At 67.6% G+C, this 109,543-nt stretch carries 107 protein-coding genes, 2 tRNA genes and 1 riboswitch (2 of these 110 cut by a window edge); of the genes, 42 read left to right on the top strand and 67 right to left on the bottom strand.

Translation table 11 applies throughout. The features are described from left to right. The 3 genes from EJP69_RS04675 to EJP69_RS04665 all read left to right on the top strand — a co-directional run. Positions 1-311 carry the 3' portion of a hypothetical protein gene (locus EJP69_RS04675; protein WP_126468857.1) on the top strand. Its footprint begins 61 nt before the window's first position, so 311 of the gene's 372 nt are visible here — the last part of the coding sequence; its start codon lies off the left edge, out of view; it ends in the stop codon at positions 309-311. Beyond that, positions 298-528, top strand: a complete 231-nt coding sequence (locus EJP69_RS04670; RefSeq protein WP_019653008.1) for a hypothetical protein — start codon at positions 298-300, stop codon at positions 526-528. Before EJP69_RS04675 ends, EJP69_RS04670 begins: the two co-directional genes overlap by 14 nt. 249 nt (positions 529-777) lie before the next feature. Beyond that, positions 778-1,365, top strand: a complete 588-nt coding sequence (locus tag EJP69_RS04665; protein WP_093195516.1) for a hypothetical protein — start codon at positions 778-780, stop codon at positions 1,363-1,365. A 24-nt stretch (positions 1,366-1,389) separates the two neighbouring features. Here the strand turns inward: EJP69_RS04665 and EJP69_RS04660 are convergent, their stop codons facing one another. Continuing rightward, the gene (locus EJP69_RS04660; protein ID WP_126468856.1) at positions 1,390-2,232 is read right to left on the bottom strand and encodes a metal-dependent hydrolase; all 843 of its coding nucleotides are present in this window, start codon (positions 2,230-2,232) and stop codon (positions 1,390-1,392) included. Positions 2,233-2,361: 129 nt separating this feature from the next. Here EJP69_RS04660 and EJP69_RS04655 point away from each other — a divergent pair, with 129 nt between their 5' ends. Further along, positions 2,362-2,997, top strand: coding sequence for a TetR/AcrR family transcriptional regulator (locus EJP69_RS04655; RefSeq protein ID WP_093195514.1), 636 nt, complete (start codon positions 2,362-2,364; stop codon positions 2,995-2,997). Here the strand turns inward: EJP69_RS04655 and EJP69_RS04650 are convergent. The 8 genes from EJP69_RS04650 to EJP69_RS04610 all read right to left on the bottom strand — a co-directional run bounded on the left by EJP69_RS04650 (position 2,994) and on the right by EJP69_RS04610 (position 13,562). Beyond that, positions 2,994-4,133, bottom strand: coding sequence for an ABC transporter permease (locus EJP69_RS04650; protein ID WP_126468855.1), 1,140 nt, complete (start codon positions 4,131-4,133; stop codon positions 2,994-2,996). The genes EJP69_RS04655 and EJP69_RS04650 overlap by 4 nt on opposite strands. Further along, entirely contained in the window at positions 4,130-5,314 is a 1,185-nt protein-coding gene (locus tag EJP69_RS04645) for an ABC transporter permease (RefSeq protein WP_126468854.1), read from the bottom strand. The genes EJP69_RS04650 and EJP69_RS04645 overlap by 4 nt, the downstream gene beginning before the upstream one ends. 24 nt (positions 5,315-5,338) lie before the next feature. Continuing rightward, positions 5,339-6,325: an HlyD family secretion protein gene (locus EJP69_RS04640; protein WP_093195511.1), complete on the bottom strand. Its 987-nt coding sequence runs from the start codon at positions 6,323-6,325 to the stop codon at positions 5,339-5,341. Beyond that, positions 6,325-7,773, bottom strand: a complete 1,449-nt coding sequence (locus EJP69_RS04635; RefSeq protein WP_126468853.1) for a TolC family protein — start codon at positions 7,771-7,773, stop codon at positions 6,325-6,327. Before EJP69_RS04635 ends, EJP69_RS04640 begins: the two co-directional genes overlap by 1 nt. Before the next feature lie 4 nt (positions 7,774-7,777). Then, entirely contained in the window at positions 7,778-8,503 is a 726-nt protein-coding gene (locus tag EJP69_RS04630) for a MerR family transcriptional regulator (protein ID WP_126468852.1), read from the bottom strand. Between the two features lie 42 nt (positions 8,504-8,545). Beyond that, the gene (locus EJP69_RS04625; protein ID WP_126468851.1) at positions 8,546-10,447 is read right to left on the bottom strand and encodes a YhgE/Pip domain-containing protein; all 1,902 of its coding nucleotides are present in this window, start codon (positions 10,445-10,447) and stop codon (positions 8,546-8,548) included. Between the two features lie 66 nt (positions 10,448-10,513). After that, positions 10,514-10,882, bottom strand: coding sequence for a nuclear transport factor 2 family protein (locus EJP69_RS04620; RefSeq protein WP_093195508.1), 369 nt, complete (start codon positions 10,880-10,882; stop codon positions 10,514-10,516). A 163-nt stretch (positions 10,883-11,045) separates the two neighbouring features. After that, entirely contained in the window at positions 11,046-13,562 is a 2,517-nt protein-coding gene (locus EJP69_RS04610) for a sodium-translocating pyrophosphatase (protein WP_093303266.1), read from the bottom strand. A gap of 255 nt (positions 13,563-13,817) precedes the next feature. Between EJP69_RS04610 and ppa the strand changes: the two genes are divergently transcribed. Next, the gene (gene ppa / locus EJP69_RS04605; protein WP_093195507.1) at positions 13,818-14,345 is read left to right on the top strand and encodes an inorganic diphosphatase; all 528 of its coding nucleotides are present in this window, start codon (positions 13,818-13,820) and stop codon (positions 14,343-14,345) included. A 1-nt stretch (position 14,346) separates the two neighbouring features. On the opposite strand, the gene EJP69_RS29410 is transcribed toward ppa, so the two are convergent. The 3 genes from EJP69_RS29410 to EJP69_RS04590 form a co-directional block, all read right to left on the bottom strand. Further along, positions 14,347-14,988 carry a lysozyme inhibitor LprI family protein gene (locus EJP69_RS29410; RefSeq protein ID WP_170217041.1) on the bottom strand — a complete coding sequence of 214 codons (642 nt, stop codon included), beginning with the start codon at positions 14,986-14,988 and terminating at the stop codon, positions 14,347-14,349. Positions 14,989-15,097: 109 nt separating this feature from the next. After that, the gene (locus tag EJP69_RS04595; protein WP_126468850.1) at positions 15,098-15,850 is read right to left on the bottom strand and encodes a hypothetical protein; all 753 of its coding nucleotides are present in this window, start codon (positions 15,848-15,850) and stop codon (positions 15,098-15,100) included. Between the two features lie 59 nt (positions 15,851-15,909). Further along, positions 15,910-17,064 (bottom strand): GNAT family N-acetyltransferase, encoded by a 1,155-nt coding sequence (locus tag EJP69_RS04590; RefSeq protein ID WP_126468849.1) that lies wholly within the window; start codon positions 17,062-17,064, stop codon positions 15,910-15,912. Between the two features lie 19 nt (positions 17,065-17,083). On the opposite strand from EJP69_RS04590, the gene EJP69_RS04585 reads away from it, so the two are divergent. Next, on the top strand, positions 17,084-18,781 hold the full coding sequence (locus EJP69_RS04585; protein ID WP_126468848.1) for an NAD+ synthase: 1,698 nt from the start codon (positions 17,084-17,086) through the stop codon (positions 18,779-18,781). Further along, positions 18,778-19,116 carry a P-II family nitrogen regulator gene (locus tag EJP69_RS04580; protein ID WP_056518066.1) on the top strand — a complete coding sequence of 113 codons (339 nt, stop codon included), beginning with the start codon at positions 18,778-18,780 and terminating at the stop codon, positions 19,114-19,116. Before EJP69_RS04585 ends, EJP69_RS04580 begins: the two co-directional genes overlap by 4 nt. Before the next feature lie 45 nt (positions 19,117-19,161). Here EJP69_RS04580 and EJP69_RS04575 read toward each other — a convergent pair whose 3' ends face one another. The 6 genes from EJP69_RS04575 to EJP69_RS04550 are packed head-to-tail and all read right to left on the bottom strand — an operon-like array spanning position 19,162 to position 22,620. After that, entirely contained in the window at positions 19,162-19,752 is a 591-nt protein-coding gene (locus EJP69_RS04575) for an LOG family protein (RefSeq protein WP_126468847.1), read from the bottom strand. Between the two features lie 31 nt (positions 19,753-19,783). Beyond that, positions 19,784-20,191 (bottom strand): diacylglycerol kinase, encoded by a 408-nt coding sequence (locus EJP69_RS04570; protein WP_093195501.1) that lies wholly within the window; start codon positions 20,189-20,191, stop codon positions 19,784-19,786. Further along, positions 20,188-20,754, bottom strand: a complete 567-nt coding sequence (locus EJP69_RS04565; protein ID WP_093195500.1) for an RDD family protein — start codon at positions 20,752-20,754, stop codon at positions 20,188-20,190. Before EJP69_RS04565 ends, EJP69_RS04570 begins: the two co-directional genes overlap by 4 nt. Before the next feature lie 13 nt (positions 20,755-20,767). Continuing rightward, the gene (locus EJP69_RS04560) at positions 20,768-21,568 is read right to left on the bottom strand and encodes a DUF3106 domain-containing protein (RefSeq protein WP_240652034.1); all 801 of its coding nucleotides are present in this window, start codon (positions 21,566-21,568) and stop codon (positions 20,768-20,770) included. A gap of 57 nt (positions 21,569-21,625) precedes the next feature. After that, entirely contained in the window at positions 21,626-22,057 is a 432-nt protein-coding gene (locus EJP69_RS04555; RefSeq protein WP_093302603.1) for a DUF3619 family protein, read from the bottom strand. Then, a complete protein-coding gene (locus tag EJP69_RS04550; RefSeq protein ID WP_093195498.1) occupies positions 22,054-22,620 on the bottom strand; it encodes an RNA polymerase sigma factor in 567 nt (188 codons plus the stop codon). The genes EJP69_RS04555 and EJP69_RS04550 overlap by 4 nt, the downstream gene beginning before the upstream one ends. A 281-nt stretch (positions 22,621-22,901) precedes the next feature. On the opposite strand from EJP69_RS04550, the gene EJP69_RS04545 reads away from it, so the two are divergent. From EJP69_RS04545 to EJP69_RS04510, 8 genes are all read left to right on the top strand, one after another. Next, complete coding sequence (locus EJP69_RS04545; protein WP_093195497.1) at positions 22,902-24,686, top strand: acetolactate synthase 3 catalytic subunit; 1,785 nt, start codon at positions 22,902-22,904, stop codon at positions 24,684-24,686. A 107-nt stretch (positions 24,687-24,793) separates the two neighbouring features. Continuing rightward, positions 24,794-25,285 carry an acetolactate synthase small subunit gene (gene ilvN / locus EJP69_RS04540; RefSeq protein ID WP_007834236.1) on the top strand — a complete coding sequence of 164 codons (492 nt, stop codon included), beginning with the start codon at positions 24,794-24,796 and terminating at the stop codon, positions 25,283-25,285. 53 nt (positions 25,286-25,338) lie between these two features. Next, on the top strand, positions 25,339-25,599 hold the full coding sequence (locus tag EJP69_RS04535; RefSeq protein ID WP_126468846.1) for a DUF4282 domain-containing protein: 261 nt from the start codon (positions 25,339-25,341) through the stop codon (positions 25,597-25,599). A gap of 49 nt (positions 25,600-25,648) precedes the next feature. Further along, positions 25,649-26,665: a ketol-acid reductoisomerase gene (gene ilvC, locus EJP69_RS04530; RefSeq protein WP_081266312.1), complete on the top strand. Its 1,017-nt coding sequence runs from the start codon at positions 25,649-25,651 to the stop codon at positions 26,663-26,665. A gap of 185 nt (positions 26,666-26,850) precedes the next feature. Beyond that, positions 26,851-27,675, top strand: a complete 825-nt coding sequence (gene pssA, locus EJP69_RS04525) for a CDP-diacylglycerol--serine O-phosphatidyltransferase (protein WP_019652981.1) — start codon at positions 26,851-26,853, stop codon at positions 27,673-27,675. A 186-nt stretch (positions 27,676-27,861) separates the two neighbouring features. Beyond that, on the top strand, positions 27,862-29,565 hold the full coding sequence (gene leuA, locus EJP69_RS04520) for a 2-isopropylmalate synthase (RefSeq protein ID WP_093195495.1): 1,704 nt from the start codon (positions 27,862-27,864) through the stop codon (positions 29,563-29,565). Positions 29,566-29,623: 58 nt separating this feature from the next. Beyond that, complete coding sequence (locus tag EJP69_RS04515; RefSeq protein ID WP_093195494.1) at positions 29,624-31,162, top strand: 2-isopropylmalate synthase; 1,539 nt, start codon at positions 29,624-29,626, stop codon at positions 31,160-31,162. A gap of 116 nt (positions 31,163-31,278) precedes the next feature. Further along, positions 31,279-32,493 carry a serine hydrolase gene (locus EJP69_RS04510; protein WP_093302608.1) on the top strand — a complete coding sequence of 405 codons (1,215 nt, stop codon included), beginning with the start codon at positions 31,279-31,281 and terminating at the stop codon, positions 32,491-32,493. Between the two features lie 95 nt (positions 32,494-32,588). Here the strand turns inward: EJP69_RS04510 and EJP69_RS04505 are convergent, their stop codons facing one another. Genes EJP69_RS04505 through aat form a run of 3 tightly spaced genes read right to left on the bottom strand, consistent with a single transcriptional unit; the run spans position 32,589 to position 35,038 of the window. Then, complete coding sequence (locus EJP69_RS04505; protein ID WP_093302610.1) at positions 32,589-33,422, bottom strand: IclR family transcriptional regulator; 834 nt, start codon at positions 33,420-33,422, stop codon at positions 32,589-32,591. Positions 33,423-33,452: 30 nt separating this feature from the next. Next, on the bottom strand, positions 33,453-34,286 hold the full coding sequence (locus EJP69_RS04500; RefSeq protein ID WP_093195491.1) for an arginyltransferase: 834 nt from the start codon (positions 34,284-34,286) through the stop codon (positions 33,453-33,455). Continuing rightward, positions 34,283-35,038 carry a leucyl/phenylalanyl-tRNA--protein transferase gene (aat, locus tag EJP69_RS04495; RefSeq protein ID WP_126468845.1) on the bottom strand — a complete coding sequence of 252 codons (756 nt, stop codon included), beginning with the start codon at positions 35,036-35,038 and terminating at the stop codon, positions 34,283-34,285. Before aat ends, EJP69_RS04500 begins: the two co-directional genes overlap by 4 nt. A 203-nt stretch (positions 35,039-35,241) precedes the next feature. Between aat and EJP69_RS04490 the strand changes: the two genes are divergently transcribed. The 5 genes from EJP69_RS04490 to EJP69_RS04470 are packed head-to-tail and all read left to right on the top strand — an operon-like array spanning position 35,242 to position 39,672. Beyond that, positions 35,242-37,572: a xanthine dehydrogenase family protein molybdopterin-binding subunit gene (locus tag EJP69_RS04490; protein WP_126468844.1), complete on the top strand. Its 2,331-nt coding sequence runs from the start codon at positions 35,242-35,244 to the stop codon at positions 37,570-37,572. A 34-nt stretch (positions 37,573-37,606) separates the two neighbouring features. Beyond that, positions 37,607-38,521, top strand: coding sequence for a helix-turn-helix domain-containing protein (locus EJP69_RS04485; protein ID WP_126468843.1), 915 nt, complete (start codon positions 37,607-37,609; stop codon positions 38,519-38,521). Continuing rightward, positions 38,500-38,859, top strand: coding sequence for a VOC family protein (locus EJP69_RS04480; protein WP_093054451.1), 360 nt, complete (start codon positions 38,500-38,502; stop codon positions 38,857-38,859). The genes EJP69_RS04485 and EJP69_RS04480 overlap by 22 nt, the downstream gene beginning before the upstream one ends. A gap of 13 nt (positions 38,860-38,872) precedes the next feature. Continuing rightward, the gene (locus tag EJP69_RS04475) at positions 38,873-39,274 is read left to right on the top strand and encodes an SRPBCC family protein (RefSeq protein ID WP_093195487.1); all 402 of its coding nucleotides are present in this window, start codon (positions 38,873-38,875) and stop codon (positions 39,272-39,274) included. Next, complete coding sequence (locus EJP69_RS04470) at positions 39,271-39,672, top strand: nuclear transport factor 2 family protein (protein WP_126468842.1); 402 nt, start codon at positions 39,271-39,273, stop codon at positions 39,670-39,672. The genes EJP69_RS04475 and EJP69_RS04470 overlap by 4 nt, the downstream gene beginning before the upstream one ends. 12 nt (positions 39,673-39,684) lie before the next feature. Here EJP69_RS04470 and pobA read toward each other — a convergent pair whose 3' ends face one another. Beyond that, a complete protein-coding gene (gene pobA, locus EJP69_RS04465; RefSeq protein ID WP_126468841.1) occupies positions 39,685-40,866 on the bottom strand; it encodes a 4-hydroxybenzoate 3-monooxygenase in 1,182 nt (393 codons plus the stop codon). Between the two features lie 142 nt (positions 40,867-41,008). Between pobA and EJP69_RS04460 the strand changes: the two genes are divergently transcribed. The 5 genes from EJP69_RS04460 (at position 41,009) to EJP69_RS04440 (ending at position 45,843) form a co-directional block, all read left to right on the top strand. Beyond that, positions 41,009-41,779, top strand: coding sequence for an IclR family transcriptional regulator domain-containing protein (locus tag EJP69_RS04460; protein ID WP_093195484.1), 771 nt, complete (start codon positions 41,009-41,011; stop codon positions 41,777-41,779). 62 nt (positions 41,780-41,841) lie between these two features. Beyond that, positions 41,842-42,501: a response regulator gene (locus tag EJP69_RS04455; RefSeq protein ID WP_093302621.1), complete on the top strand. Its 660-nt coding sequence runs from the start codon at positions 41,842-41,844 to the stop codon at positions 42,499-42,501. Next, positions 42,498-43,823, top strand: a complete 1,326-nt coding sequence (locus EJP69_RS04450) for an ATP-binding protein (RefSeq protein ID WP_126468840.1) — start codon at positions 42,498-42,500, stop codon at positions 43,821-43,823. Before EJP69_RS04455 ends, EJP69_RS04450 begins: the two co-directional genes overlap by 4 nt. Before the next feature lie 101 nt (positions 43,824-43,924). Then, positions 43,925-45,409, top strand: coding sequence for a DegQ family serine endoprotease (locus EJP69_RS04445; protein WP_093195481.1), 1,485 nt, complete (start codon positions 43,925-43,927; stop codon positions 45,407-45,409). A gap of 131 nt (positions 45,410-45,540) precedes the next feature. After that, entirely contained in the window at positions 45,541-45,843 is a 303-nt protein-coding gene (locus EJP69_RS04440; protein ID WP_126468839.1) for a hypothetical protein, read from the top strand. A 12-nt stretch (positions 45,844-45,855) separates the two neighbouring features. Here EJP69_RS04440 and EJP69_RS04435 read toward each other — a convergent pair whose 3' ends face one another. The 3 genes from EJP69_RS04435 to EJP69_RS04425 form a co-directional block, all read right to left on the bottom strand. Continuing rightward, positions 45,856-47,727, bottom strand: a complete 1,872-nt coding sequence (locus EJP69_RS04435; protein ID WP_126468838.1) for a sensor histidine kinase — start codon at positions 47,725-47,727, stop codon at positions 45,856-45,858. Between the two features lies 1 nt (position 47,728). Continuing rightward, positions 47,729-48,415 carry a response regulator transcription factor gene (locus EJP69_RS04430; RefSeq protein WP_093302632.1) on the bottom strand — a complete coding sequence of 229 codons (687 nt, stop codon included), beginning with the start codon at positions 48,413-48,415 and terminating at the stop codon, positions 47,729-47,731. Between the two features lie 150 nt (positions 48,416-48,565). After that, complete coding sequence (locus tag EJP69_RS04425; RefSeq protein ID WP_126468837.1) at positions 48,566-49,543, bottom strand: helix-turn-helix transcriptional regulator; 978 nt, start codon at positions 49,541-49,543, stop codon at positions 48,566-48,568. 101 nt (positions 49,544-49,644) lie between these two features. Here EJP69_RS04425 and EJP69_RS04420 point away from each other — a divergent pair, with 101 nt between their 5' ends. Next, positions 49,645-50,049, top strand: a complete 405-nt coding sequence (locus EJP69_RS04420) for a GFA family protein (protein WP_126468836.1) — start codon at positions 49,645-49,647, stop codon at positions 50,047-50,049. A gap of 54 nt (positions 50,050-50,103) precedes the next feature. On the opposite strand, the gene EJP69_RS04415 is transcribed toward EJP69_RS04420, so the two are convergent. Further along, the gene (locus EJP69_RS04415; RefSeq protein WP_093195475.1) at positions 50,104-50,997 is read right to left on the bottom strand and encodes a CsgG/HfaB family protein; all 894 of its coding nucleotides are present in this window, start codon (positions 50,995-50,997) and stop codon (positions 50,104-50,106) included. A gap of 468 nt (positions 50,998-51,465) precedes the next feature. On the opposite strand from EJP69_RS04415, the gene EJP69_RS04410 reads away from it, so the two are divergent. After that, a complete protein-coding gene (locus EJP69_RS04410) occupies positions 51,466-51,684 on the top strand; it encodes a hypothetical protein (protein WP_126468835.1) in 219 nt (72 codons plus the stop codon). 57 nt (positions 51,685-51,741) lie between these two features. Here EJP69_RS04410 and EJP69_RS04405 read toward each other — a convergent pair whose 3' ends face one another. Further along, the gene (locus tag EJP69_RS04405) at positions 51,742-52,143 is read right to left on the bottom strand and encodes a GreA/GreB family elongation factor (protein WP_093195473.1); all 402 of its coding nucleotides are present in this window, start codon (positions 52,141-52,143) and stop codon (positions 51,742-51,744) included. Between the two features lie 344 nt (positions 52,144-52,487). On the opposite strand from EJP69_RS04405, the gene EJP69_RS04400 reads away from it, so the two are divergent. After that, positions 52,488-52,805: a YnfA family protein gene (locus EJP69_RS04400; protein ID WP_126468834.1), complete on the top strand. Its 318-nt coding sequence runs from the start codon at positions 52,488-52,490 to the stop codon at positions 52,803-52,805. Here EJP69_RS04400 and EJP69_RS04395 read toward each other — a convergent pair. The 9 genes from EJP69_RS04395 to EJP69_RS04355 all read right to left on the bottom strand — a co-directional run bounded on the left by EJP69_RS04395 (position 52,783) and on the right by EJP69_RS04355 (position 60,368). Continuing rightward, on the bottom strand, positions 52,783-53,790 hold the full coding sequence (locus EJP69_RS04395) for an alpha/beta hydrolase family protein (RefSeq protein WP_240652033.1): 1,008 nt from the start codon (positions 53,788-53,790) through the stop codon (positions 52,783-52,785). The genes EJP69_RS04400 and EJP69_RS04395 overlap by 23 nt on opposite strands. Further along, on the bottom strand, positions 53,787-54,647 hold the full coding sequence (locus tag EJP69_RS04390) for an AraC family transcriptional regulator (protein ID WP_126468833.1): 861 nt from the start codon (positions 54,645-54,647) through the stop codon (positions 53,787-53,789). The genes EJP69_RS04395 and EJP69_RS04390 overlap by 4 nt, the downstream gene beginning before the upstream one ends. A gap of 134 nt (positions 54,648-54,781) precedes the next feature. Further along, positions 54,782-54,857, bottom strand: a tRNA-Asn gene (locus tag EJP69_RS04385). A gap of 175 nt (positions 54,858-55,032) precedes the next feature. Further along, positions 55,033-55,108 (bottom strand) — tRNA-Asn (locus EJP69_RS04380). A 49-nt stretch (positions 55,109-55,157) separates the two neighbouring features. Then, positions 55,158-57,311: a TonB-dependent siderophore receptor gene (locus EJP69_RS04375; RefSeq protein ID WP_126468832.1), complete on the bottom strand. Its 2,154-nt coding sequence runs from the start codon at positions 57,309-57,311 to the stop codon at positions 55,158-55,160. A gap of 5 nt (positions 57,312-57,316) precedes the next feature. Beyond that, positions 57,317-58,249 carry a thiamine phosphate synthase gene (gene thiE / locus EJP69_RS04370; RefSeq protein WP_126468831.1) on the bottom strand — a complete coding sequence of 311 codons (933 nt, stop codon included), beginning with the start codon at positions 58,247-58,249 and terminating at the stop codon, positions 57,317-57,319. Continuing rightward, positions 58,246-59,058 (bottom strand): thiazole synthase, encoded by an 813-nt coding sequence (locus tag EJP69_RS04365; RefSeq protein WP_093302647.1) that lies wholly within the window; start codon positions 59,056-59,058, stop codon positions 58,246-58,248. Before EJP69_RS04365 ends, thiE begins: the two co-directional genes overlap by 4 nt. Positions 59,059-59,076: 18 nt before the next feature. Beyond that, complete coding sequence (gene thiS, locus EJP69_RS04360) at positions 59,077-59,280, bottom strand: sulfur carrier protein ThiS (protein WP_093195467.1); 204 nt, start codon at positions 59,278-59,280, stop codon at positions 59,077-59,079. After that, positions 59,277-60,368, bottom strand: coding sequence for an FAD-dependent oxidoreductase (locus tag EJP69_RS04355; protein ID WP_126468830.1), 1,092 nt, complete (start codon positions 60,366-60,368; stop codon positions 59,277-59,279). Before EJP69_RS04355 ends, thiS begins: the two co-directional genes overlap by 4 nt. A 35-nt stretch (positions 60,369-60,403) precedes the next feature. On the opposite strand from EJP69_RS04355, the gene thiD reads away from it, so the two are divergent. Then, positions 60,404-61,264: a bifunctional hydroxymethylpyrimidine kinase/phosphomethylpyrimidine kinase gene (thiD, locus tag EJP69_RS04350; RefSeq protein WP_126468829.1), complete on the top strand. Its 861-nt coding sequence runs from the start codon at positions 60,404-60,406 to the stop codon at positions 61,262-61,264. On the opposite strand, the gene EJP69_RS04345 is transcribed toward thiD, so the two are convergent. Next, positions 61,209-62,555: a purine-cytosine permease family protein gene (locus tag EJP69_RS04345; RefSeq protein WP_126468828.1), complete on the bottom strand. Its 1,347-nt coding sequence runs from the start codon at positions 62,553-62,555 to the stop codon at positions 61,209-61,211. The two genes, thiD and EJP69_RS04345, sit on opposite strands and share 56 nt — an antisense overlap. A gap of 76 nt (positions 62,556-62,631) precedes the next feature. Beyond that, positions 62,632-62,732: riboswitch (TPP riboswitch) on the bottom strand. 198 nt (positions 62,733-62,930) lie between these two features. On the opposite strand from EJP69_RS04345, the gene EJP69_RS04340 reads away from it, so the two are divergent. Next, positions 62,931-64,829 (top strand): adenylate/guanylate cyclase domain-containing protein, encoded by a 1,899-nt coding sequence (locus EJP69_RS04340; RefSeq protein ID WP_126468827.1) that lies wholly within the window; start codon positions 62,931-62,933, stop codon positions 64,827-64,829. Here EJP69_RS04340 and EJP69_RS04335 read toward each other — a convergent pair. Genes EJP69_RS04335 through EJP69_RS04325 form a run of 3 tightly spaced genes read right to left on the bottom strand, consistent with a single transcriptional unit; the run spans position 64,803 to position 68,004 of the window. Then, positions 64,803-65,783, bottom strand: coding sequence for a PDR/VanB family oxidoreductase (locus tag EJP69_RS04335; protein ID WP_126468826.1), 981 nt, complete (start codon positions 65,781-65,783; stop codon positions 64,803-64,805). The two genes, EJP69_RS04340 and EJP69_RS04335, sit on opposite strands and share 27 nt — an antisense overlap. Then, on the bottom strand, positions 65,780-67,000 hold the full coding sequence (locus EJP69_RS04330) for an aromatic ring-hydroxylating dioxygenase subunit alpha (protein ID WP_126468825.1): 1,221 nt from the start codon (positions 66,998-67,000) through the stop codon (positions 65,780-65,782). The genes EJP69_RS04335 and EJP69_RS04330 overlap by 4 nt, the downstream gene beginning before the upstream one ends. After that, entirely contained in the window at positions 66,997-68,004 is a 1,008-nt protein-coding gene (locus EJP69_RS04325) for a Bug family tripartite tricarboxylate transporter substrate binding protein (protein ID WP_126468824.1), read from the bottom strand. Before EJP69_RS04325 ends, EJP69_RS04330 begins: the two co-directional genes overlap by 4 nt. A gap of 84 nt (positions 68,005-68,088) precedes the next feature. On the opposite strand from EJP69_RS04325, the gene EJP69_RS04320 reads away from it, so the two are divergent. Further along, complete coding sequence (locus EJP69_RS04320; RefSeq protein ID WP_093195459.1) at positions 68,089-69,027, top strand: LysR family transcriptional regulator; 939 nt, start codon at positions 68,089-68,091, stop codon at positions 69,025-69,027. Here EJP69_RS04320 and EJP69_RS04315 read toward each other — a convergent pair. Then, positions 69,014-69,757 carry a TetR/AcrR family transcriptional regulator gene (locus EJP69_RS04315; RefSeq protein WP_170217038.1) on the bottom strand — a complete coding sequence of 248 codons (744 nt, stop codon included), beginning with the start codon at positions 69,755-69,757 and terminating at the stop codon, positions 69,014-69,016. The two genes, EJP69_RS04320 and EJP69_RS04315, sit on opposite strands and share 14 nt — an antisense overlap. 112 nt (positions 69,758-69,869) lie before the next feature. On the opposite strand from EJP69_RS04315, the gene EJP69_RS04310 reads away from it, so the two are divergent. Continuing rightward, on the top strand, positions 69,870-71,174 hold the full coding sequence (locus EJP69_RS04310) for an aspartate aminotransferase family protein (protein WP_126468822.1): 1,305 nt from the start codon (positions 69,870-69,872) through the stop codon (positions 71,172-71,174). Here the strand turns inward: EJP69_RS04310 and EJP69_RS04305 are convergent, their stop codons facing one another. From EJP69_RS04305 to EJP69_RS04260, 9 genes are all read right to left on the bottom strand, one after another. Next, entirely contained in the window at positions 71,175-72,257 is a 1,083-nt protein-coding gene (locus EJP69_RS04305) for an NAD(P)/FAD-dependent oxidoreductase (protein ID WP_240652032.1), read from the bottom strand. Continuing rightward, a complete protein-coding gene (gene fdxA, locus EJP69_RS04300; protein ID WP_093195456.1) occupies positions 72,215-72,544 on the bottom strand; it encodes a ferredoxin FdxA in 330 nt (109 codons plus the stop codon). The genes EJP69_RS04305 and fdxA overlap by 43 nt, the downstream gene beginning before the upstream one ends. Before the next feature lie 44 nt (positions 72,545-72,588). Further along, positions 72,589-73,929 carry a sulfate adenylyltransferase subunit 1 gene (locus EJP69_RS04295; protein WP_093195455.1) on the bottom strand — a complete coding sequence of 447 codons (1,341 nt, stop codon included), beginning with the start codon at positions 73,927-73,929 and terminating at the stop codon, positions 72,589-72,591. Positions 73,930-74,044: 115 nt separating this feature from the next. After that, a complete protein-coding gene (gene cysD, locus EJP69_RS04285) occupies positions 74,045-74,986 on the bottom strand; it encodes a sulfate adenylyltransferase subunit CysD (RefSeq protein WP_126468821.1) in 942 nt (313 codons plus the stop codon). Between the two features lie 44 nt (positions 74,987-75,030). Next, complete coding sequence (locus tag EJP69_RS04280) at positions 75,031-75,651, bottom strand: phosphoadenosine phosphosulfate reductase domain-containing protein (RefSeq protein ID WP_093302672.1); 621 nt, start codon at positions 75,649-75,651, stop codon at positions 75,031-75,033. Positions 75,652-75,671: 20 nt separating this feature from the next. Beyond that, positions 75,672-76,067: a DUF934 domain-containing protein gene (locus tag EJP69_RS04275; protein WP_093195452.1), complete on the bottom strand. Its 396-nt coding sequence runs from the start codon at positions 76,065-76,067 to the stop codon at positions 75,672-75,674. Further along, positions 76,064-77,842, bottom strand: a complete 1,779-nt coding sequence (locus EJP69_RS04270) for a nitrite/sulfite reductase (protein WP_093195451.1) — start codon at positions 77,840-77,842, stop codon at positions 76,064-76,066. The genes EJP69_RS04275 and EJP69_RS04270 overlap by 4 nt, the downstream gene beginning before the upstream one ends. A gap of 384 nt (positions 77,843-78,226) precedes the next feature. After that, entirely contained in the window at positions 78,227-79,207 is a 981-nt protein-coding gene (locus tag EJP69_RS04265) for a tripartite tricarboxylate transporter substrate-binding protein (RefSeq protein ID WP_240652031.1), read from the bottom strand. A gap of 7 nt (positions 79,208-79,214) precedes the next feature. Continuing rightward, the gene (locus EJP69_RS04260; RefSeq protein WP_126468819.1) at positions 79,215-80,555 is read right to left on the bottom strand and encodes an arylsulfatase; all 1,341 of its coding nucleotides are present in this window, start codon (positions 80,553-80,555) and stop codon (positions 79,215-79,217) included. 105 nt (positions 80,556-80,660) lie between these two features. On the opposite strand from EJP69_RS04260, the gene EJP69_RS04255 reads away from it, so the two are divergent. Then, positions 80,661-81,554, top strand: a complete 894-nt coding sequence (locus EJP69_RS04255; RefSeq protein ID WP_240652030.1) for a LysR family transcriptional regulator — start codon at positions 80,661-80,663, stop codon at positions 81,552-81,554. A gap of 19 nt (positions 81,555-81,573) precedes the next feature. Here EJP69_RS04255 and EJP69_RS04250 read toward each other — a convergent pair whose 3' ends face one another. The 8 genes from EJP69_RS04250 to EJP69_RS04215 form a co-directional block, all read right to left on the bottom strand. Then, the gene (locus EJP69_RS04250; protein WP_093302681.1) at positions 81,574-82,392 is read right to left on the bottom strand and encodes a M55 family metallopeptidase; all 819 of its coding nucleotides are present in this window, start codon (positions 82,390-82,392) and stop codon (positions 81,574-81,576) included. A gap of 14 nt (positions 82,393-82,406) precedes the next feature. Further along, positions 82,407-83,534, bottom strand: coding sequence for a P1 family peptidase (locus tag EJP69_RS04245; protein ID WP_093302683.1), 1,128 nt, complete (start codon positions 83,532-83,534; stop codon positions 82,407-82,409). Positions 83,535-83,552: 18 nt separating this feature from the next. Then, the gene (gene gsiD, locus EJP69_RS04240; RefSeq protein WP_093195447.1) at positions 83,553-84,461 is read right to left on the bottom strand and encodes a glutathione ABC transporter permease GsiD; all 909 of its coding nucleotides are present in this window, start codon (positions 84,459-84,461) and stop codon (positions 83,553-83,555) included. Between the two features lie 31 nt (positions 84,462-84,492). Beyond that, positions 84,493-85,413 (bottom strand): glutathione ABC transporter permease GsiC, encoded by a 921-nt coding sequence (gene gsiC, locus EJP69_RS04235; protein WP_093195446.1) that lies wholly within the window; start codon positions 85,411-85,413, stop codon positions 84,493-84,495. Positions 85,414-85,493: 80 nt separating this feature from the next. Then, on the bottom strand, positions 85,494-87,050 hold the full coding sequence (gene gsiB, locus EJP69_RS04230; RefSeq protein WP_093195445.1) for a glutathione ABC transporter substrate-binding protein GsiB: 1,557 nt from the start codon (positions 87,048-87,050) through the stop codon (positions 85,494-85,496). A gap of 79 nt (positions 87,051-87,129) precedes the next feature. Next, positions 87,130-89,007: a dipeptide ABC transporter ATP-binding protein gene (locus EJP69_RS04225; RefSeq protein WP_093195444.1), complete on the bottom strand. Its 1,878-nt coding sequence runs from the start codon at positions 89,005-89,007 to the stop codon at positions 87,130-87,132. Between the two features lie 44 nt (positions 89,008-89,051). Continuing rightward, entirely contained in the window at positions 89,052-90,023 is a 972-nt protein-coding gene (locus EJP69_RS04220; RefSeq protein ID WP_093195443.1) for an isoaspartyl peptidase/L-asparaginase family protein, read from the bottom strand. After that, complete coding sequence (locus EJP69_RS04215) at positions 90,020-91,006, bottom strand: MurR/RpiR family transcriptional regulator (protein ID WP_093195442.1); 987 nt, start codon at positions 91,004-91,006, stop codon at positions 90,020-90,022. The genes EJP69_RS04220 and EJP69_RS04215 overlap by 4 nt, the downstream gene beginning before the upstream one ends. A 208-nt stretch (positions 91,007-91,214) precedes the next feature. On the opposite strand from EJP69_RS04215, the gene EJP69_RS04210 reads away from it, so the two are divergent. From EJP69_RS04210 to EJP69_RS04200, 3 genes are all read left to right on the top strand, one after another. Continuing rightward, positions 91,215-91,823 carry a demethoxyubiquinone hydroxylase family protein gene (locus EJP69_RS04210; protein ID WP_240652029.1) on the top strand — a complete coding sequence of 203 codons (609 nt, stop codon included), beginning with the start codon at positions 91,215-91,217 and terminating at the stop codon, positions 91,821-91,823. Between the two features lie 115 nt (positions 91,824-91,938). Next, on the top strand, positions 91,939-92,241 hold the full coding sequence (locus EJP69_RS04205; protein WP_240652028.1) for a hypothetical protein: 303 nt from the start codon (positions 91,939-91,941) through the stop codon (positions 92,239-92,241). A gap of 67 nt (positions 92,242-92,308) precedes the next feature. Continuing rightward, a complete protein-coding gene (locus tag EJP69_RS04200) occupies positions 92,309-92,737 on the top strand; it encodes a VOC family protein (RefSeq protein ID WP_126468817.1) in 429 nt (142 codons plus the stop codon). A gap of 32 nt (positions 92,738-92,769) precedes the next feature. On the opposite strand, the gene EJP69_RS04195 is transcribed toward EJP69_RS04200, so the two are convergent. From EJP69_RS04195 to EJP69_RS04185, 3 genes are all read right to left on the bottom strand, one after another. Beyond that, positions 92,770-93,225, bottom strand: a complete 456-nt coding sequence (locus EJP69_RS04195) for a GNAT family N-acetyltransferase (RefSeq protein ID WP_126468816.1) — start codon at positions 93,223-93,225, stop codon at positions 92,770-92,772. A gap of 82 nt (positions 93,226-93,307) precedes the next feature. Further along, the gene (locus EJP69_RS04190; protein ID WP_126468815.1) at positions 93,308-93,859 is read right to left on the bottom strand and encodes a hypothetical protein; all 552 of its coding nucleotides are present in this window, start codon (positions 93,857-93,859) and stop codon (positions 93,308-93,310) included. Beyond that, complete coding sequence (locus EJP69_RS04185; RefSeq protein ID WP_126468814.1) at positions 93,856-94,521, bottom strand: peptidoglycan recognition protein family protein; 666 nt, start codon at positions 94,519-94,521, stop codon at positions 93,856-93,858. Before EJP69_RS04185 ends, EJP69_RS04190 begins: the two co-directional genes overlap by 4 nt. Positions 94,522-94,785: 264 nt before the next feature. Between EJP69_RS04185 and EJP69_RS04180 the strand changes: the two genes are divergently transcribed. After that, positions 94,786-95,814: an aldo/keto reductase gene (locus EJP69_RS04180; protein WP_093195435.1), complete on the top strand. Its 1,029-nt coding sequence runs from the start codon at positions 94,786-94,788 to the stop codon at positions 95,812-95,814. A gap of 62 nt (positions 95,815-95,876) precedes the next feature. Here EJP69_RS04180 and EJP69_RS04175 read toward each other — a convergent pair whose 3' ends face one another. From EJP69_RS04175 to EJP69_RS04165, 3 genes are all read right to left on the bottom strand, one after another. After that, entirely contained in the window at positions 95,877-96,740 is an 864-nt protein-coding gene (locus EJP69_RS04175) for a glycine-rich domain-containing protein (RefSeq protein WP_240652027.1), read from the bottom strand. Between the two features lie 72 nt (positions 96,741-96,812). Next, complete coding sequence (locus EJP69_RS04170; protein ID WP_240652026.1) at positions 96,813-100,109, bottom strand: bifunctional diguanylate cyclase/phosphodiesterase; 3,297 nt, start codon at positions 100,107-100,109, stop codon at positions 96,813-96,815. Positions 100,110-100,439: 330 nt separating this feature from the next. Then, entirely contained in the window at positions 100,440-101,333 is an 894-nt protein-coding gene (locus EJP69_RS04165) for a LysR substrate-binding domain-containing protein (RefSeq protein ID WP_093195433.1), read from the bottom strand. A 169-nt stretch (positions 101,334-101,502) separates the two neighbouring features. On the opposite strand from EJP69_RS04165, the gene EJP69_RS04160 reads away from it, so the two are divergent. From EJP69_RS04160 to EJP69_RS04150, 3 genes are read left to right on the top strand one after another with little or no spacing between them, the layout of a single operon-like run. Beyond that, positions 101,503-102,651 carry a branched-chain amino acid ABC transporter substrate-binding protein gene (locus EJP69_RS04160; RefSeq protein WP_126468812.1) on the top strand — a complete coding sequence of 383 codons (1,149 nt, stop codon included), beginning with the start codon at positions 101,503-101,505 and terminating at the stop codon, positions 102,649-102,651. 14 nt (positions 102,652-102,665) lie between these two features. Beyond that, positions 102,666-103,577 carry a delta(1)-pyrroline-2-carboxylate reductase family protein gene (locus EJP69_RS04155; RefSeq protein WP_126468811.1) on the top strand — a complete coding sequence of 304 codons (912 nt, stop codon included), beginning with the start codon at positions 102,666-102,668 and terminating at the stop codon, positions 103,575-103,577. A gap of 25 nt (positions 103,578-103,602) precedes the next feature. Next, the gene (locus EJP69_RS04150) at positions 103,603-104,775 is read left to right on the top strand and encodes an NAD(P)/FAD-dependent oxidoreductase (RefSeq protein ID WP_126468810.1); all 1,173 of its coding nucleotides are present in this window, start codon (positions 103,603-103,605) and stop codon (positions 104,773-104,775) included. Between the two features lie 21 nt (positions 104,776-104,796). Here the strand turns inward: EJP69_RS04150 and EJP69_RS04145 are convergent, their stop codons facing one another. Together EJP69_RS04145 and EJP69_RS04140 are read right to left on the bottom strand one after the other, a co-directional pair. After that, entirely contained in the window at positions 104,797-106,101 is a 1,305-nt protein-coding gene (locus tag EJP69_RS04145) for a DUF3443 family protein (protein WP_170217036.1), read from the bottom strand. Between the two features lie 82 nt (positions 106,102-106,183). Further along, complete coding sequence (locus EJP69_RS04140) at positions 106,184-106,732, bottom strand: DUF2844 domain-containing protein (protein WP_126468808.1); 549 nt, start codon at positions 106,730-106,732, stop codon at positions 106,184-106,186. A gap of 171 nt (positions 106,733-106,903) precedes the next feature. Here EJP69_RS04140 and EJP69_RS04135 point away from each other — a divergent pair, with 171 nt between their 5' ends. Together EJP69_RS04135 and EJP69_RS04130 are read left to right on the top strand one after the other, a co-directional pair. Beyond that, on the top strand, positions 106,904-107,917 hold the full coding sequence (locus EJP69_RS04135; protein WP_126468807.1) for a class I fructose-bisphosphate aldolase: 1,014 nt from the start codon (positions 106,904-106,906) through the stop codon (positions 107,915-107,917). Between the two features lie 8 nt (positions 107,918-107,925). Further along, positions 107,926-109,224 (top strand): acetyl-CoA hydrolase/transferase family protein, encoded by a 1,299-nt coding sequence (locus tag EJP69_RS04130; protein WP_126468806.1) that lies wholly within the window; start codon positions 107,926-107,928, stop codon positions 109,222-109,224. A 16-nt stretch (positions 109,225-109,240) separates the two neighbouring features. Here the strand turns inward: EJP69_RS04130 and msrA are convergent, their stop codons facing one another. Further along, positions 109,241-109,543, bottom strand: partial view of a peptide-methionine (S)-S-oxide reductase MsrA gene (gene msrA / locus EJP69_RS04125; RefSeq protein ID WP_093195426.1) — the final stretch only. Its footprint extends 399 nt past the window's final position; 303 of the gene's 702 nt are visible here — the last part of the coding sequence; its start codon lies beyond the right edge, outside the window — the gene reads right to left on this strand; it ends in the stop codon at positions 109,241-109,243.

The following is a 109,543-nucleotide window of genomic DNA, read 5'->3' as shown; positions in this document are numbered from 1 at the left end:
TGTTGGCGCAGCTGCTGGAGAAGCTTGAGCACAGCGCCGTACCCGTTGGGGCGGAGCAGTACCGTTCCGTGGTCGAACACCTCGTGCATGAGTTCGAGGACGTCGAGCAGGGCGCCGAACTAGGTCGCCTGCTCGATGCCTATCCGGCCGCGGCCGAGGTCTACGAGAACCTCAATTACAAGCACGCCGGGCTTTGCCGCTCGGCGTTGGACGCTTCCCTAGCGGCCGAAATCGGTGCCCGGGAAGCCATTGCACGCGCAATGCGCCGTGCAGAACCGAACAGCAAGGACATGATGCATGGCGAAGGGTGAAGTGAAGACTGCGGTGGTGGCGGACGGCCTGCGCTACAAGTCGAAGGCGCCGGGCTCGCCGTTCCGCGCCTCGGCGTCGTTCAGCGGGGCGACCATGTCGTGCTTCATGTGCGGCAAGCACCGCGTGCGCTCCCAGCTGCGCACCCGCCAGGTGCTGGGCAAGTCGCAGACCGTGTGCGCGCCTTCGTGCAAGGCGCTGGACGAAGCCCTCGAATAGGGCCTTGGCGGCGCCTGATGGGGTACCCGGCTACCACATCGAGGAGGCATTTTGGCGACATTTCCTCGTGCATAAATCACGGAATGGGCTTCCACGTCGCGGGTAATCGCTATACAGTTGGACACAAATGATGCATGTAATTGCATGTAATCAAAAGTCCTATTAGTAGCTGATTTCCAATGAATTGCTGCCACGCCGTCCGTACCCCCTGCGGGCTACGGAATTCAACCTTTGCCAGGGGGTTCTGCCATGGGTAAGTCGCGCCACGTCGTCATGCAGGTGGTCCGGCGTTCCTCCGGCAGCGCGACGCACCACGTCGAATTCCTGATGGACGACAACTTCGCCGAGCGCCTGCGCCAGCTGCGCTCGCTCGTGCCGCCGCTGGGCAGCCTCAACAAGCAGCGCGACCTGGTCATCGACAAGGTGCGCGTGCGCCTGCCCAACGCCATCTGGCGATCGGGCAACGAGATAGAGATGGACGGCGGCGTGGACGGCTCCTGCATCGTCATCGCGGCTGAAGGCTCGTTCAACTGCGGCGGCAAGGACCGCAAGACGCGCGAGAAGCTCGTGACCTACAACTTCTCGATCGCGCGCCTGATCGAACTGCACGCCGAGCGCCCCGAAGGCGAAACCATCTACATCCGCGACGGCGTGTTCGCCAACGACGAGCCGGCCGAGTCGCCGGCCGGTCGCTGGGTCGCGTCGATGCACGAGCTGGAAGTGGTGATGCGGGTGCCGGATGCTCCATCCGACTTCGACACCCTGCACGATCTGCAGATGCGCCCCGAGCACCAGCAGGCCGGTGGCAACACGACGACCCGCGCCACCTTCTTCTGAGCGATTGAGCGCGGTCCGACGCCGTCAGCGCGCGGCCGCTGCCTCGGGTGCCACGCCCACCGGCGTGTACTGCGCCCGGTTATCCGCGAGCCAACGCTCCGACAAGCTGCTGTCCTGCTGCATCGGATGGAAATCCGCGCGCAGGTAGCTGCGCCAGCCGGCAACGTTGCCGCGCAGCAGGCCGTTGCGACCCAGCAGGATGCGCGCGGCGCTTTTCCAGGTCGCCCATTTCCACAGCTGCTTTTCGTGGCGCAGGTTGTCGACGGTCTGGCGCATCAGGTCGCCCAGGAACATCATCGTGACGCGGCGGAACCAGCGCGTGCGCCACTCGTCGGAGCCGCCCGCGGCCCGGTAGATGTCGAAGGCCACGCTCTTGTGTTCCAACTCCTCGGCGCTGTGCCACAGCCACATGGTGCGCAGCCGGGGCTCGGCCCCGTCGAGGATCTCGGGGTGGGCCAGCAGCCACTCGGCGAACATGGCCGTGAAGTGCTCGGTGGCCGCCGTCACCGCCAGCGCATGGCGCGGATCGGCGCCTTCCATCAATTCCATGCGCTTGCTGGCGCGAGCCGTCCAGCGGTCGACCAGGCCCTGGTTCTCGAGATGGTTGTTGAAGAGCGAATGGATGCGCCGGTGCGTCGCTTCCTGCCCGATGAAGCCGCGCACATCGGCCTTGTGCTGCTCCTGCACCTCCGCCGGCAGCGTGGCGACGGCGTCGCGTACCGCGTCGATGAAGAACTGCTCGCCGAAGGGAAAGCTCATCGACAGCGCATTGAAGAAAGCAGTCGAGAATGCGTCGCCGCCGCACCAGTCGCGGGCAAAGGGCGGTTGCAGGTCGATCAGCAGGCGGCGGACAACGAGATCGGTCATGAAAACAAGCCTCGGAAAAGCACGGTCGGCGTGGGTGGATCTGTTGGTACAACTCAGTACCGCGAGTCGCCATGTTGCAATTGTGAATTGGTACTGTCAAGTACCTGATCGTAGGAAAATGTGCCGTCCATGAGCGAAACCATCGAAAAAGCGGCTCCCTCCAAGTCTGCCGAGGGCCCCGGGAGCGAGCACTATGCGCGCCTGCTGCAGGGCATGGCGCATGCCGTCGCGGCCAAGGGCTACGCCGAAACCACCATTGCCGACATCGTGCGCGAGGCCGCCGTGTCGCGCCGCACTTTCTACGAACACTTCAGCACCAAGACCGAGTGCCTGATCGCGCTCTACGAAACCGCCAGCCGCCTCGCGCTGCAGACCGTGAGCGAGGCCTTCGACCCGGCACAGCCGTGGCACGCGCAGGTCGAGCAGGCGATGACGGCGTACTTCGATTACCTCGCCCAAGACCCGGTGCTGCTGCGCACGCTGTTCGTCGAGATCCTGGGCCTCGGAATGCCGGGGCTAGTGGTGCGGCGAAGGGTGAACGACGAGATCGCCAACTTCATCCAGGTCGCCATCAACACCAGCAGCAACGGCAGCGCGGAGGGGCCCGCCGTGCACCTCACGAGCGAGATGGCGATGACGGTGGTGGGGGGCATCAACGAACTGGTGCTGCAGGCCATCGAGCAGAACCGCGCGGGCGATCTGCGCGAGCTGGTGGCGCCCGCCACGCGGCTGGTGCGGGCCGTGGCGGCCGAGAGCCGGCGCTAGGCCTGCTTCGGCGTCGTCGCGGCCAGCCGCAGCGTCAGCAGGCCCGCCAGGGTCAGCGACAGCAGCACGCCGAGATAGGGCAGCACGTCATGCAGCGGCGCTCCCATCTGGTTGAGCCGCAGCGAGGCCTGGATGCCCGCCGTGCTCGGAAAGAGCCAGCGCAACGCCTGCAGCGGCTCCGGCAGGGCTTCCACGGGCCACGAGAAGCCCGAGAGGAAGGCCATCGGCAGCGCGGTGAACAGCAGCACCTGCAAGGCCCGCTCGCGGTCGCGGAACCAGCAGCCCAGCAGCAGGCCCAGCGTGCAGATCGCCGGCACGTAGAAGGCGAGCAGCACCAGCGCTCCCCACGGATTGCCGCCGCGCGGATAGTCCTGCAGGAAGAACACCCAGCCGAAGTAGAAGACGCCGCTCAGGAAGCCGAAGCCCGACAGCGCCCCGAGCCGCCCCAGCCACGCCCCCATCGAGGCCCGCAGCCGTCCGGCCTCGGCCCAGGTGCCCGCCAGCATCGCCACGCCCATCAGCAGCGTCTGCTGCAGGATCAGCAGGGCCACCGCTGGCACCACGTAGCTGCCGTAGCCCTCGGTCGGGTTGAACAGCGCGACGAGCTGCGTGCTGAGCGGACTGCGGCTGCGCGCCGCCTGGATCGCGCTCTGGCCACCGGACTGCAGCTTGCGGATCTCCACGCCCGCCGACACCGTGCCCACGGCCTCCGAGAAGCCGTACAGCACCGCCTTGTTGAGCAGCGCATAGGCCCCGTTGCCCTCGATGGTGACCACCGCCGAGGTGCCGCGCAGCACGTTGCGCTTCAGGTCGGCTGGCAGCAGCGCATAGCCTTCGATCTCGCCGCGCCACAGCGCCTGCTGCGCCTCGCCCACGTCGCCCGTGACCATGCGCACGTCCAGCCGCGGATTGGCCAGCGCGAAGCGCGCGATCTGCCGCGACAGCGCGGTGTGATCCTGGTCGACAACCGCCACCGGCACGCGCGTCACGGCCTGCGTGCCGTAGGGCCACGGATAGAAGAAGCCGTAGATGATCGGGGCGAGCAGCATGATCAGCAGCACGCCCTTGTCGCGGAGCACGGCGAGCGCCGTCTCGCGCCATGCGCTGCCGAAGCGAAGCGGTTCGGTATCGCTCATCGTCCACCCCAGCTCTCGGGCGCCCCGGCGGCACGCACCAGCGCCGCAGCGGTGACGGCGAGCAGCACGCCAGTGCCCAGCACCATCCACAGCGGCGTCGCCACCGAATAGGCCACCGGCGCGCCCATCTGCAGCTGCTCCATCTGCACGCGGATGTAGTGCGTGTAGGGCAGCAGGTTGGCCCAGACCTGCGCCAGCAGCGGCATCGCGACCAGCGGAAAGCCCACGCCGCCGAACGCGAAGGCCGGCGCCGTGATGAAGCCCGTGGCCGAGAGGGCGGTACGCAGCGAGCGCGTAAGCCCCGCCACGAAGGCCCCCAGCGCGATCGACAGCGCCAAGAAGACCACCAGCGCGAACAGCGTCCACCCCAGCGACCCGACCGGGTGCCACCCACGTCCCGCCGTGATCCACAACATCGCCGCTAGAGCGACGGCCGAAAGGCTCGCGAACGGCAGCACCAGCTTGCCCGCCAGCGCGGCCAGCGCTTCATGCCACCGCGGCGAGGCGCCCAGCCATCCGCCAATGCTGCGGTCACGAAGCTCGCGGCCCACGGCCCAGGCCCCGGCCGTCATCGCGAGGATGTGCAGCAGCGCCGGAATCAGCGCGGCGCCCAGGAACTGCTCGTAGTCGGTCGATGTGTTGAAAAGCGCCACCATGCTGGCCTTGATCGGCTCCATGCTCACGCGCGCGGCCTTCATCGACTCGCCGCGCTTGTTGCGCACCGTGAGCTCGACACCGCCGGAGACGGTGGCCACGGCGGTGCGCACGTCGCGCTGGATCAGGCTCGAGTGCGTGCCGAGCTGCGCGTTGTGCAGCAGCACGACCTGGCCGACGCGGCCCTGCTTCACGTCGCGGCTCAGTTCGCGCGGCAGCTGCACCGCCGCGTCGACCGCACCGCTGGTCAGGGCGCGCGCCATCTCGCCTTCGTCGCTGTAGCGCTGCGTCACGCGCAGGCCCGGGGTGGCGTCCAGGAAGCGCACCACCTGCCGCGAGAGCGAGGAGTGGTCCTGGTCGAGCACGCCGATCGGCAGCCGCTCGGGCAGGCCGGCCGAGAAGATCCACCAGATCAGGAACACCGCGAGCAGCGGCACCCACGAGATCATCGCGAGGTCCCACGGTCGCGTGCGCAGCAGCGCGAACTCGCGCCCTGCGCTGGCGGTGGAGAAGCCGCGGAGGCTCATCGAAGGAATCCGTGTGTCGCCGGGTCAGTCCACCAGCACGCTCATGCCGGGCCGCGCGCCTTCGATGGGCTTGAGCGGCCGCGCGCGGACCTCGAAGGTGCGCACGTCGAAGCCGGTGCCGCCGCGCGTGGCGCGCCATGTCGCGAAGTCGGGCAGCACGGCGCTGTAGTAGACCTTGAAGCGGGCAGTGCGCTTGCCCTCGGGCAGCGCGGGCAGGTGCGCGTCGAATTCGTCGCCCAGCGCGAAGCGCGAGAGCCGGTCCTCGCGGACGTTCAGCACCACCCACTGGTCGCTCAGGTCGACCACCGTGACCACCGCCACGCCCTGCGGCGACAACTCGCCGACCTTCGCCAGCACCTTGGCCACTTCACCGCCCACCGGGCTGCGCAGCTCGGTCTCGGCCTTGGCGGCTTCGGCCTCGGCCACCACGCCGGCAACCTGGCGCGCCTGCGCGCTGGCGGCAGCCTTGTCCTCGGGGCGGGCGCCGGTGCGCGCCATGTCGTACTGCGCCTTCGCCGCGATGGCGGCATCGCGCGAAGCCTTCCAGTTGGCTTCGGCCTCGTCGCGCTTCTGGTCGGCCACCAGGCCCTCGCGCGCCAATCCGTCGACGCGGCGGAAAGAGGTCTGCGCGAGTTGCGCGGCTGTCTCGGCGCGCTGCCATTGCATGCGCGCCATTTCCACTTCCTGCGGGCGGGCGCCGTTCTGCGCCTTCTCGGCGACGGCCTGCGCGGCCTGCTCGGCGGCGGTGGCTTGCGCGAGCTTGGCGCGCACCTCGGGGCTGTCCATGCGTACCAGAACCGCGCCGGCCTGGATGCGGTCGCCTTCCTTCACGGGCACTTCGGCGACACGCGCCGTCACCTTGCCGGCGACGTCGGTCTCGCGCGCTTCCATCTGGCCCTGGAACACTTCCGGCGCGGGCCGCGACGCGCGCCAGAAACCCCAGACGAGCACCGCCAGCACGAGCAGGGCGGCGAGTATCGCGATCAGTTTTCGGGTCTTGGCACTCATCATCAATTCACCTTCACGTCGGCACGCGCGATGTAGTCGGAAAACCTGTCTGAAAGCCCCGCGCTCTCGAGCAGCTGCGCGAGCGCCTGCACGTAGTCGTTGGCGGCTTGCGCGCGTTCGGTCAGCACCTTGGCCTGGTTGGTTTCGGCGTCGATCAGGTCGAGCGTGGTGCTTGTGCCTTCGCGCAGGCCGGCGGTGCGCAGCTTCACCACCTCCTGCGCGAGTTCAACGGATGCCTTCATCTCCAGGTACTGGCGTCTCGCGTTCTCCAGCGCGCGCCAGTTGCGCTCGACCAGCAGCGAGATGTCACTGCGAGCCTGCGCATCGGTGCGCTCGGCCTGCTCGACCTGCTTGAGCGACGCGGCAGAGAGCATGTCTCGGTCGACCGAGTCGTACAGCGTCCAGCGCACGCCGACGCCGGCCACCCAGTCGGCGTTGCCGCTCTTGAGCTCGCGCGTGCCGAAGGCGATCACCTGCGGGCGGCGCAGCGCTTCTTCGCCTTCGTGCAGTTGCTCGGCCTGCGACTTCTTGGCCGCGACCTTGCCCAGGCCCGGGTGCCGCGTGAGCGCCGAATCGATGAAGTAGCCCAGCGGCTCGATCGGCGTGCTGATGAGAAAGAGCGGCGTCTGCGGCGCCACGCTGCCGTCCGCGCGCACGGTGCGGGCCAGCGCCACGGAGGCGAGCGCCGCGTCGTTCTCGGCCTTGCGCGCGTTGCGGCGCGCCTCTTCATACGCGGCGCTGGCCTGCAGCCGCTCGACGCGCGAGATCACGCCGGCCGCGAGCATCTTCTGCGCCGCCGAATCGTGCTGCGCGATGGTGCGCTCGGCCTGCAGGCGCAGCGCGGCCGCACGGCGTGCGAGCTGCGCGCCGAAGTAGCGCTGCACGAGCAGGGTGTCGACCTCGTGGCCGGCCTGTTCGGCATCGGCCTGCGCCTCGCGCGTCTGGGCCGACACGAAGCCGCGCACCGCGTCGGTCGCGCCGCCGATGTAGATCGGCCACACGGCCGAGATCGAGGCGTTGGCGCCGCTGTCGTGGCGGTTGAGCGTGTAGCTGTTGGGCAGTTGCGGGATCGGCACGCGCGTGATCACGCTCTGGATGGAGGAGGGCAGCGACGAGCCGATCTGCCCGAGCTTCTGGTTGAGCGGATCGAGGTCGAGGTTCAGGTTGGCGTTGTAGGCATAGGCCAGCCCCGAGACGCTGATCGACGGGCCGCCCAGGCCCTTGAGGCCCTGGCTCTGCAGCTCCTTCGCCTCGACGGCCGCGCGGGCCGCGGCCAGCTTGTCGGAGCGGTCGATCATGCGGGCGCGGGCCGCGTCGAAGCTCAGCGAGAGGGCGTTGTCGCTGCCGGCCTGGGTCTGCGCGAAGGCTGGGCCGCACAGCACGAACAGCGCCGGCAGCAGGTGCGGCAGGCGCTGAAGGAAGGGGCTTCTGGCGTGGTGGATCGGTGTCATCTTTTCAGGTGGCCTTGCGGCGCAACAAGGCATCCAGTTCCTGCTGCAGGATCACGGGGAACGCGGCCTGCACCGCGCCGGTGGCGAGCCCGCGCGCCTGCTCGAGCAGCTGGGCCGTGCGCTGGGCGTCGATGGCGTCGCCGCTCAGCAGGCTGTCGGCCAGCGTGCGCAGCCAGTGGCGTGCCACGGTGCGCAGCGTGCGGGCCATGGTTTCCTGCATGCTGATCGCCTCCTCCAGCGGCAGGCCGAGCGCCGCGAGCTGCTCGGCGACCTGGCCGAGCGCGGGGCTGAGCATCTGCACCTGGCCGTCAGGCAGCTCGCGCATGAGGCCGGCCCTGGTGGCACGGGCGAGCAGGGCGGGCGTCATCTGGCCCTTCCACTTCGCGGCGAGCGCGTCGGCCGAGACCACCACCGGCTCTTCTTCGGCGAAGAGGCTGCCCGAGACGGAGCGCGCCACCGCCACGAGGTCGCGCCAGGCCGAGGCCGGCGCGCGCCCGAAGATGCGGCGGATGGCTTCGATGCCGAAGCCCTGGTCGCGCAGTTCGCGGATCAGCGCCAGGCGCTGAACGTGCTCGTCGCCGTACAGGCCGAGGCGGCCGCGCAGCCTGGGCGGCGGCAGCAGGCCGGCGGTGGTGTAGGCGCGGATGTTGCGCACCGTCACGCCGGTGCGCGCGGCCAGTTCCTCGACGGAGAGTTCCTGGAGCGCATCGGTGACGGCTGGCGTGTTCATGTGACGGATTGAATGTTACATCATCAATGTCGCATAAGAAATTCAGACCTGGATCGTCGGCTTGTAGTCCGCCGGCAGCACTTCGTTCCACTTGCCGAAGAGCGCCATCAGCCCGACCGCCACAGTGCCCGACAGCAGCACCGCGCCGCAGGCATGTGCCCAGCCGTTGTCGAAGGCGCCGAACATCACGGCGCGGAAGGCCTGCACCACCCAGCTGAAGGGCAGCCAGCCGTGCACGTCGCGGAAGAAGCCGGCCGAGAGCTCCACCGGCAGCACGCCGCCGCCGGCGGAAAGCTGCAGCGTCAGCAGCAGCACGGTGAGGATGCGGCCGAAGTCGCCGAACACGTGCAGGATCGCGAACAGCACCACCAGGAACACCAGCGAGGCCAGCGCCATCGTGAGCGCCAGCGCCGGCACGTCCGGAGCCTGCACCCGCAGCACGCCCACCAACGTGGCCAGCACCAGCACCACCTGCAGCAGCACGATCAGCGCCGGCATGGTGATCTTGCCCAGCGTCTTCGCGAGCTTCGGATAGTGGCTGTGGTCCGACAGCACGATGCGGATGTTGAACAGGTAGCCGGCCATCACCGCGCCGATCCACAGCGCCACCGACACCATGTTGGGCACGAAGGCGCTGCCGTTGTTGGCTACCGGCGCCACCACTTCCACCTTGGGCTCGACCGAGTCGGCCAGCCCCGAGGCACTGCCCTGGATGCGGGTGATGGAGGCGGGCAGGGCTGCTTCGATGGTGCGCACGCCGGTCGACAGGCGCTCCGCACCCTGGGCGAGCTGCGCGCCGCCCTGCACGAATTCGTCCAGCTTCCGGTCTGAGGGCAGCTTGCCGGACATCGTGTGGATGCCGGTGGCGAGCGCCGTCATGCCGTCGGTGAGCTTGCCCACGCCGCCGTCGAGGGCCGTCGCGCCGGTCGCCAGCTTGTGGTTGCCGTCCTGCGCCTTCGCCATGGCGGCCTGCGCCTGGTCGATGCCGCCGCGCAGCTTGTCCGCGCCGGCGGCGAGTTCGGCCGCGCCCTTGGAGATGCGGTCGCCCACGAAGGGGATGTCGGCCGTGTCCTTCTGCATCCTGCGGGCGCCATCGCCGAGTTGGCTGGCGCCGCCTTCCAGCTGCCCGAGCCCGTCGCCGATCTGCGCGAGCCCGCTGCCGAGTTCGCGCTGGCCCGATGCGAGCTGCTGCGAGCCGGCCTTCAGCGCGCGCAGGTCCGCGTCGGCGGGCAGCTTCGACTCGATGGTGCGGATGCCGCCGTTGACCTGCTTGAACCCGCTGCCGACCTGCTGCGCCGCCGCGCTGTACTGGGCGGCGCCGTTCGCCAGTGTCTGGCTGCCGTCGCGCAGCTCCAGCAGGGCCTGCTTGAGCTTTTCGAGCCGCGCCTGCGAGCCGGAGGCCGCGTTCAGCACCAGCCCCCAGCGCTGCTCGTTGAGCATCTCGTTGACCTGGTGCCCCAGTTCGCCCGCGAAGCGCCGCGCCAGGCCGGCGGAGCTGTAGTTGTTGCCTTCGGAGGTGTAGACCACCAGCTGCCCCGCGCCACGCTGCGTGCCGGGCACCGCGTTGGCGCTGAAGTCGGGCGGGATCAGCAGCGCGAAGGCCAGCGCGCCGCGTCGCACTTCGGCGCGCGCGGCTTCTGCGTCGTCCATCGCGCGGAAGCCGAAGGCGCGCTTCTCGAGCAGGGTGCGCGTGAGGTCGTCGCCGACGTTGACCGTGCGCGACATGTAGGTCACGCCCCGGTCCTCGTTCACGATGGCCGCGGGCAGGTCGGCCGTGTGGCCGGCCGGGTCCCACACGCTCGAGAGGTAGATCAGCGCATAGATGGCAGGCACCACGCCGACCGCCACCACGGCCAGCAGGATGCGGGGAAAGCGCCGCACGATCGCCAGCTCGGCCCGGGCGATGGCCCAGGTGCCGGCGCACAGTGCGTGGAGGTATCGCATGGGGCTAGGAGGTCTGCAGAAGCGCCATGACGGTGGAAACGCGCGGAGAAGCGGAGAAAGCCTCGATCAGCCCGGCTTTCGCTGCGCGGGGTCGTAGAAGAACTGCTCTTGTGCGATGCGGTCGCCTTCCCAGCGCTGCCAGGCGATCTCCTCCATGCGCATCTTGCCGCCGCCCTTGAACGTGAATTCGAAGATCCAGTGGATCGCCACGTGGTCGCCGTTCACCAGCACCGGCCGAACGCAGGTGGAGATTACCGATTCGGTGCGGTCGAGCACGGCGGTTTCCTGTGCCACCAGCGTGCTGCGACCGCGCCGCGGCTCGGCCTGGTTTTCGCGCATGGTGGCATCTTCGGTGTAGTAGTCCTCGATGGCCTTGGCATGCGCGCCGCCTTCGACGGCGGCGATGAATGATTCGAGTCGTTCGGGTGTGGGCATCTTTCAGTGATCCATGGCGCAACGCACCTTCTGCGGCATATGAGGCTCAAGCGGATCGTGCGCGAGACACCGCGGAACCGGCTTTGCCGGGCCGCAGGTGTCGCCCCCGGCGAGGGGGTTGGCGAAGCGACACGAAGTGCGCGAAGCCTGGGGGAGTGTCATGTCATGACTTTACTTTGACTTCGACGCGGCGTGCCTCGGTCGGAGGGCCGTCCGCCTGCGATTGCTCCGGCTTGGCCAGCTCGATCTTGTCGGCGGGAGCGCCGGCAGCCTTGAGCGCATCGCTCACGGCCATCGCGCGCTGCTTGGCGAGCTCGGCGTTCTTCGCCGGGTCGCCGCTGGCGTCGTGGTAGCCACTCACGAGCACGGTGCTGCCGCTCTGCACGGCCTTGATGACGTCGCCCAGCGCCTCCTTTGCGTTGGGTGCCACCTCGGAGCTGGCGCTCGCGAAGTAGAACTTCACGACGCCGTTCTCGACTTTCACCGCGGCGGCCTCGGCGGCCGATACGGCACCCGATGCGACCACGGCCGCAGGCGTCGACGGCGCCGTGGCTGCCGGAGCCGTGACGGCAGGCGGCGTCGGCACCTTCGTGGGCACGGCAGCCCCCGCATCGCCCGCATGGAACTTCACCACCAGCGGCACGATGAGCAGCGCCACGATGTTGATGATCTTGATCAGCGGGTTCACGGCGGGGCCGGCCGTGTCCTTGTACGGGTCGCCCACGGTGTCGCCGGTGACGGCGGCCTTGTGCGTCTCGCTGCCCTTGCCGCCGAAGTGGCCGTCCTCGATGTACTTCTTGGCGTTGTCCCAGGCGCCGCCGCCCGTGCACATGCTGATGGCGACGAAGAGACCCGTGACGATGGTGCCCATCAGCAGCCCGCCCAGTGCCTTCGGCCCGAGCACCAGGCCGACGATGATCGGCACCAGCACCGGCAGCAGCGAGGGAATCATCATTTCCTTGATGGCCGCGCCGGTCAGCATGCCCACGGCCTTGCCGTACTCGGGCTTGCCGGTGCCTTCCATGATGCCGGGGATGTCGCGGAACTGGCGGCGCACTTCCTCCACCACCGCCCCGGCCGCGCGGCCCACGGCCTCCATGGCCATCGCGCCGAACAGGTAGGGAATCAGGCCGCCGATGAAGAGGCCGACGATCACCATCGGGTCGCTCAGGTTGAAGCTGATCGCCTGTCCGAAGCTCTCCAGCTTGTGCGTGTAGTCGGCGAAGAGCACCAGCGAGGCCAGGCCGGCCGAGCCGATGGCGTAGCCCTTGGTCACGGCCTTGGTGGTGTTGCCGACCGCGTCGAGCGGGTCGGTGACGGCGCGCACGCTGTCGGGAAGCTCGCTCATCTCGGCGATGCCGCCGGCGTTGTCGGTGATGGGGCCGTAGGCGTCGAGCGCAACCACGATGCCGGCCATGCTCAGCATCGACGTGGCAGCCACCGCAATGCCGTACAGGCCCGCCAGCGAGTACGAGGCCAGGATGCCGATGCACACGAAGATCACCGGCCAGGCCGTGGAGCGCATCGACACGCCCAGGCCCGCGATAATGTTGGTGCCGTGGCCCGTGGTCGATGCCTGAGCGATGTGCTGCACGGGCTTGTACTGCGTGCCGGTGTAGTACTCGGTGATCCACACCAGCGCGGCCGTGAGGGCGAGGCCGACGAAGCAGGCGCCGAACAGCTTGAGCTGGCTGCCGCTCGCGGCGATCGCGTTGTCGGGGATCAGCCAGCTGGTGACGAACCAGAACGCGATCAGCGACAGGATGCCCGACACCGCCAGCCCCTTGTAGAGCGCCGGCATCACGTTGACCATGCCCGGCGAGGCCTTCACGAAGAAGCAGCCGATGATCGAAGCGATGATCGAGACGCCGCCCAGCGCCAGCGGATACAGCACCGCATTGGTGGGGGCCGCGGTGACCATCAGCGCGCCCAGCACCATCGTGGCGATGAGCGTCACGGCGTAGGTCTCGAACAGGTCGGCCGCCATGCCGGCGCAGTCGCCGACGTTGTCGCCCACGTTGTCGGCGATCACGGCCGGGTTGCGCGGGTCGTCCTCGGGGATGCCGGCTTCCACCTTGCCCACCAGGTCGGCGCCGACGTCGGCGCCCTTGGTGAAGATGCCGCCGCCCAGCCGCGCGAAGATCGAGATCAGCGAGGAGCCGAAGGCGAAGCCGATCAGCGGATTGAGGACGGCCGAGAGGCTGTGCCCCGCGGCCGGCGTGCCGCTGCCGATCAGCACCCAGTAGAAGGCCGACACGCCCAGCAGGCCCAGCCCCACCACCAGCATGCCGGTGATGGCACCGCCGCGGAAGGCGACGTCGAGCGCCGGGCCGATGCCTTGCGTGGCCGCCTGCGCGGTGCGCACGTTGGCGCGCACCGAGACGTTCATGCCGATGAAGCCGCAGGCCCCTGAGAGCACCGCGCCAACGACGAAGCCGACGGCGGTGGTGAGGTCGAGGAACACGGCGATCAGGATCGCGAGCACCACGCCGACGATGGCGATGGTGCTGTACTGCTTGGCGAGGTAGGCGGAGGCGCCGGCCTGGATGGCCGCCGCGATCTCCTGCATGCGGGCGTTGCCGGCGTCCTTCGCGAGAATCCAACTTCGGGCCCAGAAACCGTAGGCCACGGCCACGAGACCGCAGACGATGGCCAGTATCAGGGGGGTGTTGCCGATCATGCTTTGCTTCTCCATTCGTTCGTTGTGACTAGTGGAGACGGACAGCATGGGCCCTTGCGTGCAACGCGTACGGGACCATGTTTTCCGCCGCGTTGCTTCCTCGAAGCTCACTGCACCGTGGGTGCGGAGCCGATTGGCCAACGGTTGCAATTTACAGGCAAAAACAGATGCGTGTGCGACCGGCCGGTGACACGGAAAGTAAACTCCGGGTTTGTCCCCATTCGTCTCATACTTTTCAACTACTCGAAAAACGTCATGTCCTTCGACAAAGTTTCCCCCGGCAAGAACCTGCCCGATGCCTTCAACGTCGTGATCGAAATCCCGATGAACGCCGACCCGATCAAGTACGAAGTGGACAAGGAATCGGGCGCGATCTTCGTGGACCGCTTCATGACGACGGCCATGTACTACCCCGCCAACTACGGCTACGTGCCGCAGACCCTGTCGGGCGACGGCGACCCGGTCGACGTGCTGGTGATCGCGCCGTATCCGCTGCTGCCGGGCGTGGTGGTGCCGTGCCGTCCCCTGGGCATCCTGATGATGGAAGACGAAGCCGGCGTCGACGGCAAGGTGCTCGCCGTGCCCACCGACAAGGTACTGCCCATCTACAGCCACTGGAAGTCGGTGGACGACGTGAACCCGATGCGCCTGAAGGCCATCAGCCACTTCTTCGAGCACTACAAGGATCTCGAAGCGGGCAAGTGGGTCAAGGTGCTGGGTTGGGAAGGCATCGACTCGGCCAAGAAGGAAATCCTGGACGGCGTCGCCAACTACAAGAAGTAACTTATTCGTTCTCGAAGGGCGAGCGGCGCGGGTCGCGCGCGAAGCTGCCGGTCAGCGACGGCGCGCAGCCCGGCCCGTCCGAAACGGTGACCCTGTCGGTGTCGAACTGCAGGGTGCGGGTGCAACCCCCGGCCTCCCGCACCACGAGGCGCCGTTGCCCGTCGAGCACGTTCTTGCCCTGCAGCAGCATGTTGCCGCGCGGATCGGGGCAGACGTAGAGCTGGATGTCCAGCGTGCCGCCCACCTCGGGCGTCACATCGAGGAAGCGGCCGTCCTTCGGGCACCGGCCCTCCACATAGCGGCCCATCCATTGCAGCAGCGGGTGGCTCAGGTAGGTGATGCGCCGCTCGTAATCCCGTTTCAGGCATTCGGTGTCGCCGCGGCATTCGCGGTTGCGAACGACGATCCAGTCGCGCTGGTCGCGTTTCAGGAAGGTGGGCCACTGGCCCGTGCCGGGCATCTCGACCTGCCGCTTGTAGAGCGCGGCCATGGCTTCGTCCTGCCGTGAGAGGCCGGGGTCGGCGCAGATCGCCTTCTCGGTGGCGTTTCCGGCCTTGGTGCAGTCGAAGCTGGCGGCCATGGCCAGCGGGGCGACAGCGAAGAAGCAGAGTGCCGTGACGGCCCGGCGTGTGAATGTCTGCATGCGGGGTTCTCCTCGAAGCCGATGCTAGGAGAGGCCCGCCGCGCCGTCGATGTGCCAAACGGACAAGGGCGCTATGCCCTTGGACAGAGAGAGAAGCAGGGCAGGGGTGTCAGCTGCGGACGGCGTCGCTGGCCAGCCGCATCCATTCGCGATTGACCGAGCGTGCGTGCGAGTTCCAGTGGCGCGCGGCCTGCTGGAGCTCGTCCCACTGGCGCTGCGCGCCGGCGGCATCGCCTTGCTGGGCGAGCCACGCGATGTAGCGGGCGCGTGCCTCGACGGTGTTGTAGCGGCTCAGTGCGTCCTCGAAGGCCTGTTGTGCTTCCGCCTGGCGGCCATCGGCGGCGAGGGCACGTGCGGTGAGCACCGCGACTTCGTCCTTGCGGTAGTCGTCGCGCGTGGCGCGCAGGGCCTGCAGCGCCTGCAATGCCTCGTTGCCGGCAGTCGCTCCGCCTGCGGCCAGAAGGGCGCTGGCGAGGCCGAATTGCAGTTCCGGATCGGAGGCCAGGGGGCCTTTCAATGCATCGCGGTAATGGCCGACGGCATCGGCTGCCTGTCCCTTGTCGAGAGCGGCCTTGGCGAGGCGCAGCTTGTTCTGCGCGGTTGGCGCGAGGTCGTAGGCCTCGGTGGCCGCTCGGTACTCGCGCTCGGGGTCGATGAAGCCGATGGCCGCGTTCGCCACCTTGCCGGCGGTGCGCTGCATGCGCGATGCGGGCAGGTACTCGACCACGAAGTACACGATGCTGCCGAGCAGCGGGAAGCTGAAGAGGATGAGCAGCCAGTACATCTGCTTGCCATGGCGCATCGCATGCACGGCGAAGAACAGCGCGATGAGGACGTGCAGGCCCAGTCCCAGGAATGGCATCGATTTCTCTCTGAGTTGTTGTGGATGTCGGGCGCTTTTATAGCAGTCCCGAATGGCACTCAGACTGACTTGAAGGGGCTGCGCTCGCCCAAGTGGTCCATGTAGTTCTCGATGCCCGCGCCCTCGCGTTCGAGAAAGCGCTCGACCGCATCGGCGAACGACGGGTGCGCCAGCCAGTGGGCGCTGGTGGTCTTCACCGGCATCAGCGCGCGTGCCATCTTGTGTTCGCCCTGCGCACCACCCTCGAAGCGCTGCGCGCCGTGCTCGATGCACCAGGCCAGCGGCTGGTAGTAGCAGGCCTCGAAGTGCAGGCAGTCGACACGCTCCAGCGCGCCCCAGTAGCGGCCGTAGGCCACCAGGGGCCTGTCGGGCTGCGTCGACAGTGCGATCAGGCTGCTGGCCATGGGCTTGCCGTCGCGCTCGGCGATGAACAGCAGCCAGGCCTCGGGCATCGTGTCGGCCATGCGCCGGAAGAAGTCGCGCGTGAGGTAGGGCGGGTTGCCGTGCTCGCGGTAGGTGCGCTCGTAGCAGCGGTAGAAGAAGTCCCAGTCGGCCTTGCTGATGTCGGCGCCGCGCGACCAGCGGAAGCGCACGCCGGCATCGGCCACCTTGCGGCGCTCCTGGCGGATCTTCTTGCGCTTGTCGTGGGAGAGGCTGGCGAGGAAGGCATCGAAGTCGGCGTACTGCGCGTTCGTCCAATGGAATTGCACCGTGTTGCGCAGCATCAGGCCCGATTCGGTGCAGGCGGCGATGTCCGCATCGGCGCCGAACAGCAGGTGCAGCGACGACAGCTCCAGCTGCTTGCACAGGGCGACGAGGCCCTGCACCAGCAATGTGCGGCTCTCGGCATCGCGCGCCAGCAGCCGTGCCCCGGGCACGGGCGTGAACGGCACCGCCACCGTGGCCTTCGGGTAGTAGGCCAGCCCGTGCTGCTCGTAGGCGTTGGCCCAGGCCCAGTCGAAGACGTACTCGCCGTAGGAATGGTCCTTGACGTAGAGCGGGCACGCAGCCTGCAACTGCTCGCCTTGCCACAGCGTGACGAACTGCGGCATCCAGCCGTTGTCGGGCGTGGCGCTGCGGCTGTCGTTCAGGGCCGTGAGGTATTCGTGGCGCATGAAGGGCGACGGCTCGGCCTGGGCGGCCAGCAACGCGTTCCATGCTTCCGGGCTCACGTCCGACGGAGACGGCAGAACCCGAATGACATAATCGTTCAAGCCTTTTTCTTCCTTCTGTATGACGCTCAAGCTCGCCATCGCGCAACTCAATTTTGTGGTGGGCGACCTCGCCGGCAACGCGAAAAAGATCGTCGATGCCGCACGCAATGCCCATGCCCAGGGTGCGCGCCTCCTGCTGACGCCCGAACTCTCGATTGCCGGCTATGCGGCGGAGGACCTGTTCCTCCGTCCCGCCTTCACCGAAGCCTGTGATGATGCCGTGAAAGGCATCGCCGCCGCTCTGGCCGACCTCAAAGACATGGTCGTGGTGGTGGGCCATCCGACCGGCGGCAGCCTGCGCAGCCGCTCGGTGGCGGTGCAGATGCGCCACAACGCGGCCAGCGTCATCAAGGAAGGCCGCATCCTCGAGACCTACGCCAAGCGCGAGCTGCCCAACTACCAGGTGTTCGACGAGCGCCGCTACTTCACGCCGGGGCAGGGCACCTGCGTGTTCGAGGTGGAGGGCGTCTCCGTCGGCCTGCTGATCTGCGAGGACGCCTGGTTCGACCAGCCCGCCGAACTGGCGCGCGAAGGTGGTGCCGAGGTGCTGGCTGTGATCAATGCATCGCCGTACCACGTCGGCAAGGAGGGCGAGCGCGTCGCGCGCATGGCCGATCGGGCACGCGCCGTGGGGCTGCCGCTGGTCTACGCGCATCTGGTGGGCGGGCAGGACGAGGTGGTGTTCGACGGTGCCTCGTTCGCGCTGCAAGCCGATGGGGCTACCGCCATGCAGGCCGAGAGCTTCCGGGAGAAGCTGGTTTTTGCTGAGGTGGAGCGCAAGCCGCAGGGTGGCGTGGGCTTCGTAGCCGAGCCCGGTGCCATCGCGGCGCCGCGCGACGCCGAGGCCCAACTCTGGGACGCCCTCGTGCTCGGCGTGCGCGACTACATCGGCAAGAACGGTTTTCCGGGCGCCATCCTGGGGCTTTCGGGCGGCATCGATTCCGCACTGGTGCTCGCCATCGCGGTCGATGCACTGGGCAAGGACAAGGTCCGTGCGGTGATGATGCCTTCGCCTTACACCGCCGACATCAGCTGGATCGACGCGCGCGACATGGCCAGCCGCCTGGGCGTGCGCTACGACGAGATTTCGATCAAGCACACCTTCGAGTCCTTCAAGGGCGCGCTGGCCGAGGAGTTCAAGGGCAGGCCCGAGGACACCGCCGAGGAAAACATCCAGGCCCGCATCCGCGGCACGCTGCTGATGGGGCTGTCGAACAAGTTCGGCTCCATCGTGCTCACCACCGGCAACAAGAGCGAGATGGCGACCGGCTACTGCACGCTGTACGGCGACATGGCGGGCGGCTTCGCGGTCATCAAGGACCTGCTCAAGACCACGGTGTTCGCGCTGGCGCGCTGGCGCAATGCCCACGATCCGTACGGCACGGGCACCGAGCCGATTCCCGAGCGGATCATCACGCGACCGCCCAGCGCCGAGCTGCGGCCCGACCAGACCGACCAGGACAGCCTCCCGCCCTACGACATCCTCGACGGAATCCTGGCACGCTACATGCAGGACGATGAGGGCATCGACGAGATCATTTCGGCCGGCTACGAGCGCGCCGTGGTCGAGCGCGTCGCGCGGCTGATCAAGATCAATGAATACAAGCGGCGCCAGGCGCCGGTAGGAATCCGGGTCACCCACCGAAGCTTCGGCAAGGATTGGCGTTACCCTATCACCAGCAAATTCAACGAAACCGCCGGAGCGCAAAAACCATGAAGCAGATCACCGCCATCGTCAAACCCTTCAAGCTCGAGGACGTGCGCGAGGCCTTGGCCGAAGTGGGCGTCACCGGCCTGACCGTGACCGAAGTCAAGGGTTTCGGTCGCCAGAAGGGGCATACCGAACTCTACCGCGGAGCCGAATACGTGGTCGACTTCCTGCCCAAGATGAAGGTCGAAGTGGTCGTCAACGAGGCCGATGTGGAGCGCTGCATCGAGGCCATCGTCAATTCGGCGCGCACCGGGAAGATCGGTGACGGGAAGATCTTCGTGACCGGGGTGGAGCGCATCGTGCGCATCCGTACAGGCGAGGAAAACGAAAACGCCGTCTGACTGAAAGAAAAAAAGCCCCGCTGGCGGGGCTTTTTTCGGGGCGGATCAGAGGTTTTCCGAGAGCCTGTCTTCGCGCGGATGGAGCGGCACTTCGGCTCGCAGCGCGGTGAGCAGTTCGGGCACTTCGGTGCCGGTGCGGATCAGGCCCATCTGCCAGTCGCCCATGAAGCCCTCGCGCACGCTGTGCGCCAGGAAGGCGAGCAGGCCGTCGTAATAGCCGGCGGTGTTGAGGATGCCCGTGGGCTTGTCGTGATAGCCGAGCTGGCGCCAAGTCCAGATCTCGAACAATTCCTCGAAGGTGCCGATGCCGCCCGGCAGGGCAACGAAGGCATCGGCGCGCTCTCCCATCATGGCCTTGCGTTCGTGCATGGTGTCGACCACGTGCAGTTCATCGCACAGGGGGTTGGCCAGTTCCTTGTCGACCAGGGCCTTGGGGATGATGCCGACGACGCGTCCGCCGGCCTGGCGGGTGGCTTCGGCCACCGTGCCCATCAGGCCGGTGCGTCCGCCGCCGTAGACCAGCTGGCCGCGATGCTGGCCGATCCATCGGCCGACCGCCTGAGCGGCTTCAGTGAATTCGGGACGCTCGCCGGGGCGCGAGCCGCAATACACACAGATCGAAAATTCAGGAGTCATCCCGCCATCATGCCGCAGCCGATGGGCCCTCTCATGACATGAAGCGCTGCCACAGCGCCGCCGCCCAGATGCCGCCGCACAGCGTGAGCGACAGCAGCACCGCGGCGCTGCCCATGTCCTTTGCGCGCTTGGAGAGGTCATGCCACTCGGGGCCGATGCGATCGATGGCGGCTTCCACCGCGGTGTTGAGCAGCTCGACGATCATCACGAGGACTGCGCTGCCCGCGAGCAGCGCCACTTCGACCCAGCTGCGCCCGAGCCAGAAGGAGGCCGGGATCATCACGATCGACAGGATGGCTTCCTGCCGGAACGCGGGTTCGCTCCAGCCGGCACGCAGGCCGTGCAGCGAGATCAGCGTGGCATGCCACACGCGCTCGAAGCCCTTGCGGGCCTTCTGCGGGTTGACGGCGGGATCGGGAAGCTTTGGCACGGCACTCATCGGCGGCTCATCGGTTTGGAAGTGATGAGCCGTGTACCGGCCCAGGAGTCGTGCCAGAACTGGCGGTCGGGGTGAAAGCGCGCCAGCAAGGCCCAGATGGCAACCCAGCCGAAGATCAGCACGGTCGATTCGCCACCCGACAGTTTGAACGGCGCAATGGCGGCCAGCGGCGGCAGGAACCAGACCCAGCTCAGGAGGTAGCGCGCGAGTGCCCGGCGCTGGCTCACGGGCTGGCCGTGCAGGTCGACGATGCGGATGTTCCAGGTTTTCATGGCGAGGGTCTGGCCCTTGGTCCAGAACCAGACGAAGTACACGCCGAATACCACGAAAAGAAAAGCCTGGAGCAGATGGCGCCGCGAATCCATGGCGTCGCGCATCTGGCCCAGCGTGCTGAAGAGCCAGCCGGAGACGAACACCACCGCGAACAGCAGCATGCCCTCGTACAGCCAGCAAGCCATGCGGCGCCAGAGGCCGGGCACTATCGAAACGGGAGCGCTGGTGGCTGGATTGGCCGGCGAGGCAGGCTGATCGGGACCCGAAGCCTCGGGGGAACTGGATGCCATCGAAGCCTAGCGGTCAGGGGGAGGAAGAGGACGATTCGGCTGCCGACGACGGGGCAGGCACCTGGGCTTCGGCGGGAACCGGCGGAGCCGCGATGCCGGACGGGGCGGGCGCTGCCGGAACCACGGAAACAGCCGGTGTAGCAGTGGCGGCGGCAGGAGCGCGTTCAGGTGGCGATGCCACCATGATCGTCGTGGCCGGCGTGACCGTCGGAGCGGGGGGCGGAGCCAGCAGGATCCTGGGAGTGTGCTGTCCGCCGGGGGTGACGGCAGGCACCGGCACCAGCTTCTGCGACGAAACAGGTCGGACGGGAATGGCGGCGCCGCGCGGCTTGGGAGGAGCGCGCTCGGCAAGCTTGCGCTTTTCTTCCTCGCTCAGGGCTTGATACTGCTCCCACTTGACCTTGCGCTCGTCGGGCGGAATGCGCTTGACCTCGGCGAAGTTCAAGCGGGCCTGCGCGCGCTGCTGGTTGCTCAGGGCCGCCCACTCGATCATGCGGCTGTGCAGGGTGGACTGCTCTTCCGCCGACATGCTCCCGAAATTGCGGGACAGCGCCAGCCACTTCCTCTTTTGCCCGACGTTCAGGGTGTTCCAGTGAGCGCTCAGCGGCTTCAGGGCCTGCTCCTGCTCGGCTGTGAGTTCGCTCCAGAGCGGCTTGGTCGTCGATACCGCCTTGGGGCTCGTGGCCGGCGCGGAGCTCGCCGCAGCCTTGGAGGCGGCCTCGCCATGAGGCTGGGCGCAGGCGAGCGTCAGGCTGAAGGCCGCGACAGCAAACGCGCCTGCCCAAACGACTGCGCCCGCCGGAAGCGGGCGCAACGGGCGGGGGCTGTTCGCGCTGGAAGTGGAACGGCGTCGCATTCGATCGGGGAAGGTTCAGTCGGAGGCGTTGTCGGCCTTGAGGAATTGGGCAAAACCAGGGTCGGTATAGGCGGCAGGCGGCAGATCGCCCGTCAGCAACGCGGAATCCACTTCGGCCAGTTCGCTGGCACGGTCGTCATCCTGCATCACGCTGATGGTGATCAGGCCGGCGACGAGCGCGATAAGCGGCACCACGGAGCCGATGCGAGTCCACCAGCTCCAACTCCCGCCCATCGTGAGCGTATGACCCGACTGCACCACCACCGGCGCAGTCCGCAACTGCGGTGGCTGCTTGCGTGCTGCCACGGCCTGCGCGCGTGCCACGCGCAGCCGCTCGCTGATGTCGTGCGGCAACTCCCGGTTGCCGGCCGAAAGGCGGGCGACCAGACGCTGGCCGAACTGGTCTTCGGCGATGGTGTTGATTGAGGTTGGAACCTTAGTGTTCATAGCGATATTCCCTTGGCCTTGAGCGCCTTGCTCAGAGCGTGGACGGCTCGCGAGCAATGGGTTTTGACGCTGCCCTCGGAGCAGCCCATCGCGGCGGCCGTCTCTGCGACGTCCATTTCCTCCCAGTAACGCATAAGGAAAGCCTCGCGTTGACGGCCCGGCAATGCTGCGATCTGCTCTTCGATTTCCTGGAAGATCTGGGTGCGGCGGGTCGTGTCTTCGGCGCTCTCCGCCTCTCTGGAGTCGGTCGGCGAGACGAAGTTCTCCAGAAGATCGAAATCTCCGTCCTCGTCGACCGAGTCGAAATCGCTGAGGTTGGAGAACAGCGCGCGCCGGGTCTTCTGGCGGCGGAACCAGTCGAGCGTGCAGTTCGACAGGATGCGCTGGAACAGCATCGGCAGCTCGGCCGCGGGCTTGTCGCCGTAGTGCTGGGCCAGCTTCATCATGCTGTCCTGCACGATATCGAGGGCCGCTTCTTCATCCCGCACGTGGTAGACCGAGCGCTTGAAAGCGCGTCGTTCGACGCTTTTCAGGAAGTCGGAGAGTTCTTGTTCAGTAGCCAAGCGAGAGGGGGCGCGCAGGGCGCGCCGCGTGGGGAATGGGTCTGGCGATCGCGTATGTTCAACGCCGCGGATTATGCCTTTGTAGCTTTACAAGGCAGCTGAAGCGAATCTGAACGCCCGGAAATGTCATAATCCGGCCTGCAAGTCAAAAGGCAAACGGGTCACGGTCCGGCGGAACATCAGTCCGTCCATGGCTTTGGCCTCAAGTCCTGGCGCGACCTCACAAGGGTTGGCAAGGGGCACCCAAGGTATTTCGTTCCCGAAATAAACAAAGGTTGATCATGGAAATCTCCAAGGCGGAAATCGTCTCCGCAGCCGCTGCGTCCGCTGGCGCAGGCAATTCGACTCAAGAACTCATGGGCGCCGAAGTGCTGGTCAAGGCACTGCAGGCCGAAGGCGTCCAATACGTCTGGGGCTACCCGGGCGGCGCGGTTCTCTACATCTACGACGCGTTCTACAAGCAGGACACCATCCAGCACGTGCTGGTGCGCCACGAGCAGGCCGCCGTCCACGCAGCCGACGGCTATGCGCGCGCAACCGGCGAAGTCGGCGTGGCGCTGGTCACTTCCGGTCCCGGCCTGACCAATGCGGTCACCGGCATCGCGACGGCGTACATGGACTCGATCCCGATGGTGATCATCTCGGGCCAGGTCCCGACGGCAGCCATCGGCCTCGATGCCTTCCAGGAATGCGACACGGTCGGCATCACCCGTCCCATCGTCAAGCACAACTTCCTCGTCAAGGATCCGAAGGATCTGGCCATGACGATGAAGAAGGCCTTCCACATCGCACGCAGCGGCCGTCCCGGCCCCGTGGTGGTGGACGTGCCCAAGGACGTCTCGTTCAAGAAGATCCCGTACGCGGGCTATCCCGACAAGGTCGAGATGCGCTCGTACAACCCGGTGCGCAAGGGCCACGGCGGCCAGATCCGCAAGGCGCTGCAGCTGCTGCTGGCTGCGAAGCGCCCCTACATCTACACCGGCGGCGGCGTGCTGCTGGGCAACGCCTGCAATGAACTGCGCACGCTGGTCGACATGCTCGGCTACCCGGTCACCAACACACTGATGGGCCTGGGCGCCTATCCGGCGAGCGACCGCAAGTTCCTGGGCATGCTGGGCATGCACGGCACCATCGAGGCCAACAACGCGATGCAGAACTGCGACGTGCTGCTGGCCGTGGGCGCGCGCTTCGACGACCGCGTGATCGGCAATCCCAAGCACTTCGCGCAGAACGAACGCAAGATCATCCACGTCGACATTGACCCGTCGAGCATCTCCAAGCGCGTGAAGGTCGACATCCCGATCGTCGGCGACGTGAAGGACGTGCTCACCGAGCTGATCTCGATGATCCGCGAGAGCACCGCCAAGCCCGACGCCGGCGCGCTGGCCGACTGGTGGAAGACGATTGAATCCTGGCGTTCGCGCGACTGCCTGAAGTACGACCGCGGCAACAAGGACGTGATCAAGCCGCAGTACGTGGTCGAGACCCTCTGGAACATGACCAAGGATGCCGACACGTACATCACGTCGGACGTCGGCCAGCACCAGATGTGGGCCGCCCAGTACTACCGCTTCGACGAGCCGCGTCGCTGGATCAACTCCGGCGGCCTGGGCACCATGGGCGTGGGCATTCCCTACGCCATGGGCATCAAGCTCGCGAAGCCCGATTCGGAAGTGTTCACCATCACCGGCGAAGGCTCGGTGCAGATGTGCATCCAGGAACTCTCCACCTGCCTGCAGTACAACACGCCGATCAAGATCTGCTCGCTCAACAACCGCTACCTGGGCATGGTGCGCCAGTGGCAGGAGATCGAATACTCCGGCCGCTACAGCCATAGCTACATGGATGCGCTGCCCAACTTCGTGAAGCTCGCCGAGGCCTACGGGCACGTCGGCATGCTGATCGAGCGTCCACAAGACGTGGAGCCGGCGCTGCGCGAGGCGCGCAAGCTCAAGGACCGCACGGTGTTCATGGACTTCCGTACCGATCCGACCGAAAACGTGTTCCCGATGGTGAAGGCCGGCATGGGCATCACCGAAATGCTGCTGGGTTCCGAAGATCTCTGATCCGCGGAACGACATTCGCTCAACTCTTTACTGACGAATCTATTGCCCGCCGAGCCCGCGCATTACCGTGCGCGGGGGGGGGCGGCGAAAAGAGGAGTCACGCAAACATGAAACACATCATCGCAGTGCTGCTGGAAAACGAGCCGGGTGCTCTTTCCCGCGTGGTGGGCCTGTTCTCGGCCCGCGGCTACAACATCGAATCGCTTACGGTGGCGCCCACGGAGGACGCGAGCCTCTCGCGCATGACCATCGTCACCACCGGTTCGGACGACGTGATCGAGCAGATCACCAAGCACCTGAACCGGCTGATCGAGGTGGTGAAGGTCGTCGACCTGACCGAAGGCGCTTACACCGAGCGCGAGCTCATGATGGTGAAGGTGCGCGCGGTCGGCAAGGAGCGCGAGGAGATGATGCGCATGGCGGAAATCTTCCGCGGTCGCATCATCGACGTGACCGACAAGAGCTACACCATCGAACTGACCGGCGACCACGGCAAGAACGACGCTTTCCTGGAAGCGATCGAGCGTAGCGCTATCCTCGAGACTGTCCGTACCGGTGCCAGCGGCATCGGGCGCGGCGAGCGCATCTTGCGCGTTTAGGAGGGTGACGGCGCCCTCAGTTCATACATTCGTCCACACATGAGGCAAAAGTGATGCGAGGTCTGCTCGGTTTCGACAGGATGGTGACTCCGGCGATCGTCCGGGTGCTCTACCTCCTGGGCCTGCTGGGCGTGATCGCCCTGGCGGGGGCGGCCCTCTACCAGGGGCAGTACCTGCCGGCGTTCGTGGCCCTGATCTTCGGCACTGTCGCCGTTCGCATCTTCAGCGAACTGTTCATCGTGCTGTTCCGCATCTACGACAGCCTCGTGTCCATCAACCAGCAGATGAAGGACCGGAATTCCTCCGGCCTTTGAGTGAAATGCATCCGGTACGGATGCTCGAGATTTTTTAGGAGAGATTCAAATGAAGGTTTACTACGACAAGGACGCTGACCTGAGCCTCATCAAGGGCAAGACGGTTGCAATCATCGGCTACGGCTCGCAGGGCCATGCGCACGCGCAGAACCTGAACGACAGCGGTGTCAAGGTCGTGGTCGGCCTGCGCAAGGGCGGCGCTTCGTGGCCCAAGGTCGAGAAGGCCGGCCTGAAGGTCGCCGAAGTCGCCGACGCCGTGAAGGCCGCCGATGTCGTGATGATCCTGCTGCCCGACGAGCAGATCGCCAACGTCTACAAGAACGACGTCGCCCCGAACATCAAGGAAGGTGCTTCGCTGGTCTTCGCGCACGGCTTCAACGTGCACTACGGTTTCGTGCAGCCGCGCGCCGACCTCGACGTGTGGATGGTCGCTCCCAAGGCCCCGGGCCACACCGTGCGCAGCACGTACACCCAGGGTGGCGGCGTGCCCCACCTCGTGGCCGTGCACCAGGACAAGACCGGCAAGGCGCGTGACCTCGCGCTGAGCTACGCCACCGCCAACGGCGGCGGCAAGGCCGGCATCATCGAAACCAACTTCCGCGAAGAAACCGAGACCGACCTGTTCGGCGAACAAGCGGTTCTGTGCGGCGGCACGGTCGAGCTGATCAAGGCAGGCTTCGAAACGCTGGTGGAAGCCGGCTACGCCCCCGAAATGGCGTACTTCGAGTGCCTGCACGAGCTGAAGCTGATCGTCGACCTGATCTACGAAGGCGGCATCGCCAACATGAACTACTCGATCTCGAACAACGCCGAGTACGGCGAGTACGTCACCGGCCCGCGTGTCGTGACGGAAGAGACCAAGAAGGTCATGAAGCAAGTGCTGAAGGACATCCAGACCGGCGAGTACGCCAAGAGCTTCGTGCTGGAAAACGCAGCCGGCGCTCCCACGCTGATCAGCCGTCGTCGCCTGAATGCCGAGCATCAGATCGAAGTCGTCGGCGAGAAGCTGCGCGCGATGATGCCCTGGATCAAGAAGAACAAGCTGGTCGACCAGACCCGTAACTGATCTGCGAGCCAGGAGGGCGCTTCGGCGCCCGTTTCCCGAGGGCCACCCGTTGCGGTGGCCCTTTTGTTTGAAAGGGGACGACGCGGCCCCCTGAACTACACTGCGAACCATGCGATTCACAGATCAAGATGCTATCGAATGGATAGCTACCCACGCAGCACGCACGAGGGATGGAGGCAAATTCGATGCATGACGACACGCTTCCCGACGATGTGCCGCCGCGCAAGCGCCGCAAGGGCATCTACATCCTGCCGAACCTGTTCACGCTGGCGGCGCTGTTCGGCGGCTTCTATTCGGTCGTGATGGCCATGAACGCGCGCTTCGACCTCGCGGCGCTCGGCGTGTTCGCCGCGATGATCCTCGACAGCCTCGACGGCCGCGTCGCTCGCATGACCAATACGCAGAGCGCGTTCGGCGAGCAGATGGATTCGCTGTCCGACATGGTGTCGTTCGGCGCGGCGCCGGCGCTCATCGCCTACGAATGGTCGCTCAAGGGGCTGGGCCGCTGGGGCTGGATCGCGGCCTTCGTGTATTGCGCCTGCGCGGCGCTGCGGCTCGCGCGCTTCAACGTCAACACTGGCGTGGTCGACAAGCGCTGGTTCCAGGGGCTGCCGTCGCCGGCAGCGGCAGCGCTCGTGGCTGGCTTCATCTGGCTGGTGAACGAGTGGGGCAAGCGCGGCGGCGAGGTGCTGTACCTCTCCTGGACGCAGATCACCTGGGTGACTTTCGCCTTCACGCTGTACGCGGGCCTCACGATGGTCACCAACGCGCCGTTCTACAGCTTCAAGGACATCCAGATGAAGAAGAGCGTGCCTTTCGCGGTGATCGTGCTGATCGCGCTGGGCATCGCCGTCATCAACATCCATCCGCCGACAGTGCTGTTCGGCCTGTTCGTCGTCTATGGCCTGAGCGGCTACGTGGTCTACGCTTGGCGCAAGGCCAAGGGCCAGCAGGCGAGCGTGATCAGCACCTCGACCGAAGAGCCCGACGAGCGCGGCTTGCATAACTGATCCCGGCTTGTGCTACATTCGTCAGCCTCATGACCAAGATTTCGCTGCTGGCCCTACTAACCCTCCCTTACGGGCGGAGACGGTAGCGCACGCGCAAATCCCTCACTACGGCCCGTTCGCACCAGCAACGGGCCGTTTGTCTTTTGGGGTTGCTGGTCGATTACCAACCATCGAAGAGAAATCGACATGCTCAAGCAACCTCAAAGCAAATACCGCGCATTCGCCCCGATCGGCCTCAAGGACCGCACCTGGCCCGATGCCGTGCTGACCAAGGCGCCGATCTGGCTGTCGACCGACCTGCGCGATGGCAACCAGGCGCTGGTCGAGCCCATGGACATCGCGCGCAAGATGCGCATGTTCGAAACCCTCGTGGCCATCGGCTTCAAGGAAATCGAAGTCGGCTTTCCCTCGGCATCGCAGATCGAGTTCGACTTCGTGCGCAAGCTCATCGAGGAAGACCGCATTCCCGATGACGTGACGATCCAGGTGCTGACGCAGGCCCGCGACCACCTCATCGCTCGCACATTCGAATCGCTGCAGGGTGCTCCGCGCGCGATCGTGCACCTCTACAACGCGGTGGCTCCCGTCATGCGCCGCGTGGTGCTCGGCATGGACGAGGACCAGATCGTCGAACTCGCGAGCAGCCATGCCCGCATGTTCAACGAGTTCGCCGCCAAGCAGCCGAACACGCAGTGGACCTTCCAGTACTCGCCCGAAATGTTCTCGGGCACGGACGTGCACTTCTCCAAGCGCGTGGTCGATGCGGTGACCGAAGTGTGGGCACCGACGCCCCAGCGCAAGTGCATCGTCAACCTGCCCACGACGGTCGAGCATTCCACCCCGAACATCTTCGCCGACATGATCGAGTGGATGCACCGCAACCTGGCGCGCCGCGACTCCATCGTGCTTTGCGTGCACCCGCACAATGACCGCGGCACCGGCACGGCGGCAGGCGAGCTGGCCTTGATGGCCGGCGCCGAGCGCATCGAAGGCTGTCTCTTCGGCAACGGCGAGCGCACCGGCAACCTCGACCTCGTGAACGTCGCGCTCAACCTCTACACCCAGGGCGTCTCGCCGGAGCTTGACTTCTCGAACATCGACGAGATCCGCGCGACGGTCGAACATTGCAACCAGATCCCGGTGCACCCGCGCCACCCGTACGTGGGCGATCTCGTCTACACCTCGTTCTCCGGCTCGCACCAGGACGCGATCAAGAAAGCCTTTGCCGCACGCAAGGAAGGCGACATCTGGGAGATTCCGTACCTCCCCATCGATCCGAAGGACGTGGGCCGCAGCTACGAAGCCGTGATCCGCGTGAACAGCCAGTCCGGCAAGGGCGGCATGGCCTACCTGCTCGAGAGCGAGTACGGCATCGAGATGCCGCGTCGCCTGCAGATGGAATTCATGCAGTCCGTGCAGCGCGTGATGGACGTCGCCGGCAAGGAGCTCACCGCCGCCGACCTCTGGCAGCTGTTCGTTCGCGAATATGGCATCGAGACGGCGCAATCCCTGCAGAACCGCGTGATCGAGGAGGGCGGCGAAGGCGCCAACGCCTCGGTGGTGCTGCGTGGCGATCTGCCCTGGGACGGCGAGGTCCATGCCATCGAAGGCCGCGGAAACGGCCCGATCGACGCCTTCACCCAGGCGCTGAGCAAGGCCACCGGCCACACCGTGCGCGTGATGGACTACCACCAGCACGCCATCGGCGCCGGCGCCGACGCGAAGGCGGTCGCCTACCTGGAACTGCGCGTGGACGACAGCCAGACGCTGTTCGGCGTGGGCATCGATGCCAATGTGATCACGGCGTCGCTGAAAGCGATTGTTTCTGGCGTGCAGCGTGCGCGGACCCGGGGCGCACACGGGGCACAATCGGCGGTTGCAGTCGCCTGACTCTGCTGCGCCGACCCTTGGTCGGGTGCGCGTGGGTGACGCACAACGGAGACCCACGATGACCGACCAACTCATTATTTTCGACACCACCTTGCGCGACGGCGAGCAATCGCCGGGCGCCTCGATGACGCGCGACGAGAAGCTGCGCATTGCCAAGCTGCTGGAGCGGCTGAAGGTCGATGTCATCGAGGCCGGTTTTCCCGCCAGCTCGAACGGCGACTTCGAGGCGGTGAAGGCAATCGCGAACGCGATCAAGGACTCGACGGTGTGCGGCCTCTCGCGCGCCAACGACCGCGACATCGGACGCGCGGCCGAAGCCCTCAAGGGCGCGGCCCGCGGACGGATCCACACCTTCATCGCCACCTCGCCGCTTCACATGGAAAAGAAGCTGCGCATGTCGCCCGACGAGGTTCATGAGCAAGCCAGGCTGGCCGTGCGCTTCGCGCGCAACCAGATCGGCGACGTGGAGTTCAGCCCCGAAGACGGCTACCGCAGCGACCCGGATTTCCTGTGCCGGGTGCTCGAGACCGTCATCAACGAGGGTGCCACCACCATCAACGTGCCCGACACCGTCGGCTACGCCATTCCCGAGCTCTACGGCAACTTCATCAAGATGCTGCGCGAGCGCATTCCCAACAGCGACAAGGCGATCTGGTCGGTGCATTGCCACAACGACCTCGGCATGGCCGTGGCCAACTCGCTGGCCGGCGTGAAGATCGGCGGCGCGCGCCAGGTGGAGTGCACCATCAACGGCCTGGGCGAGCGCGCGGGCAACTGCTCGCTGGAAGAGGTCGTCATGGCGGTGAAGACCCGCAAGGACTACTTCGGGCTCGACCTGCGCATCGACACCCAGCACATCGTGGCCGCGAGCCGCATGGTCAGCCAGACCACCGGCTTCGTGGTGCAGCCCAACAAGGCGGTGGTGGGGGCCAACGCATTCGCGCACGCCTCCGGCATCCACCAGGACGGCGTGCTCAAGGCGCGCGACACCTACGAGATCATGCGGGCGGAAGACGTGGGCTGGACGGCCAACAAGATCGTGCTGGGCAAGCTCAGCGGCCGAAACGCCTTCAAGCAGCGCCTGCAGGAGCTGGGCGTGGCCATGGACAGCGAGGGCGAAATCAACGCAGCCTTCCTGCGCTTCAAGGAGCTGGCCGACCGCAAGTCCGAGATTTTCGACGAGGACATCCTCGCGCTCGTCAGCGCGGAGGAGGTGTCGCACGTTGGTGAGCAGTTTGCTTTCGTCTCTCTCTCCCAGCACAGCGAAACCGGCGAGCGCCCCCAGGCGAAGGTCGTTTTCACCGTCCAGGGCAAGGAAGTCACCGGCGAATCCGATGGGAATGGCCCGGTTGATGCATCCCTGAAGGCGATCGAGTCGCACGTCAAGAGCGGCGCCGAGATGGTTCTTTACTCTGTAAACGCCATCAGCGGCTCGACGGAAAGCCAGGGAGAAGTTACAGTCCGGTTACAAAACGCAGGGCGGGTGGTCAACGGTGTCGGGGCGGATCCGGACATCGTTGTCGCTTCGGCTAAGGCTTATTTGAGTGCGCTCAACAAGTTACAGAGCCAAGCTGAGAGAGTGGCGGCACAAGGTTAGGTTTTCGGGCGATCCTTGATATTCGAATGAAGAAGAGGATGCAAGTAACTGATATTGCGTGTCTTTTTTGATTTCGATACACTGCGGTCCTCGTTTCTGCCGCTGGAGATTTATTAATGCCTGAAGCCCGCCTACGCCGAGTTTCCAGCCAGCGGTTCCTGCCCGCTTTCAAAGCCCTCGCCGTCGCGCTCTGCGCCACGGCGTTTTTGCTGCCTGGCGCCCAGGCCGCCAAGAAGGAAAAGCCCGCCGCTGCCAAGACCGCCGTCGCCGCCAAGAAAGCGAAGGGGCCCGTGCCGGTGGAAGTCAAGCGCAACGCCGCGTCGTCCAAGACGGCTCGCGGCGCTGTTCCGGTCGTCGTCGCCAAGCGCGGCGAACGCGCCGAGAAGGTGGTTCGCGGCGGCCGCAACGTCGTTGCCACCATCCACAAGAAGAACGGCAAGACCGTGGTGGCCGTGCAGCGCCGCTCGGTGGTTCGCGTCGCCGAAGTGCCCCCGCGCCAATCTTTCGGCCAGATGGCCGGCCTGCATGGAACCGAAGACGCGCTCGACCTGAAGTCGAGCGTCGCGCTGGTCATCGACCAGGATACCCACGAAGTCCTGTTCAGCAAGAACGACCACGCCGTGCTGCCGATCGCATCGCTCACCAAGCTGATGACCGGCCTGCTCATCAGCGAGGCCCATCTGCCGAACGACGAACTCATCACCATCACCCAGGACGACGTCGATACCGAAAAGCGCAGCAGTTCGCGCCTGACCGTCGGCACCACGCTCTCGCGCGGCGAACTGCTGCACCTGGCTCTGATGTCTAGCGAAAACCGCGCCGCGCACGCGCTGGGTCGCACCTACCCGGGCGGCCTTACGACCTTCGTGAGCATCATGAACGCCAAGGCCAAGATGCTTGGCATGAAGGACACGCGCTACGTGGAGCCCACCGGCCTGTCGAGCCGCAACCAGTCGAGCGCGCAAGACCTGGCGCTGCTGGTCAATGCCGCCTACGCCGATGCCACCGTGCGTTCGCTGTCCACCTCGCCTGAATACCAGGTCGAAGTCGGCAACCGCGTGCTGCAGTTCAACACCACCAACCGCCTCGTGAAGAGCCCCGATTGGGAAATCGGCGTGCAGAAGACCGGCTACATCTCCGAAGCCGGCCAGTGCCTCGTGATGCAGGCGCGCGTGGCCGGCCGCAAGCTGATCATGGTGTTCCTGGATTCGGCCGGCAAGTTCAGCCGTATCGCGGATGCCGAGCGCGTCCGCCGCTGGGTGGAGGCCACTCACGCAGCCGGCTCTCCGGCTGCCTCGTCGCGCAATACCGCATATCAGATCGCTGGCTGATCGACAGTCACTAGCCCCAGCAGCCCCAGCAGCCCCAACGAAAACAGGCCCTCCAGAGGGCCTGTTTGTTTTTGTGGGGGTGCTTCCTTCCGGTGTCAAGCGCCGGTCGACGGGAGGCTGCTGCCTGCGGAGGGAGACGGTGCAGCGGCCATGCCTTCCTTGAACCCCAGTGCGCCCGAAATCTCGTTGGCGGTGGCCTGCAGCTTGGGCAGCCAGCCTTCGTCCAGCCGATCGGCCGGGGCGGAGATCGACAAGCCCGCCACCAGCTTGCCCTGGTCGTCGTAGATGCCGGCGGCCATGCAGCGCACGCCAAGCTCCAGTTCTTCGTTGTCGCGGGCAATGCCGTACTGGCGCGCCTTCGACAGTTCCCGCTCCAGTGCGGGCAGCTGCGTGATGCTGTTGCGCGTGTGGCCGGCAAGGCCGGTGCGAGTGGCGTAGCTGCGCACCCGTTGCGGGTCATCCGCCGCCAGGAACAGCTTGCCGGTCGATGTGAGGTGCAGGGCGGCGCGGCCACCGATGGCGCGCACCACCTGCATGCCCGAGCGTTCGCTGTAGGAGCGCTCGATGTACACGATCTCGTCGCCCTGGCGCATGCTGAGGTTGACGGGCTGCTGCGTCAGCTTGTGCAGCTCGCGCATAGGGCCAAGTGCTGCGTCGCGCACGTTGAGCCGGCCCTTGACCAGGTTGCCCAGCTCCAGCAGGCGCATGCCGAGGCGGTAGCTGCCGGCCTCGGGGCGGTCGACGAAGCGGCCGACGGCCAGGTCGTTGAGGATGCGGTGCGTGGTCGACGGGTGGAGCCCCGTCTTTTCGCTGATCTCCTTCAGCGAAATGGCGTCCTCGCGCGATGCCAGGACGTCGATCAGCGCGAACATGCGCTCGATCACCTGGATCACGGGAACGGCGGGAATGTCGGATTGGTTTTTTCTCATGGCGCTTGGCGGTGATGACCGAGCGCCATTTTACCTTGTGAAATCGCCTGGCGCCTGCCAGCGGCCATCCAACAACACTTCGTGAGGGGAAAAACGAGCCTTGTAGTTCATCTTCGGGCTGTGCTCGATCCAGTACCCGAGGTAGACATGCGGCAGCCCCAGCTTGCGGGCCTGCTCGATCTGCCAGAGCACGCTGTAGGTGCCGTAGCCGGTGGATGAGGCCCCCACGCTCGGCACTGCGTGCTCTCGCTGCCCCTCCAGGGGGGCGTCCGCTTGCTTGGGGCGGCCCGGCGCTACGCGGGTGTCGGGCTCGTAGAAGGTGTAGACGGCCGAGATGCCGTCGTTGAGCACGTCGAGGATCGACACCATCCGCAGCGCGCCCGCGCTGCCGTCGGGCAGCGTTTCGCGAAACTCCACCAGCCGAGAGTTGACGCGGCTCTGCAGCAGGAACTGGGTGTACTGGTCGATGCTGTCGTGATCCATGCCGCCGCCGGCATGGCGGCCGTTCTGGTAGCGCAGGTAGAGCTGATAGTGCTCCGGCATGAAGCACAGCTTGAGCACGCGCGCCTGCAGGTCGGCATGCTGCTTCAGCGCGCGGCGCTGGCTGCGGTTGGGCCGGAAGTCGTTGGCCAGCACGCGCAGCGGAATGCAGGCACGGCAACCGTCGCAATAGGGCCGGTAGGTGAACATCCCGCTGCGCCGGAAGCCGCTGAGCACCAGGTCGGAGTAGGCGTCGTTGTGGATCAGGTGGCTGGGCGTGGCCACTTGCGAGCGGGCCTGCCGGTCCGGCAGGTAGCTGCAGGGGTAGGGCGCAGTTGCGTAGAACTGCAGCGTGTGAAGCGGAAGATCCTTGAGGTGCGTCACGTCGGGAAAGGAGATCGCGCGGAAAGGAGTTCAGACCAGTATACGGGGTCGAAACGCCACCGTGGGCCCTCTTGCCGGCGTGCCCCGGCGACGTGGGAGACGAAGCGCTTGCGGGCCATTTCGCGAGCGCCGAGGCTGGCGAGGTGGGCCGTGTTCTGCTGGCAGTCGATCATCTGCACCCCGTAGTGGCGGCAGAGCGACACCAGCGCGGCCAAGGCAATCTTCGACGCGTCCGGCCGGCGGGTGAACATCGACTCGCCGAACACCGCGCGGCCCAGCCCGACGCAGTAGAGGCCGCCCGCCAGTTCGCCGTCGATCCACGTCTCCACGCTGTGGGCGTGGCCGGCGCGGTGCAAATCCGTATAGGCCTTCACCATGTCCGGCACGATCCAGGTGCCCGACTGGCCCACCCGCGGCGAGCTCGAGCAGGCCTTGATGACCGCCGCGAAGTCATGGTCGATGCGCACCTCGCATCCAGGCGTCTCGATGAAGCGCAGGAGGGTCTTGCGAAGCGAGCGATGCAGCTTGAAGTCGGCCGTCCGCAGCACCATGCGCGGGTCCGGGCTCCACCAGAGGATGGGCTGGTCTTCGCTGAACCAGGGGAAGACGCAGTTGCCATAGGCCTGCATCAAAGTATCGACGTCGAGCGCGCCACCCGCGGCCAGCAGGCCGGGCACCGGGTCGGCCACGCCCCAGGCCGAGGCGGGGTCGGGCAGGGCATCTCCGGGTTCGAGCCAAGGCAGTTGTCGCATGGGCATAGGTATACACGGCTTCGCAAATTCCGATCCAGTGGGCGAAAATCGCGTGCCGCCGACACCGCCAAAAGGGTTCGGCCGACATTCCACGGCGCCACAAAACCAGCCGGAAACCCTATAGTGCACAGCTTGTTTTCGCGCACCCACGACAGATCAGGCAGGCCCGAGCACACGCCGGGGATCAGCATAAGAGGACCACGTTGACCACTGAACCCAATCCCACTCGCTTCGGCAGCGGCCAGGCGGTGCGCCGTCTGGAAGACGAAAGCCTCCTGTCCGGCGCCGGACGCTACACCGACGACGTCACGCTCCCCGAACAGGCTCATCTCGTTTTCCTCCGATCCTCGTACCCGCACGCGCGAATCCTCTCCATCGACACCAGCGCCGCCGCCGCCATGCCCGGCGTGCTGCGCGTGATCACCGGCGCCGAAATGGCCGAAGCCGGCGTCAAGCCCCTGCCGGGCGCGGCCGGCTTCAAGCGCGCGGACGGCAGCGACAGCGCCAGCCCTCCGCGCCATGCCATCGCCCACGAGCGCACGCGCTTCGTCGGCGAAGTGGTGGCCGCGGTCGTGGCCGACACGGTGCAGCAGGCGCGCGATGCCGCCGAAGCCATCATGGTCGACTACGAAGACCTGCCCATGGTGGTCGACCTCGCGAGCGCCACCGCCGACGGGGCGCCGCTGCTGTGCGATGAAGCCACCGGCAACATCGCCGCCGAGATGCGCCACGGCAGCAGCGAGGCCGCCACGGCCGCCTTCGCCAAGGCCAGCCACGTGGTCGCGCTCGACGTGAACAACCAGCGCGTGGTGGCGCTGACGATCGAGCCGCGCTCGGTGCTCGCCGCGCGCGACGCCGAAACCGGACGCCTCACGATCCGCATGAGCACGCAGATGCCCTCCGGCGTGCGCGATTCCATCTGCGCCGCCATCGGCCTGCCCAAGGAAAAGGTGCGCGTGGTGGTGGGCGACGTCGGCGGCGGCTTCGGCATGAAGACCGGCGCCTATCCCGAGGACATCGCCGTCGCCTTCGCGGCGCTGCAGGTGAACCGCCCTGTAAAGTGGGTGGCCGACCGCAGCGAGGAGTTTCTCTCCAGCGCGCACGGCCGAGACATCGAGGCGCGCGCCGAGATGGCGCTCGATGCCGACGGCAGGATCCTGGCCCTGCGCATCAAGACCCTGGCCAACGTCGGCGCCTACGCCACCGGCACCGGCGTCGCGATCCAGCTGCTGATCGGCCCCTGGGTGCAGACCAGCGTCTACGACATCCAGACCATCGACTTCCACTTCAAGGCGGTGCTCACCAATACCGCTCCCACCGGCGCCTACCGGGGCGCGGGGCGGCCGGAAGCCATCTTCACCATCGAGCGGCTCATGGACGAGGCTGCGCGCCAGACCGGCATCGACCGCATCGTGCTGCGCCGCCGCAACTTCATCCGCCCCGAGCAGATGCCGTACAAGAACCCGATGGCGCAGACCTACGACACCGGTAACTTCGAGTCGGTGATGGACCAGGCGCTCACGCTCGCCGACTGGCAGGGCTTCGAGACCCGCGCGGCCGAGTCGGCAGGCAAGGGCAAGCACCGGGGCCTGGGCATCGCCACCTTCCTCGAATGGACCGGCGGCAATGTGTTCGAGGAGCGCGTCACCGTCTCGGTGCAGGCCGACGGCGTGATCGAGGTTTTCTCGGCCGTCAACGCCATGGGGCAGGGCATCGCCACCTCGCTGGCCCAGCTCGCGGTCGATGCCTTCGGCGTACCCATCGAGAAGGTGCGCGTGGTGCTCGGCGACACCGACCGCGGCGACGGCTTCGGCAGCGCCGGCTCGCGTTCGCTCTTCACCGGCGGCTCGGCCGTGCGCATCGGCGCCGAACGCACCATCGACAAGGCGCGCGAACTGGCCGCTCAGGAGTTCGAGGCTTCCATCGACGACATCGTCTACAGCCGCGGCGTCTTCAACGTGGCCGGCACCGACCTCGAGCTCGACCTCTTCACGCTCGCGGCGAAGCAGCCGGGGCGCGAGATCTTCGTCGACTCCACCAGCACCGTGGCCGGCCCGACCTGGCCCAACGGCTGCCACATCTGCGAGATCGAGATCGATCCGCCCACCGGCGAGATCAGCGTGGTGGCCTACAGCTCGGTCAACGACGTGGGTCGGGTCATCAACCCGATGATCGTGCGCGGCCAGCTCGAAGGCGGCGCGGTGCAGGGCATCGGCCAGGCGCTGTACGAGCAGGTGGTGTACGACCACGAGACCGGCCAGCCCGTCACCGGCAGCCTGATGGATTACGCCGCCCCGCGCGCCGACATCGTCGACACCATGTTCAACATGGAGATGGACGAGTCCACGCCTTGCAAGAACAACCCGCTGGGCGTGAAGGGCGTGGGCGAGCTCGGCACCATCGGCGCCACCCCGGCCATCGTGAATGCGGTGGCCGATGCCTTTGCGCGCAACGGCCTAGCCACGCGCGCGCCTCGCCTGCACATGCCGCTGAGCCCTGCGCGTGTCTGGCAGGCGATGCAAACCGTCGATTGAGCAATCGTTTTCGTGGGGCAGAAAGGCGTCGGCCATGCTTGTCACCAACGAAGTTCAGACCGACGCGATCCGCATCGCCAGCTACCGCTGCGACGCGGGGCCCGACGCGCAGCCCTTCACCGAGCTGCACGAAGGCTATTCGGTCTCGTACGTGCGCAAGGGCAGCTTCGGCTATCGCACGCGCGGCCGGGCCTACGAGCTGGTCGCCGGCTCGGTGCTGGTCGGCTGCCCGGGCGATGAATACGTCTGCACGCACGACCATCATGTCTGCGGCGACGAGTGCCTTGCCTTCCACCTGTCGCCGGGCTTCGTCGACCTGATCGGCGGCGACCGCAAGACCTGGCGCACCGGCGGCGTGCCGCCGCTGGCCGAGCTCGTGGTCATCGGCGAACTGGCGCAGGCCGCAGCCGACGGGCAGAGCGACGTCGGGCTGGACGAACTGGGCATGTGGTTCGCGGGCCGCTTCGTCGAAGTCGTCTCCGGCCGGACGAAGCCCCGGGCGCCGGTTTCGGCCGCCGCGCGCGACCGCCGCCGCGCGGTCGACGCGGCGATGTGGATCGACGCCAATTCGCAGCACGACATCGGCCTCGACGGTGCGGCAGCCGAGGCAGGCCTGAGTTCCTTCCACTTCCTGCGGCTGTTCTCGCAGGTGCTGGGCGTCACGCCGCATCAGTACCTCGTGCGTTCGCGCCTGAGGCACGCCGCGCGCCTGCTGGCCGACGACGACGGCCGGCCGGTGACCGAGGTCGCGCTCGACGTGGGCTTTGCCGATCTCAGCAACTTCGTGCGCACCTTCCATCGCGCGGCCGGCGTGTCGCCGGGCGGCTTCCGCAAGGCGGCCCAGGGCGACCGCAAGATTTTCCAAGAACGCATTGCCGCGCTCTTCGATGATGAGCTCCTGACCAATCCATCGAGCAGGAAGCCATCATGTACGACCACATCGGACTGAAAGTCAAAGATCTCGCCGCGAGCCGCCGCTTCTACGAAGCCGCGCTCGCGCCGCTCGGCCATGTGCCGGGGCCACACGACGACAGCTATGCCGGCATCGGCCCGGCCGACGAGCCTGCGCTGTGGCTCTACGCCGCCAAGGGCGCGAAAGGGCCGGGCACGCACATCGCATTCCGCGCGCCGAATCACGAGGCTGTCGCCGCCTTCCACAAGGCCGGCCTGAAGGCGGGCGGCACCGACAACGGCGGCGCGGGCCCGAGGCCGGACTACAGCCCGACCTACTACGCGGCATTCCTGATCGACCCCGACGGCAACAACGTCGAGGCGGTCTGCCCCTGAAGCGAGGCTCGCCATGGCCACTGTCTACAAGGAATTCATCGTCGAGGCAGACGCCGCCCAGGTGTGGGACGCGCTGCGCGACTTCGGCGCGGTGCACACGCGGCTCGCGCCGGGTTTCCTCACGGCCTGCACCATCGATGCCGAGGGCGCCCGCATCCTCACCTTCGCCAACGGGCTCGTGGCGCGCGAGGTGCTGGTCGGCATCGACGATGCCCATCGGCGGCTGGCCTACACCGTCACCGGCGGACAGGCCGCGCACCACCACGCAACGGCGCAGGTGTTCGATGAGGGCGAAGGCCGTTCGCGCTTCGTCTGGATCACCGACGTGCTGCCCGACGCCATGGCGGCCTACGTCGGGCCGATGATGGAGCAGGGCGGCATTGCCATGAAGAAGGCGCTGGAGCAGCACGCATGAGCAGCAAGGCTCCGGACGACATCCATGCCGTGATCCGGGGCTATGCCGACGCCTGGGCTGCCAACGACGTGCAGCGCATCGTCGACAGCTACCACGACGAGGTCGTCTTCCACTACTTCGGACGCAATCCGCTCGCCGGCACGCACCGCGGCAAGGCGGCGTGCCTCGCCTTGCTCAAGAAGGTGAAGGAGCGAACGAATCGCCGGCTTGTCTCGATCCGAGACGTGCTGGCGGGCGAGCACTACGGCCTGATCGTCGCGGTCGAGCAATTCGAGTTTCAGGGCCGTGCAGTCGAACTGGAGCGCCAGCTGCGCTACACCGTGAAAGACGGCAAGCTCGCGGAGTGCTGGATCTACGACGAAGACCAGCGCTTCGTCGACGAGGTGCTGGGCGGCTGAGGCGCCGCCGGCTCAGAAGTCTTCCAGCGGCAGCCCGACGTAGTTTTCCGCCAGCGCGGTGGAGGCTGCGGTCGAGTGCACGAGGTAGTCGAGTTCGGCTTCCTGGATCTTCTGCCCGAAGGCGCCCGTTTCCGGAAAGCGGTGCATCAGCGAGGTGAACCACCACGAGAAGCGCTCGGCCTTCCAGACGCGGCGCAGGCACAGGTCGGAGTAGCGGTCGAGCGCCGAGGCCGACTTCTCCGCATAGAAGATCTCGAAGGCGCGCGAGAGATAGCCCACGTCGGCGGTGGCGAGGTTCAGGCCCTTGGCACCGGTCGGCGGCACGATGTGGGCCGCGTCGCCCGCCAGGAACAGGGAGCCGAAGCGCATCGGCTCGGCGACGAAGCTGCGCAGCGGCGCGATGCTCTTCTCAAGCGAGGGGCCGGTCACCAGCCGCTCGCGCGCCTCGGGGTCGAGGCGGGCGCGAAGCTCGTTCCAGAAGGCCTCGTCGCTCCAGTTCTCCACGCGCTCCTCGGTCGGCACCTGCACGTAGTAGCGGCTGCGCGTGGCGCTGCGCATGCTGCACAGCGCGAAGCCGCGTTCGGTGTTGGCGTAGATCAGTTCGTGCGACACCGGCGGCACGTCGGCCAGCACGCCGAGCCAGCCGAAGGGATAGATCTTCTCGTAGGTCTGGATCGCATCGGCCGGCACGCTCGCGCGGCTCACGCCGTGATAGCCGTCGCAGCCGGCGATGAAGTCGCATTCGATCTCGTGCGTCTGGCCGTCCTTCTCGTAGCGCACGCGCGGCTTGCCCGACTGGAAGTCGTGCAGGCTCACGTTCGCCGCGCTGTAGATGGTGGTGAGGCCCTCTGCCGCGCGGGCTTCCATCAGGTCGCGCGTCACTTCGGTCTGGCCGTACACCGTCACCTGCTTGCCGCCCGTGAGGCCGTGCATGTCGATGCGGTGGCGCGCACCCTTGAAGAGCAGCTCGATGCCTTCGTGCGGCAGGCCCTCGGCCTTGGCGCGGGCGTCGACGCCGGCACGGGCCAGCAGGTCCATCGTGACCTGCTCCAGCACGCCGGCGCGGATGCGGCCGAGCACGTAGTCGCCGCTCTGACGTTCGACGATGACGTTGTCGATGCCTGCCTTGTACAGAAGCTGCCCGAGCAGCAGGCCGGCGGGGCCGGCTCCGATGATGGCGACCTGGGTGCGCATGTTCGTGTCTCCGAGAGGGTTTCGTGGAGCGTAGGGCGCACCGGGTCTTCTGAGGAGGCCGCTCGCGCGGCTCTGTGCGATCATGCGAATGCGTGCGCGATCATCGCGCAACACTTCCAAAGACGACGAACCACCACGCCGAATGAGCATCGCCAAGGCCGACTTCATCGAGGGCATCGCCAAGGGAATGGCGGTGCTCGAAAGCTTCGACACCGAGCGCCAGCGCCTGAACGCCACGCTGGCCGCCGAGCGCGCCGGCCTCACGCGCGCCGCGGCCCGCCGGCACCTGCTGACGCTGGCCCACCTGGGCTATCTGGAGACAGACGGCAGCTACTTCTGGATGGCGCCCAAGGTGCTGCGCTTCTCGGGCAGCTATCTCGCATCGTCGCGCCTGCCGCGCGCGCTGCAGCCCACGCTGAACCGGCTCGCGGCGCAGACCGGCGAATCGTTCTCGGCCGTGGTGCTCGACGGGGAAGAGGTGGTCATCGTCGCGCGCAGCGGCAGCTACGGAACGCCGACGCGCGTGCTGGCCTACGGCCTGCACCTGGGCGCACGGCTGCCGGCGCATGCCACCTCCACCGGCCGCGTGCTGCTGGCCGCGATGGCGCCGACCCAGTTCACGCAATGGCTCAAGGGCCGACACTTGGCGCGGCTCACGCCTCGCACGGTGACGCAGGCGCGGGGCCTGCGGCAGCTGATTGCCCGGGCGCGCAAGGACGACTACTGCTTCGCCAGCGAGGAACACGAGCTGGGCGTGCAGGCGCTGGCCGTGCCGCTGCGCGACATGCAGGGCCACACGGTGGCCGCGCTCAACGTGGTGCTCTCGGGCACGCGCTACCAGGAAGAGACGCTGCAGCGCGAGATGCTGCCGCTGCTTTTCGAAGCCGCGCGAGAGGTCCGATCGCTTCTCTGATCTTCCCTTGGTCTGAACTTTGGCCGCGGCCCGCGCCTCGAATCTCCGAAACGGACACAACCATGCGACTCCTCCTCCTCGAAGACGACGTGATGATCGGCGAAGCGGTGCTCGATCTGCTGCGCGCCGAGCAGTATGCGGTGGACTGGGTGAAAGACGGCGAGGCCGCCGAATCGGCCCTGCGCACCCAGCAATATGACCTGGTGATGCTCGACCTCGGCGTGCCCCGGCGCGACGGACTCGAGGTGCTGCGCAACCTGCGCGCGCGCAAGCAGCGCATGCCGGTGCTGATCGCCACCGCGCGCGACTCGGTGCAGCAGCGCATCGAGGGCCTCGATGCCGGCGCCGACGACTACGTGCTCAAGCCCTACGACCTCGACGAGCTGCTGGCCCGCATCCGCGCCTTGCTGCGCCGCGCCGCGGGTCGTGCCGAGCCGGTGTACGAGCACATGGGCGTGAGCATCAACCCGGCCACGCGCGAGGTCACGGTGGCCGGCCAGCCGGTGGTGCTGTCGGCGCGCGAATGGGCCGTGCTGGAGCCGCTGCTTGCCAGGCCCGGCATGGTGCTGTCGCGTGCCCAGCTCGAGGAGAAGCTCTACAGCTGGAAGGACGAGATCAGCAGCAACGCGGTCGAGGTGTACGTGCACGGGCTGCGGAAGAAGCTCGGCGCGGAGCTGATCCGCAACGTGCGCGGCGTCGGCTACATGGTGCCGAAGATATGAGGAGGCTGACCGGCTCCCTGCGCGCGCGCCTGCTGTGGTTCCTGCTCGCGGCCATCGTGCTGGCCGCCGGTGCGCAGGCTCTGGTGGCCTACCGAACGGTGCTCGCCGAGGCCGACGACATCTTCGACTACCACATGCAGCAGATGGCACTGTCGCTGCGCGCGGGCCTGCCGCCCAGCGCGGCGGTGGGCGGACTGGGCGCCGCCGAGCAGAACTTCGATTTCGTGGTGCAGGTGTGGACCGCCGACGGCGTGCGCATCTTCGAATCCGCCGAGCAGGCCGCGCTGCCGCAGCTCGCGGTGCTGGGCTTCGCCGACGTACAGGCGCGGGGCACCACCTACCGCGTGTTCTCGATGCAGACGCGCGGGCTGGTGATCCAGGTGGCGCAGGACATGGCGGCGCGGCGACACATGGCCGGCACGCTGGCCCTGCGCACCATCGCGCCGGTGGCGCTGATGGCGCCGCTCCTGATGCTGGTCGTGTGGTGGGTCGTGAGCCAGTCGCTCGCGCCGGTGGCCCGGGTGCGCAAGCAGGTGGCTTCGCGTCAGGCCGACGACCTGTCTCCGGTGAGCGAGGAGAACCTGCCCGAGGAGGTGCGCCCGCTGGTGCAGGAGCTGAACCTGCTCTTCGATCGCGTGCGCCATGCCTTCGATGCGCAGAAGCACTTCGTCGCCGATGCCGCGCACGAGCTGCGTTCGCCGTTGGCCGCCCTGAAGCTGCAGGTGCAGGGCCTGCAGCGCGCGCCCGACGATGCCTCGCGTGAGCTGGCCGTGAGCCGGCTGGTGGCAGGCATCGACCGCGCGACGAGGCTGGTCGAGCAGATGCTCGCGCTCGCCCGTCATGAGGCCAGCCTGGCGGCCGGCGCCAAGCCCGAGCCGGTCGACCTGGCCGAGGTGGCGCGGCTCGCGGTGTCCGACGCCGTGGCGGCCGCGCAGGCGAGGGGCATCGACATCGGCATCGCGCACGCCGAGGAGGCGGTGGTCGACGGCCAGTCCGAGGCCCTGCGCATGCTGCTGCGCAACCTGCTGGAGAACGCGATCAAGTACACGCCGGTCGAGGGCCGTGTCGACATCGGCATCTCCCGCCAGGGCGACGCCGCCGAACTCACCGTTGACGACAGCGGACCGGGCCTGCCGCCCGACGAGCGCGAACGGGTGCTCGACCGCTTCTACCGCTCGGGCGAATCGCAGGCGTCGGGCAGCGGCCTGGGCCTGGCCATCGTCAAGTCGATCGCCGACCTGCATGGTGCGACCGTGGCGCTCGACCAGTCGCCCAGCCTCGGCGGCCTGCGCGTGCTGGTGCGCTTCCCCGCGCGCGCCTGAGCCCCTTCCGGCGGCGCCGCGCCGTTTAAGCGGCGCTTAAGTCAGACCCGCGACATTCCTTTCATCGTTTTGCGTCCATACGCCCAGAAAGGAACCGACAAATGAACACACGTCTGACTTCGCCCCGTGCCCTGGCCATCGCCCTGGCAAGCGCGGGCGTGATCGGTGCCGTCGGCGCCGGCGCCTACACCAGCGCCCGCGCAGTGGGCGCCCCGACCACCAATGCCGTCGCCACCGCGCCCGCGGCCATGGTCACGCTGCCCGACTTCTCGACCATCACCTCGCGCGACGGCCCGGCCGTGGTCAACATCAGCGTGACCGGCACCATGAAGGCCTCCGACGACGAGGCCGCCGCAGAGATCCAGGGCATCGATCCCGACGATCCGATGTTCCAGTTCTTCCGCCGCTTCCAGGGCCAGATGAACCCGCGCGGCCAGCAACAGCAGCGCGATGTGCCGGTGCGTGCGCAGGGCTCGGGCTTCATCGTCGACCCCAGCGGCGTCATCATCACCAACGCCCACGTCGTGAAGGACGCGAAGGAAGTCACCGTCAAGCTCACCGACCGCCGCGAATACCGCGCGAAGGTGCTGGGCGCCGATGCCAAGACCGACATCGCGGTGCTCAAGATCGACGCGAAGAACCTGCCCGTGCTCGCGCTGGGCAACACCAAGGACCTGAAGGTCGGCGAATGGGTGCTGGCCATCGGCTCGCCCTTCGGCTTCGAGAACACCGTGACAGCCGGCGTGGTGAGCGCCAAGGGCCGCTCGCTGCCCGACGACAGCTACGTGCCCTTCATCCAGACCGACGTGGCCGTGAACCCCGGCAACTCCGGCGGTCCGCTGCTCAACACGCGCGGCGAGGTGGTCGGCATCAACTCGCAGATCTACAGCCGAAGCGGCGGCTACCAGGGCGTGTCGTTCGCGATTCCGATCGACGTGGCGATCCAGGTGAAGGACCAGATCGTCGCCACCGGCAAGGCCACGCACGGCCGCCTCGGCGTGGCGGTGCAGGAAGTGAACCAGGCCTTTGCCGATTCGTTCAAGCTCGACAAGCCCGAAGGCGCGCTGGTCTCGAACATCGAGAAGGGCGGCCCTGGCGACAAGGCCGGCCTGAAGGCGGGCGACGTGATCCGCAAGGTCGACGGCCAGCCCATCGTTTCCTCGGGTGACCTGCCCGCGGTGATCGGCCAGCAGGCGCCGGGCAAGAAGGTCACGCTCGAAGTGTGGCGCCAGGGCGAACGCCAGGAGCTGCAGGCCAAGCTCGGCGACGCGAGCGACAAGCCGGCCAAGGTCGCGAAGGCCGATGCCGACGTGGGCCAGGGCAAGCTGGGCCTGGCGCTGCGCCCGCTGCAGCCGCAGGAGAAGCGCGAGGCCGCGGTCGACAACGGACTGCTGATCGAAGACGCGGCCGGCCCCTCGGCCCAGGCCGGGGTGCAGGCAGGCGACGTGCTGCTGGCCATCAACGGCACGCCCGCGCAGAGCGTGGAGCAGGTGCGCGAGGTGGTGGCGAAGGCCAGCAACAAGTCGGTGGCGCTCCTGATCCAGCGCGGCGAGGACAAGATCTTCGTGCCGGTCCGAATCGGCTAAGTTCTCCCCAGGCTTCGCGCACTTCGTGTCGCTTCGCCAACCCCCTTCCGGGGGCAACACCTGAGGCCCGGCAACGCCGGTTCCTCGGTGTTCCGCGAAATCCAGGATCCGACTACCGACCTCGCGCCCGCATGACTTCACCTGCCCAGAGCCTCTCGGCGCACATCCTGCCCACGTCGGCCACCATGATCGGCGTGTGCATGACGGTGATGTCCATCGGGCACCTCGGGCCGCGCGACGACATGCGGCTCTTGATAGACCGCCTGCTCGCGGTGGACGCGCTGGTCTTCCTGGCCAGCGCGCTGCTGTCCTTCATCTCGATGCGCTCGCGCAGGTCGGGCGCGCGGCTGGAGGCCTGGGGTGAGATCGTTTTCATCGCCGGGCTCGCGCTGCTGGCGCTCGGGGCGGTGACGTTGGCGTTCGCGCTGCGCTGACAGCGAGCGGCTTCAGGCGGGTGCGCAGGGCCAGTCGAGCTGCATGCGCGTGCCGCCGGCTGCAGGGTCCACCGTCTCGATCTGCAGCCGCGCGCCGATGGACTGGGCGCGCGCGCGCATGTTGGCGATGCCGTGCCCCGTGCGTCCGCCATTGGCCGGCGCCGCAGGCAGCCCGCGCCCGTTGTCCGTGAGCATGATGCGCACCAGCGCCGGCGTTTGTTCCCCGTGCCAGCTCGCGTGCATCACGATGCGCGTTGCGCCCGCGTGCTTGAGCACGTTGGTGAAGGCCTCGAGCAGGATGCGCTGCAGCTGCAGGGCCGCCTGCGCGGCGAAGGGTTCCAGCTGCGGGATCACTTCCACGTCCCACACCAGCTCGATGCCGGCTGCGTCGAGCCGGGGCTGCAGCCGGTAGCGCAGCGTGGCCAGCACGGTGGCCAGGTCGTCGTGCGTGGGCTGCAGCGAGTCGACGGCCATGCGCATCTCGTCGAGCGCGAGTTTCACGTGCTCCTCGATCACCGCGCGGTCGGGTTTTGCCTGCGTCACCACGTTGAGCAGGCCCACCAGCTGCGAGCCCACGCCGTCGTGGATCTCCCGCATGATGCGCTGGCGCTCCAGCAGCACGGCCTGTTCCTGCTGCTGCTGGCGCACGGTCTCGAAGGCGCCGCGCAGCTGGTCCTCGCGCTCCGCCACACGGGCCGCGAGGTTGGCGTTGAGCGCGCGGTAGTCGGCCACGGTGCGGCTGTAGCGCTCGACCACCAGGCCGGCCAGGATCATCACGAAGAAGAACATGGCGTGCGCCGTCAGCGTGTAGTAGGCGCCGCCGAAGAGGCCCATGCGCACCAGCAGCAGGTCGTGCGCGCCGGCCAGGATGGCCAGCGTGCCCGCCGCCATCAGCACGCCCGCGATGCGGCGGCGGTCCACCAGCGCCCCGTACACCACGTAGGGCAGGCAGATGATGCTGATGCACTGCAGGATGACGAGGCCGCCGGTCCACAGCAGCGGCCGGGCGAACGCGAAGGAGGCGCAGGCCAGCGCGACCGACAGCGCGAGTGCGCCGTAGATCGAGCGCACCAGCCACGGCGGGTTGCGCTCCAGCACCAGCAGCACGAAGCGCGCGATCAGCCCGATGTGGCAGGCATAGCAGACCGCCACCACCGCGCCCCACAGCGGCCAGGGAACCGCCACGTCGGGCCACACGCGGTCGAGGTTGCGCGCCACGCCCGAGAGCGCGGCGAGCGCGAAGCAGCCGTAGAGCGCATCGCGCTGGCGCAGCCACAGCCCGCCGGCGATGCCGCCCATCAGCAGCAGGCTGACGGCGTAGACGATGGCCGAGGTGTTGCGCCAGTTCTGCCGCGCGCGATAGACCGGCGCCAGCGAGGACTCCGGGCCGTAGTGGATGCTGGCCAGCCCCGCGCCGCGCTGGCGCTGGATGGTGGTGCGCACGACCAGCGACTGCGGCTGGCCGTTCTGGTGCAGCACGGCCGGCACCGGCACCAGCAGGTTGCTCTTGGAGGCGTCGTAGTTCGGCACGCCCAGCGTGCCGTAGCTGGCTACCAGCGCGTCGTTGAACGAGATCGCCACCTGATTGCCCGCGCCCGAGAGCAGCAGGGCCGCCGGCTTGCCGGCTGGCACAGCGGCGGCGGGCAGCTCGATGCGGTAGGTCGCCTTGCCGCCGCGGCCGGGGAACTCGTGATCCCAGCGGAATGGGAACTCCACCCGGCGCGTTTGCATCGGCAGGCCGTCGGGTTCGAGCACCGCCTCGGCCGAGGAAACGTCGAAGGCGTCGGGTGCTTCCGCGGCGTTGGCGCGAGGGGCCGCCGACGCCAGGGCGAGCCACAGGCACAGGGCGGCGAGCAGCAGGCGGCAGAGGCCGCCGGCGGTCACGCTAGGGAAGCCAGCCGAGGTTGCGGGCCTCGAACACAGCTTCCGATTTGTTGTGCACATCCAGCTTGCCGTAGATATTGCGGATATGGGTTTGGACAGTCGAGGCCGAGACTCCCATTTGCACTCCGACTTCGACATAGGTGAAACCACGAGAGACGAGGTCGAGCACCTCGAACTCGCGCGGCGACAGGCGCTCGGGCGCGACTGTCGCGGTGCCGGCAGCCTTGGCCGCGGACTGCTCCTTGGGCGCGCCGCCCGAATGGGCCTGCCAGCGGCGCAGCAGCTTGCGCGCGATCACCGGCGACATCGGCGAGCCGCCGGCGCGCAGGTGGCGGATATGGGTGGCGAGGTCGGCCTCGGTGCCGTCCTTCAACAGGTAGCCGCTGGCGCCGGCTTCGAAGGCCTGGACCATGTTGGCCTCGTCGCCGAAGATCGAAAGCACCATCACCGCGCAGGCCGGCTGCATGTTGCGGCACTGGCTGATCACCTGGAGCCCGGGGCGGTCGGGCAGGCCCAGGTCCACGAGCAGCACGTCGACCGGGTTGTCGACCAGCCAGCGCAGGATGTCGCTGGCGTTGGAGGCGCTGTAGGCCAGGCTCAGGGAAGGATCGGCATCGACCACGCGCGAGATGCGCTCGCGCATTCCGGTGTCGTCTTCCACGAGGGCAACCTGTGTTTCCGCGGTCATGCCTGATGCACCGGGCTGTGAAGGCTGCATGCGCTCATGCATGACGTGACGATGAGGCGCATGGGGAAGAAGGCCTTGGTTTGCTGCTGGATGGCGCAAAGGGTAGGGGGCGGCTTGCGCGCTGCCCATCCTATATACGGGGGAGGCGGCCTACCGCTTTCGGTGGCTGCTTGGCGGCGTGACCGCCGCCTTCGCGAGCCGCGAGGCCACGAGGGCGATGTGTTCGACCAGTTCGCGCGGCGATTCGACCTCGAAATCGTACGGCAGGCAGCCGAGCCAGACGGACAGCGCGTCGAGCGAATTGGCGCCGGTGGCGATGCGGGTGGCGCCGTCGCCGGCCTCCTGCGGCGTGCCGCTGACCCAGCCGAGATAAGGCTCGAGCGCGCTGGCGGGCGCGTGCACCAGCACCTGCGCGTGATGCAGGTAGGGCGAGACCTTCAGCGCATGCTCCATGTAGCTCGCGACGTCGCCATGGGGCAGCCGGCGCGGCGTGAAGCGCGCGCCGGTTGGCTCCGCATCGACGATGCGGTCGAGACGGAAGGTGCGCCAGTCCTCGCGCGCGATGTCCCAGGCCAGCAGGTACCAGCGCCGTCCCGTCTGCACCACGCGGTGCGGCTGAGCCGTGCGCTCGGTGACGGTGTCGTGATGGTCGCGATAGCCGAAGCGCAGCTCGAGTCGCTCGGTGCAGGCCTCGGCCAGGAAGGACACGGCTTTCAGGCGCACGGGTGACTTGTCGCTCATCACCGGCACCACCGACGAACGCACGCTGTCGAGCCGGCGGCGAAGGCGCGGCGGCATCAGCTGCTCGAGCTTGGCCAGCGCGCGCATCGAGGCGTTCCCGATGTCGCCCGTGGCACCGGCCGGGTTGCCCAGGCCGAGCGCGACCGCGATGGCTTCCTCGTCCTCCAGCAGCAGCGGCGGCAGGGCGGTGCCAGCGCCCAGCCGGTAGCCGCCGGCCACGCCCGAGGTGGAGTCGACCGTGTAGCCCAGGCTGCGCAGGCGGTCGACGTCGCGGCGCAAGGTGCGTTCGGTGATCTCGAGCCGGCCGGCGAGGTCGGCGCCCGTCCACGAGCGTTGCGCCTGGAACAACGAGAGAAGCCGGATCAGGCGTGCGGAGGCTGAAAGCATGTGCGCATGATGCCCGCAATCGAGGACAGAATCTGTCCGCAATGGGTCGTAACCTTGCTTCCACTTTCAACCCCCGCACAGCGGAGCACAGGACACAGACCATGAAGAAGACATACAACGGCAGCTGCCATTGCGGCAAGGTTCGCTTCCAGGCCCTGATCGATCTCGCCGAAGGCACCGGCAAGTGCAATTGCTCGATCTGCACCAAGACCCGCGCATGGGGCGCGATCGTGAAGCCGGATGCATTCACGCTGCTGTCGGGGGAGGAGGAGCTGTCGCTGTACCAGTTCAACTCGCACAGCACCGAATGGCTTTTCTGCAGGAGCTGCGGCGTGCGTTCGTTCGGGCGTGGCAACGTGCCCGAGATCGGTGGCGCCTACGTGAGCGTGGCGGTGAACTGCCTGGACGACGTGACGCTGGAGGAACTGTCGACGGCACCCGTCCAGTACATGGACGGGCGCAACAACAACTGGTTCGAAGCGCCGGCCGAAACGCGCTACCTCTGAGCGAGGCGGGCCGGCCGGCGAAGGCGCGCGCGGGGTGCGCGCCTGCTGCTGCCCTTACTTGCGGCGGCGGGTTGCCGGAGCGGCGCCGGGCGCCGAGGTCTGCGAGGGAGCGGCGCCGCCGTCCACGCCGAGACGGCCGCCGCCGCCGAGGCCCTGGCCGCGCACCGTCTGCGCCTTGTAGTTGCGCAGCGAGCGGACCATCTGGTTGAAGGCGTCCATGAAGGCGGCCGCGATCACCTTGCCCTGCGGCGTGCGCGTGTAGCCGCCGATGCCGCCGGCGGCGGAGAGGCCGCCCAGGCCGGCGAAGCCCGCGAAGTCGGTCTTGGAGGCGCTGCCTTCGGCGGCCGCGACCTGCACGCCGGAGCGGTTGTCGATCAGGGTGAGAAGCGCGCTGGCTTCCTTGGTCTGCAGGCTTGCGCCGATGCTGGCGATGGCACGGCCGCGGCCGCCGCCCACCAGGCCGCCGAGCGCACCGCCCAGGCCGCCGGCGTCGCTGTTGCTGAACACGATCTCGGGCGACAGGCCGTAGTCGGAAGCCACCATCTGGCCGCGGCCGAAGTTGCTGCCGCCGCGCATTTCACCGGATTGCATCAGCGCGCGTTCGCGCGTCATCGCGTTCATGCCGGCTGCGCTGCGCTCGACCACCACGAAGCAGTTCGACTGTTGCACCAGCAGGCGCAGCAGGTTGGCCGTGGGAGGCAGCTTGTATTCGCCGGTGAGGATGGTGTACCAGCCCGCGTTCACGTTCTCGATCAGCGAGACCGTGCCCAGGGGCGAATCGCAGCGCTCGAGCTGGCTGCTTTCGCCGGAGGTCGCGGCGCCGGCGGCACTGCCGGTGGCCACGGTCTTGGCCGACTGGCTGCCCATTTGCATGTCCATGGTCTGGCAGCCCGAAAGGGCCAGCAGGCCGGCGAGTGCGCTTGCGAGAGAGAGTTTAGAAAAAGCCATGTCCCGATCTGTCAAGTGAAAAGAAGGCGGCGCCCGTTGCGGACGTCACTTGTCAAGATCGAAGATGGAATTGCCTTGGCCTGTACGACCTCCCGATTCGACGCGCCGCCGGCGACCGCGCGACGATACGGTCCGAGAATCCGGCACACCAGTGCCGAAAGTCATGTGCATGTTCGCGTGGCCTGGTCGCTCGCTGCCCACCGCGCGGGTGGTGCCTCGACCAGAGTCCGAAACCGGGGACGCGTGGGAAACGGCAACCCATGTCCTCGATCGCCCCTGTCGCTGCCGTCGTGCAGGCGCGCTGCGCCGGGGACGGGTGGATGGAGCGGGGCGATTCTATTACTTTGGAAACTTTTGGAAGCGCGGTGAAACAACAGGCGTGCCCGCGCCGCCGGCCCTCGAGGAGGAACGCCGCGAAGGCTCGATCCCGAAAGTTACAGTCAGGTCTTCACTTCCAGGAGTTTTCAGATGGCAACCAAGAAGAACATCGTTGGAGAAGCGGCCTTGGAACTGACCCGCCAGCAGGTGCAGCAGGCCCTGGCCATCGCCGGCGCTTCGAACTTCAGCGGCGCGGCCGACCCGGCTTTCGTCGGCTCCATCCTGATAGCCCTGGCGGTCAACACGAACTCCGTGAGCGCGACCATCGACAGCGCCAAGGACCGCACCAGCACCGTGATCAAGCACTGAGCGACGCGCTCGCTCGACATCGGCGCGTGTGTCAGCGCGTGTAGTCAGCGCGTGTAGTCAGCGCGTGTAGTCGCCGCTGGCCTCCGGCTGGAAAAGCACCGCCACCACGCGCGCCGAGCCTTCGGTGCCGTTGGGCATGCGCCAGCAGGCGGTGGCGCCGGTCTTCGTGCCCAGCAGGCCGATGCCGACGGGCGACAGCACCGACACGAAGCCCGCGCCCGGCTGCGAGTCGCCGGGGTAGCAGAGGGTGATCTGCTGCCGCTGGCCGGTGGCCGGGTCTTCGATCTCGACCTGGGAGTTCATCGTCACGAGGTCCGCGGCGATCTCGCGCGAGGGCAGCACGTCCGCTGCATCGAGCAAGTCGGCCAGAGCGGGCGGGAGCTGGTGGTCCGCCAGTTTTCCCAGGCGGACGAAGTCGAGTTCGGTGAGCGTGCGCTCCCCGTGAATGGTTGCGGGCATGAATGAAGCACTCCAGTTGAATGCGGCGCCGCTCTCCATGAATGAATGAGGAGGGGAACGAACGACGTCGCGGCCGCGCGGCGGGTGCCCGGCGGTCAATGGTTCGCGCATCAGAAAGAAGGGTAGCGGACCGCCGGGCTCAGGAAAGTGCGGAGGTGCGTCGGTAGGCCGCCATGGTCGCCGTGGTCGCGACATCGCCGGCACGCGCTGCTTCGAGCGCAGCGTGTTTGCGGGAGTGGAACGAACGGGCCATGCGCGCGAGTGTAGGGATGCACCGCGGGGCCATCAAGCAATGGCCTCACGTGCCTTGCCGGTAAGTGCGATGTGGACCGCACAATCTCCGGATGCGGACCTTTCTTCTCTACGTCGCGACGGCGCTCGCGGAAATCGTCGGCTGCTATCTGCCGTACCTCTGGCTCAAGCAGGATCGCTCCGCATGGCTGCTGCTGCCAGCGGCGATCAGCCTTGCCCTGTTCGCGTGGCTGCTCACGCTGCACGAGACGGCGGCGGGGCGCGTCTATGCCGCGTACGGCGGCGTGTACATCGGCGTGGCCATCGCGTGGCTCTGGGCGGTGGACGGCATCAGGCCGACCGCGTGGGACGTGACGGGTGTTTCGGTGTGCCTTGCAGGCATGGGGCTCATCGCGTTCCAGCCGCGCTAGCCCTGGCGGCCGTTTCCGGCCCGAGTTGTTGCTTGAAGAAGGCCAGCACCTGCGTGTTGAAGTCCGCATGGAAGGCTGCGCGGTCGAACTCCGGACGGTCGCGGCAGATCTGCTGCATTGCCTGCGCCATGACCGGCGAACAGGGCGCCACGAAGGCGAAGTGCGTCGCGCCCTGCACCATGTGCCACTCCGGCCGGACGGGCAGGTCGCGGCGAAGCGCTTCCACGTAGCGCGGCGCGACGCCATCGCCTCCGAAGGCCGAGGCCCAGAGCTGCATCGGCAGCGTCACGTTCTTCAGGCCGCTGGTGTCGAAAGCGGTGAGCGGATCGACGATGACGGCGGCCTTGATGCGGTCGTCGCGCGCGGGCATCTTCGGCAGCTCGTTGCGGCGAATCTCCTCGCACAGCGGCGTCATGGAGGCCGGCGGGCAGAGGTCGTCGCGCAGCCGGAAGTCCGGAACAGCACCGACCACGACGAGGCCGGTGTATCCGCCAGCGGAGAAACCGAAAAGCCCGACGCGGTTCGCATCGATGGCCGCGCGCCCCGGCCACGCGCCGAGCATGTAGTCGACCAGCCGCTTCATGTCTGCCGGGCGCGTGGCATATACCGACAGATGGCTCGCGCCGCTCATGTTCTGGAAGTTGTGACCGGGGTGGTTGATGGTGGCGACGATGAAGCCTGCGTCGGCCAGCGCAGCCGCCGTGTCGTGGTGCAGCAGGGACGAGCCGCCCTTGCCGTGCGAGATCACGACCAGCGGCAGCTGCTTGCCGGCAATCGGGCAGTCTCTCGTGCCCTCGATCACCAGCGGATCGAACGAGAGCCTGTCTGCGGGCGCGTCGCATGGGGTCCACACGGCGCCGCGCAGCGCCGGGCCGTTGCTGTCGGCGGGCACTTCGATCAGGCTGAAGCCGGCGGCTTGCGCGATGCGCGCGCAGCAAAGGCAGAGCGCGACGAGGAGCAGGGCGCGTCGCATCGGCAGCTTCATGCCGCGTTCGTGCGGCGGATGGGAATCAGCAGGTCGGTGCGCAGTTCTGCCTGCGAGACCTGCCACGGCGAGTTCAGGTAGTGCTCCAGCGTAGGCCGGTCGTCGGGCTCGTAGCCGCTGGCTGGCAGCCATCGGATGTAGAGGGCGCGCACCGCGGCGTTGATCTGCGAGTACGGGCCGGCCAGGCGATGCGCCGCGTAGCAGCCGCCCGGAATGTCGAGCATCTCGACCTCGGCGACGTCCGGCCAGGGGTCGGGGGAATCGAGGGCGGCGTAGTACCTGAAGCCGGGGCCGCCCTCGGGCTCGCCGAAGGAGGCTCCCCATCGGGCCGAGATGCGTGCCGTGCCCGCGTGCTGGCGCAGCCGCCGATGGGTATGAGGAATGGTCGAGAACGGCCCCTGATGCCGCAGCGCGTGCAGCCGCCGCGTGGGGTACTCGACGATGCGCACTGCCGGCGCGGCGATGCCGTCATCGGGTTGCGGCAGCGCATCGACATCGAGGATCGCCCGCACCATCTTCTGCTGGAAGGCACGCGGCGACTGCCCGGTGAACTGGCCGAATGCTCGCGTGAAGGCCTGCGGGCTTTCGTAACCCACGGCCAGCGCGACCTGCGTGATGCTCTGGTCGCCGGCTTCCAGCAACCGGGTGGCGAGCGCCAGCCGCACGCGGCGGACCGTGGCGGCCACCGTTTCGCCGGCCACGCTCGCATAGACGCGATGGAAGTGAAAGGGCGAGAAATGCGCGAGCCGCGCGAGGTCTTCGAGCCGGTGTTCGGCCATCGGATCGGCAACGATAGCCGCGACGGCGCGCGCCACGCGGGCGCGGTAGTCCTGCTCGATGCGGCGGCTGCTTTCCATGCGCGCGAGTGTGCGCTTTTCGCGGGAAGAGCACTTAGCCGACTTTGCTCATGTAGGTCAGCTGATCGCACCAAAGAAAAAGCCCGCTGTCCGATAAAGACAGCGGGCTCTTCAGAGGCCTTGCGGCTTGATGGTGGCTCCTCGACCTGGGCTCGAACCAGGGACCTACGGATTAACAGTCCGGCGCTCTACCGACTGAGCTATCGAGGAACAAGCCTTAAATTATATGCAATGGTTTTGCCGATTCCGGCCGGCCGGAAGCATTTTTTGCACCGATCCCATCACTTGCGATGACTCTCTGCAACAAACGCCGAGCACAGTCGCAAATGAAAAGCCCCGCTACCTTGTGAGTAGCGGGGCTTCCAGTGGCCTTGCGGCTTGATGGTGGCTCCTCGACCTGGGCTCGAACCAGGGACCTACGGATTAACAGTCCGGCGCTCTACCGACTGAGCTATCGAGGAACAAGCCTTAGATTATAGCGTTCTTTTTCGCTGCTTTTCAACTTCGCGTTCAAAGTGCAACGCTCAGTCCCAGGCGCAGCGTGCGCGGCGCACCGGGGAACAGGTAAACGTGGCTGAACTGGTAGGGCGATTCCTTCCAGTAGCGGCGATCGAAGAGGTTGTCGATCGACAGCGTCCAGCTCGCATTCGCGCCGCGCAGCTTGGTGTCGTAGCGCAGCACAGCATCCACGCGTGTCCACGAGGGCAGCGTGACCGAGCCATCGGGCAGCACGTTGCGGCGGCCTTCGTACGAGAGCTGTCCCGCCACCTCGAGGCCCGGCACCGATGCGAAGCGGTAGGCGGTCTGCGCGCGCAGCACCTGCTTCGGCACGTTCGTGGGCGACTCGCCGTTGAGCGCCGGATTGGCCGTGCTGCCGCGCCGCTTGGCATCGATCAGCGTCAGGCTGCCGCCGATGCGCCACGGCCCCTGGTTCCATTGCGCGCCGGCCTCGAGGCCGCGGTGCACGGCCTTGCCGTCGTTGCGCACCTCGCACAACCCGCTGCACAGGTCGATGTTGGTCATCGGCCGCGAGATGTCGAACCATGCGAGCTGCCAGTTGAAGGCATCGCTGCCGCCCTTGATGCCCAGTTCCCACTGGCGCGAGCGCAGCGCGGGCAGGGCCTGCCCGGCGTTGCTGTACTGCGAGATCTTGTTCGGCACCACCTGCGACTCGACACCGCGCCCCCAGCTCGCATAGGCCATGAGTCCCGGCTGGATGGCATAGCTGGCGGCGATCCACGGCGTGGTCACGTCCTGCTTGTAGCCGGTAGGGTTCGAGCCGTCGTTGCCGATGCTGCTGCGGTCGAGGCGCGTGTGGCGCGCGCCGAGCCATGTGGTGAAGCGGTCGTTCCAGCGGATCGCGTCCTGCACGGAGAACTCGGTCGACTTTTCGTCGCGGTTGGTCTGCGGCGTGGTGGCGTCGGGGGCCGGCGGCACGATGGCCGTGCCCCAGATATTGCCGGTGCCCGCGTAGTTGTAGGCCTGGTTGTCGAAGCGGTTGCGCACGCGGCTCTGCATCAGCCCGAAGCCGAGTTCGTGCCGCACGCTGCCCGTCGTCACGTTGCCCTTGAGGTTGATGCTGCCCGCGGTCTGCGTGCGGCGCTCGTTCTCGCTGCGGAAGTCGTAGACGTCGAAGGTGCCGTCGGAGCAGTAGCGGTCGTAGTTGCCCTCGGCGCCGCAGCCGAAGGCGTAGGCCAGCCGGTCGTCGGTCTTCAGGCGCTGCTGGCCGATCTGCGCGCTCCAGCGCCAGTCGGCGTTCAGTGCCTGGCTGAAGCGCAGCGTGCCCGTCAGCGCCTTGAACACCGAGGGCTGCGACCATGGCTGGTTGTTGAGGTTGATGCGCGGATCGACTGGCGCCGGCAGCACGCTGCCCAGCAGGCTGTAGCCGTTCTGGCTGGGCTGCGTCTTGCGGCTCTGCTCGATCTCGAACTCCAGCACCGAGTCGCGCGTGATGCGCCAGTCGGCCGCGAGCGAGAAGAGATTGCGGTTGCCGTCGAGGTTGTGCGTGAGCGGCTTGAGGTTTTCACTCGCGACGTTGATGCGGTAGCCGAACTGCCGGTTCTCGCCGAAGCGCCCTCCGAGGTCGATGGCGCCGAGCAAACTGCCGCGGCTCGTGGTCTCGATGCGCACCGCGCGCAGGTCCTGTTCGGTGGGCCGCTTCACGACGTAGTTGACCAGCCCGCCCGGCGCGCTGGTGCCGGCCTGTATGCCGCTGGTGCCGCGCAGGATCTCGACGCGCTCCTTGTTGTCGAGCGGAATCGAGGTCTCCGCGCTGATCGGCAGGCCCTCGCGCCGGTAGTTGAAGCGGTTGTCGAGCACGAAGCCGCGCACCGTGAGGTAGTCCCAGTAGCCGGCGGAGTTGTAGGCGTCGGTCACCGACGAGTCGAACTGCGTGAGGTCGGCGAGCCGGCGCGCGCCGCTGGCCTGCAGCTGCTTGCTGTCGATCACCGTGGCCGAGATCGGCAACTCGCGCAGAGGAACGTCGCCGAAGCCGCTGACGTCGGCCTGCGGCGCGGCGGCCGCGTCGTTGACCGTGACCTCGGGCAGCGCTGCCTGCTGCGCATGCGCGCCGCACGCGGCAGTGAAGAGAACGACGGCCAGTGCGCGCGAGACGGGAGAAAGCGGCCAGCTGGAAGGAGAAAGGGGGAGCTCGGACTTGTTCATTCTGTTCAGTTGCCGGCGGCGTCGATGGCCGCCATCCATTGCGCGGCCGTGGCCTCGGGGTCTTCGGCCGCGACCAGCGCGCGCACCACTGCGACGGAGCCGACTCCGGTGGCCAGCACCTCGGGCAGCCGCACGGCATCGATGCCGCCGATGCCGACCTGCGGATAGCCGCGCAGCAGGCGCGCATAGGCGCCGAGCCGGGCCACGCCCTGCGGCGCGGTCGCCATCTTCTTGAGCGTGGTCGGGTACACCGCGCCCATCGCGATGTAGCTTGGGCTCACCTTGTCGGCACGCACCATCTCGGCATAGCCGTGGGTGCTGACGCCCAGGCGCAGGCCGGAGTCGCGCAGCCGCGCCAGGTCTTCGGGCGAGAGCTCATCGAGGTCTTCCTGCCCGAGGTGGATGCCATAGGCACCGGCCGCGATGGCCACCTGCCAATGATCGTTGATGAAGAGCAGCGCGCCGGTGCCTTGCACCGCCTCGACGGCCGCCTGCACCTCGCGCTCGACGGCTGCCGTGTCCGCGGATTTGAACCGCAGTTGCACCGTCGGCACGCCGGCGCGCGCCATGCGGCCCACCCATTGCGCGTCGGGCAGCACGGCGTAGAGGCCCAGCCGTTCGGGGCAGGGCGGAAACGCATCGTCGCGAGCGGTGGGCGGGAAGGGGCGCATGCCGAAGTCCTCGGGCGCATCGGGCCACAGCGTGGCGTCGAAGCCGCTCAGGCGCTGGGTCTGCGCGCGCCAGGCATGGGCCAGGCATTCGGCGTCGATCTCGATGAAGCCCAGCGCCGAGCAGGCCCGCTTGGCACCGCGGTACACCGGATCGTCGGAAGAGAAGTTCGGCGCGCTCGGCGGCGCGGACGTGATGGCGCCGAAGCGCAGCCCGTGCGTCGCGACGATGGCCTGCGCGACGGCGCTGGAATCGAGTGCTGTGCTCATGATTCGTGATGCCAGAAAGGCGTGCCCAGCACCGGCGTGCTGGGCTGCGCTGCCTCTTGCGCGGCCATGGCGCCGGCACGGTGTGCGCTGCGCCCGGCCTGAACCGCGTCGGCAAAGGCGCCGGCCATCGCGACCGGGTCCTGCGCCAGCGCGACGGCGGTGTTCAGAAGCACGCCGTCGTATCCCCACTCCATCACCTGGCAGGCGTGCGAGGGCAGTCCCAGCCCCGCGTCCACCAGCATCGGTACTTTCAGCCGGTCGCGCAGCACCTGCAGCGCATACGGGTTGACCGGGCCGCGGCCGGTGCCGATGGGCGCGGCCCACGGCATCACCGCCTGGCAGCCGACATCGACCAGCCGCTGGCACAGCACGAGGTCTTCGGTGCAGTAGGGCAGCACCTTGAAGCCTTCGCGGATCAGCTGCGACGCCGCATCGACCAGGTTCAGCGTGTCGGGCTGCAGCGTGTAGTCGTCGCCGATCAGCTCGAGCTTGATCCACGGCGTGTCGAACAGCTCGCGTGCCATCTGCGCGGTGGCGACCACCTCCTGCACGCTGTGGCAGCCGGCGGTGTTGGGCAGCACCGGCACCGCGAGCTTGCGCAGCAGTTCCCAGAAGCCGTTGCCGAGGTCGCTGTTGCCCGAGCCCTGGCTGGCCGTCTGGCGGCGCAGCGAGGCGGTCAGCATCGCGGGCTTCGCGCGCTTCACGGCGGCCTCGAGCAGGTCGGGTGAAGGGTAGCGTGCTGTGCCCAGCAGCAGCCGGCTCTGGAAGGTTTCGCCGTAGAGCACCAGCGGGTCGTTCGTGGTCGTCATGCTTGTCGTCTCCATCATTCAACCGCCCGTCACGGGGCGGATCACTTCGATGCGGTCGTCGGGCTGCAGCTCGCGCGAGGCGTAGGCCGAGCGCGGCACGAACTCGCGGTTCACCGCCACCGCGAAAGGCGGCGTGGCATCCAGCGCGGCCAGGGCGTCCGTGAGCGTGGCGTGGTCGGGCAGCGCGAAGGGCTTGTCGTTGATCAGGATGTTCATCGTCATGTGGGGGCAGCCTCCAGGCCGAAGCTTTCCGCGAGCGCCGAGTGGCCTTGCGCCAGCAGCTCCATCGCGGCGTCGAGCATGGCGGGCGCGATCATGAAGCCGTGGCGGTACAGGCCGTTGATCTGCATCACGCGCGGCTGCGGCTGGCGGATGGCAGGGAGGTTGTCGGGCAGCGTGGGCCGGCATTGCGTCGCGATCTCGACGATGCGCGCCTCGGCGAAGCCGCTGTGCACGGCATACGCGGCGCTCAGCAGTTCGAGCGTGGAGCGCACGCTGGCCGGCGACATGTCGTCCGACTCGATCTCTGTCGCGCCGATCACGAACAGGTTGCCGGGCTTGGGTGCGATGTAGAGCGGGTAGCGCGGGTGCACTAGGCGGGTGGGGCGCTGCAGCGTGACTTCGGGCGCATGCACGCGGATCACCTCGCCGCGCACGCCTCGCAGCGCGTTCCACTGAGGCCTTGCGCCGAGACCGCGGCAATCGATCACCCAGTCGGGCTGTCCAGCCGTGCCGGGGGAGAAGTCGGATGGCGCGCGTGCCGATTGCCAATGCAGCGTGACGCGGGCATCCGCCTGCAGCGTGGCGAGCAGTGACGCCAGCAGTGCGCGGTTGTCGAGCTGCCCTTCGCCGGGAAGGAACAGGCCCTGCGCGAAGCGCTGGCCGAGCGAGGGCTCCAGCGCGGCTATCGCACGGGCGTCGATCGATTGCATCGGTGCCAGCTCGGGTACCTGTGCGCCGGTGTTCGCGAGCACGCGCGCGAGCCGCGTGGCTTCGGCGGCGTCCTGTCGGTGCCACAGCACCAACGTGCCTTCGCGCTGGAAGAACACCGGCTGCGCCAGCGATGCCAGCAGCTTGGGCCAGCGCGACAAGGCATGCTGCCCCATGCGCACCACCGACACCGGCGCCACGGCCGATTCGGCCAGCGGCGCGAGCATCGCGGCGGCCACGCGCGCGGCGGCGCCTTCGGCCTCCGGACTGCCGGCCTCGAACACGTCGACCTTGCACCCGGCCTGCGCGAGCGTCAGCGCCATCAGCCGGCCCATGAGGCCCGCGCCGAGGACTGCGACGGAATCGAAAGGCAGGCTCATGCCGGGGCTCCTTCGCGTCGCCGATAATTTTCGGCATGACCCAAGGCAAGACCCAAGAGCCCACCCAGCGCTACGCACGCGTGCTTTCCATTGCCGGTTCCGACAGCGGCGGCGGCGCCGGCATCCAGGCCGATCTCAAGACCTTCGCGGCCCTGGGCTGCTACGGCATGACGGCCATCACCGCGCTCACCGCGCAGAACACGCTGGGCGTCTCGGGCATTCACGGGGTGCCGCCCGACTTCCTCAAGGCGCAGATCCAGGCCGTGGTGGAAGACATCGGCGTCGATGCAGTCAAGCTCGGCATGCTGCACGCGCCCGAGGTGGTCGAGGTGGTGGCCTGGGCCATCGACCGCTACCAGCTGAAGAACGTTGTGCTCGACCCCGTGATGGTCGCCACCAGCGGTGACCGCCTGATCGCGGCCGAGACGGTGCAGGTGCTGGTGCGCGAGCTGTTCCCGCGCGCCGTGGTCGTCACGCCCAATCTCGACGAGGCCGCCTTGCTGGTGGGCCATGCCATCGAAGGCATCGATGCGCTCGACGGCGCGGCCGACGAACTTCTCGCTCTCGGCGCGAAGGCCGTGCTGCTCAAGGGCGGCCATCTGCCGGGCAACGAGGTGGTCGACGTGCTGCTGCAGGCCGGCGGTGACCGCCGGCGCCTGGCTTCCGCGCGCATCGAAAGCCGCAACCTGCACGGCACGGGCTGCACGCTGTCGTCCGCCATCGCCGCGCACCTTGCACTGGGCGCGACGCTGCCCGATGCGGTCGAGCGGGCGCGTGCCTACATCCTCGGCGCGATGGCCGCGGGAGCGAACGTGAAGATCGGCGCGGGTCATGGCCCCCTCAACCACGGCTTTGCGCCAGTGCCGACGCACCGCCTTGCGCTGAAGGCCGGCTGAGCCAGGCGAGCGCGAAGGTCGCGGCGAGCGTCGGCAGTGCGGAGCCGAACTGCGGCGCCCACTTCGCGAGCGCGTGGTAGGACGCGATGCCCGCGATCCAGATCAGAGCCGCGCCGAAATCGATCTTGCGCCGCGCGCCTTGCGGCGACACCGCCTCACCGCTGCCGAGCCGGCCGATGATCACGCCGTACAGCGGCACGAACACCGAACTCAACAGCAGCAGGAAGGGCTCCAGCGTATGCATCGGCAGCACCAGCGCCAGCGCGATGCACAGGGCGGCCAGCAGCAGGCCCCAGCGCTTCACGCTCCAGCGTGGCAGCAGGCTGTGCGTGGAGACAGAGCCCGAATAGACATCGCCGTAAGCGTTGTCGAGCTCGTCGATCAGGATCAGTCCCAGCGCCACGAGGCCACCCTGCGCCAGCAGCAGCGCGGTGACGAGGCCCGTGCCCGGCTCGGCCACGCTCACCACCATCACGCCCAGCGCATAGCACCAGACGTTCGCGAGCGCATAGCCGATCCAGGTGCCGCCGAACGCGCCGCCCAGGCCGCCAGCGCTGCGCTTGCCGTGCCGAGCGTAGTCGGCCACCAGCGGCAGCCATGACACCGGCATCGCGATCACCAGGTCGAGCGCGCCGAACATGCCCATCGTGCCGTCGCCCTGGCGTGTCCAGAAGGCATCCAGCCCCTTGGCCTGCAGCTGCGTCGCGAACTGCCAAGTGAGCCACAGCAGCGACAGCACCACCAGCGGCAGGCCGAAACGGCTCACGAAGCGCCGCACCAGCTTCACCATCGAGCCCGCGAGCAGCGCCAGCAGCACCGCGCCCCACAGCAGCGTGGTCAGCACGCCGCCCCAGAAACTGCCCAGTGCCGGGCCCACGACCGTCTGGCCGATGGCCTGCGTGCCTTCGCGCATCACGACGAGTTCGAAGGTGGTCCAGCCCACCAGCTGAACGATGTTGAGCAGTACCGGCAGGCGCGCGAAGGCGCTGCCGTAGGTGGCATGCATGAGCCCCGCGCTCGCCAGTCCGCTCTGGCAGCCCAGCCGCGCGGTCCAGGCCAGCAGGCCGGCGCCGATGCAGGAGCCGAGCACGATGGCGATGGCGGCGTCGCGCGTGCCCACGGCAGGAACCAGGTAGGCGCCGATCTGCATCACGAGCAGGCCCACGCCGAGGCTGAACCAGAGCGAGGCATGGTCGTGCCAGCCGAATACACGCTGGGAAGCGGAAAGCGGTGTCAGCGCTTCGTTGGAGACGGCTGCGCTGTCGGCGCTGTCGTTGTTGTCGTGTGCCATCCGTTTGCTCCAGTGCAAAAGGTTTGGCAGGTGGGCGAGGCCCCAGTGGCGCGGCTTTCACGCGAGAAGGCGTGAGACGCCACCGGACCAGCTTCCCTGCGCGAGGATTACCTCAATCAGGTTCAAAGGGACTTTCTCAGCCGGTCGGCAAGCCGCCCAGCACCCCTAGCAAGTGCGCCCCGGGAACCCGCGGCGCGGGCCGGAGTTTACCGCTGCCGGGAAGCCGCAATGGCAGGCGTGCCTTTGCAGGGCAGGGAAAACCCGGGGGCGAGGAGGGGCGGGGCGAGAATCGTCGCGAGCAGAAGAACGACCAACAGAAGAAACGGGAGCGCATGCCGATAAGCGAGCAGGAAGAAAAAATGGAGAGGAACTTGCATGGCCGATGACGATTTCGAGGGCCCCCGCCTGCGCCGTTTCAGGGTCGACGTAGGCACCATCATCTGCGCCGTCGCGCTGGTGCAGTCGCTGCTGCTGGTGGCGTTCGGCTACTGGGCGGCCGAGAAGCTGGTGTCCAGGGTAGGCACCGCCGCGCACAAGATCAATCACGACAGGGTCGAGGACAACGTGCTCGCCTTCCTCGCCAAGACCGAGGGCGTGATCCGCTCGATCGCCGATTCGCCGAGCGTTCATGCGACGGGAGAAGACGGCGAGCAGACCGCGGAGATGCTCTGGACCATGCTCGAGCAGACCCCGGAGCTCGACAGCATCAACGTTGCCACCGACGACGGCCACGTGCTGATGGCCGTGCGCTACCCGGTCCCGGCCATCCGGCAGGTGCTGCGCGGTCCGGAGTTCAGCACCGAGACCTGGCAGTACAAGAGCTCGCCCGATCTCGACGGCGGCGATGCGAAGCAGCGCTTCGCAACGACGGCCATCTCCGCCTACCGCAGCGACTTCGACCCCGAGAAGCGCACCTGGTACCTGGAGGCCATGAAGGCCAAAGGCCCGGTGTGGACCGAGCCCTTCCTGATGAGCGATGCGCAGGAGCTCGCCATCGGCCATGCGCGGCCTTCAGGGCGTGTCGACGACGAAGGCCACAGGCGCGGGCTCGTGGTCGACGGCAACGTGTCGCTGGGGCACCTGTCGAGGCTGGTGCGAATCTTCGGCGCGCTGGGCAGCGGCGAAAGCGCCTTGCTGAGCTCGGACCATCATGTGGTCGCGCGCAGCGACCATCCCGAGCCGGTGCGCGAGCTGGAGTCTCCCGACACCGGCGTGCTCGGCGCCATCCACTCGCACATGCTGGCGACCAGCACCGCGGGCGGCGCCGACGACCTGGCCTTCTCCATCGAGCACGAAGGGCGCCGCTACCTCGTGCAGACCTCGCACATCCCGCATACCCGCTGGCAGCTCGTCAGCTGGGAGCCCGAAGAGCAGCTGCTCGGCGGCCTGCATCGCTCGGTGCTGTGGTCGCTGCTGCTGACGGTGAGCTTTCTCGGGCTGGCGCTGTTCATTTCGCTGCGACTGTCGAAGCTGGTGACCGGGCCCATCGAGAACCTCTCGCGCGTCGCGCGCCGCATCGGGCGGCTGGAGCTCGACAACCTGCCGATCGAACCCAGTCGGGTGCTGGAGATTCAGCACCTCAATCAGGCGCTGGACGAGTCGGCGCGCAGCCTCAAGGCCTTCAGCAAGTTCGTGCCGGTGGACATCATCCGGCAGCTCGTGGCCGAAGGGCACGCGCTGGGGCCGAGCGGATCACCGCGCCGCATCACCGCGATGTTCACCGACGTCGAGGGCTTCACCACCATCTCGGAGTCGATGCCGGCCGACGTGCTCGTGAGGCAGCTGACCGAATACTTCAGCCTCGCCGCCGGCATTTTCGCGCGGCATGGCGGCGTGATCGACAAGTTCATGGGCGACGGCATCATGGTGCTGTGGGGAGCGCCGACCGAGCTGGACGAGCCCGAATACCGGGCTTGCCTGGCGGCACTCGAACTGCATGCGGAGATGAATGCGCTCAACGACAAATGGCGCAGCGAAGGCCTGCCCGAGTTCCGCACGCGCGTCGGCATCCACACCGGCCACGTGATCGCGGGAGTGCTCGGGTCGAGCGATCGCCTCTCCTACACCGCCATCGGCGACGCGATCAATGCGGCCAGCCGCATCGAGGGTGCGAACAAGGAGCTGGGCACGCGCACGCTGATCTCGGAGGCCACCTTCGAAGGGCTGGGCGGCAGGCTCGCCACGCGCCGTATCGAGGAGCTTGCCGAGCTGCGCGGCCGGCAGACGCGGATGGTGCTCTACGAGCTGCTACAGGTCGAGCACCAGCCGGGGTGAGCGGGTCCGCGAGCAGCAGGGCAGGAACTGGTCGTTGGCGGCCTGTTCCTCGGGCGTGAGGTAGAGGTCGCGATGCTCGATTTCGCCTTCGAGCACGCGCGTGAGGCAGGTGCCGCACACGCCTTGCGCGCAGGACACGGGGATGTCGATGCCCTCGGCCGCCAGCGCGTCCACGACGCTGAGCGAGGCCGGCACGCGCACCACGCGGCCGGAGCTGCGCAGCTCGACTTCGAACTCGCCTTGTTCGCCCGCTGCCGGCAGGGTGCCCGAGAAGTATTCGAAGTGCACCTGCGCGTCCGGCCATTGCAGTTCGCGCGCGGCGGCACGCACTGCCTCCAGGAAGCCCTGCGGGCCGCACACGTAGATGCGCCTGCCGGGCGCCGGGTGTCCGATGGTCGAAGCCAGATCGAGTCGCTGCGCGGGCGGTCCGTCGTCATGGTGGAAGAACACCTTGTCCGCGAACGAGCTGGCTTCCAGCCGACGCCGGTAGGGTGCGCGCGCGGCGGTGCGGCTGCAGCAGTGCAGTGCGAACCCCGCACCCAGCGCTGCAAGCCGCTGGGCCATCGACAGCAACGGCGTCACGCCGATGCCGCCGGCCAGCAGCAGGCTGTGCACGGCGTCTTCGTGGAGCGGGAAGTGGTTGCGCGGCGGGCTGATGCTCAGCACAGAGCCTTCATGCACCGCGTCGTGCATCGCCAGCGAACCGCCGCGCGAGGCGGCATCGCGCAGCACGCCGATCTCGTAGTGCCCGTCCTGTGCGGGCAGGTTGCACAGGGAATACTGGCGCACCAGCCCGCCCGGCAGGGCCACGTCGATGTGCGCGCCGGGTGCGAAGCCCGGCAGCCGGGCGCCATCCGCCGAGACCAGACGGAAGCCGGCCACGCCCTCGGCCTCCACCGTCTTGCGTGCCACCCGAACGGCGATGGACTGGCCCGCAGCCGCCACCGCGCTCATTCGCGTACGAGGAAGTTGCCGGCTTCGAAATGCACGGGCGGCGTCGCGGGATCGAAGCTCACACCGGCCGGGTCGCGGCCCTCGCGCACCGCGTCGAGCTGGCGCTGCAGCAGCCGGCGCAGCATCACGATGCCGCGGTCCGAGCTGGCCAGGTGCTCTTCCGAATGCGCCGTGATCGCGCCCTGGCTCACTTGCGCCTCGTAGTCGCCGGGAAAGGCGCGGTGCTCGGCCTCGGTCAGCTCTTCCCACAGCTTGCCGTTCAGCCGCGAGCGCACGCGGGCCAAGTCGCCGGGCGTCTTCACGCGGCCCACGGTGTAGATGCGGAAGCTGTGGTCGTCGATGGGCAGCACCCAGCCGATGGATTCCACCCGGCCGTAGGCCGCCACGCGCGGGTTCGGCACCACGCGCAGCGTGGGCAGCACCGGGCCGGCCACGCGGCGGAAGGTGCTGCCGTCCTCCGTCTTGCGGATCGAGATGATCTTCACGCCGGTCTCGGTGCTCTCGAAGGTCACGTCGGGCATCTGGCCCATCAGCGCGACGAACTGGGTGCCGCTGAAGCTGCCGTGCAGCACGGGCACGTGGAAGGGGTCGGCCACGTTCTCGTAGTGCTGCAGCCAGTTGCACGGAATGATTTGCGGTCCACCGCCGCCGATGCTGTTGCCGTCGGCCTCGAGCGTCTCGCCTTCGTCCAGTGCCTCCAGGCAGTCGTAGCGCGGGAGCACGGGCTTCTTCTCTGCCGGGCCGAGGTAGGCCCAGATCAGGCCGTACTGCTCCTGCACCGGATACCAGGGCTGGCGCACGCGGCCGCGGCTGCGCGCGCCGCCATCGGGTTCGCAGGGCTGGTCGACGCAGTGGCCCTGCACGTCGAACATCCAGCCGTGGTAGCAGCAGCGGATGCCTTCTTCCTCGACGCGACCGTAGTAGAGCGAGGCGCCCCGGTGCGCGCAGCGCCAGTGCACGAGGCCCGCGCGGCCTTTCTTGTCGCGGAACAGGATCAGGTCTTCACCGAGCACGCGCACCTGGCGCGGCGTGTCCGTGGCGTCGGCTGAGAGGCCGATGGGGTGCCAGTAGCGGCGCAGCAATTCGCCCATGGGCGTGCCCGCGCCGACCTCGGTCAGTTCGGGCTTGTGGCTGGGCGGCTTGCGGCCATAGGCGGTGCCGGTGTCGAAGGCGATCGGCTGCCATTCGGTGGGGGATGCGGATGCGACGGTGCTCATTCGGGAGTGACTCCTGCGGCCTTGATCAGGTCCGCGACACGGGGAAAGTCGGCCTTGTAGCTGGCCCTGAACTCGGCGGGCGTGCTGCCCAGCGGCTCGAATCCGAAGCCGGCCAGGCGCTCCTGGATGTCGGGCATCTTCGTGATCTCGCGAAGCGCGGTGGACCATTCGTCGAGCACGGGCTGCGGTGTTTTCGCGGGCGCGTACACGCCGATCCAGCTGTCGAGGTCGAAGCCCGCGAAGCCCTGCTCGGTGAAGGTGGGCACGTTGGGCATCGAGCGCACGCGCTGGCGGCCGGTGATGCCCAGCACCTTGATGCGGCCGGCCTGCGCGAGGCCGCGCGCGGTCGACGGGTTGGCCCAGGCCACGCCCAGCGCCTCGCCGAACATGTCGTTGTGCGCGGCGGCCTCGGCCTTGTAGGGCACGTGGACCAGGTCCAGGCCGTTCTGCCTCGCCAGCAGCTCGCCGAACAGGTGCGCGTTGGAGCCGTTGCCCCAGGTTCCGTACGAGATGCCGGGGTGCGCCTTGGCATAGGCCACGAATTCGCGCACGTTCGAGAACGGCGCCGAGGCGCGCGCGATCAGCATCGGGCCGCCGGTGGCCAGCTGCGAAAGCGGCTCGAAGTCCTTCACCGGGTCGTAGGGCAGCTTCGGCTGCAGCACCACGTTGTTGATGTGCGTGAGCGGCAGGGTAAGCAGCACGGTGTAGCCGTCGGGTGCTGCCTTGGCGACGGTGTCTGCGGCGATGGTGCCGCTCGCGCCGGGCCTGGCCTCGACGATCACCGGCTGGTTCCAGCGGGCCTTGAGCTTCTCGGCGTAGACGCGGGCGATGGTGTCCATCGGGCCGCCGCCGGAGCCGAACGGGATGATGCGCACCACGCGGTTGGGAAAGTGCGGGGCCTGCGCGAAGGCGGGCAGGGCGAGTGTCGCGAGGCCTGCGCCGAGGGTGCCCAGCGCGCGGCGGCGGGTGGCCTCGCCGGGCGGCGAGGGTCTGAACCGATTCATCGTGTCTCCAGTCGTGATGTACTTGTGCGCTCGACGATACGGACAGCCCGCCCCACGGGCAATTCGAAGCTTTGAATATGAGATATGGCCCAACGTGATATCCGCAGCCTCGACGTCGGCATGCTGCGGACCTTCGATGCGCTGATGCGCGAGCGCAGCGTGTCGCGCGCGGCGACGAGGCTCTTCCTGAGCCAGCCCGCCGTGAGCGCCTCGCTCAACCGCTTGCGCGACACCTTCGGCGACCCGCTCTTCACCCGTACCGCGCATGGCGTGGAGCCCACGGCCCGCGCGCAGGCCCTGGCCGGGCAGGTGGAGCGCGTGCTGGCCGACCTGTCGGCGATGCTGGAGCCCGGCGAGGGTTTCGACCCGGCGGCCTCGCAGCGCATCTTCCGCATCTCGGGCGGCGACTACGCCAGCCACCTGCTGCTGCCGAGGCTGGCCAACGAGCTGGTGGCCAGCGGCTCGCGCATCCGCATCTACTGGGAGACCAGTTCCTTCCTCACGCTGACCGAGCGTCTGCGCAAGGGCGACTTCGACATCGCGGTGCTCCCGCGGCTGCAGCCGCCGAGCGATTGCGAATCGGAGCTGCTCTACGAAGACCGCTACGTGGTCGCCGTGCGCCTGGGCCACCCGACGATGACGCGGCAGGCCACGCTCGACGCCTTCTGCGAGGCCCCGCACGTGTTCCTGGGTTACGGCAGCTCGGCACTGGACGATCTCATCGACCAGGTGCTGGCGCGGCTGGGGCGCACGCGCACCATGAGCGTGGCGATGACCAGCTTCGGACAGATCGTCGACCTGCTGGCGCAGACCGACCATGTCGCCGTGATGCCGCTGCGCGTGGCGGAGCGCTTTCGCCACCTGCTGGCGGTGCACCCGCTGCCTTTCGAGCTGCAGGGCTACCGCTCGGTGGTGTGCTGGAACCGGCGCTCCAACTCGGATGCCGGCGTGCTGTGGCTGAAGGACGCGCTGCTGCGCATCGGGCGCGACGCGCCGGCCGAGGGCACCGCTAGCGCGGCCTGAGCCTGCGCGCGAACGCCTCCAGCCCGTCGATGGTGATCTGGATGTGCCGCTCGAAGCTGCTGTCCAGCGGCACCGTCGTGCCGTTGTCCCAGCGCAGGATGAAGGCCTTGTTGGCCAGCTGCGCCAGGTTGCGCGTGAGCACCGGGTGGTCGAGCGGGCGGATCGTGTGCACGCGCTCGCGAAGTTCCTCGGCCCAGGCCTGGGTGTTGTCGGCGGGCAGGGGCGAGAACTCCATCGTCAGGAAGCCCAGCATCGCGGCCACCACGCAGTTGTAGGCCTCCAGCAGCGGCTCGCCCTCGAAGCCGGCTTCGGTCAGTGCGGCCAGCACGCCCTCGACCAGCTCCATCGGCAGGCTGCCGTTCGATACCAGTTGCGCGCCCAGCAGCTGTGCCACGTTGGGGTGCCGCCGCACCGCGGCCCGGCAGCGGCGGAACAGCTCGGCGATCCAGTCCTGCCATGCGAGCTTGCCGGGCGGCGGCAGCACTTCGGCCATGACGAGCGCCGCAACTTCGGCCAGCAGGGCCTCGCGCGTGCTCACGTGCCAGTGCACCGTGGCCGGATACACGTCGAGCCGCGCCGCTACCTCGCGCATGCTGAAGGCACCCAGGCCGAACTCGTCGATCTGCGCCAGTGCTTCCTCGGCGATGCGCTGCTTCGTCAGGCCGCCGCCACCGGCGGGGCGGCCGGCCGTACGGGGTTTCTGGACCTTTTGGGGCGAATTCTTCGTCATGGTTGCAGCCATTGTGCTGCAGTCGGGTTGACTGTATAAACAAATTAAATTGAGCATCGATCAATAAATCGCGCTGCAAGCGACGGGCGCACCACCTTCGAAGGACATCGCCATGGCCCATTCCGACATCGACCAAGCCCTTGCAGCCGCGCACGGCCGCTTCACCGAGAGCAACCCGGCCAGCCATCGCCAGTTCGAGGAACAGGCGCGCTACATGCCCGGCGCCAACAGCCGTTCGGTGCTGTTCTACGCGCCGTTCCCGCTGACGATCGCCAGGGGAGAGGGCGCCACGCTGTGGGACGCCGACGGTCATCGCTATGCCGACTTCATTGCGGAGTACACGGCCGGCGTCTACGGCCACTCGGCGCCCGAGATCCGCGAAGCCGTCGTCGGTGCGATGCAGGGCGGCATCAACCTCACGGGCCACAACCTGCTCGAAGGCCGGCTCGCAAGGCTCATCTGCGAGCGCTTTCCGCAGATCGAGCAGCTTCGCTTCACCAACTCGGGTACCGAGGCGAACCTGATGGCACTGACCGCGGCATTGCACTTCACGGGCCGCCGCAAGATCGTCGTGTTCTCGGGCGGCTACCACGGTGGCGTGCTGGGCTTCGGCGCAAAGCCGTCGCCGACGACGGTGCCTTTCGACTTCCTCGTGCTGCCCTACAACGACACGCAGACAGCACGCGAGCAGATCGACAAGCATGGCCCCGAGATCGCCGCCGTCCTGCTGGAGCCGATGCAAGGCGCCAGCGGCTGCATTCCGGGCCGCCTGGAGTTCCTGCAGGCGCTGCGCGAATCGGCCACGCGCGTCGGTGCGCTGCTGATCTTCGACGAGGTGATGACTTCGCGCCTGGCGCCGCACGGGCTGGCGAACAAGCTTGGCATCCGCTCGGACCTGACCACGCTGGGCAAGTACATCGGCGGCGGCATGTCCTTCGGCGCCTTCGGCGGCCGTGCCGACGTGATGGCTCTGTTCGACCCGCGCACCGGGCCGCTGGCCCATTCGGGCACCTTCAACAACAACGTGCTGACGATGGCGGCCGGGCACGCCGGGCTCACGAAGCTGTTCACGCCGGAAGCGGCCGGTGCGCTGGCCGACAGGGGCGATGCGATGCGGACGCGGCTCGATGCGCTGTGCGCCGGGGAGGGCGTCGCGATGCAGTTCACCGGCATCGGCTCGTTGATGAACGCGCATTTCGTGGCCGGCGAGGTGCGCAGCACCGACGACCTGGCACTGGTCGATGCCCGCCTGCGCCAGCTGCTGTTCTTCCACTTGCTGAGCGAGGGCATCTACACCTCGCCGCGCGGCTTCGTGGTGTTGTCGCTGCCGCTGACCGACGCGGACATCGACCGCTACGTGGCCGCCATCGGCAGCTTCATCGGTGAATACAGGGCACTGCTGCCCCGCGCGAACTAGCTAGCGGGAGCCGGCCACGCCCAGCAGCTCGTGCAGGCGGGTGCTGGTGGTCGTGTACTGCAGCGGCACGGCCTTGCCGGGGAACACGATGGCCGTGGCACCCCAGGCAGCCAGCGTGGCCTCGTGGAAGCCGCAGACGATGAGCTTCTTCTTGCCCGGGTAGGTGTTGATGTCGCCCACCGCGAACACGCCGCGCTCGCGGGTTTCGTACTTCTCGGTGTCGACCGGCACCTGCTTGCGCTCCAGCTCCAGGCCCCAGTCGGCGATGGGGCCGAGGCGCGGCGAGATGCCGAGGCAGGCGACCAGCGCGTCGAGCGGAAGGTCGACGGTGGTCGCGTCGGGCGTGGTGATCTGCAGTTGCTTCCCATCGAAAGCCGTGGGCTGGCCGACCTTGAAGGCCAGCTGGCCGGCGGCCACGAGGGCGCGCATGGCCGAGACGGTCGCTTCCTCGGCCTGGAAGCCGTCGCGTCGGTGCACCAGCGTGACCTGCTTGGCGACAGTCGTGAGCGCGATGGCGGTTTCGAGCGCGATGTCGTCACCGCCGTTGACCACCACCGTCTGTCCGGCGAAGCGGTCCAGCGAATCGGGGTGATAGAAGAGCGAGCTGCCCTCGAATTGCGCAATACCCTCGACGGCGATGCGCTTGGGCACGAAGGCGCCGACGCCGGCTGCGATGAACACGGTCTTCGCAAGGAATGCCTTGCCTGCCGACGTGGTCAGCAGCAGCCGCCCATCGGCCTCGCGCGCCAGGGTGGAAACCTGCTCGCCGAAGTGGAATTGCGGTTTGAACGGTGCCACCTGCTGCAGCAGCGACTGCGCCAGGTCGCGCCCGCTGGTCACCGGCGTGCCGGGAATGTCGTAGATGGGCTTGTCGCCATACAGCGCCACGCACTGGCCGCCCGCGGCGGGCAGTGCATCGACGATGTGGCAGGAGATTTCGAGCAGGCCCAGCTGGAAGGCCTGGAACAGCCCCACGGGGCCGGCGCCGACGATCAGGGCGTCGGTCTCGATCGGAAGAGCGGCGGGAACGGCGGGCTGGTTCAGCGCACCAGCTCCCCGACCTTGTCCGTCTTGTCCTTCCACTCCTCGGCGTCGGGCAGGGCGGGCTTGCGCTTGGTGATGCTCTTCCAGCCGTCGGCCTGGGCCAGCTCGGCGTTGATCTTGATGAAGGCGATCTGGTTGGCCGGCAGGTCTTCCTCGGCGTAGATCGCGTTGACCGGGCACTCGGGGATGCAGACCGCGCAGTCGATGCATTCGTCCGGGTCGATCACCAGCATGTTGGGACCTTCGCGGAAACAGTCGACGGGGCAAACGTCCACGCAGTCGGTGTATTTGCAACGGATGCAGGCTTCGGAGACGACGTGGGTCATTTGTTTTTTGGCGTCAGTGGTGAGGTCGGGGAAAACCCGGGATTTTAGGCCTTTGCGGCGGAGGGCTGCACGAGCACGGCAGCGGCGGTCCTGTGGGAGGCCGTATCGACCAGCACGAGGGAGCCCAGGGCACGCGATTGCGTGAAGGGCAGCACGGCCAGCGGCTGCTGCAGCGCCAGCACCACGTCGCCGATGGAATTGGCTTCCAGCTGCGTCGCCGGCTCGGAATCGAGCGTCGTGATGTTCACGCGGTCGACGATGCGCGCCACCTTGGCCTTCACCCAGCGATGGCCCTGCAGTGCCCAGTACACACGGCCCGCGACCAGCGGCTCGTCGTCGAGCCAGGCCACGGTGGCGGTGATCTCGCGCACCGGCTCGAAGGCGCCGGGCGCCAGCAGCCAGTCGCCGCGCGACACGTCGACCTCGCGGTCGAGCACGATGCCGGCGCTGTGGCCCGCATGCACCGCCTTGGGCTGGCGCGTGTGGCTCAGCACCTGGGCGACGGTGGCGGTCTGGTTGCTCGGCAGCACGGTCACGCGCTGGCCCGGCTCCACGTGGCCCGAGGCGACGCGGCCCCAGAACACGCGGCGACCCTGCGAGGTGTCGGCCGACGACGAGAACTTCTCGACCCACTGCACCGGGAAGGCGAAGGGCACGGCTTCGTCCTGCGCGGTGACCGGCAGTTCCTCGAGCAGCTCGAGCAGGCTCGGGCCCTCGTAGCCGACCCAGTCGGCGTGGCGCGTGGCCACGTTCCAGCCCTTGAGCGCGGAGATCGGCACGATGCCCGCTACCTTCACGCCGGCCGCTTCGGCAAAGGCGTTCAGCGCGGCCGAGATGCGCTCGAAGGCCAGGCCGGCATCGCCGATGGCATCGAGTTTGTTCACGGCGAACACGATCGACTGCACGCGCAGCAGATGGCACAGCAGCGAGTGGCGGCGCGTCTGCGGCAGCAGTTCGCGCTTGACCACGGTGCCGTCTTCCACTTCGGCGGCCCAGGCCAGCTTGGTCGCGTCGACCAGCACCACGGCGGCGTCGGCGGCCGAGGCGGCCGTGACCATGTTGCGCGTGTACTGCTCATGGCCCGGCGCGTCGCCGATGATGAACTTGCGCTTGGCGGTCGAGAAGTAGCGGTAGGCCACGTCGATGGTGATGCCCTGCTCGCGCTCGGCAGAGAGGCCGTCGGTCAGCAGCGCGAGGTCGGTCTCGCCGCCGCGCTGCACGCCGGCCAGCTGGTCCTGCAGCACGGTCTTGCTGTCGACCAGCAGTCGGCCGATGAGCGTGCTCTTGCCGTCGTCGACCGAGCCGCAGGTGATGAAGCGCAGGGCGGTGCCGGTGTCGCCGTGGACGTCGGCGGGCGAGGCGTTGGAAATTACGGCAGCGTTCATTGAGTGGTTCTCCAATTCGTGGAACACCGCGGAACCGGCTTTGCCGGGCCGCTGGTGTTGCCCCCTTCGAGGGGGTGGGCGTAGCGACACGAAGTGCGCGAAGCCTGGGGGTGGGTCAGAAATACCCGTCTTTCTTTCGCTTTTCCATGGATGCTTCGGACGTCATGTCGTCCATGCGCGTGGCTCCGCGCTCGCTCACGTCGACCGACAGGGTCTCTAGCACCACGTCGCTCGCGTCTGCCGCCAGGCTTTCCACCGGGCAGGTGGTGGTGATGTCGCCCACGGTGCGGAAGCGCACGTCGCGCACCTGCACCGTCTCGCCGTCGCGCGGCGGGGTGAGATCGGTCACGGGCACCAGCAGGCCGCGGCGCTCCACCACTTCGCGCCTGTGCGTGTAGTAGATCGAGGGCAGGCCGACTTCCTCGCGGGCGATGTACTGCCACACGTCGAGCTCGGTCCAGTTCGAGATCGGGAACACGCGGAAGTGTTCGCCCGGGGCGAGGCGGGTGTTGAACAGCGTCCACAGCTCGGGGCGCTGGTCCTTGGGCTGCCATTGGCCGAAGCTGTCGCGGTGCGAAAAGATGCGCTCCTTGGCGCGCGCCTTTTCCTCGTCGCGACGGGCGCCGCCGATCAGCGCGTCGAAGCGGAATTCTTCAATCGCCTCCAGCAGCGTCACCGACTGGTGCGCATTGCGCGACTCGCCCGGGTGGGCCAGGCGCACGGTGCCGCGCTTCATCGAGTCTTCCACGCTGCGCACGATCAGCTCTGCGCCCAGTTCCTTCGCGCGCTGGTCACGGTAGGCCGTGACCTCGGGGAAGTTGTGACCGGTGTCGATCATCAGCAGCGGATAGGGAATGCGGCCGACGCCGAACGCCTTCTCCGCGCACTTCAGCAGCACCAGCGAATCCTTGCCGCCCGAGAACAGCAGGGTGGGGCGCTCGAAGGCGGCCGCGACTTCGCGCAGGATGAAGATGGTTTCTTCCTCCAGCGCATCGAGGTGCGTGTTGGAAAGGTGCGCGGGCGGCAGCAGCAGATCGGTTTCGGTACGGGCGTTCATCGGAGGATGGGGCTGGATGCGGTTGGTCGGTGCGGTGCAGGCGCTCAGTGCGCGAGATGCAGTCCGCACTCGCGGTTGTCTTCGCCCTTGGTCGGGTCGACGTAGTCGAAGTTGTTGGGCAGGCCGTGCTTCACGCAGTACTCGTGCAGATCCTTGGACGACCAGTGCAGCAGCGGCGCGACCTTGATCAGGCCGTCGGGATTCACGCTGACCGGGTCCATCTGCGCACGCACGGCCGTGTCGGTGGCGCGCAGCGCGGTGAACCAGACCTTGGGCGCTGTCTCGCGCAGCGCGCGGGCGAAGGGCTCCAGCTTCACCTCTTCGGTGAAGGCGGCATGGCGCGGATCGTCGAGCGCCGGCGTCGGGCCTTCCACTGCCTCTCGGTGCGCGCGCGAGCGGCGCGGCAGGTAGATGTGCAGGTCCAGGCCCAGTTGCTTCGTCACCTCGTCGGCGAAGCGGTAGGTGGCTTCGGTGTTGTAGCCGTTGTCCATCCAGATCACCGGCACGTCGCGCTTCACGCGCGTGACCATGTGCAGGATCACGGCCTCGAAGGGCCGGAAGTTCGTGGTGACGATCGCGGGCTGGCCCAGGCCGAGTGCCCAGTCCACCAGGCCTTCCGAGTTGCGGCCGAGTTCGGCGTTGATGCGTTCGAGGTCGATGCTCATCTCAGGTGCTTCCACGCGTCTCAGTTGCCGACCGCGAAATGCGGCGCGGTCTTCACCGCATCGCCCTGGTAGAAGGCGGCGAAGCGGTCGAACTGGCGCTGCGCGTCGGAGGCGTCCACGCCTTCCTTGAGCACGGCGCTGGAGAAGCCGGTGCGTTCCATCTGCACCAGCTGGTCGATCAGCACGTCGCCCGTGGCGCGGATGTCGCCCGTGAAGCCGAGGCGGCGGCGCAGCAGGAAGGCCTGGCTGTAGGCGCGGCCGTCGGTGAACTTCGGAAAGTGCAGGTCGATGCGCTCGATGTCCGCCAGGCACACCTCGATGGCGAGCGGATCGGCGTCGTTGGCCAGCTGCAGCACCTTCGGGTCGCCGTCGTCGATGTGTTCTTCGGCTGCCAGGATGTTCAGGGTCTTTTTCATGCTGCTTCCTCCACCTTGAAACGCGCACCGTTGGCGGCGACCTTGAACGGGTCGTGGCCCACGCGGCGCAGTGTGTCGATGAAGTTCTCTCCGCTTTCGCGGGTGTCGCGGTAGGTGTTGAGCACGGCCTCGATCACGCCGGGCACTTCTGCCGCCGAGAACGAGGGGCCGACCACCTTGCCGGCCTGCGGCGTGCCGCTGAGCGCGGAGCCGTCGGAGCCGCCGAGGGTGACCTGGTACCACTCCTTGCCGTCCTTGTCGACGCCCAGGATGCCGATATGGCCGCTGTGGTGGTGGCCGCACGAATTGATGCAGCCGCTGATGTGCAGGTCGATCTCGCCCAGGTCGTCGAGCTCGTCGAGGTCCTGGTAGCGCTCGGTGATGGCTTCGGCGACGGGAATGGAGCGTGCGTTGGCCAGCGCGCAGAAGTCGCCGCCGGGGCAGGCGATCATGTCCGTCAGCAGGTGCACGTTGGCGCTGGCGAAGCCGGCGGCGCGGGCGGCGAGCCACAGCGCGTGCAGGTCTTCGGCGTGCACCCAGGGCAGCACCACGTTCTGGTCGTGCGTCACGCGGGCTTCGCCGGCCGAGAAGCGGTCGGCCAGTTCGGCGAGCGTGTCGAGCTGGTCGGCCGACGCGTCGCCGGGCGCCTGCTTCAGGCGCTTGAACGACAGCGTCACGGCACGCAGGGCCGGGTTCTTGTGCGGCGCCACGTTGCGCGCGAGCCAGCGGGCGAACTGCACGTCGTCGGCGGCGTGGGCGCGCAGCTCGGCGTCGGTCTTCTCGGCGCTCTGCAGCACGCGGGTGGCCAGCGTCGGCGGCACGAAGGAGGCGGCCACGCGGTCGTACTCTTCCTGCGTGATGGTGTGCGGCCCGCCGTCGTGCTCGAGGATCTGCTTGTACTCGGCCTCGACGTCGTCGATGTAGCGCTGGCCCTCGGCCTTCACCAGGATCTTGATGCGCGCCTTGTAGATGTTGTCGCGGCGGCCGTAGCGGTTGTAGACGCGGATCACGGCCTCGAGGTAGTTCATGATCTGCTGCCACGGCAGGAACTCGCGCAGCACCGTGCCCACGATGGGCGTACGGCCCATGCCGCCGCCCACCTGCACGCGGAAGCCGATCTGGCCGGCTTCGTTCTTCACCACGTGCAGGCCCACGTCGTGCCAGCCGGTGGCGGCGCGGTCCTCGGTGGCGCCGGTGATGGCGATCTTGAACTTGCGCGGCAGGAACGCGAACTCGGGGTGCAGCGTGCTCCACTGGCGCATGATTTCCGCGAACGGGCGCGGGTCGGCCACTTCGTCGATGGCGATGCCGGCGCGCTCGTCGCTGGTGATGTTGCGGATGCAGTTGCCGCTGGTCTGGATGCCGTGCATGTCGACCGAGGCCAGCAGGTCCATCACGTCGGCCGACTTGGCCAGCGGAATCCAGTTGTACTGGACGTTCTGGCGGGTCGAGAAATGGGCGTAGTGGGTGGGCAGCTTGTGGCTGCCGAGCTGGCCTTGCGTTTCGATGGCCTTCTTGTAGACCTCGGCCTCGGGCTCGTCGTACTCGCGTGCGATGCGCGCCAGCACGCGCAGCTGTCGGCTCGACAGTTCGCCATAAGGCACGGCCACGCGCAGCATCGGCGCGTAGCGCTGCACATACCAGCCGTTTTGCAGGCGCAGGGGGCGGAACTCGTCTTCGGCGAGCTTGCCCTTCTGCCAGCGTTCGAGCTGGTCGCGGAACTGGGCAGCCCGTTGGTGGACGAACTGGCGGTCGAATTCTGTGTATTGGTACATCGTGCGTGTGTCTTGAGGAAGTGCGGTGCCGCGCGTGGAACGGGGCACCCCAGCAAGAAGGCGCGATTTTCCAAGTGCTCCTTATGGAACCAAACTATTTTTTGGTTCGCGCTTTATGCGGATAAGCTTATTCGCCAGCATCCATGCGGGTTGCGGGATGGTTGGATGCTTATTCCGGATAAGGCGGGAGGGCCGGCACGGAGGCGCCGGACCGCGTAAATCCGGGAGCCGGAAGACAGCCCGATGAATGTGCGAGAAATGTCGGGTGCGCGCAATGCCCGATTGGCCGACAGGCCGGCTGCCGGAATTGCTCCGGTCCCGAGCGCCCGTTCCCGGCGAGCGTGCATGTGCTGTTCGCCGGCATCGAGGCCGGCGGCGGGCCGGTCAATCCAGTGCCAGATTGGCTTTTTTCGCGAGCGCCTGCCAACGCTGCAGTTCCTGCGTCACGAAGGCTGTGGTTTGTTCCGCCGTGGCCGGCGCGGGCACGACACCCGCGGCTGTATAGCCCGCCTGCACTTCGGGCTTCTGCAGGGCTTGCCCGATGGCCGCGTTGAGGGCGCGCACGCGCTCGGCGGGCACGCCCGCGGGCGTGGCCACGACGAACCATTGATCCGCGTCGAAACCGGGCAGCCCGGCCTCGCGCAGCGTGGGTACGTCGGGCAGCGTGGCCGAGCGAGTCGCAGTCGTCACGCCGTATGCGTGCAGCCTGCCTGCCTTGATGTGCGGCAGGACGGGGGTGATGCCGAGCATCCCCAGCGGTACTTGCCCGCCCACCACGTCCGTGACGGCCTGGCTGCCTCCTTTGTAGGGCACATGCACTATCTGCGTGCGTGCGATCTGGTTCATCAGCTCACCGGCCAGGTGCTGGCTGGTTCCGTTGCCGGACGAGGCGAAGCTGAAGGCCTTGGGATCCTTTCCGGCGGCGGCGAGCAACCCGGCCAGCGTGGGCGGCAAGGAGCTGGCCGTGGTGCTTACCAGCACCATCGGGCCCTTGGCCAGTGTGGCCACGCCGGTCAGCTCCTTGCCGATCTGGGGGACAGGAATGTTGGTCAGGTTCGGCCCGGGAACGGTGACCACCGTCAGCCCGTCATGCGGGGCCCTTGCGGCTGCCTGCAATGCGATAGCTCCCGCAGCGCCTGGCCGGTTGTCCACGATCACCGATTGCCCGAGTATCTGTTCGACCTGTCGTGCGACAAGGCGCGTGAGGATGTCCACGCTGCCGCCGGGTGGCTGACCGACCAGCCACGTGATGGGCCGGCCCGTCGCGGCGCCCTGGGCGAAGAGACGGGGCGAGGCGGCCAGCGCCACGGCGCCGCCCAAGGCGGCCAACGCGCCGCGACGTGAAGGAAAGGGCATGTCGTTCATGGTTGGCTCACTGTCCGTCGAGTTGGCCGGGCGGGGTGTTGGGATGCTGCGCAAAACTGTCCTGGAACGCCTTCACCAGCTTGAGCACCGGCCCCAGCACCCATGTGTTGTGGACCAGCACGTCCGTCGTTTCCTTGGGGTCGCGGGTGGTGTTGAAAAGGTACGGCGACTCCAGCTTGCCCTTTCCTTCGTTGACCTCGGGCTCCCAGTAGAAATGCAGTTTCCAGTCGCGCCACTTCACGGCGCGCAGATCGTTTTTGATATAGAACGGAAAACCCTCGCGCGCCGATTTCTCGCACTCGCCCAGCAAGAAGGGCAACTGGTCCACGCCGTCGATTGGCCGGTCCTGCGGCACGGCGGCACCGGCCACGCCGGCCAGCGTCGTGAACAAGTCGGTCACGTGGACGATCTCGTTGCTCGTGCGGCCGGCTGCAATGCGGCCCGGCCAGCGTGCAATGAAGGGCACGCGCAGGCTGCCTTCCATGGCCGTGTGATAGGTGCCGCTCCAGGGGCCGGCGGTGCCGCGATAAGGCGCCCGGAACTCGGGCCCGTTGTCGCTGCAGAAGATCAGGAGCGTGTTGTCGGCCGCACCCAGCTCGTCCAGTGCCCTGATCACCTGGCCGACGCGGTGGTCCATTTCCACCATCGAATCCGCGAAGTCGCCGGCACCGGTGCGGCCCGCGAAGTCGGGGTGCGGCAGCGTGGGGAAATGCAGGTGCACAAGGGGCAGGTAGAGGAAGAAAGGCGTACCGGCTTCGGCGTGGCGCTTCATGAAGCCGATGGACATGTCCACCAGATCGGCATCGATCTGCCGCCGTGCATCCAGGTCGTACACCTTCACGTTCTCCGAGGGCTCGCCGCTGCGGCCGCGCATGATCCAGGGCAGGTCCACCACGGAGGGGTCGAAGCCGACCGTCGAGGTGAACTGGCTCTCGTCGGTGGTGCGCGGAATGCCGTACCACTCGTCGAAGCCCCGGTCCGAAGGAAAACGCCCGGGCACGTCGCCCAGGTGCCACTTGCCGTAGTGCGCGGTGGCATAGCCTCGCGCCGACAGCAACTGGGCCAGCGTGATCTCGCGCCGGGTCAGCCCCTGGGGGAGGCCCGGCGGCACCGACTGCAGGCAGCCGGTGCGAATCGGGTGCCGGCCGCTCATCAGGGCCGAGCGGGTCGGCACGCAGTCGCTTTCGACATTGAAGTTCTGAAGCAGCAAGCCCTGCTTCGCAAGGGCGTCGATGTTCGGCGTGGGCGCGCCGCGCAATGCGCCTCCGCCGTAGCAGCCCAGCTCACCCCAGCCGAGGTTGTCGGCGACGATGAGGACGATGTTCGGTGCAGAGGAGTGCGTTGGCATGGCGGTGGATCGAGGGGTTGGCGTATCCGGAATCTAAGTGCCGGTGCCGCCCGATCCCATTCCTGAATGACGTTCAAGTCATAAACTCCAGGAATGTCACTGTCGATGCGCGATATCGAATACTTCCTCGCGGTAGCCAAGTCGGGCCTGCTCTCCACCGCGGCCGACGAGCAGGGCGTGACCCAGCCCGCGCTGACCAAGGCCGTGCGCCGGGTGGAGGCCGAGTTCGGGCTGCAACTGTTCGAGCGCAGCGCGCGCGGCATGGTGCTGACTTCGGCCGGACTGAGGGTCGCCGAGCAGGCGCGCCGGCTGCAGGCCGACTATGCGGACACGGTGCAGCTGGCCAACGAGATGCGGGCGCAGCAGTCGGGGCTGCTGCGCGTGGGCGTGACCGACACCACCTCGGGCAATCGTGTCGCGGGGGCGCTGGGCTCTTTGCTGGTCAAGCGCCCGGGGCTGCGGGTGCGCCTGCGCGTCGACCGGTCGGATACCCTTGCCACGCTGGTGCGCGAAGGCGAACTGGACCTTGCAATGGTGCCGGCCTACGAAGGCCAGCCGCTGGATGCCGAGCGCACGAAGGTCGACAACGACCCTATGCTGCCGCTGGTGCGGTCGGGCCATCCGCTGGCGCAGCGCGCCCGCGTGGCCCTGGCCGATGTCGCCACGTACGGATGGATCTCGGGGCCGGCCAGTTCCGCGGCCTTCAAGGCCATCGCCGACATCTTCGCGCGCCACAACCTGTCCGCGCCGCGCGTCGTGATGGAGGTGCCATTCGCGTCCGAGCTCAATCTGTCGGTGCTGGCGGCGACCGATCTCGTCACCTTGGTGCCGCGCTCCTTCATGCGGCATGCCGACGACCGCCGTTTTGCCGTGCTGCCGGTGCCGGCGCTGAAGGTGCCGCGCGCCGTGGTGCTGCTGTCGCGCCCGGGCTCGACATGGTCGCCGCTGATGCAGGCACTGCGCGACAACCTGCTCGCCCTCAAGGCCACGCCGGCCTGAACCCGGCAGCAGCAGCGCCTCAGCGCAGCATCGAGGACATCGCCGAGCAGCAGTTCAGCATGCGCACGGCGGCTTCCACCGTGCGGGCGGTGAAGCGCAGAGTGACACCGTCCACGCGCTCGAAGTCCGGCCACTGGCAGAACAGGTCGGCCAGCGCGGAGGTCTGGGTGCGCAGCGTCACGGTCTGCGGGCCTTCGAAGACGAGCGGCTTCGCCTTCGCGCGAGCCGCCAGCGCTTCTTCCACGCCGGCGCGGATGGCACGGCGCGACTGCTCGGGCGACAGCGAGACGCCGCTGGTGCAGCCGGTGGCCTTCTTGGTCTCGACGAAGGTCGCGTGCGGGAAGAGCGGGCGGTTCTCGGAAATGAACACGTCGTCGCCGCTGGCCATTACCACGGGCACGCCGTACTCGCCGGCCAGGGCGCCGTAGAGTCCGGCCTCGCCCAGTTCCTGCCCGCCGAGCGAGATGCCCGCGAAGGCGAAGCTGTTGATGGTGTGCGCCAGGATGCCGCGCCCCTGCGCACGCGAGTGGTAGCCGACCATGCAGACGGCATCCACGCCTTCTTCCACGCCCGCCACCATGCTCAGGTAGCGCGGCTTGCCCTGCACCACGCGGGCGCGGGCGTCGAGCAGGTCGGGCGGCATGTTGCGGAAGCCCCCGTGCGAGTCGTTCACCAGCACCTCGGTGGCGCCCGCGTCGAAGGCGCCGGCGATGGCGGCGTTGGCCTCGTGCGTCATCAGCAGCCGCGCCCGCTCGTACTCGGGGTTGCCCGCGCGCACCTGCTCGGAGTGGTAGACGCCGGCGACGCCTTCGATGTCGGTGGAGATCAGGACTTTCATGGAGCGGCTCGCAATCAGGCGTGGGTTGAGAAGAGAGTGGAGGCGGGCAGCACGTCGCCCAGGGCGGCGCGGTGGTTGCCGTCGCGCCCGGTGACGGGCGTTGCGCGCCACAGGGCATGGATGATCGCCTGTTCCGTGCTGTCGGCCGCGGCCTGGAACAGGCCATCGAGCAGGCCGTCGTGCAGCATCGCCACCGCCGGCATCGGCCGGTCGACGCTGCCGGGCACGGTGTAGGCGGTGGAGAAGGCCAGCACGATGTCGCCGCTGCCGTGCCCGAAGACCGAGCCCGTGCGGGCCAGACCGGCCCCGGCGCGCAGCGCGAGGCGGCGCAGCTGGCGCGCGTCGAGCGGGGCGTCGGTGGCCAGCACGATGATGATCGAGCCCTTCTCGGCCTCGTTCACCGCCGGAAGGCTGCGCTCGGCCTGCAGCGCGGCGAGCCGTTCGCCCACCGCGTGCCCGGCCAGCAGCAGCTGCGGCTGGCGTCCGTAATTCGCCAGGACCAGCGCGCCCACCGTGTGCAGGCCGCCGGTGCCGACGTTCTTGCTGCCGCCCAGGCCGCCGCTGGTGCCGTCGTTGCGCGCCGACACCCGCCGCGATGCGCTGCCGATGCCGCCCTTGAGCTGGAAGCTCGACATGCCACGCCCCGCACCGACCGAGCCCTGCTCGAAGTCGGCGCCGGCATCGGCCAGCGCCTGCAGGTAATCGGCCTCGCTCACGGCCATGCGCTGGATGTCGTTGAGGAAGCCGTCGTTGCACTCGAACACCAGCGGGTTCACTGTGGGCAGCGTGCGGCCGGTCTCGGGGTTGTCGGCCACGCAGCGGCGGATCTGCGCTGCCGCCACCGTGCCCACCGAGAAGGTGTTCGTCAGCGCGATGGGCGTCTCGAGCACACCGAGCTCTTCCACCTGCAACAGCCCGACGCTCTTGCCGAAGCCGTTGAGCACAACCGCGGCGGCGGGCACCTTGTCGCGGAACGGATCGCCCGCATGGGGGCGGATGACGGTCACGCCCGTCTGCACCGGGCCGTCGGCCAGCGTGCGATGACCCACGGTGACGCCCGCGACGTCGGTGATGGCGTTGCGTTCGCCCTGGAGCAGGTTGCCGATGAAGGGAAGAGGGGCTTGCTGCTTGCTGGAAGACATGAAGGAGGGGAACCGGAATTACTGGCGGTCGATTTTCGGATCGAGCGCGTCGCGCAGTGCATCGCCCAGCAGGTTGAAGGCGAGCACGGTGAAGAAGATGGCCAGGCTGGGGAACAGCGCCACGTGCGGCGAGGTCACCATGTCGGCGCGGGCCTCGCTGAGCATCGCGCCCCATTCGGGCGTCGGCGGCTGCGCGCCCATGCCCAGGAACGAAAGGCTGGCCGCCGTGATGATCGAGGTGCCCACGCGCATCGAGAAATACACCACGATCGACGAGATGGTGCCCGGCAGGATGTGCCGCACGATGATGGTCCAGTCCGAGGCACCGATGCTGCGCTCGGCCTCGATGTAGGTCTGCTGCTTCAGCACCAGCGTGTTGCCGCGCACCAGCCGCGCGAAGGCAGGCACGCTGAACACCGACACAGCCACCACCACGTTGGTCATGCTGCTGCCCAGGATGGCCACCACGCCCAGCGCCAGCAGGATGCCGGGGAAGGCGAACAGCACGTCCGAGATGCGCATCACGATGCGGTCCCACCAGCCTTCGTAGTAGCCCGCCAGCAGGCCGAAGGCCGTGCCGACGATGCCGCCCAGCACCACCGACAGGAAGCCGGCCATCAGCGAGATGCGAGCGCCCATCAGGATGCGGCTGAAGATGTCGCGGCCCAGTGGGTCGACGCCGAACCAGTGCGCGGCCGAGGGGCCGGTGTTCAGCATGTCGTAGTCGAAGTAGTTCTCCGGATCGAAGGGCACGATCCACGGCGCGAACACCGCGACGAACACCAGCAGCAGCACGAAGAGCGCGGCGACGATGCCCACCGGCTGCTTCTTGAAGCGGCGCCAGCATTCGCCCCAGGGCGTGCGGACCTTGCCGGCGGTCTGGACGGCGACGACAGGTACGGTCGCGGCGATGGTTTCGGCAGGCATGCCGGAAGCTTGTTGCGTCATGGCTGCTTGCTCACTTGTATCGGATGGTCGGGTTGATGTAGCCGTACAGCACATCCACCAGCAGGTTGATCAGGATGAATTCGAGCGAGAACAGCAGCACCAGCGTCTGGATGACGGGGTAGTCGCGCATCTGCACTGCGTCGACCAGCAGGCGGCCGAGGCCCGGCCAGTTGAACACCGCCTCGACCAGGATCGAGCCGCCCAGCAGGAAGCCGAACTGCAGGCCCATCATCGTCACCACCGGAATGAGCGCGTTGCGCAGGCAGTGCTTGATGATCACCACGCGCTCGCGCACGCCCTTGGCGCGCGCGGTGCGCACGAAGTCTTCCTGGATCACCTCGACGAAGGAGGCCCGCGTGAAGCGCGCCATCACGGCCGCCACCGCGGCGCCCAGCGTGATCGAGGGCAGGATGTAGTGCTTCCAGCTGCTGGCGCCCACCGTGGGCAGCCATCCGAGCTGGACCGAGAAGATCTGCATCAGCAGCATGCCGAGCGCGAATGCGGGAAAGGAGATGCCCGACACGGCGAGCGTCATGCCCAGCCGGTCGGGCCATTTGTTGCGGTACACGGCGGAAACGATGCCGATGCCCATGCCGAAGATCACCGCCCACACCATGCTGGTGATGGTCAGCATCACCGTCGGGAAGAAGCGCTCGCCGATCTCGGTCGCCACCGGCCGCCGCGTGCGGATGGAGGTGCCGAAGTCGCCCTGCAGGATGTGGGTGAAGAAGCTCACGAACTGCTGCGGCAGCGGCTTGTCCAGCCCGAGCTCCGCGCGGACCATGGCCACGGTCTGCTCGTCGGCGTCCTGGCCGGCGGCAAGTCGCGCCGGATCGCCGGGCAGCATGTGGACGAACAGGAACACCAGCACCGCCACGATGAGCAGCGTGGGGATCAGGCCCAACAGTCGTTTGAGGAAGTAATTCAGCATGGGGTGCGGTTGCCGCGGGCGGGCGATGGCGGCATGCCACCGCCCGCCGGGCAGTCAGTCAGGAAACGAGAAACCGGGGATCAGTTCGACACCGCAATGGCGTCGATGTTGATGTTGCCGTCAGGCATCACGAACACGCCCGAGAGACGCTTGGCGTGCGCCGACAGGTTCTGCTCGGTGATCATCGGCACGCGCGGCAGGTCCTTGCGGATCTCTTCCTGCGCGGTCTTGTACAGCGCTGCGCGTTCCTTCTCGTCCGTGGTCACCAGCGCCTTGGCCAGCGAGCTGTCGACCACCTCGCTCTTGTAGAACGACATGTTGTTCAGCTTGGGAGCCCAGGCTTCCGAGGCGAACAGCGGGCGCAGGCCCCAGTCGGCTTCGCCGGTCGACGACGACCAGCCCGTGTAGTACATGCGGACCTTGGCCGTCTTCGGATCGGGCCATGCATCCACCTGCTCGGTGCGCTGGCCCACTTCGAGGGCTTGCACCTGCAGCTTGATGCCGATCTGCGCGAGCTGCTGCTGCACGAACTGGATCGTCTTCTGCGAGGTCGTGTTGTTGTAGGCGCTCCACAGCACCGACTCGAAGCCGTCGGGGTAGCCGGCTTCCTTCATCAGCTCCTTGGCCTTCTTCAGGTCATAGGGAATGGGAGCCATCTTCTCGGCGTACTTCACGCCCTGGGGCAGCACGCCCTGCGCGGGGAAGGCATAGCCGCCGAAGGCGACCTTGGCCAGCGCTTCCTTGTTGATGGCGTAGCCGATGGCCTCGCGCACCTTCGGGTTGTCGTAGGGCTTCTGCAGCATGTTGAATGCCAGGAAGCGCGTGATGATCGAGGGCGTGGCCACCACTTCGAGCTTGTCGCTCTTCTTCAGCAGCTCGGCCTGCTCATAGGGAATGGGGAAGGCGAAATCGGCCTCGCCGGTCTGCAGCATCGCGGCGCGCGTGTTGTTCTCCAGCACCGGCTTCCACGACACGTTGTCGACCTTCGGGTAGCCCTTCTTCCAGTAGCCGTCGAACTTCTTGGCCTTGACCGCTTCGGTCTGCTTCCACTCGACGAATTCGAAGGGGCCGGTGCCCACGGGGTGGAAGGCGATGTCCTTGTTGCCCCACTTCTTCAGCGCGGTGGGCGAGATCATGGCGGCCGAGGCGTGCGCCAGCGAGTTGATGAAGGGGCCGAAGGGCTCCTTCAGCGTGATGCGCACGGTCGTCGGGTTCACCGCCTCGACCTTGCTCACGCGGTTGAACTGGTTGTAGCGCAGCAGCTTGTTGTCCTGGTTCAGCACGCGGTCGAGCGTGAACTTCACGGCGTCCGCGTTGAAGTCGGTGCCGTCGTGGAACTTCACGCCGGTGCGCAGCTTGATGGTGTAGACCAGGCCGTCCTTCGACACCTCGTAGCCCTCGGCCAGCACGTTCTGCACCTTCAGGTCCTTGTCGAACTGGAACAGGCCTTCATAGAAGGTCTTCGTCACCGCGGTGGTGATGGTGGTGTTGGTGTTGTACGGGTCCAGCGTTTCCGGCTGGTAGCCGATCGACAGCACCACGTCTTTCGCGGCCAGTGCCGTGCCCGAGGCGGCCAGCGCGGCCAGGCCCAGCAGTGCGGATGCCCATCGCAGGGAGGAGGAAGCTTGTTGCGTCATGGAAGAACTCCAGTCGGTTCGAGGAAAAAAGCAGGAGGGCCTGCGGGTTGAGAAAAATGAGTGAAGAAAAAACGGGGGGTCAGAACGCGCCGCCGATGGCGTGCCGTGCAACGAAGTGGCCGGGCGCGACCTGCACCAGCGGCGGCACCTCGGGCTCGTCGCCTACCGCGCGGATCGGGCTGGGAATCTCGCCTTCGAGCAGCGCGCGCGGCTTGTTGCGGCGCGACGGGTCGGCCACCGGCACCGCCGCCATCAGCTTGCGGGTGTAGGCGTGCTGCGGAGCCTCGAACACCGCGCGGCGCGGACCGATCTCGACGATCTGGCCCAGGTACATCACGGCCACCCGGTGGCTGATGCGCTCCACCACCGCCATGTCGTGCGAGATGAAGAGAAAAGCCACGCCAAGCTCGCGCTGCAGGTCGAGCATCAGGTTGACGATCTGCGCCTGGATCGACACGTCCAGCGCCGACACCGATTCGTCGGCCACCACCACCTTGGGGTTGAGCGCCAGTGCGCGCGCGATCGCGATGCGCTGCCGCTGGCCGCCCGAGAACTCGTGCGGATAGCGCTGTGCCACTTCCGGCGGCAGGCCGACCTTCTGCAGCAGCCAGTCCACGCGCTGTTGCGCCTCGGCGCCGCTGGCCATCTTGTGGATGAGCAGCGGCTCCATGATCGAGAAGCCCACCGTCACGCGCGGATCGAGCGAGGCGAAGGGGTCCTGGAAGATGAACTGGATGTTGCGGCGCAGCGCCTGCAGCTCGCGCGTGGGCAGGTCGCGGATGTTCTTGCCGCCGAACTCGATGGCGCCGCTCTGGCTCTCGACCAGGCGCAGCAGCGAGCGGCCGGTGGTCGACTTGCCGCAGCCCGATTCGCCGACCAGCGCCAGCGTTTCGCCGGGGTACAGGTCGAAGCTGATCTTCTCCACCGCATGCACGCGGCGCTTCACGCGGCCGAAGAGGCCGCTGCGCACGTCGAAGCGGGTGACGAGGTCGCGCACGCGCAGGATGGGGCCGTCGGCGTGGCGCACGGTGTCCTGCGGCGTGGTCTGGGTGCACGGCACGGTGTCGGCGCTGGCCTCGGTGCGCAGCAGCTCGAACTTGGCCGGCAGGTCGGTGCCCTGCATCGCGCCGAGCTTCGGCACGGCCGACAGCAGTGCCTTGGTGTAGGGGTGCTGCGGCGCCGCGAACACGGTGTCGGAGCTGCCGGCTTCCACCTTGTCGCCGCGGTACATCACGAGCACGCGGTCGGCGATCTCGGCCACCACGCCCATGTCGTGCGTGATGAAGAGCACGCCCATGCGCATCTCCTTCTGCAGCTCGCGGATGAGCTGGAGGATCTGCGCCTGAATAGTCACGTCCAGCGCGGTGGTGGGTTCGTCGGCGATCAGCAGCTGCGGCTTGCACGACAGCGCCATCGCGATCATCACGCGCTGACGCATGCCGCCCGAGAGCTGGTGCGGGTAGCGGTCGAGCACGTTGCGCGCCTCGGGAATGCGCACCAGCTCCAGCATGCGCAGCGCTTCGGCGCGCGCGGCCGCATCGCTCTTGCCCTGGTGGATGCGGATGGCCTCGGCGATCTGGTCGCCTGCCGTGAACACCGGGTTCAGCGACGTCATCGGCTCCTGGAAGATCATCGCGATGTCCGCGCCGCGGATGTTGCGCATCGCGCTGTCGCGTGCCTGCGCCAGGTCGAGCACTTCGCCGTTGCGGCGGCGGAACATCATGCTGCCGTTGAGGATGCGGCCGCCGCCATGCTCCACCAGCCGCATCAGCGCGAGCGAGGTGACCGACTTGCCCGAACCCGATTCGCCCACCACCGCGAGCGTTTCGCCGTGGTCGACGTGGAAGGACAGCTTCTTCACGGCATCGACCGTGCGCTCGGAAGTCGAGAAGCGAACGGTGAGGTCGTCGACGGCGAGAACGCGGCCGTCCGGCAGGGCGAGGGCAGGGGTGGACATGGGAGTGCGAGAAAAAGAGGGTGCGAGCGAGCGTGCGTGCGGCTTCAGGCGAAGATGGCCGTTTGCGGTGCGTCGTTGCCGCGCGCGTGGCCGCGATACATGCCTTCGGAGTTGAAGGCCAGGCTCAGGTTGCCGTGGCGGTCCACGGCGATCAGCCCGCCGGAGCCGCCGATGGCCGGCAGCGACTGCTGCACCACCGCGTGCGTGGCGGCTTCGAGCGTCGCGCCGCCGTAGGCCATGCGCGCGCACACGTCGTAGGCCGCGGCGACGCGGATGAACATCTCGCCGCTGCCGGTGCACGACACGGCGGCCGTGCGGTCGTCGGCATAGGTGCCGGCGCCGATCAGGGGCGAATCGCCGATGCGGCCGACGCGCTTGTTGGTCATGCCGCCGGTGGAGGTGGCCGCGGCCAGGTGGCCGTGCATGTCGAGCGCGACGGCGCCGACGGTGCCGAACTTCTTGTCCTCGTCGAGCGGGGACGAACCTGTCGCCGCCATCGTCGCGCCCTCGTGATCGGTCACGACACGGCCGGTGCCGCGCACGCGATAGAGCTGCTGGCGACGAGCCTCGGTGGAGAAGAACGAAGGCTCGACCATCTCCAGCCCGCGTTCGCGCGCGAACACCTCGGCACCGGCACCGGCCAGCAGCACGTGGGCTCCGTCTTCCAGCACGGCGCGCGCGGCGCGCACCGGGCGGCGGATGTGGCACACGCCGGCAACCGCACCGGCGGCGAGCGTGGCGCCGTCCATCACGGCGGCATCGAGCTCATGGGTTTCGTCGTGCGTGAACACCGCGCCGTGGCCGGCGTTGAAGAGCGGGCAGTCTTCGAGCATCTCGACCGCGAGGCAGGCTGCGTCGAGCGCGGACGCGCCCTTGAGCAGCATCGCCTGCGCGGCGGCCACGATGCTCTTCAACGCGTCGTGATAGGCCTGCGCCTGTTCCGCGCTCGTCGTCGCGGCGCTGATGGTGCCGGCGCCGCCGTGGATGGCGATCACGGGCACGTGGGTCTGGGTCATCGGGAAGCTTTCTTCTTTCTCTTGCCGGCGCCGTTCGCGGCGGAGGCATCTGTCGTCTTGTCTTGCTGGCGGGCGCTCGTGTCGAGCCCGTTGATGCGGGGCAGCCCGTTGGCACCGTGCAGCCACGGCCGCACGGCGTGCAGGATGCGGCCGGCCGACTGCACCGGGTCGGGCGCGCGCAGCGACACCGCGCTGGTCAGCGCCTCGATCAGCGCGAGCACGCTGGTCTCGCAGTTCGGGCGGTAGCTGGTCTCGGTCTGGCAGAAGAGCGCCACGTCGGCCAGCGGGGCCAGCGGCGAGCTGGGGCGGTCGGTGAGGGCGATCACCGCGCAGCCCTGGCTGCGCGCGATCTGCGCGAGCGCGATGGTGTCCGTGAGGTAGCGCGGAAAGGTGAGGCCGATGAACACGTCCTGCGGCCCCGCGTGCATCAGCGTGCGCGCGGCGTGCGTGACGCCGCTGACGCCCGCGAGCAGCCGCACGTCGCTGCAGCTGCCGTCCAGCCCGTGCTGCAGCAGGCCCGCGAGCCATGCGCTCGCGCCGAAGCCGCCGATGTAGACCGAGCGCGCCTTGCCGATGCGCTCCACCGCGGCTTCGCAGGCGGCGTAGTCCAGCGTCTGGCGCGTGGCGTCGATGTTGCGGCGGCTCTCGTCGAGCGCTGTGGCGAACACCTCGGCCACCGTGGTCGGCCGCTCCAGGTTGCCGCGCAGGCGCTCCACCGGCGCTACCAGCGGCTCGAAGCCGCGCACAAGCTCGGCGCGGAAGGTCGCGTAGCCGTCGAAGTCCAGCGCGCGCGCGAAGCGGTTGGCAGTGGCGACCGACACGCCCACCACTGCCGCCAGCTCGTCGATGGGCAGCGTGGCGACCTGCAGCGGGTGCTCCAGCACGTAGTCGGCCACCTGCCGATGCGATCGCGACAGCCGCGGCAATGCCTGCGCGATGCGCTGGGCCACGGTGGTGCCTGGGGTGTCGAGAGTGGTGCTCATGGAGGGTGCGATGCGCCCGAAAGTGTGCGTTTTTTGAAAACCAGTTTACAAATATAAGTCAGATAAGAAAATTTTCTGTCATTTTTGATCATGATCGCAAGTAGCGGGCCAGGGGCGAAGGGGATTGAGGAGGCGGAGAGGCGTGCTGTTTCCCTCGTGGAAGGAGCGCCCGAGCCGGTGATGGCCTGGCCTCTAGGTATTTCCCCTGATGTCGCTGATTTGCGCCTGCCGGGCGGCCGAGTTGTCAAAATCCTCGGCAAATGAGAGGGGCGCGATGAACGAGGGGAAGCTAGCGGATCGAGGTTCGACGTTGGGTGGACGGATCCTCAAGGTCGACCATGCGGGCGAGCAAGGTGCGGTCAACATCTACAGAGCCCAGATCTTCGTGGCGCGATGGACTGCGCCGTCACTGGTGCCGGAGTTGCGCGAGTTCAAGTCCCATGAGGAAAGACACCGGGCGCTGTTCTGGGCCGAGCTGCAGCGGCGGGGAGTGCGCCGTTGCCGCAGCTACTGGCTGTGTGGCATCGGCGGATGGGTGCTGGGTCTGCTCACCGGGCTGCTTGGCCGCCATGCCATTGCCGCGACCACCGTGGCTGTCGAGCGCGTGGTGCTGGGACACCTGAAGACGCAGTTGCGCGAGCTGTCGGGCAAGGACGAAGCTGCGGTTCACGTCATATCGCAGATCGTCGAGGAGGAGCAGTTGCACCACGATCAGTCGGCGTCGCATATGCGTGCGGGCCATGTATGGGCGAAGTTGCTGAGCCCGGTTGTTGCAGCTTCGACCGAGACGGTGATCTGGCTTGGGATGCGGCTTTGAATTCACTGCGGTGAGTTCCGCTTCCGGGCGATACACTGCGCCTCGCACGCCGAAAGCTCGGCGTGTCTGGGATTGGCGTCCCGAAGCACCTCTGCGTTTTCAACGGAGGCCACTCATGGCTGCTTCTACTCGCTCGCGTACGCCATCCGCATCAACCCGCTTCGATACTGCCGAAGCTTTCGCTCTTCAAGCCTGCGACGACACCGACAGTCTTCGCGAAGTGCTCTGCGCCTATGTATGCCTTGAAAAGCTCATTGCGCCGCTCGAAGTGGGCGATACGGAGCAACTCAGTCCCACGCGCACCGAACTCGGCTCTTTGGTGCGTTTGGTCAATGAGGAGATGAGCCGTCGCATCGACGCCGCCGACAGCGCGACCCGTGCGATGCGTGCGGCGTTGGCAACGCCGGAGGCAGTCTGATCGCGAGGGCAGTCTGGAGAGAGCCTCTGTAGACTCCGCCTCCCGCACCAACCGTCAAGAGCACTCCATGGAGAAACGCGAACTGCATCGAGGCCGCCTGATAGACCACATCGGCCTGGTCGTTCGCGACCTGGCTGCGAGCAAGGCCTTCTATTCCGCCGTCCTCGAAGCGCTGGAGATCCCCATGGGCGGCTCGGGCGAGCGAGACTTCTGGGCGGACGAGCTGTTCGTCTCGACGCGCGACAGCGAGGAAGTGCAGGGCGAGCTCACCGGGCGCCATCACCTCGCGTTCCAGGCGAGGGATCGGGCCATGGTGGATGCGTTCTACAAGGCTGCACTGACGCATGGCGGGCGGGACAACGGCCCTCCGGGTGAGCGCTCATACCACCCCGGCTACTACGCGGCGTTCGTGCTGAACCCCGATGGCAACAACATCGAGGCCGTGTTCCACGGAGAGGCCGAGCGCAGCGCGGCTTCGGTGCGGATCAGGCGCTGACCGGATTCATCGCCGATGGAGGCGGCAGCCTCTCAGCCCGCGATTTCCTTTTGCATGAACACGCTCAGCGGATCGTCCGGGTACGTCCCGAACGGCCCTCGCCGGGCGTAGCCCGCGCGTGCATAGAACGACAGCGCTTCCGGCTGGCTCACGCCCGTTTCCAGCCTGAACATCGCGCAGCCACGCGCCATCGCTTCGCCCTCCAGGAAGCCCAGCACTTTCGCCGCGACGCCTTGTCCCCGGTTCTCGGGTCGCACGTACATGCGCTTGAGCTCGCCGAATTTCGGCTCCATCACGATGGCTCCGCAACCGACGGCCGTGCCTTCGCCGTCGCGGGCCACCGCGAACAGCACGTTTGCGGCAGACAGCGCAGCGATGTCGATGCCGTAGTGGCACTCGGGCGGATACAGCGGCTTCTGGTAGGCGTCGAGGTCGTCGATGAGCTGGATGACGTCGGGTTGGGCGGGGCTTTCGAGGGAGATTCGCATCGGGTGATGTTATCCAGCCGATGGGTGGTTGATCGGGAGAGCGGGGCGAAAGAAAACCCGCCGAAGCGGGTTGGCGCAAGGGTCAGCGGCTGGTTTGCAGTGTCTTCAGGCGCCGTTCCGCTTCACCCGGCGGAATTTTTCCTTCCGCCTCGAGTTTCTTGAGCCGTCGCTCATCGGCTCGGTATAGCGCATCCTTCAGGAACTTCATCTTGCGCTCCCTGCAAGGGTCGCATTCGTAGAAGCCCGCAGGACTTGCCGCAATTTTCATTCCGGCGTCGTACTCTGCAGTGGTGATTCGCCCGGTGGGCTCAATGCCCATGGCTAGGATTCTTCCGTTCTTGAACGTGACAAGAGCGCTTCCTTGGCACCCTGTGGTGTCCGTGTTTTCAGGGTCGTAGACTTTCCACGGCACCTTTCTCATGTGCCGCAAGGCATAGCGGACGTCTTCCTCCGTCAGTACGACGTCGTCGCAATCCAGGAAATCCTTGTCTTCCCAGGCCGTGCGGCGTGAAGGGTTCGTGACTTCCACTTTCTGCACATAAGCAATGGGATATCGCCTGTCGGCGGCCTCTGCCGGAAAGGTTGCCGCAAAAAGCAGCACCGCGGCGGTCATGCAGATGTTGATTTTTTTCATGGTGTCGGGACGTGCAGATTCCAGTTCGCACCCTGCGCCTCTGTTGGATTCTTCCTGCTGACCACTGGATGACGAAATACTTCACCTTCCGTCATTTGCAGCGAATCCTGCAGCACGCGGACAAGCCACGAGAGCGATTGATTTTGCGCTGCAGTCGGTGTGTCGAATATGCCGTGTCTGCCGCGCAGTTTCTCGATCGGCCACGTCGCTTCTTCAGGGATCGGCCTGAATCCCGCTGGCAGCTTTGCCCTGCCAACCATTTCGATCCCAACGGCCTCCATGTTGCCCGGATAGCGGTCGGGAGGCGCCTTGAGCATCTCGATGCGATGCATCGCCGTCGGCCCTACTTTCTCTGGGAAGTCACGCAGGGTGCACTTCGGTATCACAAGGCACCTCGCCTTCAACGGCCCCACATGGTTCGTCCGCTGATAAATCGCAGCCGTCTGATAGATCGTCCCATCCTTGTCGATGAGAAAGTGCGCCCCGTTCGCCTTGGGGTTCCTGTAGCTGTTCAATGAAGACGAAAGGGTGTCGGCATCCGTCTGGTGCACGACGATGCCGGTGATAGCCCCGACCCGTTTCCCTCGTTCGATCTGCGGACTGCGCGCATGCCTGACGCGCGCGTGACTGATCATTCCGTGTTTGTCGATTTCGACAAGCATGGGTTTTCCTCCCTGAAGAATTTATTGGTTGTCTGCTCTCTGAAGGGCTTGGTCCTGCGCGTCGCACTCGCCGCAAGACCACGACCTCGCGGCGCATGCTACGGAGCGAAAAAGAGAGTTCCGTGGCAGCTTTGTCACCCACTTGTTGCCCGTCTCGCAAAGCCCATCCGCCCACAAGGTTCAACGCTCCGTCCAACAATGGCCGCGCGGCTCGGCCGCTTCTTTTTTCTTTCCCGAATTCCTCAAGCACCAAGGAGTACCACTTTGGAATACCGTCATCTGGGCAAATCGGGCCTCAAGGTCCCCGTATTGAGTTTTGGCACCGGCACCTTCGGCGGCAAGGGCGAGTTCTTCAGCGCGTGGGGCAGTACCGACGTGGCCGAGGCGCGCAAGCTCATCGACATCTGCCTCGAGGCAGGCGTGAACATGTTCGACAGTGCAGACATCTATTCGTCCGGCGCGGCCGAGTCGGTGCTCGGTGAGGCGATCAAGGGCCGGCCGCGCGACGCTCTGCTGATCTCGACCAAGGCCACCTTCCGCAGCGGCGAGGGGCCGAACGACGTAGGCTCATCGCGCCATCACCTCGTGCAGGCCATCGACGGCGCGCTCAAGCGCCTGGGCACCGACTACATCGATCTGTTCCAGCTGCATGGCTTCGATGCGAGCACGCCGGTGGAGGAAACGCTGGGCACGCTCGACGATCTCGTGCGCGCGGGCAAGCTGCGTTACATCGGCGTGTCGAACTTCTCGGGCTGGCACCTGATGAAGTCGCTGGCCGTGTCCGAGCGCCACGGCCTCGCTCGCTACGTGGCGCACCAGGCCTACTACTCGCTGGTCGGCCGCGACTACGAATGGGAGCTGATGCCGCTGGCGCAGGACCAGGGCGTGGGCGCGGTGGTGTGGAGCCCGCTGGGGTGGGGCCGGCTCACGGGCAAGATCCGGCGCGGCCAGCCGCTGCCTGCCAACAGCCGACTGCACGCGACGGCCGACATGGGGCCGCCGGTGCCCGACGAGCTGCTGTACCGCGTGGTCGATGCGCTGGAAAAGGTCGGCGCCGAAGTCGGCAAGACGGTGCCGCAGGTCGCGCTCAACTGGCTGCTGCAGCGCCCGACGGTGTCGAGCGTGGTGATCGGCGCGCGGGACGAGGCCCAACTGCGCCAGAACCTCGGCGCGGCGGGCTGGAAGCTCACGCCCGCGCAGGTCGCCGAGCTCGATGCGGCCAGCGCGACGACGCGGGCCTATCCCTACTGGCACCAGCAGGGCTTCCTCGAGCGAAATCCCAACCCGGTCTAGGCCCGGTACCGGTGAGGCAGGGCGGACCGGCGGCCTCCTTCCCGCGCCGGTCCTTCATCCGTTCACGCCAGGCGGGAAACTGCGGACTCGGGCGCACCGGCCTTCACAGGAATATCCACCGCGGGCTTCGTGCCGACAGCGGAGCCGGCTTCCAGCGAGCACCAGGCTGCCTCGGGCTTGCCTGCTTCGAGCGAGCACCACGCCGCCGCGGGCTTGGCCGCTTCCGCCGAGCACCATGCAGCGGACGGCTTGCCCGCTTCGAGCGAACACCATGCCGCCGCGGGCTTGGCCGCTTCCGCCGAGCACCATGCGGCGGAAGGTTTGCCCGCCTCTAGCGAGCACCATGCCGCCGCAGGCTTGGCTGCTTCTGCCGAGCACCATGCGGCGGAAGGTTTGCCTGCCTCTAGCGAGCACCACGCTGCCGCGGGCTTGGCTGCTTCCAGCGAGCACCACGCTGCCGCGGGCTTGGCCGCTTCGAGCGAACACCATGCGGCCGCATCCCCGGCCGGCTCGCGGCGAGGCGTGGATGCCGACTCGCCGAATTCCTCTGCCGACAGGCGCTGCATTTCCTCGAACGCCGCCTGCAGTGCCTTGGCGTCGTCCTCGCCGCGCAGGCCGAGGTAGGGGAAGTGGTGCAGGAAGTAGCCGAAGGTGGCTTCGCAATCCGCCGCGTACTTGCGCGTATCGAGGATGTGCATGTGCCAGAAGCGGTCGACGTCCTGTTCGGGGGCGAGCGTCATCTCGGGGTGCCTGGCGTGCAGCATCAGGTAGCGCTTGTAGGCCACTTCCATCTTGTTCGCGTAGCCGGCCGACCAGCCATAGCCGTCCTCCGTGCGGCAGGCCTTGAACTTGATCATCGTGAAGTCGAGCGCCTCGATGGCGGCGATCGTCTGCTCCAGTGTCTTGTGCTGGGTGGGGTGAGTCATGAATGCTCCTGTGAGGTGGTGGGTAGGTCCGGGCGAGCGTGCCCGGTGACGATTGCGCCGACGGTCGGGCCGTCAGGCCAGCACCGATGGAGCAAACTGGTTGCGCAGGTGACGCGCCATGAAATCGCGAGCCTCGTCCGCGGGAACGGGCTTGCACAGCCAGTAGCCCTGGGCCTCGTCGCATCCGTGGCTGCGCAGGTACTCGAGCTGGGCGACAGTCTCGATGCCCTCGGCCACGACCTTCATCCGCAGCCCGTGGGAGAGGGTGATGATGCCGTCGATGAGCGCGCGCGCGTCCGCATCCTGCGAAAGGTCGTTGATGAACGAGCGGTCGATCTTGACCGTCGACAGCGGAAAGTGCTTCAGGTAGGAGAGCGAGGAATAGCCTGTGCCGAAATCGTCGATGGCGAGGCCCACGCCCATGTCCCGGATCGTGCGCAGCAGCTCCGCCGCATGCTCGGGGTTCGCCATCACCGCGCCTTCGGTGATCTCCAGCTCCAGCAGTGACGGCTCGAGACCCGACGATTCGAGCACGGCCTTGATGTCGGCGATGAGCGTGCGGCTCTCGAACTGGCGCGGCGACAGGTTGACGCTGGTCACCACCTCCGGCAGGCCGAACTTTTGCCAGGCGAGCGCATCGGCGCAGGCCTGCTCCAGGGCCCACTTGCCCATGGAAAGGATCAGGCCGAGCTCCTCGGCGATCGGGATGAACTGGACAGGCGGGATCATGCCCAGGGCCGGGTGGTGCCAGCGCATCAGCGCCTCGACGCCGACGATGCGCTGGGTCTGCAGGTTCAGCTTCGGCTGGTAGTGCATTTCCAGCTCGCCGCGCTCCAGCGCATGGCGCAGCGCGCTCTCCAGCATCAGCTGCTCGGTGCTCTGCGCATTCATCTTGGCCGCGTAGAAGCGGTAGGTGTTGCGGCCCTTCTTCTTGGCCCGGTACATCGCGGTGTCGGCGTTCTTCAGCAGCGTCTCGGCATCGCCTCCGTTCTCCGGATAGATGCTCACGCCGACGCTGGCGCTGACGTGCAACTCGCGCGTGTTGATGAGGAAGGGCTCGGCGCAGGTGGCCAGTATCTTCTCGGCGAGCTCTGCGGCGTCGTTGGCGCTGCACAGGTTCTCCAGGAGCAGCACGAACTCGTCGCCCCCGAAGCGCGCCACGACTTCGCTGTCGCGCAGCAGGGCCGCCAGGCGTTCGCCGCAGATCCTGATCATCTCGTCGCCCGCGCCGTGGCCCAGCGTGTCGTTGATGTGCTTGAAGCGGTCCAGGTCGACGAACAGCACCGCGAACTGCTTCTGGCTGCGGTTGCTGCGCTTGATGGCGCGGTCGAGCTCGCTCTGCAGCGCCGAGCGGTTGAGCAGCCCGGTCAGTTCGTCGTGGCTGGCCATGAAGCGAAGGCTGCGCTCGGCCTGCTTGCGCTGCCTGTACTGGGCGATCTGCAACGCGATCACGCGCAGCGACTCGAGCGTCTCGGCGTCGGCGGCGTAGGGGGCCGATCCGAAGAGCTCCAGCGCCGTGGTCGCGTCGGTGGCGACCATCGGCACGATCAGGCCCACGCTCAGGCCGGCTTCGCGGGCCATCGTGTCGCGGGCGAAATGGCCCGGCGCGGTCTGCGTGTCGATCCGCACGACGCTGCCGATTCCCCAGGCGCGGCCCAGCGAGCCCTCGCCGGGCCGGTAGGCGATCGACTGGCTGGTCTCGACGAACTGCCGCACCGCCGGGTCGTTGTCGCCGTGCCATGCGACCGTGCAGTGGGCCAGGCCGTCGTCGCCGACGCTCCACAGCGCGCCGCAGTCCCAGCGCAGGTCGGTGCATATCGCCTCCAGCGCCAGCCCCATCACCGTCTCGGCCCTGCCGTCGCCGGCCAGCAGGCGGGCGATCTTGTATTCGAGCTTCTGGCGCAGCGCGTCCTTGCGCGGCCGCGTGGCGTCGCGCACCGTGCCGCGCACCACCGTCTTGCCGTCTTCCTCGGCCGATTGCGCGATGACGTGGAGCCAGCGCTCCGTGCCGTCGTGCAGGCACAGGCGGTGCTCGAACTCGTTGCGCTCCGAGGACTGCGAGGCCAGCGTGATCTGCCGATGCACCATGCCGCGCTCAGGCGCCGGAACGCGCGAGAGCAGTGCGGTCAGGTCGGGCTGGATGGGGTCGGAGTCGAAGCCCAGGATGCGCCGTGCTTCCTCTGAGCATTCGAGGGCGCCGGTCGCGGGGTCGAGGGTCCAGCTGCCCAGGCTGGCCATCTGCTGGGCGTCCTTCCACTGGCGCTCGCTGGCGCGCAGGTGGCTGGTCATCTCCAGGGCCAGCACCTGGGCCCGGCTGCGCGAGGTGGTCAGCGAGAAGACGATGCCGGCCAGCAGCATGCTGGTGGCGAGTCCGCCGAAGACGATGAACCACGGAATGGTCTTGTCGAGCGGGCCGAAGACCTGGTTCTCGTCCTGGCCGACCTCCACGAGCCAGGAGTGGCCGCCCAGTTCGAAGCCCAGCATGCGCTGCAGGCTGTGCGCGGGCGCGACGGCGGACTTGGCCATGCCGGCGCTGTCGAACAGCAGCTGCTGCTCGCTGAATGCGGTGGTCGGAACGAACCGGGTCTCGATGCGCGTGCCGATCGCGCCCTTGCCCGGCCCGGCATCGACCAGGCGAAGCCGCAGGCGCAGCGTCTTCGCGGCGTCGGGGCTGACCATGTCGCGCAGCATTCCCGCGATGCTGAAGCCCGCGCCGACCGAACCGATGTAGGCGCTGCGCCGCTGCTCGAGCGTGTCGAGCGGCTGGCCCGGCTGGTAGACCGGCAGCCGCATAGCCAGCCCGATGTCGGACTCGCGGCCCGGAATCCGGACCTTGCGACCGGAGGTGACCAGCCCGCCGGTGTCGCGCCCCTGCTCGAGCGCGTCGCCCCGGTCGGGCATCGCGCCCAGGTCATTGCCGATCAGCCTCTCGTTGCCGGCCTGCGGCTCGATGTAGACCAGCGGGTAGTAGATGTCCCGCTTGCCGGGCGGCTTGATGGCGAAGCCCGAGGCCACGCCGGAGTCGAGGCTGGCATCGCCGCGCACCTTTTCCTCGAAGGCGTGCCGGTCCTTGGCCGCGATGCTGGGCGCGTAGTTGACGGCCTGGAAGCCGGGGTAGGCGGTCTCCAGGTTAAGGCCGGCGACGTAGTCCCTGAAGTCGCTGCGCGTCACCCCCTCGGGGGTATTGAAGCGCGCACGCAGGCCGGTCAGCACGGCGATGTAGTCGTCGAAACGGGCTTCGACCTTGCGCGCCAGGTCGAAGGCGGTCGAGTCGAAGCGGGCCTGCGCGCTGCGCCCGATCTCCTGGTGGGCGGACACGGCGAGGGCGATCGACAGCACCGCACCGGCCATGAGAATGGCCAGCGGCAAGCGAATCCTGACCCAGACAGACAATGACATTGGACTTGATCCCGCCGCTGGCACAGGCCGGTAGCTCCGGGTGCGGCAGTGCTGCACGGCAGAGAACGCAGCAGTTGCTTCGTTGGCGCAATATATATGGCTGGCGCGAGGCCGTCACGCAAATTGTTACAAGGATTTCAGCGCGCGACGGGGGCGAAAGGCTTCGAATCCGAATATTTAAGCATCAATCCGAGGGGAGGGTACCCTGCGCCCGGGGATGAAAGTGCCCCGGAACGGGGCAGTACCGGCACCGGGCCGCGAACCGCCGGAATGGCCGGTATAGACAGGATGGGCCGGCCGCTAGCCCGGCGTCAGCCCTAGCACCCAGCGCTTGAAATCCTCCAGCGCACCCGAGGCCGGCCGGCCTTCGGGGTAGGCGAAGTAGTAGCCCTGGCGCACGTCCAGGTGCCGGTCGACCGGGATCACGAGTTCGCCGGTGCGCAGTTCGTGCTCGATCAGGATGCGCGGGGCCAGGCCAACGCCCATGCCGGCGGCCGTGGCCGCCACCACCATCGTGAACAGTTCGTAACGCGGCCCGCGCGAGGCGTGCACCGTGTATTCCCATTCTTGCTGCGCATACCAGTCGCGCCACGCATGGGCGCGCGTGCTCAGGTGCACATGGCGGCAGCGCTCGAAACCTGCTTCGTCCCAGGGGCCGTGAGCGTCGCGGAAGGCCGGGCTGCAGATGGGCACCATCTCGCCCTCGGAAAAGATCAGCCCGCCGCGCGTGTTCGGCCAGAACTGGTCGCCGAAGTAGATGGCCGCGTCGTAGGCGTTCTCCTGGAAGGAAAAAGGCTGCGAGCGCGCCGACAGGTTCACGGTGATGTTCGGATGCAGCCGGCTGAATTCCGGCAGGCGCGGTATCAGCCACTGCGTGGCGAAGGTCGGCACCACCGCCAGTTCCAGCACGAAGCCCATTTCATGGCCGGCGCTGATCTCCAGCGTGTCGCGGCGGATCTGGTCGAGGTGGCGGCGGATGCGCGCCGCGTATTCGCGGCCCACGTCGGTGAGCGTGAGCCGGCGCCGCACGCGCGAGAACAGCGGCACGCCGAGCCGTTGCTCGAGCATGGCCACCTGCCGGCCGACCGCGCTTTGCGTGAGCGCCAGTTCGCTCGCCGCACGGGTGAAGCTGCCCAGCCGCGCCGAGGCCTCGAAGGCCTGCAGCGCGCCCAGGTTGGGAATGTCTTTTCTCATCGATTGCCGGAGGTTGTCCCTGTCGTTCTTCTTGCGGAAGCACCGGTCGTGCCCGGGGCGGTGTCCTTCCCGGGGTGCACAACGTTGTGCGTTTTTAGCGTTTGTTGCGCCTGCGCCCACGACTCTATTCTGCGTGCCGACCACTGCCAACGATTCGAGGAGACTTCCGATGATTGTTTCGCGCACCGCCCGCTCCGCAGCAACGGGCATCGCACTGGCTTGCGTCCTGGGCCTGCCCGCAGCCGCGTTCGCGCAGGCCGAGCAGACCGTCACCATCGGCCACGCCGGCCCGCTCACGGGGGGGGCCGCCCACTGGGGCAAGGACAACGACAACGGCGCGCGGCTCGCGGTGGAAGACCTGAACAGGCAGGGCCTCGTAATCGGCGGAAAGAAGATCAGGTTCGTGCTGCAGTCCGAGGACGACCAGGCCGACCCCAAGCAGGCCATGGTGGTCGCCAACAAGCTGGCCGACATGGGCGTGAAGGGCATCCTGGGCCACTTCAATTCGGGCGCGGCCATCCCGGCCTCCGCGGTCTACAGCCGCGCCGGCGTGCCCGACGTGTCGACCGCCACCAACCCGGCCTTCACGAAGCAGGGCTACGACAACGTCTTCCGCATCCTGGCCAGCGACGAGGACGTGGGCATGGCCATCGCCGGCTACACGGTGAAGGACCTGAAGGCGAAGAACATCGCGGTGATCGACGACCGCACCGCCTACGGCCAGGGCGCCGCCGAGGTGTTCGCGCGCGGCGTGAAGGCGCTGGGCGGCAACATCGTCGCGCAGGAGTACGGCAGCGACAAGGCCACCGACTTCATGGCCATCCTCACCACCATCAAGAGCAAGCAGCCCGACGTCGTGTTCTACGGCGGCATGGACGCCCAGGGCGGGCTCATCGCGCGGCAGATGAAGCAGCTGGGCATCACGGCCAAGCTGCTGGGCACCGACGGACTGTGCACCGACGAGGTCGCGAAGATCAGCGGCGGCGCGGTCGACGGGCTGCTGTACTGCACGCGCGGCGGCAAGGAGCTCGACAAGACGTCGAAGGGCGCCGAGTTCGAGCAGCGCTACAAGGCCCGCTACGGCACCGAGGTGCTGACCTATGCACCGTACCTGTACGACGCCATGATGGCGCTGGCCGCGGGCATGCGCGCGGCCAACTCGGTCGAGCCACAGGCCTATTTGCCGGCAATGCGCAAGGTGAAGTTCGACGGCGTCACCGGCGCCATCAGCTTCGACGCCAAGGGCAACCTGCAGAAGCCCGACTTCACCGTCTTCACCTACAAGGACGGCAAGCGCGTGCGCGTGGCCGGCTCCTGAGTCGGCGGCCACGCATGCGGACGCTGAGCGCGGAGGAAACCGCGGCCGCCTTGCCGTGGGGTGCGCTGGTCGAGGCGCTGCTGCAGATGTTCGAGCGCGAACGCCGGGGCGAAGCGCATGCCTCGCCGCGTACCTCGGTCGCGCTCGCGGCGGGCGGAGTCATGCTGCTGATGCCGGCCGCCGACCTGCGCTTTGCCGCGCTGAAGACGGTGACGGTGCATGCCGCCAATGCCGCGCGAGGCCTGCCGGTCGTGCAGTGCAACGTGACGCTGATGGACGCGACCACCGGCACGCGCCTGCTCGCGATGGACGGCAACGTGCTGACCGCGCGGCGCACGGCGGCGCTTTCGCTGGCTGCAGCGATCCGGGCAGGACGCACGGGCACGGCGCGCATGCTGCTGATCGGCGCGGGCGTGCAGGCTTGCGCGCATGCCGAAGCCTTTGCCCAGGTGTGGGGAATCCGGCGTCTGGAGATTCATGCACGGACGCAGGCCCATGCCGAAGAGCTGGCGCGGCGCATGCGCTCGTTGGACGTCGATGCCAGCGCGGTCGCGGATCTGGCCGTTGCGGCGAAGGAGGCCGACCTGATCGTCGCCGCAACCAGCTCGCAGGATCCCGTGGTCCCGCCGCAGGTGCGGCCGGACGCCACCGTGATCGCCGTCGGCGCGTACCGTGCCGACATGGCCGAGGTGCCGCCCGAACTGGTGCGCCGCAGCGCCGTGTTTGTGGATACGCTGGAGGGAGCGCGCGGCGAGGCGGGCGACCTGATCCGGGCGGGCATCGACTGGTCCGCCGTGCAGGCTTTCTGCAACGCGTCGCCGGCACGCGAAGGCCGGCCGGTGCTGGTCAAGACCGTGGGCCACGCACTGTGGGACCTGGCGGCGGCGCAACTGGCATACGCGAATCGACAGCAGTGGCAGCAATGACGAACAGCGAGAAGAAGGGCATTTCATGCGTCGTGTGGTGATCATCGGCGGCGGGGCCATCGGCTCCGCCATCGCCTACTTCCTGACCCGCAGCCCCGAGGGGGAGCGCTTCGAGGTCACGGTGGTCGAGCGCGACTTCTCGTACAGGCAGGCCTCGTCGGCGCTGTCGGCAAGCTCGATCCGCCAGCAGTTCTCCACCGCCATCAACATCCGGATGTCGCTCTACGGCATCGACTTCTTCCGCAATCTCGGCGAGACGCTGCGCGTGGACGACGACGTGCCCGACATCGGCCTCGTCGAGCCGGGCTACCTGTATCTCGCCTCGCAGGCCGGCGTGGACGTGCTGCGCGAGAACCATGCGATGCAGAAGGCACACGCGGTGGACGTGGCGCTGCTGACGCCCGACGAACTGAAGGCGCGATTTCCGTGGATCTCGACGGAAGGCATCGAGCTCGCTTCCCTCGGCCTCTCGGGCGAGGGCTGGTACGACGGCTACAGCCTGCTGCAGGCCTTCCGCAGGAAGGCCGTCTCGCAGGGCGTGCACTACGTGCAGGCGCATGCCACCGGGCTGAGGCGCGACGGGCGCGTGCTGACCGGCGTCCGGCTCGACAGCGGCGACACCCTGGACGCCGACGTGGTCGTCAACGCCGCGGGCGCATGGGCCGCGAAGGTGGCGCAGTGGGCCGGCATCGAACTGCCGGTGCGCGGCCGACGCCGCAGCGTGTTCAGCTTCTCATGCCCCGAGACGCTGCCGGGCTGCCCGCTGGTGATCGACACCTCCGGCATCTGGCTGCGCCCCGAAGGCCGGCAGTTCATCTGCGGCTTCGCGCCATCCGAAGAGCAAGACGCCGACGACGCACCGCTGGAAGTCGAGTACGAGGCCTTCGACAGCTTCATCTGGCCCTCGCTGGCCGAGCGCGTGCCCGCCTTCGAAGCCATCCGCATGACCGGCGCCTGGGCCGGCTACTACGAGATGAACGTGTTCGACCACAACGCGATCCTCGGCCTGCACCCGGACTGCGACAACCTCTACTTCGCCAACGGCTTCTCGGGCCATGGCCTGCAGCAATGCCCGGCGGCGGGGCGCGGCGTGGCGGAGCTGATCCGCTTCGGCGAATACCGCAGCCTCGACCTCTCGCCGGTGTCGTTCGAGCGCATCCTCGAGAACCGGCCGCTGGTCGAGAAGAACGTGATCTAGCTGGCCCAGGCCTGGCTTTCTTCAGGGCGTCGCCAGCGCCGTGAACGGCCCCTGCTGGCCCAGTGCCGACTGGCCCTCGTTGAGCACCGCGACCAGCCTGCCGTAGAAGAACGGAAGGCCGAAGTCGATGGCGCTGCTGCCGGAGCTTGCAACGGCGATGTTGTCGACGGCCACGACGCCCGGGTTGCTCGTGAAAAGCGACTGCGCGCTCGCAATCGCAAAGCTCTGGCTCAGCGCCGCTCCCGTTGCGGCGGCGAAGCTGGCGCTCAGGTCCAGCGTGTTCGAAGGGCAGTAGAAGCCCGCGAAATTGCCGCTCTTCGGACACTGGGCGATCGTGGAATCGTTGAGGAAGAGGAAGTTCGATCCGCTGTCCAGAAAGCTGTCGAGAAAGCTCGAGTTCTTGTAGGTGACCGCGAGGCGGAGCGTGCTCGCATCGGTCTTCAGCACCGTGGCCCCGCTCATGGCGTTGTTGGCCTGCGTGGCGACGCCGAAATAGAGCGTGCCGACGGTCACTCCCTGTCCCGCCGCGGAAATCGCCGGCAGGCCGAGCACGACGCCGTTGTTGTCCTGCGCGAAGTTCGCCACGACGTTCTGCGCCTGCATCGGAACCGGCACCGCCGTGCCCTGGCATTGCCCGCCGGAGGGGCAGGCGTAGTAGGTGGCCGCGACGGCCTTCTGCGCGCAGGCCGTGCCGCAGTCCTGCAGGAAGGAGGCGACGCCGATGATGCCGTTCGTTCCGAGGTCGGCGGGCGTGTTCTCCGCATCGAGCGTGCCGTTGTCCGAGCATGCGCCGGGCACGATGCCGGAGGACGGGTCCCCGATGATCTGCAGCGGCTGCGAGGTCGCGGACTTCGGCCCCAGCGTGATGTCGGCGAGCCGCATCGTGCCCCATGTGTAGCCGTCGAGGAACTGCTCGCATGCATTCAGCGGGACGCTGTTCACCGTCTCCTGCGGCAGGGCCGCCAGCATCGACGAATTCAGCGCCGCGGCGGCGATGCGCACGCCCGTGGAGCCGGTGTCGATCAGCACGTTGTCGATGGTCTGGCAGGTGCCGGTTGCCGGGGCGCAAAGCTTCACGCTGACCTGGGGAAGATTGACGCCGCTCGAATCCGTGCCGCGCGACACCGTGAGCGACATCGAGTTCGGCGAGTTTGCGGCGGGCGCTGCTGTCGTGCCCGGCGTGGAGGTCGAGGCCGGTGCCGCGCTGGTCGTGGTGGGCAGCAGCCCGATCGGCAGGGCGCCGCCACCTCCGCCGCCCCCGCCGCCACCACAGGCTGCGAGGCCCAGAAGGCTTGCGGCGCACACTGCCGCGCGAATCAGGTTCATGGCATCGGCTGCACGCCGGCTGCCTGCTTGTCGTGGTTCCATGGGCACGTTGGGTATTGCAAGAGGAAGGGCGTCAAGACGGTCAGGAGCCTTGCGGGATGGCCAGCGTGTCCGGGTCGACCCCGGCGGGCAGCAGCCCGGGCAGCCAGGCAACGCCCGTCGACGAGCGCTGGTGCGAGGAGGCATGTACCGCGAAGGTTTCGTCCGCCTGGGTGGTCGTGGCGTGGGAGCCCCTGCCCATCTGCCGCTGCGCCCGTGCATTGCTGGACATCTGCCGGGCGTAGTGGGTGCCCAGCAGGACTGACAGCTCAGGCCGATGGGAGCCGCGCCACGCCACAGCGAACACGGCGCCATCGGCCGTCAGGTATTCGCGCTGGATCAGCCCGTCGGGCAGCGTGACTTCCCGCATGCTCCAGCTGGGAGCGGACTCCGCAGTGGCAGTGCCGGTCGCCTGATTGGTGGCCTTGCGCGACCCGATGGCGACGCGTTGGCTCGGTGCAAGCGTGGGCGCACCGCCCAGCTCCGCAAATGCGGAAGGCGCTGCGAACACGGTCGCCGCAAGCGCCAGGCCCGCCAGCACGACGAGCCTTCCGCCGCCGCGCGCATCGCACTCTCGTGACTCACGTTCCATCCAGGTTTCCTTTCCGTCCCGACCGCGCGCAGATTACTGCCGGCTCGCGTCGGCTTGATAAAGACCCGGCGCGCCACATTGGCTGGCGCACCAAGTCGGCCAGCGATCAGGTTCGCGGTGTTAACGAGCCGGCGGGGAGGGCGTACGATGGCCGCCAGAGAGGTGCATGCCATGACCGCACAGACACTGATCGACACCGCCCGCGCGCTCGTCGCCGGAGACAAGGGCCTGCTCGCCATGGACGAGAGCAACGCCACCTGCAACAAGCGCTTCGCCGCGCTCGGCATTCCGCAGACGGAGGCCGCGCGGCGCGACTGGCGCGAGCTGATCGTCACCGCGCCGGGGCTGGCCGACAGCATCGGGGGCGCGATCCTGTTCGACGAGACGATCCGGCAGAAGACCGATGCGGGCCTGCCCTTCGCGAAGGCACTTGCCGACGCGGGCATCATTCCCGGCATCAAGGTTGACACCGGCGCCAAGCCGCTGGCCGGCCATCCTGGTGAAACCGTCACCGAAGGACTGGACGGCCTGCGCGAGCGCCTCGCCGAATACGCCATGATGGGCGCTCGCTTCGCCAAGTGGCGCGGCGTGATCGCCATCGGCGATGGCCTGCCGACGCGCGCATGCATCCGCGTCAACGCCCATGCCCTCGCGCGCTACGCCGCGCTGTGCCAGGAAGCCGGGCTGGTGCCCATCGTCGAGCCCGAGGTGCTGATGGACGGCGATCATTCGCTCGCCCGCTGCGCCGAGGTCACCGAGGAAGTGCTGCACCGGACCTTCGCCGAGCTGCGCGCGCAGGGCGTGCTGCTCGAAGGCATGCTGCTGAAGCCGAACATGGTGCTGCCGGGGCTGAAGGCTCCCGTGCAGGACTCCGTCGATGCGGTGGCCGAAGCCACGGTGGCGTGCCTGCTGCGCACCGTGCCCGCCGCCGTGCCGGGCGTGGCCTTTCTCTCTGGCGGGCAGCCGGCGCGGCTGGCCTCGGCCCGCCTGAACGAGATGAACATCCGCTTCAGGTCGCGCCTGCCGTGGGCGCTGGCCTTCTCGTTCTCCCGCGCGGTGCAGCAGCCCGCGCTCGATGCATGGAAAGGCGAGGCGGCCAACGTGGCCGTCGCGCAGAAGGCGCTGGTGCAGCGCACCCGGGCCAACCGGGCCGCGCGCCGCGGCGAATACAAGGAAGAGGCATAGAACCCAGCATGACGACTCCCCAGGACCTGTACCGCCAGAAGCTGGCGTCTCCCGCCGATGCGGTGCGCCAGGTGCGCGACGGCGACATGATCATCGTGCCGACCGGCGTGGGCGAGCCGCCGACGCTGCTCACGGCGCTGTCGGAGCAGCGGCGCGATTTCCGCAACGTGAAGGTCGCGCAGATCCTCGCGATGCGCAAGTACGCCTACATCGACCCCGAGACCGTCGAGCATGTGCGTCACGTCGCGCTGTTCTTCGGCGGCGCCACCCGCGCGGGCGGGCAGGAGGGCTGGATCGACTTCCTGCCGAACTACTTCTCCGAGATACCGGCGCAGATCGAGCGCGGGCAGATCCCGGCCGAGGTGGTCTTCAGCATGGCCTCGCCGATGGACGCGCACGGCTACTTCTCGCTGAGCCTGGGCGCCGACTACACCATGGCCGCCGTCGCGAAGGCCCGCGCCGTGGTGCTGGAAGTGAACCCGAACGTGCCTTTCGCGTACGGTGCCTGCCACGTGCATGTCTCGCAGGTGGCCGCGCTGGTGGAGAACGAGGCGCCGGTGATGGAGGTCGGCCTGCCGAAGATCGGCGTGGTGCAGGAAGCCATCGGCAAGTACGTGGCAGACCTGATCGACGACGGCTCGACCCTGCAGATCGGCTACGGCGGCATTCCGGACGCGGTGGTCATGCAGCTCACGCACAAGCGGGACCTGGGCATTCACACCGAGATGATCGGCGACGGCATTCTCAAGCTGGTGGAGAGCGGCGCGGTCACCAACCGCCGCAAGAACTACCTGCCGGGCAAGTCGGTCGCGACCTTCGCGCTCGGCTCGGAGAGGCTCTACCGCTTCATGGACCGCAACCCCTCGCTCGAGATGCACCCGGTGAACTTCACCAACGACCCGGCGCTGGCCGGGCTGAACGACAACCTCGTCGCCATCAACGCGACCATGCAGATCGACCTGCTGGGGCAGTGCGGTTCGGAGAGCCTGGGCCACGCGCCGTATTCGGGCACGGGCGGGCAGTCGGACTTCGTGCGCGCCGCGAATCGCTCGCGCGGCGGTAAGGCCTTCATCGTGCTGCCCTCGACGGCCAAGGGCGACACCATCTCGCGCATCGTGCCCTCGCTGTCGCCGGGCACCCATGTGAGCACGAGCAAGAACGACATCAACTACGTCGTCACCGAATACGGCGTGGCGCAGCTGCGCGGCAAGTCGGCGAAGCAGCGGGCGCGCGAACTCATCGGCATCGCGCACCCGGCCTTCAGGGCGGAGCTGACCGAGCAGGCGAAGCGGCTGAAGCTGCTTTGAGCTTTTCGAGGGCCGGTCAGCCCGACTTGGCCGCCTTCACCAGCGAAGGCGTGGCCTTGTAGCTTTCGGGGAAGAGCTTCTTCAGGTCGTCGATCTTCGGCATGTCGTTGATCGCGATGTAAGGCTGGCTCGGGTGCAGCGTCAGGTAGTCCTGGTGGTAGTCCTCGGCCGCGTAGAAAGGCTTGGACATCTCGACGGTGGTGGCCAGCGGCTTGCCGAAGGTCTTCGCCTGGTTGAGCTGCGCGATGTACGCGTTGGCGATGCGCGCCTGCTCGGCGTTCTCGGCGAACACCGTGGAGCGGTATTGCGTGCCCGTGTC

Source organism: Variovorax gossypii, assembly GCF_003965815.1.
GTDB lineage: Bacteria > Pseudomonadota > Gammaproteobacteria > Burkholderiales > Burkholderiaceae_C > Variovorax > Variovorax gossypii.
Note: the sequence above shows the minus strand (reverse complement) of the source record. Positions and strands in the feature narration are given on the sequence as shown.

What these genes read in the sequence shown, in the direction of transcription:
- EJP69_RS04670 (WP_019653008.1), top strand. Translation starts at nt 298, where the DNA reads ATGGCGAAGGGTGAAGTGAAGACTGCGGTGGTGGCGGACGGCCTGCGC.
- EJP69_RS04665 (WP_093195516.1), top strand. Translation starts at nt 778, where the DNA reads ATGGGTAAGTCGCGCCACGTCGTCATGCAGGTGGTCCGGCGTTCCTCC.
- EJP69_RS04660 (WP_126468856.1), bottom strand. Translation starts at nt 2,232, where the DNA reads ATGACCGATCTCGTTGTCCGCCGCCTGCTGATCGACCTGCAACCGCCC.
- EJP69_RS04655 (WP_093195514.1), top strand. Translation starts at nt 2,362, where the DNA reads ATGAGCGAAACCATCGAAAAAGCGGCTCCCTCCAAGTCTGCCGAGGGC.
- EJP69_RS04650 (WP_126468855.1), bottom strand. Translation starts at nt 4,133, where the DNA reads ATGAGCGATACCGAACCGCTTCGCTTCGGCAGCGCATGGCGCGAGACG.
- EJP69_RS04645 (WP_126468854.1), bottom strand. Translation starts at nt 5,314, where the DNA reads ATGAGCCTCCGCGGCTTCTCCACCGCCAGCGCAGGGCGCGAGTTCGCG.
- EJP69_RS04640 (WP_093195511.1), bottom strand. Translation starts at nt 6,325, where the DNA reads ATGATGAGTGCCAAGACCCGAAAACTGATCGCGATACTCGCCGCCCTG.
- EJP69_RS04635 (WP_126468853.1), bottom strand. Translation starts at nt 7,773, where the DNA reads ATGACACCGATCCACCACGCCAGAAGCCCCTTCCTTCAGCGCCTGCCG.
- EJP69_RS04630 (WP_126468852.1), bottom strand. Translation starts at nt 8,503, where the DNA reads ATGAACACGCCAGCCGTCACCGATGCGCTCCAGGAACTCTCCGTCGAG.
- EJP69_RS04625 (WP_126468851.1), bottom strand. Translation starts at nt 10,447, where the DNA reads ATGCGATACCTCCACGCACTGTGCGCCGGCACCTGGGCCATCGCCCGG.
- EJP69_RS04620 (WP_093195508.1), bottom strand. Translation starts at nt 10,882, where the DNA reads ATGCCCACACCCGAACGACTCGAATCATTCATCGCCGCCGTCGAAGGC.
- EJP69_RS04610 (WP_093303266.1), bottom strand. Translation starts at nt 13,562, where the DNA reads ATGATCGGCAACACCCCCCTGATACTGGCCATCGTCTGCGGTCTCGTG.
- ppa (WP_093195507.1), top strand. Translation starts at nt 13,818, where the DNA reads ATGTCCTTCGACAAAGTTTCCCCCGGCAAGAACCTGCCCGATGCCTTC.
- EJP69_RS29410 (WP_170217041.1), bottom strand. Translation starts at nt 14,988, where the DNA reads ATGCAGACATTCACACGCCGGGCCGTCACGGCACTCTGCTTCTTCGCT.
- EJP69_RS04595 (WP_126468850.1), bottom strand. Translation starts at nt 15,850, where the DNA reads ATGCCATTCCTGGGACTGGGCCTGCACGTCCTCATCGCGCTGTTCTTC.
- EJP69_RS04585 (WP_126468848.1), top strand. Translation starts at nt 17,084, where the DNA reads ATGACGCTCAAGCTCGCCATCGCGCAACTCAATTTTGTGGTGGGCGAC.
- EJP69_RS04580 (WP_056518066.1), top strand. Translation starts at nt 18,778, where the DNA reads ATGAAGCAGATCACCGCCATCGTCAAACCCTTCAAGCTCGAGGACGTG.
- EJP69_RS04575 (WP_126468847.1), bottom strand. Translation starts at nt 19,752, where the DNA reads ATGACTCCTGAATTTTCGATCTGTGTGTATTGCGGCTCGCGCCCCGGC.
- EJP69_RS04570 (WP_093195501.1), bottom strand. Translation starts at nt 20,191, where the DNA reads ATGAGTGCCGTGCCAAAGCTTCCCGATCCCGCCGTCAACCCGCAGAAG.
- EJP69_RS04565 (WP_093195500.1), bottom strand. Translation starts at nt 20,754, where the DNA reads ATGGCATCCAGTTCCCCCGAGGCTTCGGGTCCCGATCAGCCTGCCTCG.
- EJP69_RS04555 (WP_093302603.1), bottom strand. Translation starts at nt 22,057, where the DNA reads ATGAACACTAAGGTTCCAACCTCAATCAACACCATCGCCGAAGACCAG.
- EJP69_RS04545 (WP_093195497.1), top strand. Translation starts at nt 22,902, where the DNA reads ATGGAAATCTCCAAGGCGGAAATCGTCTCCGCAGCCGCTGCGTCCGCT.
- ilvN (WP_007834236.1), top strand. Translation starts at nt 24,794, where the DNA reads ATGAAACACATCATCGCAGTGCTGCTGGAAAACGAGCCGGGTGCTCTT.
- EJP69_RS04535 (WP_126468846.1), top strand. Translation starts at nt 25,339, where the DNA reads ATGCGAGGTCTGCTCGGTTTCGACAGGATGGTGACTCCGGCGATCGTC.
- ilvC (WP_081266312.1), top strand. Translation starts at nt 25,649, where the DNA reads ATGAAGGTTTACTACGACAAGGACGCTGACCTGAGCCTCATCAAGGGC.
- pssA (WP_019652981.1), top strand. Translation starts at nt 26,851, where the DNA reads ATGCATGACGACACGCTTCCCGACGATGTGCCGCCGCGCAAGCGCCGC.
- leuA (WP_093195495.1), top strand. Translation starts at nt 27,862, where the DNA reads ATGCTCAAGCAACCTCAAAGCAAATACCGCGCATTCGCCCCGATCGGC.
- EJP69_RS04515 (WP_093195494.1), top strand. Translation starts at nt 29,624, where the DNA reads ATGACCGACCAACTCATTATTTTCGACACCACCTTGCGCGACGGCGAG.
- EJP69_RS04510 (WP_093302608.1), top strand. Translation starts at nt 31,279, where the DNA reads ATGCCTGAAGCCCGCCTACGCCGAGTTTCCAGCCAGCGGTTCCTGCCC.
- EJP69_RS04505 (WP_093302610.1), bottom strand. Translation starts at nt 33,422, where the DNA reads ATGAGAAAAAACCAATCCGACATTCCCGCCGTTCCCGTGATCCAGGTG.
- aat (WP_126468845.1), bottom strand. Translation starts at nt 35,038, where the DNA reads ATGCGACAACTGCCTTGGCTCGAACCCGGAGATGCCCTGCCCGACCCC.
- EJP69_RS04485 (WP_126468843.1), top strand. Translation starts at nt 37,607, where the DNA reads ATGCTTGTCACCAACGAAGTTCAGACCGACGCGATCCGCATCGCCAGC.
- EJP69_RS04480 (WP_093054451.1), top strand. Translation starts at nt 38,500, where the DNA reads ATGTACGACCACATCGGACTGAAAGTCAAAGATCTCGCCGCGAGCCGC.
- EJP69_RS04475 (WP_093195487.1), top strand. Translation starts at nt 38,873, where the DNA reads ATGGCCACTGTCTACAAGGAATTCATCGTCGAGGCAGACGCCGCCCAG.
- EJP69_RS04470 (WP_126468842.1), top strand. Translation starts at nt 39,271, where the DNA reads ATGAGCAGCAAGGCTCCGGACGACATCCATGCCGTGATCCGGGGCTAT.
- pobA (WP_126468841.1), bottom strand. Translation starts at nt 40,866, where the DNA reads ATGCGCACCCAGGTCGCCATCATCGGAGCCGGCCCCGCCGGCCTGCTG.
- EJP69_RS04460 (WP_093195484.1), top strand. Translation starts at nt 41,009, where the DNA reads ATGAGCATCGCCAAGGCCGACTTCATCGAGGGCATCGCCAAGGGAATG.
- EJP69_RS04455 (WP_093302621.1), top strand. Translation starts at nt 41,842, where the DNA reads ATGCGACTCCTCCTCCTCGAAGACGACGTGATGATCGGCGAAGCGGTG.
- EJP69_RS04450 (WP_126468840.1), top strand. Translation starts at nt 42,498, where the DNA reads ATGAGGAGGCTGACCGGCTCCCTGCGCGCGCGCCTGCTGTGGTTCCTG.
- EJP69_RS04445 (WP_093195481.1), top strand. Translation starts at nt 43,925, where the DNA reads ATGAACACACGTCTGACTTCGCCCCGTGCCCTGGCCATCGCCCTGGCA.
- EJP69_RS04440 (WP_126468839.1), top strand. Translation starts at nt 45,541, where the DNA reads ATGACTTCACCTGCCCAGAGCCTCTCGGCGCACATCCTGCCCACGTCG.
- EJP69_RS04430 (WP_093302632.1), bottom strand. Translation starts at nt 48,415, where the DNA reads ATGACCGCGGAAACACAGGTTGCCCTCGTGGAAGACGACACCGGAATG.
- EJP69_RS04425 (WP_126468837.1), bottom strand. Translation starts at nt 49,543, where the DNA reads ATGCTTTCAGCCTCCGCACGCCTGATCCGGCTTCTCTCGTTGTTCCAG.
- EJP69_RS04420 (WP_126468836.1), top strand. Translation starts at nt 49,645, where the DNA reads ATGAAGAAGACATACAACGGCAGCTGCCATTGCGGCAAGGTTCGCTTC.
- EJP69_RS04415 (WP_093195475.1), bottom strand. Translation starts at nt 50,997, where the DNA reads ATGGCTTTTTCTAAACTCTCTCTCGCAAGCGCACTCGCCGGCCTGCTG.
- EJP69_RS04410 (WP_126468835.1), top strand. Translation starts at nt 51,466, where the DNA reads ATGGCAACCAAGAAGAACATCGTTGGAGAAGCGGCCTTGGAACTGACC.
- EJP69_RS04405 (WP_093195473.1), bottom strand. Translation starts at nt 52,143, where the DNA reads ATGCCCGCAACCATTCACGGGGAGCGCACGCTCACCGAACTCGACTTC.
- EJP69_RS04400 (WP_126468834.1), top strand. Translation starts at nt 52,488, where the DNA reads ATGCGGACCTTTCTTCTCTACGTCGCGACGGCGCTCGCGGAAATCGTC.
- EJP69_RS04395 (WP_240652033.1), bottom strand. Translation starts at nt 53,790, where the DNA reads ATGAAGCTGCCGATGCGACGCGCCCTGCTCCTCGTCGCGCTCTGCCTT.
- EJP69_RS04390 (WP_126468833.1), bottom strand. Translation starts at nt 54,647, where the DNA reads ATGGAAAGCAGCCGCCGCATCGAGCAGGACTACCGCGCCCGCGTGGCG.
- EJP69_RS04375 (WP_126468832.1), bottom strand. Translation starts at nt 57,311, where the DNA reads ATGAACAAGTCCGAGCTCCCCCTTTCTCCTTCCAGCTGGCCGCTTTCT.
- thiE (WP_126468831.1), bottom strand. Translation starts at nt 58,249, where the DNA reads ATGAGCACAGCACTCGATTCCAGCGCCGTCGCGCAGGCCATCGTCGCG.
- EJP69_RS04365 (WP_093302647.1), bottom strand. Translation starts at nt 59,058, where the DNA reads ATGACGACCACGAACGACCCGCTGGTGCTCTACGGCGAAACCTTCCAG.
- thiS (WP_093195467.1), bottom strand. Translation starts at nt 59,280, where the DNA reads ATGACGATGAACATCCTGATCAACGACAAGCCCTTCGCGCTGCCCGAC.
- EJP69_RS04355 (WP_126468830.1), bottom strand. Translation starts at nt 60,368, where the DNA reads ATGAGCCTGCCTTTCGATTCCGTCGCAGTCCTCGGCGCGGGCCTCATG.
- thiD (WP_126468829.1), top strand. Translation starts at nt 60,404, where the DNA reads ATGACCCAAGGCAAGACCCAAGAGCCCACCCAGCGCTACGCACGCGTG.
- EJP69_RS04345 (WP_126468828.1), bottom strand. Translation starts at nt 62,555, where the DNA reads ATGGCACACGACAACAACGACAGCGCCGACAGCGCAGCCGTCTCCAAC.
- EJP69_RS04340 (WP_126468827.1), top strand. Translation starts at nt 62,931, where the DNA reads ATGGCCGATGACGATTTCGAGGGCCCCCGCCTGCGCCGTTTCAGGGTC.
- EJP69_RS04335 (WP_126468826.1), bottom strand. Translation starts at nt 65,783, where the DNA reads ATGAGCGCGGTGGCGGCTGCGGGCCAGTCCATCGCCGTTCGGGTGGCA.
- EJP69_RS04330 (WP_126468825.1), bottom strand. Translation starts at nt 67,000, where the DNA reads ATGAGCACCGTCGCATCCGCATCCCCCACCGAATGGCAGCCGATCGCC.
- EJP69_RS04325 (WP_126468824.1), bottom strand. Translation starts at nt 68,004, where the DNA reads ATGAATCGGTTCAGACCCTCGCCGCCCGGCGAGGCCACCCGCCGCCGC.
- EJP69_RS04320 (WP_093195459.1), top strand. Translation starts at nt 68,089, where the DNA reads ATGGCCCAACGTGATATCCGCAGCCTCGACGTCGGCATGCTGCGGACC.
- EJP69_RS04315 (WP_170217038.1), bottom strand. Translation starts at nt 69,757, where the DNA reads ATGACGAAGAATTCGCCCCAAAAGGTCCAGAAACCCCGTACGGCCGGC.
- EJP69_RS04310 (WP_126468822.1), top strand. Translation starts at nt 69,870, where the DNA reads ATGGCCCATTCCGACATCGACCAAGCCCTTGCAGCCGCGCACGGCCGC.
- fdxA (WP_093195456.1), bottom strand. Translation starts at nt 72,544, where the DNA reads ATGACCCACGTCGTCTCCGAAGCCTGCATCCGTTGCAAATACACCGAC.
- EJP69_RS04295 (WP_093195455.1), bottom strand. Translation starts at nt 73,929, where the DNA reads ATGAACGCTGCCGTAATTTCCAACGCCTCGCCCGCCGACGTCCACGGC.
- cysD (WP_126468821.1), bottom strand. Translation starts at nt 74,986, where the DNA reads ATGAACGCCCGTACCGAAACCGATCTGCTGCTGCCGCCCGCGCACCTT.
- EJP69_RS04280 (WP_093302672.1), bottom strand. Translation starts at nt 75,651, where the DNA reads ATGAGCATCGACCTCGAACGCATCAACGCCGAACTCGGCCGCAACTCG.
- EJP69_RS04275 (WP_093195452.1), bottom strand. Translation starts at nt 76,067, where the DNA reads ATGAAAAAGACCCTGAACATCCTGGCAGCCGAAGAACACATCGACGAC.
- EJP69_RS04270 (WP_093195451.1), bottom strand. Translation starts at nt 77,842, where the DNA reads ATGTACCAATACACAGAATTCGACCGCCAGTTCGTCCACCAACGGGCT.
- EJP69_RS04265 (WP_240652031.1), bottom strand. Translation starts at nt 79,207, where the DNA reads ATGAACGACATGCCCTTTCCTTCACGTCGCGGCGCGTTGGCCGCCTTG.
- EJP69_RS04260 (WP_126468819.1), bottom strand. Translation starts at nt 80,555, where the DNA reads ATGCCAACGCACTCCTCTGCACCGAACATCGTCCTCATCGTCGCCGAC.
- EJP69_RS04255 (WP_240652030.1), top strand. Translation starts at nt 80,661, where the DNA reads ATGCGCGATATCGAATACTTCCTCGCGGTAGCCAAGTCGGGCCTGCTC.
- EJP69_RS04250 (WP_093302681.1), bottom strand. Translation starts at nt 82,392, where the DNA reads ATGAAAGTCCTGATCTCCACCGACATCGAAGGCGTCGCCGGCGTCTAC.
- EJP69_RS04245 (WP_093302683.1), bottom strand. Translation starts at nt 83,534, where the DNA reads ATGTCTTCCAGCAAGCAGCAAGCCCCTCTTCCCTTCATCGGCAACCTG.
- gsiD (WP_093195447.1), bottom strand. Translation starts at nt 84,461, where the DNA reads ATGCCTGCCGAAACCATCGCCGCGACCGTACCTGTCGTCGCCGTCCAG.
- gsiC (WP_093195446.1), bottom strand. Translation starts at nt 85,413, where the DNA reads ATGCTGAATTACTTCCTCAAACGACTGTTGGGCCTGATCCCCACGCTG.
- gsiB (WP_093195445.1), bottom strand. Translation starts at nt 87,050, where the DNA reads ATGACGCAACAAGCTTCCTCCTCCCTGCGATGGGCATCCGCACTGCTG.
- EJP69_RS04225 (WP_093195444.1), bottom strand. Translation starts at nt 89,007, where the DNA reads ATGTCCACCCCTGCCCTCGCCCTGCCGGACGGCCGCGTTCTCGCCGTC.
- EJP69_RS04220 (WP_093195443.1), bottom strand. Translation starts at nt 90,023, where the DNA reads ATGACCCAGACCCACGTGCCCGTGATCGCCATCCACGGCGGCGCCGGC.
- EJP69_RS04215 (WP_093195442.1), bottom strand. Translation starts at nt 91,006, where the DNA reads ATGAGCACCACTCTCGACACCCCAGGCACCACCGTGGCCCAGCGCATC.
- EJP69_RS04210 (WP_240652029.1), top strand. Translation starts at nt 91,215, where the DNA reads ATGTCGCTGATTTGCGCCTGCCGGGCGGCCGAGTTGTCAAAATCCTCG.
- EJP69_RS04205 (WP_240652028.1), top strand. Translation starts at nt 91,939, where the DNA reads ATGGCTGCTTCTACTCGCTCGCGTACGCCATCCGCATCAACCCGCTTC.
- EJP69_RS04200 (WP_126468817.1), top strand. Translation starts at nt 92,309, where the DNA reads ATGGAGAAACGCGAACTGCATCGAGGCCGCCTGATAGACCACATCGGC.
- EJP69_RS04195 (WP_126468816.1), bottom strand. Translation starts at nt 93,225, where the DNA reads ATGCGAATCTCCCTCGAAAGCCCCGCCCAACCCGACGTCATCCAGCTC.
- EJP69_RS04190 (WP_126468815.1), bottom strand. Translation starts at nt 93,859, where the DNA reads ATGAAAAAAATCAACATCTGCATGACCGCCGCGGTGCTGCTTTTTGCG.
- EJP69_RS04185 (WP_126468814.1), bottom strand. Translation starts at nt 94,521, where the DNA reads ATGCTTGTCGAAATCGACAAACACGGAATGATCAGTCACGCGCGCGTC.
- EJP69_RS04175 (WP_240652027.1), bottom strand. Translation starts at nt 96,740, where the DNA reads ATGACTCACCCCACCCAGCACAAGACACTGGAGCAGACGATCGCCGCC.
- EJP69_RS04165 (WP_093195433.1), bottom strand. Translation starts at nt 101,333, where the DNA reads ATGAGAAAAGACATTCCCAACCTGGGCGCGCTGCAGGCCTTCGAGGCC.
- EJP69_RS04160 (WP_126468812.1), top strand. Translation starts at nt 101,503, where the DNA reads ATGATTGTTTCGCGCACCGCCCGCTCCGCAGCAACGGGCATCGCACTG.
- EJP69_RS04155 (WP_126468811.1), top strand. Translation starts at nt 102,666, where the DNA reads ATGCGGACGCTGAGCGCGGAGGAAACCGCGGCCGCCTTGCCGTGGGGT.
- EJP69_RS04150 (WP_126468810.1), top strand. Translation starts at nt 103,603, where the DNA reads ATGCGTCGTGTGGTGATCATCGGCGGCGGGGCCATCGGCTCCGCCATC.
- EJP69_RS04145 (WP_170217036.1), bottom strand. Translation starts at nt 106,101, where the DNA reads ATGAACCTGATTCGCGCGGCAGTGTGCGCCGCAAGCCTTCTGGGCCTC.
- EJP69_RS04140 (WP_126468808.1), bottom strand. Translation starts at nt 106,732, where the DNA reads ATGGAACGTGAGTCACGAGAGTGCGATGCGCGCGGCGGCGGAAGGCTC.
- EJP69_RS04135 (WP_126468807.1), top strand. Translation starts at nt 106,904, where the DNA reads ATGACCGCACAGACACTGATCGACACCGCCCGCGCGCTCGTCGCCGGA.
- EJP69_RS04130 (WP_126468806.1), top strand. Translation starts at nt 107,926, where the DNA reads ATGACGACTCCCCAGGACCTGTACCGCCAGAAGCTGGCGTCTCCCGCC.